Origin of the sequence: Streptomyces sp. NPDC005435 (assembly GCF_040703155.1) — a bacterium.
Taxonomy (GTDB): domain Bacteria; phylum Actinomycetota; class Actinomycetes; order Streptomycetales; family Streptomycetaceae; genus Streptomyces.
On the sequence record NZ_JBEXEQ010000001.1, the window covers coordinates 56,735 to 169,306 of the forward strand.

A 112,572-nucleotide genomic window follows, 5' to 3' on the forward strand; every position below is an offset into this window, starting at 1 on the left:
TTCTTCCTGACCGACGTGCACGTCTCCGTCACCGGCGACACGGCCCTGGTCACCTGCACCGAGAACATCCTCAGCGGGGGTCCCGCGCCGGAGGAGGGCGAGGAGCTGGGGCCGCTGGTCGGCCAGCTGGTCGTCGCGACCAACGCCTTCCGGCGCACCCCGGCGGGCTGGAAGCTCTGGTCGCACCACGCCTCCCCGGTGCTGGCCACCGCCGACGACGACGAGGACGAGGGCAACGGCTCCCACCCGGACGACGACGGCACCCTGGCCTGAACCCCGCGCGGGAGTGGTTGGAATCACCCCCGCCCGGGTAGGTGCGCACACCAGTCGGCGGCGCGGCCGGAATTCACCGGGTTCCCTCTCTGTGAACGATCTTGGCTGGGCCCCGGCCGGCACCCCGTGGCCCGGCCCTGTCGGTGCCCGCAGGTAGATTCGTGCAAGGCCGGTGCGCCGCCCGCTCGCGGCACCGACCGGCCGTTCCCGACGATTGCAGGAGTGATTCGCGTGGATCGTGTCGCGCTGCGCGGCCTGAAGGCCCGCGGGCACCACGGCGTGTTCCCCAGGGAGCGCGAAGAGGGCCAGACCTTCATCGTGGACCTCGTCCTCGGCCTGGACACCCGGCCGGCCGCGGCCGACGACGACCTGGCGAAGACCGTGCACTACGGACTCGTGGCCGAGGAGGTCGTGGCCGTCGTCGAGGGCGAGCCGGTGAACCTCATCGAGACCCTGGCCGAGCGGATCGCCCAGACCTGTCTGAAGCACGACGCGGTGCGGGAGGTCGAGGTGTGCGTCCACAAGCCGGACGCGCCGATCACCGTGCCCTTCGACGACGTGACCGTCACCATCCTCCGGAGCCGAGCATGACCCGACCTTTCGCCAAGGGTCAGAGCGACCCGACCGTCCAGCCGGTCCCCGCGTCCGTCGTCCAGAAGGTCGACGAGGCCGACTCGACCCTGCACAACCCCCAGTGGGCCGTGCTCTCCCTCGGCGCGAACCTGGGCAACCGCCTGGAGACCCTCCAGGCCGCCGTGGACGCCTTCGAGGACACCCCGGGCGTCCGGGTGAAGGCCGTCTCCCCGGTGTACGAGACGGAGCCGTGGGGCGTCGAACCCGGCAGCCAGCCCGCGTACTTCAACGCGGTCGTCCTGCTGAAGACCACGCTGCCCCCGTCCTCCCTGCTGGAGCGGGCCCACGCGGTGGAGGAGGCCTTCCACCGGGTCCGCGACGAGCGCTGGGGCCCGCGCACCCTGGACGTGGACATCGTCTCCTACGCCGGTGTCACCTCCGACGACCCCGAGCTGACGCTCCCCCACCCGCGCGCCCACGAGCGGGCCTTCGTCCTCGCCCCGTGGCACGACGTGGACCCGGCGGCCGAGCTGCCCGGCCGGGGCGCGGTGGCCGAGCTGCTGTCGGCCGTGACCCGCGAGGGCGTCGCCCCGCGCGCGGATCTGGAACTCCGACTGCCCGAGTAGTCGTTAAGGTCAGGACGACCATGGCCCGGCACGGGCCCGGGGGGAGCTGAAGGGACACCGTGAAACAGCTGCGCATCAGGGTGCTGGCCGGCGTGTTCGTCGTGGCCGGCGTCCTGTCCTGGGCGGGCGCCCGCCTGTGGAACTCGCTCGGGACGCTGCCCGGCGTGCCGCTCGCCGCCCCCATCGTCCTCGCGCTGATCGCCGTGGTGCTCTTCGCCACGGCGCTCTCGCTGCGCGGCCGGTTCAAGGCCCAGCGTGAGCGCCGCCCGGGCGCCAAGGGCGTCGACCCGATGATGGCCGCCCGCGCGGTGGTCTTCGGCCACGCCAGCGCCCTGGTGGCCGCCCTCGTCTGCGGCATCTACGGCGGCACGGGCGTCTTCCTGCTGGAACTCCTCGACCTCCCGCCCCGCCGCGACCAGGCGATCTACGCCGGCTTCTCGGTCCTCGCGGGCATCGCCGTCATAGCGGCCGCCCTCTTCCTGGAGCGCGTCTGCCGCCTCCCGGAGGACGACGACGAGCACAACGGCCGCCCGCACCCGGTGGCCTGACGGCACACCGGGCCGGGCGGGCTCCGCGGGGTCCGGCCGGCCCCGCGGCTCCGGCCGGGCTCAGCGTCTCCGGACGGCTCAGCGCGCCATGATGAGGCTCATCGCCTCGTTGCGGGTCGCCGCGTCCCGCAGCTGGCCGCGCACCGCCGAGGTGATGGTCTTCGCACCCGGCTTGCGGATGCCGCGCATCGACATGCACATGTGCTCGCACTCCACGACCACGATGACGCCCCGGGGTTCGAGTATCTCCATCAGGGAGTCCGCGATCTGCGTGGTGAGTCGTTCCTGCACCTGGGGCCTGCGGGCGTAGACGTCCACCAGCCGGGCCAGCTTCGACAGACCGGTGATCTTCCCGGAGACCGACGGGATGTAGCCGACGTGGGCCACGCCCCGGAACGGCACCAGATGGTGCTCACACGTGGAGTAGACCTCGATGTCCTTCACCAGGACCATCTCGTCGTGCCCCAGGTCGAACGTCGTCGTCAGCACGTCCTCGGGCTTCTGCCACAGCCCCGCGAAGATCTCCCGGTACGCCCGCGCCACCCGCCCCGGAGTCTCCCGCAGCCCCTCGCGGTCGGGGTCCTCACCGATCGCCGTCAGCAGCTCGCGGACCGCGTTCTCGGCGCGCTTCTCGTCGAACTCGCCGATCGTGCCGTCTCCGGCCAGCGTCACGGGGTCGGTCATCTGTTGCCTCGTTCCTGTACGTCTCGCCCGCGCGGACATGGCGAAATGCCGCGCCCCCCAGGCTAGAACCCGGGGGGCGCGGCATACATTCCGGCCAGGTGGCCGAACGGTCAGCTGTCGGTGCGGTCCTCGGGGGACTGCTCCGTGACCGGGGACGGCTCGGCGGCCGTGGACTTGATCGTGCTGATGGCGGCCGTGGAGCCGTTCGCACCGTTGGTCAGTGCCAGCTCCTTGGGGGAGAGCACCGGCGGGCGGGTGGAGGGCGTACGGCGGGAGGAACCGGTCCACGCGGGCCGCGGCGGGCGCTTGTGGATCGTCGCGAAGATCTCGGCAATCTCCTCCTTGCCCAGGGTCTCCTTCTCCAGGAGGGCCAGGACCAGGTTGTCGAGAACGTCGCGGTTCTCGACCAGGATCTCCCACGCCTCGTTGTGCGCGGTCTCGATGAGCTTCTTGACCTCTTCGTCCACCAGCGCGGCGACCTCTTCCGAGTAGTCGCGCTGGTGAGCCATCTCACGGCCCAGGAACGGCTCGCTGTTGTCGCCGCCGAACTTGATGGCGCCGAGCCGCTCGGTCATGCCGTACTGCGTGACCATCGCGCGGGCCACGTTGGTGGCCTTCTCGATGTCGTTCGCGGCGCCGGTGGTCGGGTCGTGGAAGACCAGCTCCTCCGCCGCCCGGCCGCCCAGCATGTAGGCGAGCTGGTCGAGCATCTCGTTGCGCGTGGTCGAGTACTTGTCCTCGTCCGGGAGCACCATCGTGTAGCCCAGGGCGCGGCCCCGGGACAGGATCGTGATCTTGTGGACGGGGTCGGAGTTCGGCGAGGCCGCCGCGACCAGGGCGTGACCGCCCTCGTGGTACGCGGTGATCTTCTTTTCCTTGTCCGACATGATCCGGGTCCGCTTCTGCGGGCCCGCGACCACACGGTCGATCGCCTCGTCCAGCGCCTTGTTGTCGATCAGCTTCTGGTCGCTGCGCGCGGTGAGCAGCGCGGCCTCGTTGAGCACGTTGGCCAGGTCGGCGCCGGTCATACCGGGGGTACGGCGGGCGACGGCGGCCAGGTCGACGTCGGGCGCGACCGGCTTGCCCTTCTGGTGCACCTTGAGGATCTCCAGGCGGCCCTGGAGGTCCGGCGGGTCGACCGCGATCTGCCGGTCGAAACGGCCGGGACGCAGCAGCGCCGGGTCCAGGATGTCGGGCCGGTTCGTGGCGGCGATCAGGATGACGCCGCCCTTCACGTCGAAGCCGTCCATCTCGACCAGGAGCTGGTTCAGCGTCTGCTCGCGCTCGTCGTGACCACCGCCGAGGCCGGCGCCGCGGTGACGGCCGACGGCGTCGATCTCGTCGACGAAGACGATCGCCGGGGCGTTCGCCTTGGCCTGCTCGAAGAGGTCGCGCACCCGGGAGGCACCGACACCGACGAACATCTCGACGAAATCGGAACCGGAGATCGAGTAGAACGGCACCCCGGCCTCACCGGCGACGGCGCGCGCGAGGAGCGTCTTGCCGGTACCGGGACGGCCGTACAGCAGCACGCCCTTGGGGATCTTGGCGCCGACGGCCTGGAACTTGGCCGGCTCCTGGAGGAACTCCTTGATCTCCTGGAGCTCCTCGACGGCCTCGTCGCAGCCCGCGACGTCGGAGAAGGTCGTCTTCGGCGTGTCCTTGGTGATGAGCTTCGCCTTGGACTTGCCGAAGTTCATGACCCGGGAGCCGCCGCCCTGCATCTGATTCATCAGGAACAGGAACACGACGACGATCAGGACGAAGGGCAGCAGCGAGAGCAGGACGCCGACGAACGGGTTCTGCTTCGAGGGCGAGACGGTGTAACCGTCCGCGATCTGCTTGTCCTGGTACTTGTTCTGCAGCGTCTGGGCGATGGCCACGCCCTGGTCGCCGATGTAGCTCGCCTGGATCTTCGAGCTGCCCTCGATCTTGACGCCGGGCTTGAGATTGGCCTTGATGGTCTGCTCGTCACCGGTGGTGACCTTGGCCGACTGGACCTTGTTGTCGTTGATCGCGGCGACGACCTGGCCTGTGTCCACCGTCTTGTAGCCGCCGGACGAGCCGACGACCGTCATCAACACGACCACGGCAAGGACGGCCAGCACGATCCACATGACCGGCCCACGGAAGTATCGCTTCACGTCCATCCATACGGAGCGGTGCCGCCCCGTCCCTCCTGCCATAGTGAGTTTGATAAGACAGTTCTTCTGACGGTACCCCAGCATGCACGCCCGCAGCCGCACGGAGCGGCCCGGACGGACTGTGGTCCGCCTCTCCTTGCTCCAACGGCGCGGACGGCGCCGGGGTTCCCGATCTCCGGACGGGCTGATCCGCCCGGATCAGCCGCCGTAGACGTGGGGCGCGAGCGTACCCACGAACGGCAGGTTGCGGTACTTCTCGGCGTAGTCGAGGCCGTAGCCCACCACGAACTCGTTGGGGATGTCGAAGCCGACCCACTCCACGTCGATCGCGACCTTGGCCGCCTCGGGCTTGCGCAGCAGCGTGCACACCTTGAGGGAGGCCGGCTCGCGCGAGCCGAGGTTCGAGATCAGCCAGGACAGGGTCAGCCCGGAGTCGATGATGTCCTCGACGATCAGGACGTGACGGCCCTTGATGTCGGTGTCGAGGTCCTTGAGGATGCGGACCACACCGGAGGACTGGGTGCCCGCGCCGTAGGAGGACACGGCCATCCAGTCCATGGTGACGGGGGTGGACAGCGCCCGCGCGAGGTCCGCCATGACCATCACCGCGCCCTTGAGGACGCCGACGATGAGCAGGTCCTTGCCCGCGTACTCCGCGTCGATCTTCGCGGCCAGCTCCGCCAGCTTCGCGTCGATCTCTTCCTTGGTGATGAGCACCGACTTGAGGTCCGCACCCATGTCTTTCGCGTCCACCCGCATCACTTTCGGTCGTCCCGCACTTACGGCCGCACTGTGGCGGCCGGCGGCCCCGGCCCGCCTGGGAGGGTCGCTCCCGGGGCCGGAACTTTAGCCTTGCCGAATCACCAGTCTGCCACCCTGACGCTGGGCGACGACCTTGCCGGGCAGGTTGATGGCCCCCTGACCCCGCCAGCCGGTGATCAGACGGTCGACTTCCTCGATGTGCCGGGCGAAGAGCGAACCGGCCGGAGCGCCCGCCTCGATGGCCGCCCGGCGCAGCACCCGGCGGCGCACGGCGGGGGGCAGCGCGTAGAGCTTGGCGCACTCCAGCAGGCCCGAATCGTCCCGTACGGAGGACTCGGCCTGGCCGGCCCAGGCGTCGAGGGCGTCGGCGTCGTCGCGGGAGAGCTGGGCCGTACGCGCGAGGGCTTCCACGACGCCCTTGCCGAGCGCCTTCTCCAGCGCGGGCAGGCCCTCGTGGCGCAGCCGGGAGCGGGTGTAGGCCGGGTCGGTGTTGTGCGGGTCGTCCCAGACCGGCAGCGACTGGACCAGGCAGGCCTTGCGGGCGGTCTGCCGGTCGAGCTGGAGGAAGGGGCGCCGGTAACGGCCGCCGGCCCCCGAGACCGCGGCCATCCCGGACAGGGAGCGGATGCCGGAGCCGCGGGCGAGGCCCAGCAGGACGGTCTCGGCCTGGTCGTCGCGGGTGTGGCCGAGCAGGACGGCGGCGGCGCCGTGGCGTTCGGCGGCGGCGTCCAGCGCGGCGTACCGGGCGTCGCGGGCGGCGGCCTCGGGGCCGCCCTCGCGGCCGACGCTGACGGCGACGGACTCGACGGGGGCGAGGCCCAGCTCGCGCAGCCGGAGGGCGACCTCCTCGGCGCGCAGGGCGGAGCCCTCCTGGAGTCCGTGGTCCACGGTGACGCCGCCCGCGCGCACGCCGAGGCGGGGGGCCTCGAAGGCGAGGGCGGAGGCGAGGGCCATGGAGTCGGCGCCGCCGGAGCAGGCGACGAGCACGAGGGGGGCGACCGGGTCGGCGGGCGGCCCCTGGTCGCGGGCGGTCCGGCCGGCCGGTGCGAGGGCGGCGGCCGCCTCGGGTCGGCGGCTGTGTTCGGTGATGACGTCGTGAAGTACGCGGCGGACCGCCAGGCGTATCGCCGCGACCGCGGGGTGGGGCCCCATGTCCGGTTCCCTTCATGGAGTTTCGGGAGTGAGCCCGGGTTCGGTCACTCAGAGTGCGTCGATGGTGACAGAAGCGGGCCCTTCCCCGAGCATCGCACGCCTACGCATGGCTGACGGTCCCTCGGACGGGTGATAGGAACGGCGTCCGCGTGCCGTCTTCCCGCCGTCCGTTCGAGGGAGTTCACGGTGGTGTGCGTGTCCGGCGCGTACCGGGCTAGTCGGTCCTGCCGTGCACGCGGGCGACCCAGTCGGCGGGCTGGGCGATCTCGGCCTTCGTGGGCAGCGTGTTGGGGGAGGTCCAGACGCGGTTGAAGCCGTCCATGCCGACCTCGCCGACGACGGCGCGTACGAAGCGTTCACCGTCGCGGTACTGGCGCAGCTTGGCGTCCAGGCCGAGGAGTTTGCGCAGGGCGAGGTCGAGGCGGGAGGCGCTCTTGGCGCGGCGCTGCTGGAACTTCTCGCGGATCTCGGCGACGGAGGGCACCGCCTCGGGGCCGACGCCGTCCATGACGAAGTCGGCGTGGCCCTCCAGGAGGGACATCACGGCGGTGAGGCGGGCGAGGATCTCGCGCTGGGAGGGGGTCTGTACGAGGTCCACCAGGGAGCGGCCGCCGTCGTCCTCCTCGCCCTCGGGGCGGCCGCCGGCGAGGGACTGGGCGGCGTCGCGGACGCGTTCGAGGAAGGTCACCGGGTCGACGTCGGTCTCCGCGAGGAAGGACTGGATCTCGCCCTCCAGGTGGTCGCGGAGCCAGGGCACCGCCGTGAACTGGGTGCGGTGGGTCTCCTCGTGCAGACACACCCACAGCCTGAAGTCGTGGGGTTCCACGTCGAGTTCGCGCTCCACGTGGACGATGTTCGGCGCGACGAGCAGCAGCCGGCCGCCGCCGGGGGCGCCCGCCGCGGGGAGGTCGGCGGTGGCGGGGGCGAAGGTCTCGTACTGCCCGAGGACGCGCGAGGACAGGAACGACAGCAGCATCCCCAGCTCGACACCGGTCACCTTGCCGCCGACGGCGCCGAGGACGGCGGTGCCCGGGCCGTTGCCGCGCCGCTCCTGCATCTTCTCCAGCAGGGGCCGCAGGATCTCCCGGAACCCGGCGACGTTGGCCCGCACCCAGCCGGGCCGGTCGACCACGAGCACCGGGGTGTCGTGCACGTCCTCGGTCCCCAGACGAGTGAAGCCCCGGACGTGCGCCTCCGAGGCCTTGGCGTGCCGCCGCAACTCCGCGACGACGGCCCGCGCCTCGTCCCGGCTCACCTCCGGCCCGGGCCGCACGAGCCGAGTCGCGGTCGCCACCGCGAGGTTCCAGTCGACCATCCCGGAAGATGCGGTCCCACCGAAGCTCGTCATGCGTCAACGGTACGTGAGCGGCGCCCCTCCGGGCAGGCTGTACGGAGGCTCCGCGTGGGGTGCGCGGGGGTACCGGGACAGGTGCGCGGGGCGCGTGCCGTGGGGCACCGGGGGCGCGCGGTGGGCGGGACATGACAGCCGGTACGACCCGGCCCCCGGCGGCCCGGTACGGGCGGCGGATGTCCCACGGGGACGGGCGCTTCCGGCGGGGTGGCCCCGGGACCGGAGGCACACCGCCAGGCGACAGGCCCGGGTGGCGGGCGACTGCCGGGTCCCCTGGGGGACCCTGTTCGGAGCGCGCCCGTCCACTCCGGTCCGCGGGCCCCGCCCGCGCCGGACCGGCGCCGCGCGCCGCAGTCCCCCACAGCCGCCGCCCTGAGACACCCGGGCCCGGGCCGCCCCGCCCGGCGTGAGCCGCCGGGGCGCAGCCGTCGGGCACCCGGGGCCGGAGCACCCCGGCCGCCCGGAGCCGCCGTCGCGCGCCCCGCGCCTCGGCAAGTCCGCCCGGGCCGCAGGCGGACCGCTGCCGTCAGGGGCTCCGGACCAGGTCGCCCCCGCCCGCGCGGAGCGCTACTCGCAGCCGCACTCCGACAGGGCCGAGGCCGTGTGGTCCAGGGCTTTCTGGGCCGCGTCGGGGTCGGTGGTGTCGGAGGCGAGGAAGGCGAAGGCGAGGAGGCGGCCGTCGGTGTCGACGACGGTGCCGGCGAGGGTGTTGACGCCGGTCAGCGTGCCGGTCTTGGCGCGGACGACGCCTGCGGCGCCGTCGGTGTAGCGCTCGGCCAGGGTGCCGGTGAAGCCGCCGACGGGCAGGCCGGTGAGGACCGGGCGCAGGCCGGGGCGGGCCGGGTCGGCGGCCTTGGCCAGGAGCGAGGTCAGGAGGTCGGCCGTGAGGCGGTCGTCGCGGTTGAGGCCGCTGCCGTCGTGGAAGGCGGCGCCCTTCATGGGCAGCCCGAGCTTGGTGAGCCGGGCGGCGATGGCCTGCGCGCCGCCCTCGAAGCTGCCCGGGCGCCCGGAGGCGAGGGCGGTCTGGCGGGCCAGGGCCTCGGCGATGTCGTTGTCGCTGTTGGTCAGCATCCGCTCGACCAGGTCGGACAGCGGCGGCGAGGAGACGGCGGCGAGGGTCTTCGCACGCCCCGTGGCCTTGGAGGGACCCGGAGCCGTCGCGGTGATCCCGGCGTCCTTCAGGAACCCGGCGAAGGCGCGGGCCGCCTCGGCCGCCGGGTCGGCCACCCGGGTCACGGGACCGTGGTCGGAGCCGTCGGTGCGCCCCTCGTCGGCGGCGAGGGCGGTGACGGGGGCGAGGTTGTCGTTGACGCCGATGGGGTGCAGGACGGGGCCGGAGAAGAGCGTCGTGTCGTAGGAGAGCGTGATCTTGTGGATGCCGCGCTTCTGGAGGGCGGCGGCGGTGTCGCGGGCCAGGGTGCGCAGGCTCGCCCACTGGCCGGGCGCCTTGTGCGCGGTGAGGGTGGGGTCGCCGCCGCCGACCAGGACCAGTTCCCGGGTGTCGGGTTCGAGCGCGGTGCGGGTGGTGAGGCGGTGGTCGGGGCCGAGGGCGGACAGCGCGGCCACGGCGGTGGCGATCTTCGTGGTGGAGGCGGGCGTGAGCGCCTTGTCGCCGTCGGCGCCGTAGAGCCGCTTCCCGGTGCTCATGTCGACGACGGCCCCCGCGTGCCCGGCGGAGAGCGCGGAGGCGTCCAGGAGGGGGTCCAGGACCTCCGCGAGCGGCTTGCCGCCCTTGGCGGGGTCCTGCCCGGGAGCCTTCCCCGGGGCCTTGCCGGTGTGCGCGCCCGCGGCGGCGCCGCCCAGTGCGGTGAGGACGGGCGGAGCGCTCGGCGCGGTCCCGGCGGCGCCCGCCGAGACGTCCGTACCACCGTGATCTGCGCCACCCGGACGCTCCAGGGCGACGGCCCGGTCCCGCTCGGCCGTACGCTGACCGGTGGCGTCCCAGGGACCGGCGAGGGCCACCGCTGCGGCGGCCAGCGCGATTCCCGCGGTGGCGGCGCCCGCGGTGTACCGCAGGGTCCGGGCGTTGGGCGTCCGGGCCGGGCGGGGTGCCGCGGTCCGTACGGCGTCCGTCAACCGCGCGATCCGCGGTCGTGCGGCCGCCGTCGCGCGCGCCAGAGGGGGCCGCAGGGTGTTCGCGAGCCGTGCCACCTGCGGTCCTACGGCTCGCCAAGGTCTCAGCTCCGGCACGACCACCAGCCCCTTTCGCGATCACACTCCTGCGTGAGGGACACTTAATCACCAGAACTATGTCCTGATCATGGAGGAGCCACCGGTGGAGTTCGACGTCACGATCGAGATCCCGAAGGGTTCGCGGAACAAGTACGAGGTGGACCACGAGACCGGTCGTATCCGCCTGGACCGTCGCCTCTTCACCTCGACCGCCTACCCGACCGACTACGGCTTCGTCGAGAACACTCTCGGCGAGGACGGCGACCCGCTGGACGCGCTGGTCATTCTTGACGAGCCGACCTTCCCGGGCTGCCTCATCAAGTGCCGCGCGATCGGCATGTTCCGTATGACGGACGAGGCCGGCGGCGACGACAAGCTGCTGTGCGTCCCGGCGACCGACCCGCGTGTGGAGCACCTGCGCGACATCCACCACGTGTCGGAGTTCGACCGCCTGGAGATCCAGCACTTCTTCGAGGTCTACAAGGACCTGGAGCCCGGCAAGTCGGTCGAGGGTGCCAACTGGGTGGGCCGTACGGACGCCGAGGCGGAGATCGAGCGGTCGTACAAGCGATTCAAGGAGACCGGCGGCCACTGACCTGGCCGGTTTTCCCACGAGCGGGCCGCGTCACCCCGGCAGGGGGCGACGCGGCCCGCTCGCGTGATCATGCGCATACTGAAGCTAACGGAATGCGTCGTTCAGGAAGCGGTGTGAGGTGTCGGAGGCGGAGGACCGCAAGCCCCGGTCGGACGAGGCGCGGTACGACCCGGAGATCACGTCCGAGTTCGCCATTCCGGAGGGGCTCGACCTGGAGCGCGGCAGCGAGTCCGAGACGACCTCGGAGTTCTCCCTGCCGAAGGGCCTGGAGACCCCGCAGCCGCCCGCCCCCGAGCCGGAGGGCTCGGCGTTCAACACCCCGCACACCTACAGCGCGAAGCACGCCCCGCCGGCCTTCACCCCGGCGACCGGCGTCCCGATGCTCACGCTGATCACGGACGCCCCGTGGCAGGACCGGATGCGCACCATGCTGCGCATGCCGGTGGCCGACCGCCCCGCCCTTGAGCCGATGGCGCGCGCCGAGGAGGACGGCCCGGCCGTCCCGCGCGTGCTCGACCTGACCCTGCGTATCGGCGAGTTGCTGCTCGCGGGCGGCGAGGGCGCGGAGGACGTGGAGGCCGCGATGTTCGCGGTGTGCCGCTCCTACGGCCTGGACCGCTGCGAGCCGACCGTCACCTTCACGCTGCTGTCGATCTCCTACCAGCCGTCCCTGGTCGAGGACCCGGTGACCGCCTCGCGCACGGTCCGCAGGCGCGGCACCGACTACACCCGGCTGGCGGCCGTCTTCCGCCTGGTGGACGACCTGACGGACGCCGAGGCGCACGTCTCCCTGGAGGAGGCGTACGGCCGGCTCGCGGAGATACGGCGCAACCGGCACCCCTACCCCGGCTGGGCGCTGACCCTGGCCAGCGGTCTGCTCGCGGGCGCGGCCTCGGTCCTGGTCGGCGGTGACGTCATCGTGTTCGTCGCGGCGGCGGTCGGCGCGATGCTCGGCGACCGGCTGGCGTGGCTGTGCGCGGGGCGCGGGCTGCCGGAGTTCTACCAGTTCACGGTGGCCGCGATGCCGCCCGCCGCGATCGGTGTGGCGTTCGCGCTGGCGCACGTGGACCTGAAGGCGTCGGCGGTGGTCACCGGTGGACTCTTCGCGCTGCTGCCCGGACGGGCGCTGGTGGCGGGCGTCCAGGACGGCCTGACGGGCTTCTACATCACAGCGTCCGCGCGGCTGCTCGAAGTCATGTACTTCTTCGTCGGCATCGTCATCGGCGTGCTGACGGTCCTGTACTTCGGCGTGCAGATCGGCGGCCGGCTCAACCCGGACACCGCGCTGCACATCTCGCAGCGGCCGCTGCTGCAGATCGCGGCCTCCATGGTGCTGTCGTTCACCTTCGCGATCCTCCTCCAGCAGGAGCGCGCGACGGTCCTGTGGGTGACGCTCAACGGCGGTGTGGCCTGGTCGGTGTACGGCGCGATGCACATCACCGGGGGTTTCTCGCCGGTGGCCTCGACGGCCGTGGCGGCGGGTCTGGTGGGGCTGTTCGGACAGCTGATGTCGCGCTATCAGTTCGCGTCCGCGCTGCCGTTCACGACGGCGGCGATCGGTCCGCTGCTGCCCGGTTCGGCGACCTATTTCGGGCTGCTGTCCATCGCGCAGAACGAGATCGACAAGGGACTGGTGTCGCTGGCCAAGGCGGTCTCGCTCGCCATGGCCATCGCGATCGGCGTCAACCTGGGTTCGGAGCTCTTCCGGCTGTTCCTGCGGGTCGGCTCGGCGACCAAGCGCCGGGCGGCGAAGCGGACCAGGGGCTTCTGAGACCCCGGCCCGCCGCGCGTCCCCGGTCAGGGGGCGCGGTGGCCGCCCTGGTCGTAGCCGTAGGGGTACTGCTGCTGGCCGTCGTAGCCCTGGCCGTCGTACTGCTGCGGCTGCTGCGGCTGGCCGTAGTACGGCTGCTGGCCGCCCTGCTGTCCGTAGCCGCCCTGGTCGGGGTAACCGCCGTTGCCGTAGGGCTGGTTCGGCTGGTTGCCGTACGCCGGCTGCGGCTGCTGCCGGCCGTAGTCCTGCGGCCAGTACTGCTGCTCGGGGTGGCGGGGCTGCTCGTAGGGCTGCTCGTGCGGCTCGGGCTCGATGCGGCGCAGGCGCGTGGTGGCGTCGTCCATGGCCGGGGGCTGCGGGTACGACTGCTGCCGGCGCTCGGCCTGGACGGGCTCGGGCTGCTCGGGCTGCCCGGCGCGTTCGGCGCGGGCCTTCTTGTCCTTGGAGCGGGCGCGCAGGAACTCGATGGCGATCGGGACGACCGAGATGAGGACGATCAGGATGAGCATCGCCTCGATGTTGTCCTTGACGAGCGCGATGTTGCCGAGCCAGGAGCCGAGCAGGGTGACGCCCGCGCCCCACAGGATGCCGCCGATGACGTTGAAGATCAGGAACGAGCGGTACTTCATCCCGCTGACGCCCGCGATGATCGGCGTGAAGGTGCGCACCACGGGCACGAAGCGGGCCAGGACCAGGGACTTGGGGCCGTACTTCTCGAAGAACTCGTGCGCCTTGACGACGTTCTCCTGCTTGAACAGGGTCGAGTCGGGGCGGTTGAAGAGCGACGGACCGACCTTCTTGCCGAACATGTAGCCCGCCTGGTCGCCGAGGATCGCGGCGACGCAGATGAGGGCGATCGCGCCCCACAGCGGGAAGTCCAGGTCCCCGGAGGTGATCAGCAGTCCGCAGGTGAACAGCAGCGAGTCACCGGGCAGGAAGAACCCGATCAGCAGACCCGATTCCGCGAAGACGACGAGCAGCAGACCCCAGATGCCGTAGGTGTTCAGCAGATGGTTGGGATCGAGCCAGCTCGGGCCCAGTGCAAGAGTCATAACGGTCCGGGCTCCTGAGGGGTGAGGGCGGCTGTGGCGTCATGTGCGGCCGCACAAAGCTATCAACGCGTCGTGACCGGCCCAGGTTCCACCGGCGGTTCCAGAATGCACTGTGGGGCGACTGGGGCAAAGCTGTGGGTCATGGGACTCGATGACTACGGCGGCGGCCAGGGGCCCGAGCCGGACGTACTGGTCGTGACGGCGAACGACGTGCCCGGACGCCGGGTGGAGCGCGTGCTCGGCGAGGTCTTCGGCCTCACCGTCAGGTCGCGGCATCTGGGCAGCCAGATCGGCGCCGGGCTGAAGTCGATGATCGGCGGCGAGCTGAAGGGGCTCACCAAGACGCTGGTGCAGACCCGCAACCAGGCCATGGAACGCCTGGTGGAGCAGGCACGCGCGCGGGGTGCCAACGCGGTGGTGGCGTTCCGCTTCGACGTCACGGAGGCGGCCGACCTCGGCACCGAGGTGTGCGCGTACGGCACGGCGGTGGTCCTGGCCCGGGAGTGACACCGGGCCAGGACCGGCAGGACCGCGTGCGGGCTACTCCCCCGCGCCGTCCCCCGCGTCCTCTCCCGCGTCCTCCCGCTCGCGCCGCTCCGCGTTCGCGGCGATCGCCGCGTTCAGGTGCTCGGCGAGGCCCGGGCGCATCGAGTCGTAGAACGCCTTGAAGCGCTCGTCGGCGACGTACATCTCGCCCAGGCAGCGGTGCATGGCGGGCGGGCAGGGGTAGAACCAGCGGTCGATGTGGAGGCGGTGCTCCTCCGCCATGGCGAGCGCGGCCTCGCCGGCGGGCGGCTCGCCCCCGGCCATGAGGGCGGCGTAGCGGGCGGACCAGTCGTCCACCTCGGCCTTCATGCGCTTCCAGTCGTCCTTGGTGTAGCGGGCGGCGCGGCGCTGCGACTCGGCGTACGCCTCGGTGCAGCCCCAGCGCTGTTCCGCCTCCTCCGCGTAACTCCCAGGGTCCTTGTCCCCGAACACCTCGAACCGTTCCTCCGGGGTGAGGTCGATGCCCATCCTGCGTGCCTCCATGGCGTGTTCCACGGCCGCGGCCATCTGCCGCAGCCTCTCGATCCGGGCGGTGAGCAGCTCGTGCTGCCGGCGCAGATGCGTACGCGGGTCCGCGTCGGGGTCGTCGAGCAGGACGGCGACCTCGTCCAGGGGGAAGCCGAGTTCCCGGTAGAAGAGGATGCGCTGGAGCCGGTCGAGGTCCGCGTCGGTGTAGCGCCGGTGCCCGGCGTGGGTGCGCTCGCCGGGGACCAGCAGTCCGATCTCGTCCCAGTGGTGCAGGGCCCGCACCGTGACCCCGGCGAACCCCGAGACCTGCCCCACCGAGTACCCCACGTCCCGCTCCCGTCGTCGTATGTCACCGCCCGGGGAACACGCTCGTGCCTCACGTCGCGTGAGGTGCAAGCCCGGTTCCGTTCGGGATGTTGTGTCCGCTTGATCCGCTTATCGTGTGCCCGTGGCCCAGGACACCGCGCGGCAGCCGCGCCCGAGCTTCCCGGCCCCGGCGCGTGCCCTGCTCCCGTTGATCCTGCCCGCCGTGCTGGTGGGGGTGGTCGCGAGCCTGGTCTTCGTCGGGGTGAGCGCGGCGGCGGAGCGGCTCCAGCACGTGCTGTGGGGGCCGCTGCCGGACGCGCTGGGGATCGGCCGGTACTCGGTGGCGTGGATGTTCGTCATGCTGGTCGGCACGGGTGTCGCGGTGGGGCTGGTGGTCTGGCTCGTGCCGGGGCACGCCGGTCCCGATCCGGCCACGCTCGGTCTCGACGCCCCCGTGCTGCCCCCGGTGGTGCTGCCGGGCCTGGTGGTGGCGACCGCGCTGATGCTGGCCGGCGGTCCGAGCCTCGGCCCGGAGAACCCGATCATCGCCGTGAACGTCGGCCTCGCCATGTGGCTGGGCAGCCGCTTCCTGCCGAGGCTGCCCGGCCCGCTGTGGCCGACGCTGGCCGAGGCGGGCACGATCGGGGCGCTGTTCGGCACGCCGGTGGCGGCGGCGCTGGTCATCTCCGAGGCGCTGACCGCGCGCCCGCTGCCCGGACGGCTCTGGGACAACCTGTTCGCGCCGCTGACCGCCGCCGCGTTCGGCGCCATGACGACGACCCTGGTGGCGAAGCCGACCTTCGACCTCGGCCTGCCGCCCTTCGGCCGCCCCGGCTGGGCCGACGTGCCCGCCGCCATGGCGGTGGCCTCGGCGGCGGCGCTGCTCGGCCTCGGCGCGGTGTACGTCTTCCCGTACGTCCACCGGGCCTTCCGGCGGCTGCGGCACCCGATGCTGATGCTCCCGGCGGGCGGGGTGGTGCTCGGCGCGCTCGCGGCGGCGGGCGGCCATCTGACGCTGTTCAAGGGGCTGGCCGAGGTCGCGGAGCTGGCCCGTGACCCGGACGGCCGTACGGCCGGGCAGTACGCCGTGCTGGCGGTGGTGAAGGCGGCCGCGCTGGTCGTCGCCGCGTCGTCCGGTTTCCGGGGCGGGCGGATCTTCCCCGCCGTGTTCGTGGGGGCCGCGCTGGGGCTGTGCGCGCACGCGCTGGTCCCGGCGGTGCAGCCCTCGCTGGGCGTGGCCTCCGGTGTGCTGGGCATGCTCCTGGCGATCACCCGGCAGGGCTGGGTGAGCCTGTTCACGGCCGCCGTCCTGGTGGCCTCGCCGGCCCTCCTCGCCCTGCTGTGCGTCGCCTCGCTGCCGGCCTGGCTGCTGGTGACCGGGCGGCCGCAGATGCAGCTCCACGCGGACGGCACCCCGGTCCGCTGATTCCCCCGTATGGAGGCATGACGATGGCTCTGCACAAAGGTTCCGGCAAGCGCGACGAGCGGAAGGTGTCGGTCAACCCGTTCTTCGGCGGGGCCAACCCCGTCAGCGGGATGACCGAGGCGCCGCCCACGCACCGCCTGCCGGACACCCCGCTGCCGCCCGCCACCGCCTACCAGCTGGTGCACGACGAGCTGATGCTCGACGGCAACGCGCGGCTCAACCTCGCCACCTTCGTCACCACCTGGATGGAGCCGCAGGCCGGGGTGCTGATGGCCGAGTGCGCCGACAAGAACATGATCGACAAGGACGAGTACCCGCGCACCGCCGAGCTGGAGCGGCGCTGTGTGGCCATGCTGGCCGAGCTGTGGAACGCGCCCGACCCCGCGTCCGTCATCGGCTGCTCCACCACCGGCTCCAGCGAGGCCTGCATGCTCGCGGGCATGGCGCTCAAGCGGCGCTGGTCGAAGAGGAACGCCGACCGGTATCCGGGCGCGCGCCCCAATCTCGTCATGGGCGTCAACGTCCAGGTGTGCTGGGAGAAGTTCTGCGACTTCTGGGAGGTCGAGGCGCGCACCGTCCCCATGGAGGGCGACCGCTTCCACCTGGGCCCGCGCGAGGCGGCCGCGCTGTGCGACGAGAACACCATCGGGGTCGTGGGCGTCCTCGGCTCCACCTTCGACGGCTCCTACGAGCCGATCGCCGAGCTGTGCGCCGAACTGGACGCCCTCCAGGAACGCACGGGGCTCGACGTCCCGGTCCACGTCGACGGCGCCTCCGGCGGCATGATCGCCCCCTTCCTGGACCCCGGTCTGGTCTGGGACTTCCGGCTGCCGCGCGTGGCCTCCATCAACACCTCGGGCCACAAGTACGGCCTGGTCTACCCCGGGGTCGGCTGGGCGCTGTGGCGCGACTCCGAGGCGCTGCCGGAGGAGCTGGTCTTCCGGGTGAACTACCTCGGCGGCGACATGCCCACCTTCGCGCTCAACTTCTCCCGCCCCGGCGCGCAGGTGGTCGCGCAGTACTACATGTTCCTGCGCCTGGGCCACGAGGGCTATCGCGCGGTCCAGCAGTCCACCCGCGACGTGGCCCGCCAACTGGCCGACCGCATCGAGGCGTTGGGCGACTTCCGCCTGCTCACCCGGGGCGACCAGCTGCCCGCGTTCGCGTTCACCACCGCCGGCCACGTCACGTCGTACGACGTGTTCGACGTCTCCCGGCGGATGCGCGAGCACGGCTGGCTGGTCCCGGCGTACACCTTCCCGCCCGACCGGGAGGACCTGTCGGTGCTGCGGGTGGTCTGCCGCAACGGCTTCTCCCACGACCTTGCGGACCTGTTCCTGGCGGACCTGACGCGCGAACTGCCCGGGCTGCGGCGGCAGGAGCGGCCGGCGACGCGGGACAAGGGGGCGGCGACGGGGTTCCACCACTGAGACGGGGTCCACCGCTGACGGGGTGCCGTCGACGGGGGTGCCGTCAGTGGTGGCGGGACCGGGCCGGGTGCCGTACGGCGCTCACCCGGCCTGTTCGCCCCGCTGCCGCTCCAGGGCGACCAGTTCGAAGGCCGTCCTGCCGTCCAGCGACTCGCGGACGATGTCGGCGTGGCCCGCGTGCCGGGCGGTCTCGCGGATCAGATGCAGACACACCCAGCGCAGCGAGACCCGCTCGTCCGGCGGGAACCAGGGGGCCTCGGGCAGCGGGAAGGTGTCGTCCAGGCTCGGCGCGGAGCGGATCCGCTTCTCCGTGCCGGCCGCGACCTCCTCCCAGTACGCGAGCTGAGCGGCGACCGTCTCGCCCTCCAGGAGCCGGAAACACTCGTGCCAGTTGGACTCGTCCCGGTGGATCGCGGGCGGCTCCCGGCGGGCCCGGGCGATCCAGCTCTGCTCCATCTCCACGACGTGCTTGAGCAGTCCGCCGAGCGACAGCTCGCTCGCGCTCGGCCGGGAGCGCGCCTGCTCCTCGGTCAGCCCCAGCACGGCCCGGCGGATGCCGCCGCGCTGCTCCTCCAGGAACGCCAGCAGCGCTCCGCGCTCGTCGCCCCGCTCCTCGGCTCGTACGTGCGTGACCACGACGGCCCACCCTTCCCCGGGCTTCTCCGGGGCGGTTGCCCCGACACGACACGACGCTACGGACCATCGAGGCCAGATCCTGTCCTCAATGGTCCGTGGCGTCGGGTGTCGTACGCCGGGTGCCTCAGAACGGGAAGCCGCTGCGCCCGTGCTGGACCGAGATCCACTTGGTGGTGGTGAAGGCCTCCACGGTCGTCTCGCCGTTCAGCCGGCCGAGGCCCGAGTGCTTCTCGCCGCCGAACGGGACCAGCGGCTCGTCGTGCACGGTGCCGTCGTTCACATGGAACATCCCGGTGTCGATCCGCCGCGCGAAGGCCACGCCGCGCTCGATGTCCCCGGTGTGGACCGCGCCGCTGAGCCCGTACGGCGTGTCGTTGACGAGCCGTACCGCCTCCTCCTCGCCGTCGAACGGCACGAGGAAGACGACCGGGCCGAAGACCTCCTGCCGCAGCAGGGGCGAGTTCTCGGGCAGGCCGGTGAGCACGCTGGGCGCGACCAGGTTGCCCTCGACGGTGCCGCGCACCAGAGCCGTGCCGCCTTCGCCGACGGCCTGCTCGACCACCTGCGAAAGCGCCTTCGCCTGGGCCGAGTTGATGACCGGGCCGATGACGGTGCCGGGGTCGCGCGGGTCGCCCACCGGCAGCGAGCGCACCTTGGCGACGAACTTCTCGGTGAACTCCTCGGCCACCGAGCGGTCCACGAGGACCCGGTTGGCCGCCATGCACACCTGGCCCTGGTGCACGAAGCGGCTGAAGACCGCCGCGTCCACCGCGTAGTCGAGATCGGCGTCGTCCAGGACCACCAGGGCGCTGTTGCCGCCGAGTTCGAGCACCGCGCGCTTGAAGTGGGCTGCGCAGACGGTCGCCACATGGCGGCCGGTCTTGTCGGAGCCGGTGAAGGAGATGACCCGGGGCACCGGGTGCTCGATGAAGGCGTCCCCGATCTCCGCGATGTCGGTCACGACGACGTTGAGCAGCCCGCCGGGCAGCCCCGCGTCCTCGAAGAGCTTCGCGATCAGCGTGCCGCCCGCCACCGGGGTGTTCTGGTGCGGCTTGAGCACGACGCCGTTGCCGAGCGCCAGCGCCGGGGCGACCGACTTGAGGGACAGCAGGAAGGGGAAGTTGAACGGGCTGATCACGCCCACGACACCCACCGGCACCCGGTAGACGCGGTTCTCCTTGCCGTCGGCCGGAGAGGGCAGGATCTTGCCCTCGGGGCGCAGCGCCAGGTGGATCGCCTCGCGCAGGAACTCCTTGGCGAGGTGCAGCTCGAAGCCCGCCTTCACCCGGGTGCCGCCGAGTTCCGCGACGATCAGCTCGGCGATCTCCTCCTCGCGCTCCTCGATCAGCGCGAGCGCCCGCTCGAACACCGCGCGGCGGGCGTAGGCGTTGGTCTCGGCCCACTTCTTCTGCGCGCGCTCGGCGGCGCGGTAGGCGTCGTCGACCTCCTCGACGGTGGCGACCGTGATCGAGGCCAGCTTCTCGTCGTCGTAGGGGTTGAAGTCGATGACGTCCCAGGAGCCGCTTCCCGTACGCCATTGACCGTCGATGTACTGCTGGGCCAGTTCCTCGAAATAGGACGCCATGTGATCCCTCACTCGCTAGCGGACGACACTGCCACGCCGGGGTCTGATCACAGGCAATCGTACTGACGCACCAGGGGGCCCGGAGACCCGCAGGTGCATCAACAGACCTTTTTTGTCAGGTGAGTTGAAGTCAGGTGAGCTGAAGGAGTCCCCGGAGGATGTCCCGGCTCTCGGCCGGCCCGGGGCTGTCCTGCTGGAGCTCCTTGAGCGCCTGCTCGTACTGGAGGACGTCCTCGCGCTTGTCCAGGTACAGCGCGCTGGTCAGCTGCTCGACGTAGACCACGTCGGAAAGGTCGGACTCGGGGAAGCTGAGCAGGGTGAAGGCGCCGCTCTCCCCGGAGTGCCCGCCGAGGCCGAACGGCATGACCTGGAGCCGTACGTTGGGCCGCTCGGAGACCTCGATCAGATGCTTGAGCTGCCCGCGCATCACCTCGCGGTCGCCGTACGGGCGGCGCAGCGCGGCCTCGTCCAGGACGATATGGAACTCGGGGGCGCCCTCGGGGTCGTCGGCCAGCAGATGCTTCTGCCGCTCCAGGCGCAGCGCGACCCGGCGCTCCACGTCGGCGGTGCTCGCGCCCTTCATGCCGCGCCGGACCACCGCGCGCGCGTACTCCTCGGTCTGGAGCAGGCCGTGCACGAACTGGACCTCGTAGACCCGGATGAGGTGGGCGGCGCCCTCCAGGCCGACGTAGGTGGGGAACCAGCTGGGCAGCACGTCGCTGTAACTGTGCCACCAGCCCGCCACGTTGGCCTCCCGGGCGAGGGAGAGCAGCGACTCGCGCTCCGCCTCTTCGTCGACGCCGTAGAGCGTCAACAGGTCTTCGACGTCCCTGGTCTTGAAGCTCACACGGCCGAGCTCCATCCGGCTGATCTTGGACTCGGAGGCGCGGATCGAGTAACCCGCCGCCTCGCGCGTGATGCCCCGCGCCTCGCGCAGCCGCCTGAGTTGCGAGCCGAGCAGCATCCGCCGCACCACCGATCCGGGCTCTCCCGCGCTCACTTCGCCAGCCTCCCCAACCGTCTTCAGATGCCGCAGTCTGCCACTAAAACACTTCGAGCAGTACTCGTTCGGTTACAGAAACGGAAAGAGGTCAACCGTTCCTCCTATGCCAGGGTCACGGTCCTGAAGGGAAGTTGGGGCCAGGATGGCGGAAAAAATGGCCAAGAAGCGGTACGCGCGGGCCCAATTCGGCCGCGTGCACGTGCATCTGCCCTTGCATCTGCTGTGCGCATCCGAAACCATGGGGCCGCGCCACCGCTGCATCGCAACGACCGCGAATTCCCGGGAGTGCCTCGCATGGGAACGAATGGATCGACCATGCTCAAGCCGTTACGGCAGGGCCTTCCCCCACTGGACCCCACCGCCGTCTCCGAGGCCGCCTCCTGCGCCCTGCCCGCCCGCTACGAAGCGGTGCGCGAGGCACGGCGGTTCACCCGGGCCACCCTGGAACGCTGGGACGTGGGCGAGCGCTCCGAGGACATCGCGCTCGTCGTCTCCGAACTCGTCACCAACGCGCTGCGGCACGCGCTGCCCGGCGAGGACGTGGACGCGGGTACGGACGACTGTCCGGGGCCCGGTTCCGCACCGGTGCGGCTGCATCTGATGCGCTGGACGGGGCGGCTGGTGTGCGCGGTGCGCGACCCCAGCCACGACACCCCGGTGCCCCGCGAGTCCGACGACTTCTCCGCCGAGTCGGGCCGGGGGCTGTTCCTCGTGGACTCCTTCGCGGACGGCTGGGGCTGGCATCCGCTGGCGGGCGCGCTGAGCGGCAAGATGGTGTGGGCGCTGTTCCTGCCGCACACGGGTGAGCGGGCGGACTGAGGCCGGCTTCCGTACGCACGCCCGCTTCCCGACATCGTTGCCAACGCCCGTGCCGTACGGGCCTGTTGTCAGCTCGCGATCAGGTGGTCGAACTCGCCGTCCTTGATGCCGAGGAGCATGGCCTCGATCTCGGCACGCGTGTAGACCAGCGCGGGGCCGTCGGGGAAGCGGGAGTTGCGGACGGCCACCTCACCGCCGGGCAGTCTCGCGAACTCCACGCAGGATCCCTGGGAGTTGCTGTGCCTGCTCTTCTGCCAGGCCACGCCGACCAGCTGCGTGGCAGCCATGCCGTTGTACACGTCGTACCCCCCGTACACGCTGTCAACGTAGTGGTCCACAGGTCGCTCCCCGGTGGTGCACTGTCTGATGTGGCCGCAAAGGCCGTGGTCATTGGTGCTGTGGTCAGTAGATGCCGCGATCAACCGACCCGGATCATAACCCTGTTCACATGCAAGTGAATGAGCAGATGCACGTGCACGCGGGGTGTTCCCGCGATTACAGCCTTGACGCCCGCTTTACCGAAGCCCTTGCCCGTCTGCCCGGGATACGAGACCGCATGCCGCCCGGTTCACGCACCAGGAAGAGACGCGCGCGGGACGGTTCCTGTTCCCCGCCCGAGCGGCCAATTCCAGCCGCCTGCGCTGGGGTAACGGCTGGTAACTTGCTGCCCGTCCGCGGGCTCCCGCCCCGGGCGACCCGCTACGGCTTGGGAGCGTGACGTGACTGGGGCTATGGGTACGGGGACGGGTACGGCTGCCTGTTGGGGCATCAGGGGCGGCAGGGGTACGGGTGCGGCGCGGGTGCGGGCCGGTGCGGCGGCCGCGGCCGTGGCCGCCGGGGTGATCGGCGCGCTGGTGCTGACGGGGTGTTCCGGGGGCGGCGGGGGCGGGGGCAGCTCGGACGGCTCCGCCACGGCGGGCGCCACGCCCACGGCCTCCGCTTCCGCTTCCGGGGGCGGGGCCGTTGCCGCCGGTGGCGTCGCGGAGCTCCAGGGCAGCTGGGTCGCCACCGGCGGCGGCCGGATCGTGGCCCTGGTGATCAACGGCAAGCAGGCGGGCCTCTTCGCGACCGGCGGCGCCGTGTGCAGCGGCACGGCGGCCAAGGTGTCGGGCATGCGGATGATCCACCTGACCTGCAAGGGCGACGCCGGCCACCGCGGCACGGGCATGGTCGACTCCGCGACCAAGGACTCCCTGAAGATCACCTGGTCGGGAGGCCCGGCGAAGGAGACGTACACGAAGGCGGAGGGCGGGGCGCTGCCTTCGGGGCTGGCTTCGGGGCTGGGGCAGTAGGCGGGCGGGGCGGCCGGGGGGCGGCGGGGCCGGCTGAGGGCAGCCGGGCCAGCCGGGCCAGCGGAGCCAGCCGAGGGCAGCCGAGGGCAGCCGAGGCCGGCAGAGCCTACCGAGGGCAGCCGGGCCAGCTAAGAGCGGTCGGGCCGGCTGAGGGCGGTCGGGCCTGCCGACTGAGAGCGGTCGAGCCTGCCGAGAGCAGTCGGCCCGGCCGAGAGCAGTCGGCCCGGCCGAGAGCAGTCGGCCCGGCCGAGAGCAGCCGGTCCAGCCGAGGGCGGTCGGGCCTGCCGAGAGCAGCCGGTCCAGCCGAGAGCAGCCGGTCCAGCCGAGAGCAGCCGGTCCAGCCGAGAGCAGCCGGTCCAGCCGAGGGCGGTCGGGCCTGCCAAGAGCGGCCGGTCCAGCCGAGGGCGGTCGGGCCTGCCAAGAGCGGCCGGCCCGGCCGAGGGCGGTCGGGCCTGCCGAGAGCAGCCGGTCCAGCCGAGGGCAGCGGAGCCGACCGAGCACCGAGCCGGCCGAGGGCCGCAGAGCCGGCCGGGGGCAGCCGGGCCAACCGAGGGCGGTCGGCCCGGCCGAGGGCAGGCTGGCCAGGCGAGGGCGGCGGAGCCGACCGAGCGCCGCCGGGCCGGCCGAGGGCCGCGGAGTCGGTCGGCCCGTACGCGGGCGGGGTGCCCCATACGCGGTCCGGGGTGCCCGTGCCCGGGGGCGGGCGGAATCCTGCCTGAAGCGGTGAATCCGCCGGGGGCGCGTGCTCGGGTGGTGCGCGCAGGGGCGATGATGCGGGGAGACCGTCACGACCCTCGATGGGACCAGTTCATGCGCGCCATTCCGCTCACCCTGACCGCCCTCGCCGCCGCTCTCGCCCTGACCGCCTGCGACAACGGCGGCGGCAGCGGGGCGGCCGGCTCCGAGAGCAAGGCCGGTGCGGCCTGCGCGGCCGGTGCGGTCTCCCTCCAGGTCGGCTCCGCGAGCGTCGCCCCCGCCGCCGGGGACAGCGGCCAGGTGCCGGTGAGCATCACCAACCAGAGCGCGCCCTGCGTCCTGGACCATTTCCCCGGCGTCACCCTCCATCAGGACGGCCGCACGGAGAAGCTGCCCGTCCAGGAGGGCGCGACGGCGCAGAAGCTGAAGCTCGCCAAGGGCGACTCGGCCAACTTCACCATCAGCTACGTGCGGGGCGCGGACGCCGCGAAGGGCGCGAAGGCGGCCACCATCGAGATCACCCTGCCGGGCGGCGGCGAACCGCAGAGCTTCCCGTGGAAGTACGGCCCGGTCGCGGCCAAGGCGGGCAAGACCGCCCCGGACGCGTCCGTCAGCGCCTTCCAGCAGGCCGGCGACTGACACGGCCGCTGGCGACCGATGAAGCCGTAGGCGAGCGCCGAAGCCGTAGGCGACCGGCAAAGCCGTACCGCGCGCGGGCCGTCACCCCAGCCGGCGCCGCGCCCGCACCTGTGCCTCGTCGGCCGCGCGGGCGCCCTCCGTCCACCCGGCCTCGTCGGTGATCCCGCGCAGCCGGGTCGTGGTGGTCTCCGGGAACAGGCGCTCCATCCGGTCGGTGACGGCTATCTCGCGGGTGGCCAGAACGGGCAGCAGGTCCTGGGAGACCTGGGTCTCGGCGGCCGCCGCGAGCCGGTCGCCGACGCGGTGGGCGTAGGCCGCGAGGAAGGACTGCCGGAAGGTCTTGGTGCGCTTGCGGCCGCCCGCCCGCTGCGCCGCCTCCGCCCTGGCCATCGCGTGCGTGGCCTGCACCAGCAGCGAGGTGTACAGCAGCTCGACCGCCTCCAGGTCCGCCTCGAAACCGACGACCGTGGAGAAGGCGAGCGGTTCGTTCCACACCGCACGGCAGTGGTTGGCGCGGGCGACCGCGTCCAGCAGGACCGCCTTGGCCTGCTCGTACGGCGGCTCGACGCCTATCCGGCAGGCTCCGGGCGCGTCCGGCGCGGGCGCGGCGGCCGCGAGCAGCGCCTCGTCCACGCTGTACCGGGCCGTCAGCTCCTGCGCCTTGGCGGTCAGCGCCTCCGCCTCCTCCGGGTAGGGGGTCGCCTCGGCCTTGGCGAGCAGCGCGCGGATACGGCCGAGGGTGCGGGACGCCTCCGGGCTCGCGGCCCGGCGGGGTTCCTCCAGCGGCTCCAGGGCGGGCAGCCGCAGCAGCAGGCGGTACAGCTCCAGGACGGCGGTGGCGTGCGAGAACCGGTCGCCTCCGCGCGCGGGGGCCGCCGTGTGCTCGGCGAGGGCGTCGAGCTGCGCGGTCCAGCGGGGCCCGCGCGCCCGGTCGTCGCCCGCCTGGGTCCGGATCAGGGCGGCCACGAGCCGCAGGTGGAGGTCGTCCAGCTCCCGCCGTACGAGCCGTACGACGTCGGCGGGCTGCCAGCCGCGCCGCCAGGCCGTGGCGACGAACTCCTCGCCGCGCCGCCCGAGTTCCGCGTCGGCGACGGGGTCGGCGGCGAGCAGGGACGCGCCGGTGTCGAGTCCGGCGTCGGAATCGTCGTAGAGGGCGGCCCGGAAAGCGCGCTCGACGGTGCTGGCAGTGCTGGTCACGTCGTCGATCGTGCCACGAGGGACCGACAGCCCGCCAAAACTTGTCCACAGCCTGTGGACAAGTGTGGCCGATCGCGGCCGCCATCCGAATACGCGCCGCACCCCCGAACACATGTCAACCACGGGTTGACAATGAGGGGGTGTCAACTTACGGTTGACACATGGCGACCAACCCCAACATCACGTCATCCGTGCGCCTCGACGACCTCATCGCGGCCATCAAGAAGGTGCACCCCGAACCCCTCGACCAGCTCCAGGACGCGGTGATCGCCGCCGATCACCTCGGAGACGTGGCCGACCATCTGATCGGTCACTTCGTGGACCAGGCCCGCCGTTCGGGCGCGTCCTGGACCGACATCGGCAAGAGCATGGGTGTGACCCGGCAGGCGGCGCAGAAGCGGTTCGTCGCGAAGGAGTCGGCGGACCTCGACCTGAGCCAGGGCTTCAGCCGCTACACCCCGCGCGCGCGGGCGGTGGTCATGGCCGCGCACAACGAGTCCGTGGCGGCCCGCAACCCCGAGGGCCGCCCCGAGCACCTGGTCCTCGGCCTGCTGGCCGAGCCGGAGGGCCTGGCCGCGAAGGCGATCACCGAACAGGGCGTCCCCCTGGACGCCGTACGCCAGGCCGCGACCGCCGCGCTCCCGCCGGAGGCCGAGGACATCCCCGAGCTCATCCCCTACGGCCCCGACGCCAAGAAGGTCCTGGAGCTGACCTTCCGCGAGGCGCTCCGCCTCGGCCACAACTACGTCGGCACCGAGCACATCCTGCTGGCCCTGCTGGAGCACGAGAACGGCGAGGGCGTCCTCAGCGGGCTCGGCATCACCAAGGACGCGAGCGAGCAGTACGTGAGCGGGGTGCTGGCGGCGCTCCTTGAGCAGCAGAAGGCGGAGTCGGCGCCGGCGCATCCGGACGACGCGGAGGGGGACGCGACGCAGGACTGACCGTGCGCGGCGGGGGCCCTGCGCCGAGGGGCCCCCGCCCTGAACCCGGCTGAGAGGCCCCGCGCCCTGAACCCGACGGACGGGCCCCTGCCCTGAACCCGCAGGTCACCCCCATTGTCAGACCCCCCTGACACACTCTCGTACATGACCGACCGGTGGGCACTCGCTCCGGCCGAGGACGGTGGCGTGGACGTCGCCCCCCTCGGTCCGGACGGGCTGCCCGCCGGTCCGGTGCGTCGCGAGAGCGATCTCGCGGAGGCGGTGCGGAGCCGCCCGGAGGTGACGCGCTGGGTGTGGCGGTCGACTGCCGAGGTCTACCCGCGACTGCTCGCCACGGGGGTGCGAGTCGAGCGGTGCTACGACATCGAGGACGCCGAGACACTCCTGCTGGGCCACGAGGGCCGGCACGGCGAGCCACGCTCGGCCGCCGCCGCCCTGGCCCGCCTCCGGGGCGGTCCCGTACCGCCCGACCCGCCGCAGCGCCCGGCGGACCGGGGCGACCAGTCCACCCTCTTCGAGGCGGCGACCGCGCACATGCCGTTGCACGACCTCCTCGAGGTCTACGCCGACCAGCAGCGAAGACACGAACGCACCACCCACCCCGACCGGATACACCTGCTGACCACGGCCGAGTCGGCGGGGATGCTGGTGGCCGCCGAGCTGAACCGCACGGGGATGCCCTGGAGCGCCGAGGTGCACCGCGAGGTGCTGCACGGCCTGCTCGGCGAGCGGTACGCGGGCGGGGGCGAGCCGCGCCGTCTCGCGGAACTGGCGGACGAGGTGTCGGCGGCCTTCGGCCACCGGGTGCGCCCCGACCTGCCCGCCGAGGTGATCAAGGCGTTCGCGAAGGCGGGCATCAAGGTCACGTCCACCCGCCGCTGGGAGCTGCGCTCGGTGGACCACCCGGCGGTGGAGCCCCTTCTGGAGTACAAGCGGCTGTACCGCATCTGGGTGGCGCACGGCTGGTCCTGGCTGCGCGACTGGGTGCGCGACGGGCGGTTCCGGCCCGAGTTCCAGGCCGGCGGCACGGTCACCGGGCGCTGGGTGACGAACGGCGGGGGCGCGCTGCAGATCCCCAAGGTGATCCGGCGCGCGGTGGTGGCCGACCCGGGCTGGCGGCTGGTGGTGGCCGACGCCGACCAGATGGAACCCCGGGTCCTCGCGGCGATCTCCCGCGACCCGGCCCTCATGGAGGTGGCCTCCCGCGAGAGCGACCTCTACCAGTCCGTCTCCGAGCGCGCCTTCTCCGGCGACCGCGAACAGGCCAAGCTCGCGGTGCTCGGCGCGATGTACGGCCAGACCTCAGGGGACGGCCTCAAGAACCTCGCCGCCCTGCGCCGCCGCTATCCCGCGGCCGTCGCCTACGTGGACGACGCCGCCCGCGCCGGCGAGGAAGGCCGCTTGGTCCGCACCTGGCTCGGCCGCACCTGCCCACCCGCGACAGCGACCCCCGACGCGGCCGAGGAAGCGGGCATCCCCCTCGACGACTCCCCCACCCCCGACGGCGGCAGCGCCCGCGCCCGAGGCCGCTTCACCCGCAACTTCGTCGTCCAGGGCAGCGCCGCCGACTGGACCCTCCTCCTCCTGGCCGCCCTCCGCCGCACCTGCGCCCCCCTCTCCGCCGAACTGGTCTTCTTCCAGCACGACGAAGTGATCGTCCACTGCCCCGCAGCCGAAACCCCCCAGATCATCCAGGCCATCCGCGAAGCCTCAGCCCTCGCGGCCCGCCTCACCTTCGGCGACACCCCGGTCCGCTTCCCGTTCACCACGGCAGTGGTGGAGTGCTACGCGGACGCGAAATGACCGGCCCCGCCTGCCGACGGAACCACTGAACCCGCAACACACGCACGAAAGGTGACGTGCCATCGGCTGCCGTCACCCCGCCCGCTGTCCGCTCTACGGAAGCAGGCGCCGCAACCGGGCGACGCGCCAAGGAGTCAGCGCCATCGCGATGCCGCCCGCGAGGAGGCTGCCGGCTGCGATCCCCCAGCAGGGAATCGAGGTTCCGGGCTGGTCCGTCCAGTCCCACCACCGGAATCGTCCCGCGCCGTCGACCTGCCAGTAGGTCAGGGGGAACAGCGTGGCCAAGGGAAGAATCCAGGAAAAACGCCATCCCCATGCCCGACCGGACAGCAAGGCGAGGCCGACCCAGATCAGGAAGGCGCGGACGAGCAGCAGAACAGTGCCTCCGGGGCTGACGAAGAATTCCGTCACGACCAGCGACAACGTCACCGCCGAGACGGCCCCGGCGAGGTAGGCGATCTCGACTCGCCTGAAGCCCTTCGCCGCCCCCTCTTCCAGGGAGTTCATCACGCTGCCGAGGCCGCCTACGGACATCACGGCCAGGGCGAGGGGTATTTCATGCCTCAGAGGAGTCGCGGAGGAGCCACTGCCGCTGAAGGGGAAAACGAGCCGGGCAGACCCGAACGCCACATCGCACGCGATGACCGCGACCCAGCCGGCGACGATTCCACGGAAACGATGCGCCCGCAGGTAAAGACCCCAGGACTCCCGGAGATCAGGCACAGCGCGTACCTTCGATCACCTTGAGCCACTTCTCCGCCCAGGCTTCCTGCACGGACTCGGGCTGCTTGATCAGCTTTGCGATGGCCTTCTGGTCGACCCCGGGCGGCCCCCCGTGGATGTCGGACGGCTGGCCGGCCCCGGAGATCCGGGCCGCGAGCCACGAATCGAGCTCGAAGTACGCCATGGTGCGCCGGTCCTCCTCGCCGCTGTTCACCGCATGGCAGAAGGGCGGCGTGGATTCACGGGTGACCGCTATGGACATGCTGTCGGCCACTTCCCACATGGACCCTTCGAAAATCGAGAAGTCGGTGTCCGATCCGCTGCCACCCCTCAGCCCCTCCTCGTAGAAAACGGAGGGGGATTTGATAGCGGGCGGAAGTCCGGATATGCGCTTCGCCATCGCTTCGAGCCGCGGCAGATACATACGCTCTTCGGGCCATACGCAGATCTTCGGCTCCGAACGCGTACACAGCGGAGTACCCGAACTCGCTCGCGCCATCTGCACCGGTCCAGCCGTGATCACGCCCGCCAGGCAGGAGACGACCAGCACCGAGCAGCCGACGGCCGGCAGCCTGGCGGCCACCTTTCCGCGCGTGCCGGTGTATCCGGGCAGTGTGCGGGGGGTGAAGACCGCCAGGGCGACCGCGGAAAGCGCCAGACCCCACCGGACGGCAAGCCGCCCCGGAGTCACCTCCACGGCAGGGGATCCGGAGAGAACGAACAGGCCGGCCTTCAGCGGTCCGCCGTTCATCGTCACCACCACGAAGCAGGCCAGACCGCATACGACCGGAGCGGCGAAGGCGGAGGGGAACCAACGCCCGGTGATGTCACCGACGGCGATGCACAGAACGATGAGCGCGGCCCCCAGCAACAGGTAGCTGGGCCACAGGAATCCGGGTCCGGCGTCCTGGTAACTGACCGCCGCGGCGACCACCGCGCCGACAACATAGGCGCCGCCACCGTAAACGGCGACCGCCGCGATGTGGGCTGCCTCCACCTGCCATCTGGGCCTGGTTCCCGCGGTGTGCTGGTCCTCGAAGCCGAGCCGGTGGATCCGGCCGGCGGCCCAGGCGGTGTAGGCCGCCAGAAAGGGGCCGAGATAGAAGGCGGGAATCTGGGCCGCCGCACTGGCCTGCGGCCAGACCCCGATCCACCAGCGGGCCCGTCCGAAAAGAACCGCGACGTCCAGGGCGACGAGGACGGGGAACCACCATCGCAGGGGAGAGCGCCGCAACTCCATCATGAGAATGCGCATCAGGCGAGCTCCCCCTGTCCCGACAAGGCCGCCATGTACCCGCGCTCCAACGGGCTGTCACCCGCCACCCCCGCCCGGGCGTTCTCCGTAAGGGCCTCGGGGGTGTCTCTGAACAGGAACCTTCCGGACTGCATGACGACGACCTGGTCGCAAACAGCCGCCACGTCCTCCACAAGGTGTGTACTCAGCACGATCGCCACCCCCGTCAGGGATCTGATCAGCTCGCGGAACTGCAAGCGCTGCGCCGGGTCCAGTCCGACGGTCGGCTCGTCCAGGAGCAGCAGCCGGGGTGAGCCGACGATGGCCGCGGCGATGCCGGCACGGCGCAGCATGCCACCCGAGAGGGACTTCATCTTGTCCCGTGCCCGTTCGTCGAGAAGGACGGACGAGATCGCCTTCAGCGCCGCGTCATGGGCCTCACCGTCGGGAACCCCGCGCAGCCACGCGCAATACCGGACGAAGTCGTACACCGAAAAGGACGGGTAGTACCCGAATTCCTGAGGAAGGTAGCCGATCGCGGGGCGAGCCGCGCGCGCCGACCGCTCGGAGTGCACCTTCCTGCCACAGATCTCCAGAGTCCCCTCCCGGGGCGGCGCGACCGTGGCGAGAGTCCGGAGAAGCGTCGTCTTTCCCGCACCGTTGGGGCCCAGTAGCCCATAGACCCCCACGCCGAGATCCCAGTCGAGGCCGGTGATCACCTGATGCCGGCCATAGCCCTGGGAAACACCCGACAGGGACGCGATCGGTTCCACATCGTTCCTTTCACGTGCGCGACCGGGTGCCGCCCGGAGGGTGGGTAAAGCCCTCTCCATATTCATCATGATCACATCAACTTCAGGGGCGCCGCGCCGACATCACAAAAAAGGAACCCCAGGCCGATGAATTCGACCTGGGGTTCCCAGATGAGCCGCTTTCGGGATTCGAACCCGAGACCTACGCATTACGAGTGCGTTGCTCTGGCCATCTGAGCTAAAGCGGCGTGCTGCGCGTGCACCGGGGTGCGTGGCAACGTCGGTAAGTCTACACAGGTTCGAGGGGTGGTCGTACCGGCCCCCGGGTGGGGGCCGGAGGGGGTGGGGTCAGGTGCAGCGTTTGGCGGGGGCGGGCGGGGTGCCCTTCAGGAGGTAGGTGTCGATCGCCTTGTCGACGCAGGTGCTGCCGCGGCCGTAGGCGGTGTGGCCGTCGCCCTCGTAGGTGAGGAGGCGGGCCGAGGCGAGCTGGCGGGAGAGGGACTGGGCCCAGCGGTACGGGGTCGCGGGGTCACGGGTGGTGCCGACGACCACGATGGGGGCGGCGCCCTCGGCCTCGATGCGGTGCGGGGTGCCGGTGGCCTTGACCGGCCAGTAGGTGCAGTTCAGGGAGGCCCAGGCGAGGCTGGTGCCGAAGACCGGGGACGCCTTGCGGAACGCCGGGAGGGCCTGGCGGACCTGGTCCGGGCCGGAGAAGGCGGGCGGGAGGTCCAGGCAGTTCACGGCCGCGTTGGCCATCATCAGGTTGCTGTAGTGCCCCTTGGCGTCGCGCTCGTAGTAGATGTCGGCGAGGGCCAGCAGGCCGGCGCCGTCGCGCTCGTCCATGGCCGACTTCAGGGCCTCGCGCAGCTGCTCCCACAGCCCCTGGTCGTACATCGCCGCGACCACGCCGATGGTCGCCAGCGACTCGCCCAGCTCGCGGCCGTCCGCGTCGCCCGCCGGGATCGGGTGGGCGTCCAGCTGCCGGAAGAAGGACTGCAGGCGCTGTACGACCTGGTCCGGGGTGTGGTCCTTGCTGTTCAGCGGGCAGTCGGTCTGCTTCACGCAGTCCCGCGAGAACGCCTGGAAGGCCGTCTCGAAGCCGGCCGTCTGGTCCAGGTTCACCTGGCGGGCGTCCAGGGCGGGGTCGATCGCGCCGTCCAGCACCAGGCGCCCGGTGCGCTGCGGGAACAGCCCGGCGTACGTCGCGCCGAGCAGCGTGCCGTACGACGCGCCGACGTAGTTCAGCTTCTCGTCGCCGAGCACCGCCCGCGCGATGTCCATGTCACGGGCCGCCTCGACCGTGGAGACGTGCCGCAGCAGCCGCGCCGAGTGCGTACCGCAGCTCTCCGCGAACCCCTTGTCCGCCGCGACCAGCGCGTCCGTCTCCTTCGGGCTGTCGGGGGTGAGGTCCGTCTCGGTGAAGGCGTCCATCTGGCGGCCGTCGAGGCACTCGACCGGATCACTCTGGCCGACCCCGCGCGGATCCATGGCGACCATGTCGTACCGGGCGCGGACCTCGGCCGGATAGCCGAGCGCCGCGTACTGCTGCAGATAGCTGATCGCCGAGCCGCCCGGGCCGCCCGGGTTCACCAGCAGGGAGCCGAGCGGCTTGCCCTTGCCGGTGGCCTTCTTGCGGACGAGGGCGAGCTTGACGTCGCCGGAGCCGGGCTTGTCGTAGTCGAGCGGCGCCTTGATCGTCGCGCACTCGAAGCCGGCGGCGCCGCACGCGCGCCAGGCCGGACGCTGGGCGTAGTACGGCGCGAGCGCGGCCGGTGTCGCCCGGGGCAGCGGCGGCAGCACGGCGCCCCGCACCGTGCCGGCGGCCGAGGCGTCGGTCGGGCCGGTGGCCGAGCAGGCGGTCAGCAGCAGCGCGGCGGCCGCGAGGAGTGCCGCGGCGGCACGGGCACGGGTGCCGGCGGTACGGGGCGCGCGCGACCCCGGGGACAGCGTCCGGGGGAACCGGCGCGGAGAAGGCTCGGTCTGCATCAGGCGAGCGTAACCTTGCGCGATGGCGTGGACACGTTGGGTGCGGCGCGTGCCTCGTACGAGGGACAGCGCGCGGACGGCGGCGAAAACCGCCGACGCCTCCCCCGCGCGTTCACCCCGCCCGCAGCGCCATCGTCATCGCCTCCACCGCCAGCAGCGGAGCCACATTGCGGTCCAGCGCCTCCCGGCACGCGGCGATCGCCTCGATGCGGCGCAGGGTGGACTCCGGGGAGCCGGCGCGGGCGATCCGGTCGAGCGCGTCCTCGGCGTCGGTGTTGGCCAGCGCGACGCGGGAGCCGAGCTGGAGGGCGAGGACGTCGCGGTAGAAGCCGGTGAGGTCGCCGAGGGCCACGTCGAGGCTGTCGCGCTGCGTACGGGTCCTGCGGCGCTTCTGCATGTCCTCCAGGTCCTTCATGACGCCCGCCGTGCCGCGCGGCATACGGCCGCCCTGGGCCGCGCCGAGCGCCGCCTTCAGCTCCTCGGACTCCTTGCCGTCCATCTCCTCGGCCAGCTGCTTGGCGTCCTCGGCGGCCGCGTCGACCAGCTCCTGGGCGGCCTTCAGACAGGCGCCGACCTCGCTCAGCCGCAGCGGCAGCCTGAGCACGGCGGCGCGGCGCTCGCGGGCCGCCGGGTCGGTGGCCAGGCGCCGGGCCCGGTCGACATGGCCCTGGGTGGCGCGGGCGGCGGCCGCGGCGACCTCGGGCTCGACGCCGTCGCGGCGTACGAGCATGTCGGCGACGGCGTCCACGGGCGGCGTGCGCAGGTTCAGGTGGCGGCAGCGGGAGCGGATCGTGGGCAGCACGTCCTCGACGGAGGGCGCGCACAGCAGCCACACCGTGCGCGGGGCGGGCTCCTCGACGGCCTTGAGGACGGCGTTGGCCGACTTCTCGTTCAGCCGCTCGGCGTCCTCCACGAGGATGATCTGCCAGCGTCCGTTCGCCGGGCTGGTGTACGACTTGCGGACCGTGTCCCGCATGTCCCTGACCAGGATCTCCGCGCCCACGGCGGCCACCGAGGACACGTCCGCGTGGGTACCGAGCAGCGCGGTGTGACAGCCGTCGCAGAAGCCGCAGCCGGGCATGCCGCCGAGGGCGCGGTCGGGGCTCACGCACTGGAGGGCGGCGGCGAAGGCCCGCGCCGCCTGGTTGCGGCCCGCGCCGGGCGGGCCCGTGAACAGCCAGGCGTGGGTCATCCGCGACGACTCCGGCACCGGTCCGGCGGCGGAGGCGGCCGTGACGAGCGCGTCGGCGTCCCGCGCGGCGCCTTCGAGCACCGCGGCGACCTTCTCCTGCCCGACGAGGTCGTCCCATACGGTCATGGGTCACGCCGCCCTTCCGTCACACCGCGCACGTCACCCCGCGCGTATCCGGCCTCCATTGTGCGGGGGAGCACCGACAACGCCGAAAACGGGCGCCGGGCACGCAGCGGAAAAGGGGCGCCCCCGGAGCCGTATGTGCTGCTCCGGGGGTGCCCCCCTGTCTCAGTCCCGCTCAGCGGCGCCGGTTACGGCCCGGCCTGCCCTCGTCCTCGTCACGCGCCCCGTACTCGCGCTCGTCGTACGAACCGAGCAGTTCGTCCGCCAGCGACGGCAGGTCGTCCAGCGGGGTCTCCTCGGCCCAGTCGGGACGCGGGCGGCGCGGGCGGCCGTCGGCGCCGAGCTGGGGCATCTCGCGGGTGCTGTCGTCGGAGCCGGAACCGGAACCGGACCCAGATCCGGACCCCGCCCCGGTCCGCTCGTCGCGGAAGTACCCGGACGGCACCCGGCCCGGCCGGCCGTCCCCGCGCACCGGCGGCAGTACGGCGGTCTCGTCGCCGGACGGCACCTGGGGCAGTACGGCCGTCTCGTCCGCGGCGCCGGCCGGGGGCCTCGGCACCTCGGCCGTCACCTCGGACTCGCGGCGCTCGTCGCGCACCGGCGGCAGCAGGGCCGTACGGTCCGCGTCCGGGGCGATGACCGGGGTCGGGACCGTCTCGTCCACGGCGCGGGGCGCGGTGCGCGGCGCGTCGTCCTTGTTCAGCGAGATCACGGGCGTCGGCATGGTCGTCGCCTCCGGCGGCGCGGGCCGGTCCGCGGGGCGCGGGGCGCCCCGGCGGCGGGCCGCCTCCTGGGCGGCCTCGGCAGCCTCGGCCGCGTGGCGGCGGGCCTCCTCGGCGCGCAGCAGGGCCTCCTCGGCCTTGCGCTGCTTCTCCAGGCGCAGGGCCTCGGCCTCGGCGCGCAGCCGGGCCTCCTCCTCGGCCTCCCGGCGGCGGCGCTCCTCCTCCGCCCTGCGGCGGGCCTCCTCGGCGGCGCGGGCCTTCTCCTCGGCGAGCAGCCGCTGCCGCTCCTCCTCGGCGCGCCGGTGGGCCTCCTCGGCGCGGCGCCTGGCCTCCTCCGCCTGGCGCTCGGCCTCGCGGCGCTGGGCCTCCTCCAGCTCGCGCTTCTTGCGCTCCTCCTCCTCGGCGCGCAGCCGGGCCAGCGTCTCCTGGCGCTCGCGCTCCAGGCGCTCCTCCTCGGCCTTGCGCGCGGCCTCTTCCTCGGCCTTGCGGCGCGCGTCCTCCTCGGCCTTCTTCCGGGCCTCCTCCTGGGCCTTGATCTCGGCCTCGGAGAGCGGGAGGACGATGTCGAGCCGGTGCCGGATCACGGTGGTGACGGCCTCGGGCTCCTGCCCCGCGTCCACGACCAGATAGCGGCCGGGGTCGGCGGCGGCGAGGGTGAGGAAACCGGAGCGCACGCGCGCGTGGAACTCGGCGGGCTCCGACTCCAGCCGGTCGGGCGCCTCGGTGAACCGCTCGCGGGCGGTCTCCGGGGGCACGTCGAGCAGCACGGTCAGATGCGGGACCAGACCATGGGTGGCCCAGCGGTTGATGCGGGCGATCTCGGTCGGGGAGAGGTCGCGGCCGGCGCCCTGATAGGCGACGGACGAGTCGATGTACCGGTCCGAGATGACGACCGCGCCGCGCTCCAGGGCGGGCCGTACGACGGTGTCCACGTGCTCGGCGCGGTCGGCCGCGTAGAGCAGGGCCTCCGCGCGGTGGGACAGGCCCGCCGAGGACACGTCGAGCAGGATCGAGCGCAGCCGCTTGCCCACGGGCGTGGCGCCGGGCTCGCGGGTGAGGACGACCTCGTGGCCCTTGTTGCGGATCCACTCGGCGAGCGCCTCGGCCTGGGTGGACTTGCCGGCGCCGTCGCCGCCCTCCAGGGCGATGAAGAATCCGTTCGCCGCGGGGGCCGTCACCGGGTCGTCCCCGCCGAGCAGGGCGTCCTTGAGGTCCTGGCGCAGCGGGATGCCGGAGCGGTCGTCGACCTTGGCGAGGACCAGGACGGCGATCGGCAGCAGCAGCGCGCCGACCAGCATGAGGGTGAACGAGGCACCGCCGTGCGCGAAGACGAAGCGGCCGCTCTCCAGCCGGTGGCGGCCGATGAGCCCGGCGACCACGGGGGCGATCAGGACGCCGAGCGCCATGAAGACGCGGACCACCGCGTGCAGGTGCTCGGTGATCCGGCCCCGGCGGGACTCCTCGGTCTCCTGGTCGAGCAGCGCGTGCCCGGTGTTCGCGGAGATGCCCGCGGCGACACCGGCCAGGGTGACCAGGAGCAGCACCGTGGTGACGTCCGGGACGAGACCGGCGGCCAGCAGGGCGATACCGGCGAGCGCTATGGCCAGCGCGAGGAACCTGCGGCGCGAGAGCGAGGGCAGCAGGGCGGGCGCGGTGCGGATGCCGACGCCGACACCACCGGTCAGACCGAGCACCAGCAGGCCGTAGAGCACCGGGCCGCCGCCCAGGTCGGTGGCGTGCAGCACGCACACGGAGACGGCGGCGGCGATGGAACCGGCCACGGCGGCGCAGGCGATGACGAGCGGCAGGACGGCGCCCGTACGCCCCTTGTCCACACCGGCGGCGGTACGCGGGCGGCGCAGGCCCTCCAGCGGCGACCGCGCGCGCGGGGTGCGCACACCGGGCAGCTTCAGGGCGCTGAGCACGGACAGGGAGGCGGCGAACAGTCCGGCCGCGACGTACGACGCGAGGGCCGCGTGGTGCTGGTCGAACCAGGTGATGCCGGTGGCAAGGAGGTTGTTGAACAGGGAGGCGACGACCAGCGCGGCGGCCGCCAGCGGGACGGCGAGGAAGCCGGTGCGCAGCGCGAGGCGGCGCAGGGCCTCCAGGTGGTCCGGCAGCGGGCGCACGGTGGCGCCCTCGGGCGGCGGGGCGGGCAGCAGACCGGGGGCCGCGCTCTCGCGGCACACCGTCCACAGCCGCTCGGCCACACCGGTGACGAAGGCGGTGACGAGCAGGACGGCCAGCGCGTTGTCCGGCGTCCAGTCGATCCACAGGGGCGCGACGAGCAGCAGGGCCGCGCGCACGCCGTCGGCGCCGACCATGGTCCAGCGCCGGTCGAGCGGGCCGTCCGGCGCAGTCAGGGTGCTCAGCGGGCCGAGCAGGACGGCGCCGAAGAGCAGGGTGGCCAGCACGCGCACCGCGAAGACGACCGCGACGGCGAAGGCCACGCCCCGGTACCCCCCGCCGAAGGCGCCCTCGGCGACGGCCGCCTGGAGGACCAGGAGGACCAGCACGAGCAGGGCCAGGGCGTCGCCCGTACCGCTCACGAGGTGTGCGCCGCACAGGCGCCGCAGGTCCGGTCGGCGCAGCAGGGAACGGACGGCGCGTTCGCGGGAATCCGCGACCAGTGCGTCGTCCGGTGCTGGGGTGGGGGCCGTTGGCTGCTCGGCTCGCGTCATGCGTTCAGCCTATCCGCAGCCACTGACAGCCATGCCCTCCTTGCCCCCTCGGTCCCGCTCTGCCCCGGACGTACACCGGGTGCTCACATCCCGGCGACACGCCGACGCCCCGGCACCGCGCGCGGGCGGGTACCGGGGCGTCGGAGAGGAGCCTGGGAGGACTCCCCCGCGGACTCAGTCCTCCGTGCCGGAAGCGGCGGAGGAGGCGGAAGAGCCGGACGAGGCCGTCTTCTTGGCGGCCGCGGCGGTCTTCTTCGCCGTGGTCGTCTTCTTGGCGGTCGTCTTCTTCGCCGTCGTCTTCTTTGCGGCGGTCTTCTTCGCCGGGGCGGTCTTCTTGGCCGTCGTCTTCTTCGCCGCCGTCTTCTTGGCGGGGCCCTTGGCCCGCTTCTCGGCGAGCAGCTCGAAGCCGCGCTCGGGGGTGATCTCCTCCACACTGTCGCCGGAGCGCAGGGTGGCGTTGGTCTCCCCGTCGGTGACGTACGGACCGAAGCGGCCGTCCTTGACCACGACCGGCTTGCCGGAGACCGGGTCCTCGCCCAGCTCCTTCAGCGGCGGCTTGGCGGCGGCCCGCCCGCGCTGCTTGGGCTGCGCGTAGATCGCCAGCGCCTCTTCCAGGGTGATCGTGAAAATCTGGTCCTCGGAGGTGAGCGACCGCGAGTCCGTGCCCTTCTTCAGGTACGGGCCGTAGCGGCCGTTCTGCGCGGTGATCTCCACGCCCTCGGCGTCGGTGCCGACCACGCGGGGCAGCGACATCAGCTGGAGCGCCTCCTCCAGCGTCACCGTGTCGGGCGACATGGACTTGAAGAGGGAGGCCGTACGCGGCTTCACGGCGTTCTTGCCGGTCTTCGGGGTGCCCTCCGGGAGCACCTCGGTGACGTAGGGGCCGTACCGGCCGGCCTTGGCCACGATCGGGTGACCGGACTGCGGGTCGGTGCCCAGCTCGAAGTCGCCGCTGGGCTTGGCCAGCAGTTCCTCGGCCAGCTCGACGGTCAGCTCGTCCGGCGCCAGTTCCTCGGGGACATCGGCGCGCCGGTGTTCCTCGGTGTCCTTCTCGCCCCGCTCGATGTACGGGCCGTAGCGGCCCACGCGCAGCACGATGCCGTCGCCGACCGGGAAGGAGGACACCTCACGGGCGTCGATCGCGCCCAGGTCGGTGACCAGTTCCTTGAGGCCGCCGAGGTGGTCGCCGTCGCCGTTGCCCGCGTCGGCGGCGGCACCGGAGTCCTCCAGGCCCTCGCCGAAGTAGAACCGCTTGAGCCACGGCACGGACTGGGCCTCGCCGCGCGCGATGCGGTCGAGGTCGTCCTCCATGCGGGCGGTGAAGTCGTAGTCGACGAGCCGGCCGAAGTGCTTCTCCAGCAGGTTGACGACCGCGAAGGACAGGAAGGACGGCACCAGGGCCGTGCCCTTCTTGAAGACGTAGCCGCGGTCCAGGATCGTGCCGATGATCGACGCGTACGTCGACGGGCGGCCGATCTCGCGCTCTTCCAGCTCCTTGACCAGGGACGCCTCGGTGTAGCGGGCCGGGGCCTTGGTGGCGTGCCCGTCGACCGTGATCGCGTCGGCGGCCAGCGGGTCGCCCTCGGCGACCTGGGGCAGCCGGCGCTCGCGGTCGTCCAGCTCGGCGTTCGGGTCGTCGGCGCCCTCGACGTAGGCCTTGAGGAAGCCGTGGAAGGTGATCGTCTTGCCGGACGCGCTGAACTCCACGTCCCGGCCGTCGGCGGAGGCACCGCCGATCCTGACGGTGACGCTGTTGCCGACCGCGTCCTTCATCTGGGAGGCGACGGTGCGCTTCCAGATCAGCTCGTACAGCTTGAACTGGTCGCCGGTCAGGCCGGTCTCGGCGGGGGTGCGGAAGCGGTCGCCGGAGGGGCGGATCGCCTCGTGCGCCTCCTGCGCGTTCTTGACCTTGCCGGCGTAGGTGCGCGGCTGCGGCGGGAGGTAGTCGGCGCCGTACAAGTGCGTGACCTGCGCACGAGCCGCGGCGACAGCGGTGTCGCTGAGCGTCGTGGAGTCGGTGCGCATGTACGTGATGTAGCCGTTCTCGTACAGCTTCTGGGCGACCTGCATCGTCGCCTTCGCGCCGAAGCCGAGCTTGCGGCTGGCCTCCTGCTGGAGCGTGGTCGTACGGAACGGGGCGTACGGCGAGCGGCGGTACGGCTTGGACTCGACCGAGCGCACCGAGAAGCGGGTGGTCTCCAGGGCGGCGGCGAGCGCGCGGGCGCCCGCCTCGTCCAGGTGGAGGGTGTTCGCGCTCTTGAGCTGCCCGAGGGAGTCGAAGTCGCGGCCCTGGGCGACGCGGCGGCCGTCCACGGACTGGAGCCGGGCGACCAGCGACGACGGGTCGGAGGGGTCACCGGCGCGGCCGGTGGCGAAGGTGCCGGTCAGGTCCCAGTACTCGGCGGAGCGGAAGGCGATACGGTCGCGCTCGCGCTCGACGATGAGCCGGGTGGCCACGGACTGGACACGGCCCGCCGACAGACGCGGCATGACCTTCTTCCACAGGACCGGCGAGACCTCGTAGCCGTAGAGGCGGTCGAGGATGCGGCGGGTCTCCTGGGCGTCGACCAGCTTCTTGTTCAGCTCGCGCGGGTTGGCGACGGCCTCGCGGATCGCGTCCTTGGTGATCTCGTGGAAGACCATCCGCTTGACGGGGATCTTCGGCTTGAGGACCTCCTGGAGGTGCCAGGCGATGGCCTCGCCCTCGCGGTCCTCATCGGTGGCGAGGAAGAGCTCGACGGAATCCTTCATCAGGTCCCGGAGCTTCTTGACCTGCGCCTTCTTGTCGGCGTTGATCACATAAATCGGCTGGAAGTCGTGGTCGACGTCCACACCGAGGCGGCGGACCTCGCCGGTGTACTTGTCGGGCACCTCGGCGGCGCCGTTCGGAAGGTCCCGGATGTGCCCGACGCTCGCCTCGACTACGTAGCCGGGGCCGAGGTAACCCTTGATCGTCTTCGCCTTGGCAGGCGACTCGACGATGACGAGTCGGCGGCCGCCCTGTGCGGTCTCGCTGGTCGGGGACAACTTCGCTCTTCTCTCCGGTCGACGCTGTGGCCTCCCCAGGGCCTTGGTCCCGGGGTCGCGGCGTGCTTCTGGCACGTGTGACGCTGCGGAGTGTGACGGTACATCCCGCCCCCGTGTCAAACGGGAAAAGCCCACAACGGCCACTCGAACGGTAACCCGACTACCGGCATTCCTGCCGCCCGGAGTACCCGGTACGTCCGTGGCCCGCGTCCGGAGTGCGACGCTCCGCTCCGGATCTCAGAGCCGGGTGAGACAGTACGCGGCGAGCCCCAGCGCCACGGCCCCGGCGGCTGCGGCGAGGCTCGCCGACAGGGTCTGCCCGACCCCCTGCGCCACCGGCTCCCCCCGCCGCACCCGGACCCCGGTCCACATCAGCAGACCACCTCCGAACAGCGCGAACACCACTCCCGCGAACACCGCCGGACCGCTCTCCATGCCCCGCCCGCCCCTCTCTCGCCGCTTCCGCCTGCTCAGGCGCGGGGAGCGTGCCACGGGCGATCGACAGGGGGGCGACAACCGGGTGAACGGCCGGCTCCGCCGGGGCGGGACGGGGGCGGCGGAGCGCGCCTTTCCGGCCGTTCTCCAGCCGTTTTCCGGCGGGGCGTGGTGTCCGGGGCGTACGGCGAAGATCGGGTGGCGGTTACGCAGGCGCGGGGAGGGCGGGTACGGCAGGGGCGGGGGCGGATATGGCAAGGGCGGGGGCGGGTACGGCAGCCGTACCCGCCCCCGGGGCACCCGTACCCGTCCCCGGGGTGCCGGTCAGGCGACCGGCTCCAGGAAGCCCTGCTCCACCAGCAGCCGGATCTGGGCCGGGGTGCGGTCACGCAGGGCCACCGGGTCCTCGCCGACCAGCTGGGCGATGGCGTCCAGGATGCGGCCGGCGCTCAGCGTGCCGTCGCACACGCCCGCGAAGCCCGCGCCGACGGTGTCGACCTTGGTGGCGCGGCGCATGCCCCGGTGCTGACGGAGCACCACATGCTCGGGGTCCTCGGCGCCGGGCAGCCCGACCTGTTCCTGGACCACCTCGGCGGCGAGCCTGAAGTGCCCCTCCAGCAAAGCCGCGTCGTCGCGCTCGCGCAGATGGCCGACGCGTTCGAAGTGGGCCCGGATCGCATCGCCGAGGGGCTGTTCGACCGGGTGCGGCCACTCCTCCACGACAATGGACGGCTCGGCCGCCGAGGTCTTGCGCAGGGTGATCCAGCCGAAGCCGATCCCCTTGACCTTGCGCGCCTCGAACTCGTCGAGCCAGGCGTCGTACCGCGCCTGATACTCCGCCGGGTCCTCGCGGTGGTCCCCGGCGTCCCGCAGCCACAGCTCGGCGTACTGCGTGACGTCCTGCGTCTCGCGCTGCACGATCCACGCGTCGCATCCGCGCGGCACCCAGGACCTGAGCCGCTCCTGCCAGTCCTCCCCCTCCACGTGCTGCCAGTTGGCGAGGAACTGCGCGAACCCGCCCTCGTTCAGCCGGTCCCCCGCCTGCTGAACGAGCGTGCGGCACAGATCGTCCCCGCTCATCCCGCCGTCCCGGTAGGTGAGGCGGGCGCCGGGCGAGATGACGAAGGGCGGGTTGGAGACGATCAGGTCGAACGTCTCGTCCTGGCGCACCGGTTCGAACAGCGAGCCCTCGCGCAGATCGGCGGCGGGCGCGCCGGAGAGCGCGAGGGTGAGCGCGGTGATGTGCAGCGCGCGCGGGTTGAGGTCGGTGGCCGTCACGCGCGTGGCGTGCTGGGCGGCGTGCAGCGCCTGGATGCCGGAGCCGGTGCCCAGGTCGAGCGCGGAGCCGACGGGCGTGCGCACGGTGATCCCGGCCAGCGTCGTGGAGGCGCCGCCCACCCCGAGGACGACGTTCTCGGCGCGCTGTCCGATGCCGCCCGCGCCGCCGACCGCGCAGCCGAGGTCGGACACGATGAACCAGTCCTCGCCGTCGGGACCGCCGTACGGCCGTACGTCCACCGTCGCGGCCACCTCGCCCCCCACCCGGGTGAGCCAGCCCGCGTCCACCGCGTCGTCGACGGGGAGCACGCCGGCCAGGCGCGCGGCCGGCACGGGCTGCTGGAGCAGGAAGAGCCGCACCAGCGCCTCCAGCGGCGTGTCGCCGCGGGTCGCCCGGAGCGCGGGCACGGTCTCGCTGCGGGCCAGCGCCGCGTACGCGGGGGCGCCGAGCAGGTCGAGCAGACCGTCGGCGGTGAAGGAGGCCGCGAGCAGGGCGGCGCGCAGCCGGGCGGTGGTGCCGGGGTGGTCGGCGGCGGGCAGGGGAGCGGAGCCGGTGTCAGTCACGTCCCCATTGTGGCCCGCCGTGCCGGGCCCGGCCTCGGGCGAGCGCCGTCAGCCCGCCTGCGCGGGCGCCGACGCCGAGGCCTTGCAGCTGGCCTGCTCGGCGATCGCCTCGCGGACGTCGCCCTGCTCCAGGCGCTTGAGCGCCTCGGTGCCGCTGTCGCTCTGCTTGCCGATCGCCTTGGTGCGGTCGGCGACGTCGTGCAGGCCCTTGGCGAACTCGCCCTGGTCCTTGGTGTCCAGGTCGTCGACCTTCTTCTTCAGGTCGGCGTACGACGTGGAGAGGTCGTTGAGGTTCTTGACCGCGTCCTGCTGGCGCTTGGCGCCGTCCTCGACGCCGGGGGGCGGACCCGCGTGGCCGATGGCGTCGGCGATCGCCTTGTAGCCCTCGGACATGTCCTGGAAGGCCTGCGCGTAGGTCTCCTTGGCGTCCTTCGGCGCGAGGTCGCTGTCGGAGGCGATCTTGGCGATGGACGCGTTCGCGGCGCTGATCTTCTTGTCCTGAGCGGGTACGGCGTCGCACACCGACTTGGCCCAGACCCCCAGCTTGGGGTCGGGTCCCTCGCTCTTGCCGCCGCATCCGGTCAGCGCGACTATGAGTACCGCACCGCCGGACAGTGCGGCCGCGAGCTTCTTGTTCACAGGATCGGTCCCTTCCCTGGCTCTCGGCCCCCGGAATCTACACGGCGGACCACACCGTCCCCCCGCCGAACGCCCCCTGCGTGGGCTTTTGTCATGTTTCGCACCGCAGGAGAGAAGGCTCACGGCGTGCGGATGCCCACAGGGACGTACGGATACCGGGCGGGAGAGGGGAGCGCGGGCCCCGCCGGGAAGGGGAGCCCGGGCCCCGCAAGGAGGGGGAGCGTGCCGTACGCACACATGACGGGCGGGCGGTACGTCAGCGCGTACCGCCCGCCCGTCCGTCGACCGGACCGTCCCCGCGTCGCCTACGAAACGACCGCCGGGGGCGATGAGTTGGATATCTCGCCCTCGTCCTCGTCGTCCCCGTCGCCCACCGCGATGCCGCGCCGCTTGGACACGTACACCGCGACGACGATCACCGCGAGCGCGAGCACCGCGACCACGACCCGTACGGCCGGGCTCTTGTCGGCACCGTAGGAGAACTTGATCACCGCGGGCGCGATGAGCAGGGAGACCAGGTTCATGACCTTCAGCAGCGGGTTGATGGCCGGGCCCGCCGTGTCCTTGAAGGGGTCGCCCACCGTGTCGCCGATCACCGTGGCCGCATGGGCCTCGCTGCCCTTGCCGCCGTGGTGGCCGTCCTCCACGAGCTTCTTGGCGTTGTCCCAGGCGCCGCCGGAGTTGGCGAGGAACACCGCCATGAGCGTGCCCGCCCCGATGGCGCCCGCGAGGTAGGCGCCGAGCGCGCCGACGCCGAGGGTGAACCCGATGAAGATCGGCGCCATGACGGCCAGCAGACCCGGTGTGGCCAGCTCCCGCAGCGCGTCCTTGGTGCAGATGTCGACGACACTGCCGTAATCCGGTTTCTGCGTGAAGTTCATGATGCCGGGCTTCTCGCGGAACTGCCGCCGCACCTCGTAGACCACCGAACCGGCCGACCGGGACACGGCGCTGATGGCCAGTCCGGAGAAGAGGAAGACGACCGCCGCGCCCGCGATCAGGCCGACCAGGTTGTTGGGCTGGGAGATGTCCATGGACAGCGTGAGCGGCGAGCCGGGCCCGCTCAGCCTCTCCCCCACGTCCCGCACATTGGTGGTGATCGCGTCCCGGTACGACCCGAAGAGCGCCGAGGCCGCGAGGACGGCGGTGGCGATGGCGATGCCCTTGGTGATGGCCTTGGTGGTGTTGCCGACCGCGTCGAGGTCGGTGAGCACCTGGGCGCCCGCGCCCTCGACGTCGCCGGACATCTCGGCGATGCCCTGCGCGTTGTCGGAGACCGGCCCGAAGGTGTCCATGGCGACGATCACGCCGACCGTGGTGAGCAGTCCGGTGCCGGCCAGCGCCACCGCGAACAGCGCGAGCATGATCGACGTACCGCCGAGCAGGAACGCGCCGTACACGCTCAGCGCGATCAGCAGCGCGGTGTACACCGCCGACTCCAGGCCGATGGAGATGCCCGAGAGCACGACGGTGGCCGGACCGGTCAGCGAGGTCTTGCCGATGTCGCGGACCGGGCGGCGGGTGGTCTCGGTGAAGTAGCCCGTGAGCTGCTGGATGACGGCCGCGAGCAGGATGCCGATGGCCACCGCGACGACCGCCAGAATGCGCGGGTCGCCGTCCTTGGCGCGGATCGCGACGTCGGTGACGCCCTTCAGGTCCGCGTAGCGCGAGGGGAGATAGAGGAAGACGGCGACGGCGACGAGCGCCAGGGAGATCACCGCCGAGATGAAGAAGCCCCGGTTGATCGCGCTCATGCCACTGCGGTCGGCGCGCCGCGGGGCGACCGCGAAGATGCCGATCATGGCGGTGACCACGCCGATGGCGGGCACCAGCAGCGGGAAGGCGAGGCCCGCGTCGCCGAAGGCGGTCTTGCCGAGGATCAGCGCGGCGACCAGCGTGACGGCGTACGACTCGAAGAGGTCGGCCGCCATGCCCGCGCAGTCGCCGACGTTGTCGCCCACGTTGTCCGCGATGGTCGCGGCGTTGCGGGGGTCGTCCTCCGGGATGCCCTGTTCGACCTTGCCGACCAGGTCGGCGCCCACGTCGGCGGCCTTGGTGAAGATGCCGCCGCCCACCCGCATGAACATCGCGATGAGCGCGGCGCCCAGGCCGAAGCCCTCCAGCACCTTGGGCGCGTCGGCCGCGTACACCAGCACCACGCAGGAGGCGCCGAGCAGGCCGAGGCCGACGGTGAACATGCCGACCACACCGCCCGTGCGAAATGCGATCTTCATCGCCGTGTGCGATACGACGGTGAGATCCTTTTCCGGTTCACCCCGCGCGGGAGTGGCCCGCCGGGCGGCCGCGGCGACGCGCACATTGCTGCGTACGGCGAGCCACATGCCGATATATCCGGTGGCCGCCGAGAACACCGCGCCGATCAAGAAGAACACGGACCGGCCGGCCCGCTGATTCCAGTCGTCGGCGGGCAGCAGCAGAAGCAGGAAGAAGACCACCACGGCGAATACGGCGAGGGTGCGCAACTGCCGTGCGAGATACGCCTTGGCGCCTTCCTGGACCGCCTCCGCGATCCGTTTCATCGAGTCGGTGCCCTCGTCGTGCACCAGCACCTGGCGCACCAGGACGCCCGCGACCACGAGCGCGGCCACGGCGACGGCCGCGATCACCGCGACCATGATCCGGTTGTCGTCGGTCAGGACCGCTGCCGCGAGGGGTATGGAGTGGTCCGGCTGAGGAAGGGAAAGCCCCGCCATTCGTCCTCCTTGAGGCTTGGGCTGAGCTCGTAATGATCAGCACAGGGCACGGTAAACAGAATTGCCCGGCACATGGTCTTTAGCAAATGATCGGGACCGTCACAAGGACCGAGAACCCAAACGGCGTAATAGCGCTGAGGCATTTCCGGTGGGGGCCGTACGGGGTCCCTACGGGTTCCCTACGGGGTTTCGGCGAGGTACCGGCGCGGTTTCCCTTGATCGGAATTACTCGTGAATTCCTTCACGAATTCCGGGGCTGGTGGGCGGGGTGGGGTGAGGGGGGCATGTGGGGTGGGGCGGGGGGCGTGGGGCGGTGCGGAGGGGGGCTCACGAGGTGGGCTCGCCTGGCGGCGCATGGGGGTGGCACGCGGGGCCGGCAGGGAGGAGGAGGTGCGGCAGCGCGTGGGGGTGGTGCCGGAGGAGGCTGCGCGGCAGCGCGGGGCACGCGGCAGCGCGGGCGATACGGAGCGGGGTGGCGCTGTAGCGCGCGGGGGTGGTGCCGGGGGAAGCGGCGCGGCAGCACGGGGCACGCGGAACCGATACGGAGCGGGGTGGCGCGGCAGCGCGCGGGGGTGGTGCCGGGGGAAGCGGCGCGGCAGCACGGGGCACGCGGAACCGATGTGGAGGGGGCGGCGCGGCGGCGCGGGCGGTGCGGAGAGGGCTCGCGCGGCGATGCGGCAGTGCGGGGCACGAGTGCGGCGGGGGCTTCCCCGAGGCGGCGGGGCGGCGCGCGCGGGACCGGCGCGGAGAAGGCTCGGGGAGCGACCCGGCAGCGGGTCGGGACAGGAGGAGAGGGCTCGCGGAGCGGCGCGGCAGCGCTCGGGACCGGCAGAGAAGGCTCGCGGAGCGGCGCGGCAGTGCTCGGGTAGCGCGAAGGGTCCTGCTGGGCAGGGGTCTGGGGTGGGGCGGGAGGGTGGGGTCAGAGGAGCGGGGTGATCGGGGGGGCCGTCGGCCAGGACATGCGGATCAGGCCGCCGTCCGGGCCGGTGGTGACCTTGACGTCGTCCACCAGTCCACTGATGACCGCGAGGCCCATCTCGTCCTCCTCGGCCTCCACGTCCGCGTCGGACGCGGGACCGCCCGCCACCCGCTCGGCGGCGACCGGATGCGGAGCCTCGTCGCCGACCTCGATGGAGAACAGCTTCTCCTCCTCGATCAACGCGACCTTCACCGGCGCGGTGATGCCCCCGCTCTGGTGCAGCCCCACGGCACGGGAACAGGCCTCGCCCACGGCGAGCCGGACCTCGTCCAGCACGGCCTCGTCCACTCCGGCCCGGCGCGCCACCGCGGCCGCCACCAGACGGGCGGTACGGACGTGCTCGGGCAGCGCGCTGAAGCGGAGTTCGACGGTGGCCATGCATCCCCCTCGCGACTACGGGCGTGCGATACGGGGGCGGGGCAGCCGAAAGCCCGCACCCCACGCTGTACTTCTGCGCCCCGGCACACGGCGCGGGGCAGGACCCGCCGGGGTCCGGGCCGCATGGCCCGGACTCGGCGAACGGTCCGGAATCAGTCGGTGGCCTCCACCGCTTCCTCGACCGAGGTGTGAATCGGGAACACCTTGGTGAGGCCGGTGATGCGGAAGATCTTCAGGATGCGCTCCTGGTTGCACACCAGGCGCAGCGAGCCCTCGTGGGCACGCACCCGCTTCAGGCCGCCGACCAGCACGCCGAGACCGGTGGAGTCGAGGAAGTCCACGCCCTCCATGTCGACGACGAGGTGGAAATTCCCGTCGTTCACCAGCTCGACCAGCTGCTCGCGCAGCTTGGGCGCGGTATACACATCGATTTCGCCACCGACCTCGACGACCGTGCGATCGCCGACGGTACGGGTCGACAGGGACAGGTCCACGGAACCTCCAGCACCTTGCTATCGAGCGGTCGTCCCTCGGGACATCTCGGCTTGCGGCCCCCGGGACGCAACGCCAGCCGCGATGGCATTCAATCACTTACCGGCATGTGTGCACGACGCCTTGGCTCCATTGTCCGTCAAGCCGGTGACACACTCGGTGCCGATGGCCAAGAATCTCCGACCCGACCGATACCCGCCGGACCCGGCGTCCCGCCCGTCCCCGGGGGCGGTCCTCAGCCGGCTCGCCTCCGGCCCGAGCAGATCCGCGCGCATCACTCATACGGAGCACTTGCCCCCGCGCGCGGGCCGCCATGCCGTCTGGCCGGACCGGATTCGCTCCGAGGTCGTCGCGGCCGTCGAGGCATGCGGGATCGAGCACCCGTGGGCCCACCAGGCGCGCGCCGCCGAACACGCGCTGGACGGCGATTCCGTGGTCGTCGCCACCGGCACCGCCTCCGGCAAGTCCCTCGCCTACCTCGTCCCGGTGCTCTCCGCGCTCCTGGACGGCTCCGAGGCGCCGAACGGCCGGGGCGCGACCGCCCTGTACCTCTCCCCCACCAAGGCCCTGGCCGCCGACCAGTGCCGCGCGGTGCGCGAACTCGCCGCCCCGCTCGGCACGGCGGTGCGCGCGGCCGTCTACGACGGCGACACCCCCTTCGAGGAACGCGAGTGGGTCCGCCAGCACGCGAACTACGTGCTGACCAACCCCGACATGCTCCACCGGGGCATCCTCCCCGCCCACCCCCGCTGGTCCTCCTTCCTGAAGTCGCTCAAGTACGTCGTCATCGACGAGTGCCACACCTACCGGGGCGTCTTCGGCTCACACGTCGCCCAGGTACTGCGCCGGCTGCGCCGCCTGTGCGCCCGCTACGGCTCCTCCCCCGTCTTCCTGCTCGCCTCCGCCACCTCCGCCGAGCCCGCCGTCTCCGCCGGCCGGCTGACCGGCCTGCCGGTGGTCGAGGTCGCCGACGACGCCTCCCCGCGCGGCGAACTCGTCTTCGCCCTCTGGGAGCCCCCGCTCACCGAGCTGCACGGCGAGAAGGGCGCCCCCGTACGGCGCACCGCCACCGCCGAGACGGCCGACCTGCTGACCGACCTCGCCGTGCAGGGCGTGCGCTCGGTCGCCTTCGTACGCTCCCGGCGCGGCGCCGAGCTGATCTCGGTCATCGCCCAGGAACGCCTGGCCGAGGTCGACCGCTCACTGGCCCGGCGCGTCGCCGCCTACCGGGGCGGCTACCTCCCCGAGGAACGCCGCGCCCTGGAACGCGCCCTGCACTCCGGCGAACTCCTCGGCCTGGCCGCCACGACCGCGCTGGAACTCGGCGTGGACGTCTCCGGCCTGGACGCGGTGCTCATCTCGGGCTACCCGGGCACCCGGGCCTCCCTCTGGCAGCAGGCGGGCCGCGCGGGCCGGTCCGGACAGGGCGCGCTCGCGGTGCTGGTCGCCCGCGACGACCCGCTGGACACCTACCTCGTCCACCACCCCGAGGCCCTGTTCGACCGTCCGGTGGAATCCACGGTCCTGGACCCCGACAACCCCTACGTCCTCGCCCCGCACCTGTGCGCCGCCGCCGCCGAGATCCCGCTCACCGAGGCCGACCTCGACCTCTTCGGCCCCGCGACCGCCGAGCTGCTGCCCCAGCTGGAGGCCGCGAAGCTGCTGCGCCGCCGCACCCGCGCCTGGCACTGGACCCGCCGCGAGCGCGCCGCCGACCTGACCGACATCCGCGGCGAGGGCGGACCTCCCGTGCAGGTCGTGGAGGAGGGCACCGGGCATCTGCTCGGCACGGTGGACGCGGGCTCCGCGCACTCCACCGTCCACGAGGGCGCCGTCCACCTCCACCAGGGCCGCACCTATCTGGTGCGCTCCCTCGACCTGAAGCACTCCGTCGCCCTGGTGGAACGGGCCGACCCGCCCTACTCCACCGTCGCCCGCGACACCACGTCCATCTCCGTCCTGGAGACGGACACCGAGATCCCGTGGGGCGCCGGGCGCCTGTGCTACGGCTCCGTCGAGGTCACCAACCAAGTGGTCTCCTTCCTGCGCCGGCGCCTGATCACCGGCGAGGTGATGGGCGAGACGAAACTGGACCTCCCTCCTCGTACGCTGCGCACCCGCGCGGTGTGGTGGACGGTCACCGAGGACCAGCTCGACCAGGCCGGCATCAGCCCGGAGATCCTCGGCGGCTCCCTGCACGCCGCCGAACACGCCTCGATCGGCATGCTGCCCCTCTTCGCCACCTGCGACCGCTGGGACATCGGCGGCGTCTCCGTCCCGCACCACCCCGACACCCTGCTGCCGACCGTCTTCGTCTACGACGGCCACCCCGGCGGTGCGGGCTTCGCCGAACGTGCCTTCCACACCGCCCGCTCCTGGCTCACCGCCACCCGCGAGGCCATCGCCTCCTGCGAGTGCGACGCGGGCTGCCCGTCCTGCATCCAGTCCCCCAAGTGCGGCAACGGCAACGACCCTCTGCACAAACGGGGGGCGGTACGGCTGCTGGGGGTACTGCTGCGGGGGGCGGCGGGGACGGCCGAAGAGGCCGGACCTCAGCCGGGAGGGGACCGCGTCAGCGAGTGAGGGGGTGCCGAGCCGGGCTCTCCGGGGCTGGGCACCGGCCCTGCCGGGTCTACGGAACCCGCCGCAGGCCCCCCCCCCCCCCGGTCCGCAGAACTCTCCGCCGGCCCCGCCCGCGACCTCACCTCCGCCGTGAACGGCCCCCGTCCCGCGCCCGCGCTCACGTCCGAGACCTCACCGGAGAGCACGCACCGCACGAGCCGCGCGCCCTGTGCCGTGGCCACCCGCTCGGCCCGGGCGCACGCGGCCGCGTCACCCTCGGCCCAGTGGTCCGCCGCCGCCAGCGCCGCGAGGTCCGCCGCACCGGCCGCGCGGTGCCGTACGGCGACGGCGTGCCCGAGGGCGAGCACCGCGCCGAACACCACGCACAGCACCGCGATGGCCCCGAGGCTCCAGACGGTCGCGGAGCCCTGGTCGCCCCGGCCCCGGCCCCGGCGAGCCGTGCCGTCCCGGCACCTCATCGCCCGCTCCCTTCCCGAGCCGGGTCCTCCCCGGCGCCGACAACTTCTTCCGCATCGGCCACCGCCTCCTCTCGCACGTCGAACGGCAACCCGCTCCACACCGGTGGTCTGGCCACCACGGTCACCCTGACCCGGCCGTCCTCGCGGCCCACGCTCACCTCGGCGCCGTCCGGTGCCGTCTCGCGGGCCGCCCGCAGCACCGCGTCCTCCGGGTCCTGCCGGGCGGCGGCCCGGGCGCCCGCGCGGGCGGCGTCCACGCACCGGATCTGGGCGGCGACCACGAGCAGCCCCCAGACCAGCGCCATGGCGAACGCCACCAGCACGGACAGCGTCATGGCCGCCTCGGCGGTCACGAACCCCCGGTCCCCGCGCGGCTCATGTGTGCGCACTGAGCGCCCGTTTCACGATGCCCTGGAGCTCCGCCTTGACCTCCCCGCTGGTGACCACCTCGTAGAGGAGCAGCGCGAACCCGACCGCCGCGATGATCCCCATGGCGTACTCGGAGGTCACCATTCCGGCGTCCTCGCGGCACCGCTTCCGCAGCCGCCGCCACACCAGTCCTGCCTTCTGCCGCATCTCAAGTTCCCTTCTTTTCAAGCCGATTGACACTTCTCCGGTCGGAATCACCCACGCCCCGCCTCAGCGACCACCCCCTCCCAGCACCCCGCCCGCGAGCCCGATCACCACGGGCAGCACTCCGATGGCGATGAAGGCGGGCAGGAAGCACAGCCCCACCGGCGCGGAGATCAGCACGGCCGCCCGGCGGGCCCGGGTCGTGGCGATGCGGGCCGACAGTGCCCGGGCATCCGAGGCGATCCGGGCCGCCGGGGTCGCCGCGGGCAGGCCCGACTCGGACGCCCGCTCCAGCAGGCGGGCGAGCGGCCCCGCGCCGGGCAGCGCGGTCAACCGGCGCCAGGCGCCCGCCGGTTCACCGCCGAGGCGCACCTCGGCCGCGCCCCGCGCCAACGCGTCTCCGACGGGGCCACCGAGGGCGTCCCCGACCGCCTGCGCGGCGACCACCGGTTCCGCTCCGGCCTCGACGCAGGCCGCCAGCAGCTCTGCGGCGAGCGGGAGTTGGCGGGCGGCCGCAGCCAGGTCGACCGTCTCGGCGGGTCGCCGGGCGTCGTTCTCCCGGCGCCACCGCCACAGTCCCGCGGCCACTCCGAGCCCCACGAGGACTCCTGTGACCCCGCCGACCAGCACCCACGCCCCGCAGGCCGCTCCGGCGAGGGGCAGCCATGGCCGTACGGCTCCCATCAGTCCGGCGGCGGGGCCGGGGCTGGGGGCCGGCGCGGGCGGCGGTCCGGCACCGCTCAAGCCGCGCCCCGGCACCGGTACGGCCCGCAGTCCGCCCACAGCGCGCCCGGACACCGGCACGGCCGCCAGACCGGCCGCCACCGTTCGCGCGCCGGCCCCGGGCCCCGGCACCAGTCCCGCCGCTCTGCGCCTCTCCTGCCGTCCCCACCAGGCCGCATCCACGCGCCGCGCCGTCCACGCCAGGGACAGCACCGCCAACACCGTCACCCCCAGCCTGTGGACGAAGTCCCCGTTCATGCCGCCTCAGCTCCTCGCACGATCCGGCCGGACCACCAGACCCCGGCCGCCTCGAACACCGCTCCGGCCGCCAGGCAGCCGAGCCCGGCACCGGTGTGCAGCAGCACCCGTAACGGATGGGCGCCCATGGCGGCGCCGAGCAGCAGCCCGAGTACGGGGAGCGCGGCCAGCAGCAGGGCGGTGGCCCGGGCGCCGGACAACTGGGCGCGCAGGTCGGCACGTTGGTCCCGTTCGGCGCGCAGGGCGCCGTCCAGCCGGTCGAGCCCGTCGGCGAGTCCCGCGCCCTGGTCCACGGCCACCCGCCAGCACGCGGCGAGCCCCAGCAGCCCCTCGGCGCCGGGCCGCCGTGCGGCAAGGGCGAGAGCGCCCGGCACATCACCGCCGAAGCGGGCGGCGGCGACCACGGCGGCCTGCGCCTCACCCAGCCCGCCGCAGTCCCGTTCGGCCCGCAGCAGGGCCTCGCCGGGCTGCCGTCCCGCGCGCACCTCCCCGGCCAGCGCACCGCACAGAGCGATCACCGCCTCCGCCCGGCGGTCCTCGGACTGCCGGGCCTGCCGGGCGATCCGCAGCCGGCGCAGCAGCGGCACGCCCGAAGCCCCCGCGACCACCGGAATCACCGAGGCGCCCAGGACCGCCAGCAGCAGCCCGGCCGCGAGCGACCACCACTCGGCACCCAGCCTGCCGGTCAGCCGCCGCAGCCCGGCCACCGCGCGCTCCCCGGAACCGGGAGGCGGCCCGGTGGCCGCGGTCCCGCCGGCCGCCAGCAGCAACCGCGCCCGCCGCAGGCCCTGTTGCCGTGCGCAGTACAGCCGTCCGACACCGCCGAGGCACACCAGCGCCGCGCCCGTGCCCAGCTCGCCCATCCCGACCTCACCCATCGCCACCGCTCCTCTCGCCACGGCCGCTGACGCGGTCCTCAAGTCCCTGGAGCCGGCCGCCGCCCAGCAGCTCCCGCAGCCGTCCCCACCCGCGCTCGGCGACGAACGCCCGCTCGCCCCACCGCAGCGCGGGCACCGTCCGCACGAACCCGGAGGCGTCCCGCTCCAGGACGTGCACCTCGGCGATCCGGCGCCGTCCGGTCCGGTCGCGCACGAGGTGGAGCACGACCGAAAGGGCGGCCGCCAACTGGCTGTGCAGCGCGGCCCGGTCGAGCCCGGCCGCCGTACCCAGCGCTTCCAGCCGGGCCGGTACGTCGCCCGCCGCGTTGGCGTGCACGGTGCCGCAGCCGCCCTCGTGGCCCGTGTTGAGCGCGGCCAGCAGATCGACCACCTCACGGCCCCGCACCTCCCCGACGACGAGCCGGTCGGGCCGCATCCGCAGCGCCTGCCGGACCAGGTCCTCCAGCGTGACCAGACCGGCGCCCTCCTGGTTCGCGGGCCGGGTCTCCAGCCGTACGACGTGGGGATGGTCGGGTCTCAGCTCGGCCGAGTCCTCCGCGAGCACAATCCGCTCGCCCGGTCCGACCAGGCCCAGCAGTGCGCTCAGGAGGGTGGTTTTGCCCGTGCCGGTGCCGCCGCTGATCAAGAAGGACAGACGGGCGTCCAGCAGCGCGCGCAGAAGCCGGTCGCCGGAGGGCGGCACGGTGCCCGCGCGGGCCAGTTCGGCGAGGGTGAAGGCGCGGGGCCGGACCACCCGCAGGGAGAGGCAGGTGCAGCCGACCGCCACCGGGGGCAGCACGGCGTGCAGCCGGGTGCCGTCGGGCAGCCGGGCGTCCGCCCAGGGCCGTGCGTCGTCCAGGCGGCGCCCGGCGACGGCGGCGAGCCGCTGCGCGAGACGTCGTACCGCCGCGGGGTCGGGGAAGGTCACCGGGGTCAGCTCCAGCCCGCCACCCCGGTCCACCCACACCCGGTCCGGCGCGGTCACCAGCACGTCGGTGACCTCGGGGTCCGCGAGCAGCGGCTCCAGCGGGCCGGAGCCGACCAGTTCGGAGCGCAGGTGCTCGGCCGCGCCGAGGACCTCGGCGTCGCCCAGGACCCGGCCCTGTTCGCGCAGGGCCTGGGCGACACGGGCGGGGGTGGGTTCGGCGCCGCTCTCGGCCAGACGGCGCCGGACGCCGTCGAGCAGGGCCGCGCCGTCGGCCAGGCCGAGTCCGGGGAGGGTCATCGGGTGCCTCCCGGCTCGGTCAGGGCCTGCTCCCAGAAGGCGCTGCAGAAGCGGGACAGCGGGCCGCGTCCGGTCGCGCCGGGCGGCCTCGCGGTGCCGCGCGGCCGCGCCAGGGCGGGTTCCAGGGGGACGGTGCCGGCCAGGGGAAGGTCGAGGAGCCGGGCCACCTCGCGGTCGTCCAGTCCGGGCGCGCACGGCCCGCGCACCGCCACGCGCAGGTCGCGTACGACCATGCCGACGGCGGAGGCGATGCGGCCCGCGGCCGCCATGGCGCGCAGTTCGGCCGGGACGACGAGCAGGGCCAGGTCGAGCTGGGCGAGGGCTTCCGCGACCCCGTCGTCCAGGCGGCGCGGGAGGTCGACGACGACCGTGCCGCCGCGCCGCCGGGCGGCGGCGAGCACCGCGCGGACGGCCTGGGGCGGGACGGCCACGCAGTCGCCCCGGTCCCAGCTGAGCACCCGCAGAGCGTGCAGTTCGGGCAGGGACTCCTCCAGGGCGCCGCCGCCGACCCGGCCGCGCGAGGCGGCGAAGGCGGGCCAGCGCAGGCCCTCCGCGGTCTCGCCGCCGAGGAGCACGTCGAGTCCGCCGCCCAGCGGATCGGCGTCCACCAGAAGGGTGCGCACGCCCTCGCGGGCGGAGGTGACGGCGAGGGCGCAGGCGAGGGTGGAGGCCCCGGCACCGCCCCGGCCGCCGATGACTCCGACGGTGAGGGCGGGTCGGTCGACCCCTTCGGCCACGTCCGCGATGCGGTCGACGAGCCACTGTTCGCCGCCGGGCAGCATCAGGACGTGGTCGGCGCCGATCTCGACGGCGCGTTTCCACACGTCGGGGTCGTCCTGGTCGCGGCCCACCAGCACCACTCCTCTGCGGCGCGCGGCCCCGCGCACACGGCGGGCGGCGTCGTCCCCGACGAGGACGAGCGGTGCGGCCGACCAGCCGCCGCCGTGGTCCGGGACGCCGTGGTGGACCTCGGGTGTGGCGCCGGCCGCCGCGCACAGGCGCAGCAGGTCGTCCAGGAGCAGGGGGTCCTCGGTCACGATGAGCGGGCGGGCCGCCCGGTCTCCGGCGGCCGGTGGCGCATCGTGGGTGACGGTTCCGGTCATGGTGGATTTCCCTTTCGCTGCGTGGTGCGCGTGGCCCCCTCGGGCCACGCGATTCCCCGAGTTGTGGAGAACCGGTAACGGTTTCCATATGAACGGCCGACAGGAACCGGCCAAACACGTCCGGTATTGCGATCAGGCCCTCGCGGGGCCCGCTCCGGAGCGCGGTGGAATCACGATGAGACGAACCCGGAAATGATGTGGATCTTGGTCGAAAACTGTGGACGCCGAAGGGGCTGTGAATATCTCCGTCACTCAAACCGGTGACGCGGACACGGTTCGTGTACGTCTTCCACAGAGCACCCTGATGATTACCCTAAGTAATCAATCATGGGCATGACGAAACGGCGGCCATGTGCCGGCCGCCAGCGGTTCCATGCCGGAAAAAGAGGAAGAAACCCCATCTGGACATGCGACGACCCCCGCCGGGGGGGAGAGCGGGGGTCGTCCCCACGGTCCGACTCGGGGGGGGAGGAGCCAGACCGGGTTAGCACGGTCGCGAACGATCCGTGACTTCCATGGTGTACCCGAGAGGCCTCTCAGGCAAACCCACGCGCCACACCTTACGCCGAATGGTGGGCGCCTATGCTCAGGGTCGTGGAAAACCACTCCTTGCCCCGCGCAGCGGCCTTCTTCGACCTGGACAAGACGGTCATTGCGAAGTCGAGCACACTCACCTTCAGCAAGTCCTTCTACCAAGGCGGACTGATCAACCGCAGGGCGGCACTGCGTACCGCATACGCCCAGTTCGTCTTCCTGGCCGGAGGTATGGACCACGACCAGATGGAGCGGATGCGCGAGTATCTGTCCTCACTGTGCCGCGGCTGGAACGTGCGGCAGGTCAGGGAGATCGTGGCCGAGACGCTGCACGATCTGATCGACCCCATCATCTACGACGAGGCCGCCTCGCTCATCGAACGCCATCACGCCGCCGGACGCGACGTGGTCATCGTGTCCACCTCGGGCGCCGAGGTGGTGGAGCCGATCGGCGAACTGCTCGGCGCCGACCGCGTGGTGGCCACGCGCCTGGTCGTCGGCGAGGACGGCTGCTACACCGGCGAGGTCGAGTACTACGCCTACGGCCCCACCAAGGCCGAGGCCGTCCGGGAGCTGGCCGCGTCCGAGGGGTACGACCTCGACCGCAGCCACGCCTACAGCGACTCGGTGACCGACCTGCCCATGCTCCAGGCGGTGGGCCACCCGCACGCCGTGAACCCCGACCGCGCGCTGCGCCGGGAAGCGGTCGCACGCGGCTGGCCGGTCCTGGAGTTCCGCAAGCCGGTCCGGCTCAAGCAGCGGCTCCCCACGCTCTCGGTGCCACCTCGCCCCGCGCTCGTGGCGATGGCGGCCGTGGGAGCGGCGGCGGCCACGGCCGGCCTCGTCTGGTACGCCAACCGGCGCCGCACGACGACCGCCTGACCGTTTCTTCCCGGTACGCGCAGACCCGCCCAGGAATCAAACCTGAAATCCGCTATGGGTTCATAAGCAAAGAAGTGCGGCCAGGGGTTCCGATTTCTCCACTTTTGCAGTACAAAGGAGTCAACGGCCCGCGAGACCAAAGGACATCCGCGAGGATTCCCTGTCACTACGCACTTGGCCTTACGGACCTCGCATGAACACTGGGCACCCACGCGACGTCGGACCGTCGATTACGGGCCTGCTACACCAGGGCCGGGCAAAGCACCCCGACCTGATGAGCAACACACGAGGACGCTTGGTAACCCGGGTGAACATGCCAGCGGCGGTACGAGAAGGATTCGTACCGCCGCAACCCTTGTCCGGGCCGCCCGCCCCCGCCGCGAACCGGCCCGCTCAGGCCGCCCCGCGCTGCAGCGCCTCGCACACGGCCGTCGACTCACGGGCACCGAGCTCGATCGCCCGGCCGCAGTGCGCGATCCAGGCGGCCATGCCGTCGGGAGTGCCCGAGACGTAGCCGTCCAGCGCGCCCAGATAGGCCGCACGGCCCAGTTCGGCGTGGCCGACCTCGGAGGGGCACACCGCCTTCGGGTCCAGGCCGCTGCCGATCAGCACGATGCGCTCGGCGGCGCGCGCGACGAGCCCGTTGTGCGAGGTGAAGGGGCGCAGCGCGAGCAGCTCGCCGTGCACCACGGCGGCCGTCACCAGCGCGGGCGCCGCGCTGCCCGCGATGATCAGCTCCGCGAGACCGTCGAGGCGGCCCGAGACCTCGGGGGCGTCGGGCAGCCGCAGCTCGATCAGCGGCTCGTCGGCCGTCTCACCGGCGCGGCGCGGCCGGCCCACCTCGTCGCCGTCGCTCGCGGCCGCCACCAGATGCAGCCGGGCCAGCACCCGCAGGGGCGACTGCCGCCAGATGGACAGCAGCTGGCCCGCTTCGGCGGTCAGCCGCAGGGCCGCGCCCATGACCCGCGCCTCGGCGTCGGTACTGAAGTCCGTGCGCCGCCGCACCTCCTCCAGGCCCCAGTCGGCACCGGACAGCGCGGCCGAACCACGCGCACCGCGCAGCGCCGCCTCGGAGGTGATCGCGTTGCTGCGGCGCCGCATGATCCGGTGCCCGTAGACCCGGTCCACGGCCTTGCGCACGGACTCCACGGAGTCGGCCACGCCGGGCAGCGAACCCAGGGCGGCGAGCGGGTCGGCGGTCGCACCTGTCGTACTCATGCGTACGACCCTACGCCTCCGTCCCTCGTCCGGACCCGCACCCCTGGGGAAGCCCGCGACCCCCTCCCGGCCACCCCTCGAAGGAGTGGTCTTCCCCCGACTTCCTGACACGTACAGCGATGAGGCGACTACCGTTCGTGAACATGAAAATTGCTTTCGTCGGGAAGGGCGGCAGCGGCAAGACCACGCTCTCCTCCCTCTTCATCCGCCATCTGGCGGCCGCCGGAGCCCCGGTGGTCGCGATCGACGCCGACATCAACCAGCACCTCGGCCCCGCTCTCGGCCTCGACGAGGCGGAGGCGGCCGCACTGCCCGCGATGGGCGACCGGCTGCGGCTCATCAAGGACCATCTGCGCGGCGGCAACCCGCGCATCGCCTCCGCCGAGACGATGATCAAGACCACCCCGCCCGGCGAGGGCTCGCGGCTGGTCCGGGTGCGGGAGCCCAACGCGATCTACGACGCCTGCGCGCGCCCCGTGGAACTCGACGGCGGCGCCGTCCGTTTGATGGTCACCGGCCCCTTCACCGACGCCGACCTGGGGGTCGCCTGCTACCACTCCAAGACGGGAGCGGTGGAGCTGTTCCTGAACCACCTCGTCGACGGCCCCGACGAGTACGTGGTGGTCGACATGACCGCCGGTTCGGACTCCTTCGCCTCCGGCATGTTCACCCGCTTCGACATGACGTTCCTCGTCGCCGAGCCGACGCGGAAGGGGGTGTCCGTCTACCGGCAGTACAAGGAGTACGCCCGCGACTTCGACGTCACCCTGAAGGTCGTCGGCAACAAGGTCCAGGCCCAGGACGACATCGACTTCCTGCGCAAGGAGGTCGGGGACGACCTGCTGGTCACGGTCGGGCACTCGGACTGGGTGCGCGCCATGGAGAAGGGGCGCCCGCCGCGCTTCGGGCTCCTGGAGGAGACCAACGCGGCCGCGCTGCACCGGCTGAAGAGCGCCGCCGACGCGACGTACGCCCGGCGTGACTGGGAGCGCTACACCCGTCAGATGACGCACTTCCACCTGAAGAACGCCGAGTCGTGGGGGAACGAGCGCACCGGGGCCGACCTGGCCGCGCAGATCGACCCCGGCTTCGTGCTGGGCGAGGGCGTCGCCGCCCCCGCCTGACGTCCGCCGCCCGGCGCCCGCCGCCGGGCGGACGCCGCCGGGCGGACGCCTGCTGCTCGGCGGACGCCTGCCGCTTGGCCGACGCCTACTGCTTGGCCGCCGGCGCCCCCGGTACACCCTTCGGCGCCGGTGCCGGGCGGCCGGAGAGGAAGGACGCCCAGCCCTGCTTGGGCGTCTCCCCGACCTCCAGGGTGCGCAGCTTGGTCAGGGTCTGCGGGTCCTGCGCGTCCAGCCAGTCGGCCAGTTCGTGGAAGGAGACGCAGCGCACGTCGGGCTTGCCGCACACCGTCTTCACCACGTCCTCGATGGCGCGCATGTAGGTGCCGCCGTTCCAGGACTCGAAGTGGTTGCCGATGATCAGGGGCGCGCGGTTGCCGTTGTAGGCGCGGTCGAAGCCCTTGAGCAGGCCGTCACGCATCTCGTCGCCCCAGAGGCCGAACTTGTCGGGGTCGCCCTGGGTCTGGGTGCCGGACTGGTTGACCATGAAGTTGTAGTCCATGGTCAGCTGCTCGAAGGTGTGCCCGGGGAAGGGGACCAGCTGCATGGACAGGTCCCACAGGCCCTCCTTCTTCTTGGGCCAGAGCTGGTTGTTCACACCGCTGGAGTCGTAGCGGAAGCCCATCTGGCTCGCCGCCTTCACGAAGTTCTTCTGCCCCTCCAGGCAGGGGGTGCGGGCGCCGATGAGTTCCTTGTCGTAGTCGAAGGGGAGCGGGGAGGCGTTCTTCAGGCCCGAGTTGGTCTTCCAGGTCTTCACGAACTGCTTGGCCTGGCTGATCTCACTCTTCCACTCGTCCACCGACCACTGGCCGACCCCGCCGTCGGGTCCGCAGAAGTGGCCGTTGAAGTGGGTGCCGATCTCGTTGCCCTCCAGCCAGGCGAGGCGGGCCTGCTTGGCGGTGTCGGCGATGCCCTGGTCGTCGTTGAAGCCGATGTCGGAGCGGCCCGGGGAGTGCTGCGGGGGCCGGTAGAGGTCGCGCTTGGCCTCGGGCAGCATGTAGACGCCGCTGAGGAAGAACGTCATGTTCGCGTGGTTGTCCTTGGCGACCTTGCGGAAGTGCGAGAACAGCTTCTGGCTGTCCTCACCGGCACCGTCCCAGGAGAACACCACGAACTGCGGCGGCTTCTGACCGGGCTTCAGTTTCTCGGGCCTCGGCAGGTGCGGCTGCGCCCCGGTGTAGGCGGTGGACCCGTCACCGATCAGGCGGACCACGCTCTTGGGGGCGGCGACTCCCTGCTGCGGGCCGGGCGCACCCTCCTTCACGGGGTGGGAGCCGGCGGCGCAGCCGGCGAGGGACGCGGCACCGGCCGCGGCGACCATGGCACAGACGGCGATCCTCTGGGTGGCGGCCATGTTCCGCCCACCTTCTTCCTTCTCTCAGGCGCTTCTCTCGGGCGAGCCGATGACGGCGTTTTGTGCTGGTCCGCCGGGTTCGCCCCGACGGCGCCGCCAAGGTCGCACGGGGCCGAGAAGGAATTAGTAAGACAAGCCGATGGAATGCCCTCTTCACTCTGGCGAGTGGAGATATGCGCCATATGCCTCGAAAGACTATGCGGGACATTTACTCGCCATTACGATTCATTTACCGAAATTTGATTCATCCCGCCGCTGCACGCCGTGACCCACGGCCGCGACCGAACACCCGCCCCATTTCCCGCCGCCACACGGCAGAAGAAGGGCGAGCCACCCCAAGTCCGCGACCGCGTAGCCCCGGAGGGGACCCATGTCAGCCTGCGCCCCCGCTCACCTCCACTCCCACTCCCCACCCACCGACCCACCGCCGCCCAAGCGCCGTTTCGCCGTCGCGGGTGCCGACCTGTCCGCCTCCGTCGCGGTCTTCCTCATCGCCCTGCCGCTCTCGCTCGGTATCGCGCTCGCCACCGGCGCGCCCCTGCAGGCCGGCCTGGTTGCCGCCGCCGTCGGCGGGATCGTGGCCGGCCGGATCGGTGGCTGCCCGCTCCAGGTCAGCGGCCCGGCCGCCGGGCTGACCGTGGTCACCGCCGACCTGATCCACCGGTACGGCTGGCGGGCGACCTGTGGCATCACCGTCCTCGCCGGACTCGCCCAACTCGGCCTGGGCTGCCTGCGGGTGGCGCGTGGCGCGCTCGCCGTCAGCCCGGCCGTGGTCCACGGGATGCTCGCGGGCATCGGCGTCACCATCGCCGTGGCCCAGCTGCACATCGTGCTCGGCGGCAACCCGGACAGCTCGGTGCTGACCAACCTCCGCGCACTGCCGAACGAGTTGGCGCACATGGACCCGGCGGCGGTGTCGGTGAGCGCGCTCACCCTGACGCTGCTCCTTGCCTGGCCGCGTCTGCGGGGCGAACCGGGGCGCCTGCTCCGCAAGATCCCGGCCCCCCTCGTCGCGGTCACCGGCGCCACGGTGGCCGCCCTGCTCGCCGGGCTCACCCTGCCCCGCGTCGACCTGCCCTCCTGGAGCAGTCACGCGCTGGCCGGACTGCCCGAGGGACCGGCGCTCGGCGTCGTGGCCGCCGTGCTCACCACCACCCTGGTGTGCAGCGTGCAGTCACTGCTCGGCGCGGTCGCCGTGGACAAGATGGCCGCCGCCCGCACCGGACCCCAGGCCCGGCTCGGCCGCTCGGACCTCGACCGCGAACTCCTCGGCCAGGGCGCGGCCAACATCGTCTCCGGCGCCCTCGGCGGCCTGCCCGTCGCCGGCGTGGCCGTCCGCAGCACGGCGAACGTGAACGCGGGCGCGGTGAGCCGGAACTCCACGATGCTGCACGGTGTTCTCGTGGTGATCGCCACGCTGCTCCTGGTCCCGGTCCTGGAGCACATCCCGCTCGCCGCACTCGCCGCCCTGGTGATGGCCGTCGGCATCCAGATGGTCTCGCTGCACCACATCCGCACGGTCAACCGCCACCGTGAGGTCCCGGTGTACGCCGCCACCACGCTCGGCGTCGTCGTTTTCGGCGTCCTGGAGGGCGTGCTCCTCGGAATCGCCGTGGCCGTCGTCCTCGCCCTGCACCGTCTCACCCACACCCGCGTCACGCACGAGGAGAAGGAAGGGGTCCACCATGTCCAGGTGCGCGGCCAGTTGACGTTCCTCGCCGTGCCCCGGCTCAGCCGAACCCTGCACCGTGTGCCCCAGGGCGCCCGTGCGGTGGTGGAGCTGGACGGCTCCTTCATGGACCACGCGGCGTACGAGGCGCTCCAGGACTGGCAGAGCTCCCACACCGCGCGCGGCGGATCCGCCGAACTGACCGGCAGACACGGCACGTTCCGCTCCCCCGCGACAAGCTCCGCCCCCTGTCACTGCCGCCCCTGGACACCGTGGCGCAACCACCAGTGCGCGATGCCGTCCGGCGGTTCGGCGGAGAAGACGGGGGCACGGCCAACGCCCATGTCGTCAACGCCCTTGCAGGGAGCGGCTGCAGAGGGAACGCCCGCACGGGGAACAGCCTCACCGGGGACGGCCGACGGCCCGGAGCCCAGACGCGTGGGCCTCGCTCCCGCCGCCACCCTCGACACCGGCACCCCCAACACCACCGCCCTCGGCACCGCCACCCCCGACGCCCCCACCCCCGAGCCCACCGCCCCCGACGCCTACCCCCACGAACTCGCCCGTGGCATCAGCTCGTTCCAGCGGAACACCGCCCCGCTGGTCCGGGAGGAGCTGGCGCGGCTCGCGCGGGAGGGGCAGCGGCCCTCGCAGCTCTTCCTCACCTGTGCCGACTCCCGGCTGGTCACCTCGATGATCACCGCCAGCGGTCCCGGCGATCTCTTCGTGGTGCGCAACGTGGGAAACCTGGTCCCGCCGCCGGGAGAGGAGGGGGAGGCGCCCGCCGACGACTCCGTGGCCGCCGCCATCGAGTACGCGGTGGACGTGCTCGGGGTCCGCTCGATCACGGTCTGCGGGCACTCCGGGTGCGGTGCGATGCAGGCGCTGCTCACGACGGAACCCGGCGCGGCCCCGGCCCCGGCCCCCACCCCGCTCAGACGCTGGCTGCGGTACGGGCTGCCGAGCCTGGAGCGGATGGCCGCCGGCTCCGGGACGGCACCCCGGCTGGCGGAGCGGCCGGCCGCCGACGCGGTGGAGCGGCTGTGCCTGACGAACGTGGTCCAGCAGCTGGCGCATCTGCGGGCGCACGAGTCGGTGGCGCGCGCCCTGGCCGCCGGTGCGCTGGAGCTGCACGGGATGTACTTCCACGTGGGCGAGGCGCGGGCCTATCTGCTGGGCGGTCCGGCGGACGAAGGGGTGTTCCACGACGTCAGAGAGGACATGAGAGAGGTGGAAGAGGTGTGCGGCCCCGCGTGAGCGGCCACTCCGGGTGAGCCGCAGAAAGGTCTAAACCAATTCTGCGGCCCACCCTTGTCATCGGCCTTCCGGTCTGATGAGGTGTGGCCCGGGACACAACGGACACCCTGGGAAAGGGAGATGTCGTGAGCAACGAGAGCCTGGCCAACCTCTTGAAGGAGGAGCGCCGCTTCGCGCCGCCCGCTGACCTGGCGGCGAACGCCAACGTCACGGCCGAGGCGTACGAACAGGCCAAGGCTGACCGGCTCGGCTTCTGGGCCGAGCAGGCCCGGCGGCTGAGCTGGGCCAAGGAGCCGACCGAGACGCTGGACTGGTCGAACCCGCCGTTCGCGAAGTGGTTCAAGGACGGCGAGCTGAACGTCGCCTACAACTGCGTGGACCGCCATGTCGAGGCCGGCAACGGCGACCGGGTGGCCATCCACTTCGAGGGCGAGCCGGGCGACAGCCGCTCGATCACCTACGCGGAGCTGAAGGACGAGGTCTCCAAGGCCGCCAACGCCCTGCTGGAGCTGGGTGTCCGCAAGGGCGACCGGGTCGCGATCTACATGCCGATGATCCCCGAGACCGCGATCGCGATGCTGGCCGCGGCCCGTATCGGCGCCGCGCACTCGGTCGTCTTCGGCGGCTTCTCGGCGGACGCGCTGGCCACCCGCATCAAGGACGCGGACGCCAAGGTCGTCATCACCTCCGACGGCGGCTTCCGGCGCGGCAAGCCGTCCGCGCTCAAGCCCGCCGTGGACGAGGCGGTCGCCAAGGCCGGCTCGGTCGAGCACGTGCTCGTGGTGCGCCGTACGGGCCAGGACGTGGCCTTCGACGCCGGGCGGGACGTCTGGTGGCACGAGCTGGTCGGACGCCAGTCGGCCGAGCACACTCCGGAGGCGTTCGAGGCGGAGCACCCGCTGTTCATCCTCTACACCTCGGGCACGACGGGTAAGCCGAAGGGCATCCTGCACACCTCGGGCGGCTACCTCACCCAGGCGGCGTACACCCACTGGGCGGTGTTCGACCTCAAGCCGGAGACGGACGTCTACTGGTGCACGGCCGACGTCGGCTGGGTCACCGGGCACTCGTACATCGTGTACGGCCCGCTGGCCAACGGCGCGACCCAGGTGATGTACGAGGGCACCCCGGACACCCCGCACCAGGGCCGGTTCTGGGAGATCGTGGAGAAGTACCGGGTCTCGATCCTCTACACGGCCCCGACGGCGATCCGGACGTTCATGAAGTGGGGCGACGACATCCCCGCGCAGTTCGACCTGACCTCGCTGCGGGTCCTCGGTTCGGTGGGCGAGCCGATCAACCCCGAGGCGTGGATCTGGTACCGGAAGAACATCGGCGCCGACCGCACCCCGGTCGTGGACACCTGGTGGCAGACCGAGACCGGCGCGATGATGATCTCGCCGCTGCCCGGCGTCACCGAGACCAAGCCCGGTTCCGCGCAGCGCCCGCTGCCCGGCATCGGCGCGACCGTCGTGGACGACGAAGGCCACGAGGTGCCGAACGGAGGCGGCGGCTATCTGGTCCTGACCGAGCCGTGGCCCTCGATGCTGCGCACCATCTGGGGCGACGACCAGCGGTTCCTGGACACGTACTGGTCGCGCTTCCCGGACAAGTACTTCGCGGGCGACGGCGCCAAGAAGGACGAGGACGGCGACATCTGGCTGCTCGGCCGGGTGGACGACGTGATGCTGGTGTCCGGGCACAACATCTCCACCACCGAGGTGGAGTCGGCGCTCGTCTCGCACCCGGCGGTCGCCGAGGCGGCGGTCGTGGGCGCGGCGGACGAGACCACCGGCCAGGCCATCGTCGCCTTCGTGATCCTGCGCGGGAACGTGACGGAGGACGAGAAGCTGGTCGCCGAGCTGCGCGACCACGTGGGCGCCACGCTCGGCCCGATCGCCAAGCCCAAGCGCGTCCAGCCGGTCGTGGAGCTGCCCAAGACCCGCTCCGGCAAGATCATGCGCCGGCTGCTGCGCGAGCTGGCGGAGGACCGTGAGCTGGGTGACGTGACGACCCTGGCCGACTCCACGGTCATGGCGCTCATCCAGAGCCGGATGCCGTCGAAGCCGAGCGACGACTAGGCGGTACGGCCGCGAGGGGTGCCCGGTGCGCGAGAAGCACCGGGCACCCCTCGCGCCGGCCCCCGACCTTAGGTAAAGTAAGCAAAATCGGCACGAACGACGTGCCAGTGGTGTGCCGGGAAGTCTGGTCGGCAGGTGTTTCGCCCTGCCCACGACCGGAAGGCCCCCGCGATGACCGCGCCCCGCACCCCGAACGCCACCCGCAGGGCCCTGGGACGCCTGTCGCTGCCCGAGCGGACCGCCGTCGCGGACGCGCTGCGCACCGAGACCGTGGGCGGGGTCCTCGTCCTCGTCGCGGCGATCGCCGCCCTCGTCTGGGCGAACGTCCCCGCGCTCCACGACAGCTACGAAGCCGTCAGCCACTTCCACCTCGGCCCCTCCGCTCTCGGCCTGAACCTCTCCGTCGCGCACTGGGCCGCCGACGGCGTGCTCGCGGTGTTCTTCTTCGTCGCCGGGGCGGAACTCAAGCGCGAGCTGGTCGCGGGGGACCTGCGCGACCCCAGGGCGGCCGTGCTGCCCGTGGCGGCGGCGCTGTGCGGGATGGCGGTGCCCGCGCTGGTGTACACCCTCACCGGGCTCGCCGGGGGCGGCTCACTGGCCGGCTGGGCGGTGCCCACGGCCACCGACATCGCCTTCGCGCTCGCCGTCCTCGCGGTCATCGGCACCTCGCTGCCGAGCGCGCTGCGCGCCTTCCTGCTCACGCTCGCCGTCGTCGACGACCTCTTCGCCATCCTGATCATCGCGGTGTTCTTCACCGGCCGGATCGACTTCGCCGCGCTCGGCGGGGCCGTCGCCGCCCTGGCCGTCTTCTGGCTGCTGCTGCGCAAGGGGGTACGCGGCTGGTACGTGTACGTGCCGCTCGCGCTGGTGACCTGGGCGCTGATGTACCGCAGCGGGGTGCACGCCACCATCGCGGGCGTCGCCATGGGCCTGATGCTGCGCTGCACCACCCGTGAGGGCGAGGAACGCTCGCCCGGGGAGCGGATCGAGCATCTGGTGCGGCCGCTGTCGGCGGGGCTCGCGGTGCCGCTGTTCGCGCTGTTCAGCGCCGGGGTGCCGGTCTCCGGCGGTGCGCTCGCGCAGGTCTTCACCCGGCCGGAGACGCTCGGTGTGGTGCTCGGGCTCGTCGTGGGCAAGGCCGTCGGGGTCTTCGGCGGCACCTGGCTCACCGTGCGCTTCACCCGGGCCACGCTCGGCGAGGGCCTGGCCTGGGCCGACGTGTTCGCGGTCGCGACGCTCGCGGGGATCGGGTTCACCGTCTCGCTGCTGATCGGCGAGCTGGCGTTCGCGGACGACGCCGCGCTCACCGCCGAGGTCAAGGCGGCCGTCCTCGTCGGATCGCTGATCGCGGCCATCTGTGCGACCGTGCTGCTGAAGGTACGTAATGCGAAGTACCGCGGTATGTGCGAGGACGAGGAGCGCGACGAGGACGAGGACGGCGTCCCCGACATCTATGAACAGGACGATCCGGCGTACCACCTGCGCATGGCCGCGGTCCATGAGCGCCGGGCCGCCGAGCACCGCCGGCTGGCCGCCGAAAGGACCGCCGCCGCGCGGCGCGCGCGTGCGGAAGTACCCGGCGGGGCAGGCGAGGAGAACAGTCGTCCGGCATGATCTGACGAGACGGTACAAACCAAGCGGTACAACGAAGACGGCACCACACCTCAGAGGGAGAACGCGATGAGCGCACCCGACGGCAGCCCGGTCGGCGCCGAACACAGCATCGGCCAGTTGTTCGCCTCGGCGTCGAGCGACTTGTCGGCACTGGTGCACGACGAGATCGCCCTGGCCAAGGCGCAGCTCAAGCAGGACGTCAAGCGCGGCGCGATGAGCGGCGGTTCGTTCTCGGTGGCGGGCGCGCTGCTGCTGTTCTCCCTGCCGATGCTCAACTTCGCGCTGGCGTACGGCATCCGCACCTGGAGCCACTGGAACATGGCGATCTGCTTCCTGCTGTCCTTCGCGGCCAACGTGCTGGTGGCCGGACTGCTCGCGCTCGCGGGTCTGACGCTCGCCAAGAAGGCCAAGAAGAGCAAGGGCCCGCAGAAGGTGGCCGCTTCGATGAAGGAGTCGGCCGGCGTGCTCCAGAAGGCCAAGCCGCACCCGCGCGTCACCGGCCCGCAGCACCCGCGCGCGCTGCCGCCGGCGGAGCGCACCCGCAAGGCTGTGGCACGCTCGTCCTCATGACGGAACCCGCCGCCGCCCCGGCCGTACGCCTCGGCATCCCCTCCGGGGAGAAGGTCACCCACCGCGACGTCGCCGCCAACGGCGCCCGCTTCCACATCGCCGAACTCGGCGACGGCCCCCTGGTGATGCTGCTGCACGGCTTCCCGCAGTTCTGGTGGACCTGGCGCCATCAGCTCTCCGCGCTCGCCGCGGCGGGCTACCGCGCCGTCGCCATGGACCTGCGCGGTGTCGGCGGCAGCGACCGCACCCCGCGCGGCTACGACCCCGCCAACCTCGCGCTCGACGTGACGGGCGTGATCCGCTCGCTGGGCGAGCCCGACGCCGCCCTGGTCGGCCACGACCTGGGCGGCTATCTGGCGTGGACGGCGGCAGCGATGCGGCCCAAGCTGGTGCGGCGGCTCGCCGTGGTGTCGATGCCGCACCCCCGGCGCTGGCGGTCGGCGATGCTGCGGGACGCCCGGCAGACGGCGGCGAGTTCGTACATCTGGGGGTTCCAGCGGCCGTGGATCCCCGAGCGGCAGCTGACCGCCGACGACGGCGCTCTGGTCGGGCGGCTGATCCGGGACTGGTCCGGGCCGCGCCTGCCGGAGGACGCGGACGTGGACACGTACCGGCGGGCGATGTGCATCCCGTCCACCGCGCACTGCTCCATCGAGCCGTACCGCTGGCTGGTGCGCTCGCTGGCGCGGCCCGACGGCATCCAGTTCAACCGCCGGATGAAGCGGCCGGTGCGGGTGCCGACGCTGCATCTGCACGGTTCCCTCGACCCCGTCACGCGGACGCGCAGCGCGGCCGGTTCGGGCGAATACGTGGAAGCGCCGTACCGCTGGCGGCTGTTCGACGGGCTGGGGCACTTCCCGCACGAGGAGGACCCGGTGGCGTTCTCCACCGAACTGGTCAACTGGCTGAAGGACCCCGAACCCGACCGGTGACCGTACGGGCGCGCGGAGTGTCCGTTTTCCCGACCGTTCCTGAACACTTGTCCCCCGAACGGCCACATGCCTGGCGCATAGGCCGATCGGTGGGCGCGGAAGCGGTTATCGACCTTGGGGCGGGGGCACACGTCCGGGTATGGGCTGGACGCACGACTACAGTGACGCACCCCGTGACCGCCGTTCCCTCGCCGGAATGGGCTCCGCGCGGCGAGGCACCCCGCAACTGGCGGAAGCGGACCCGAGGGTGGGGATTCCGCGCATCCTGCGCCGCCGGGCCCGCTGGGTCTCGGTACGCCTGCGTCACCCGCGCGGCTGAAGCGGCTGAAGCGGCCCAGCAGCCGTAGGCCGCCGGACCGCCCCCGCTCAGAGCCTCACAGGGCGCAGTTGTCCGTGCCCACCTGCTCGGTGGCGGTGCGTCCCTTGGCGATGTCGGCGCGGATCTCGTCGGCGGTGAGGGCGTAGCCGGTCTCGGCGTCGTCCAGGGACTTGGCGAACACCACGCCGTACACCTTCCCCTGGGGGGTGAGCAGCGGGCCGCCGGAGTTGCCCTGGCGGACGGTGGCGTAGAGCGAGTACACATCGCGGGCGACGGTGCCCCGGTGGTAGATGTCGGGCCCGTTGGCCGTGATGCGCCCGCGCACGCGCGCCGCGCGCACGTCGTACGAGCCGTTCTCCGGGAACCCGGCCACGATCGCGCCGTTGCCGCCGTCGGCATCCTGGGCGGAGAACCGCAGTACGGGTGCCTTCAGGTCGGGCACGTCCAGGACGGCGATGTCGCGCCGCCAGTCGTACAGCACGACCTTGGCGTCGTACTTGCGGCCCTCGCCGCCTATCTGGACGGTGGGTTCCTCGACGCCGCCCACCACGTGGGCGTTGGTCATCACGCGGCGGTCGCCGAAGACGAAGCCGGTGCCCTCCAGGACCTTGCCGCAACTGTGCGCGGTGCCCGTGACCTTGACGATGGAGCGCTGGGCGCGCACCGGGACCGCGCTGCGCGCGAGGGCCGGGTCGGGCGGCTGGACCTCCTTGATGGGCTCGTTCGAGAACGGGCTGAAGACCTGCGGGAAGCCGTTCTGGGCGAGGACGGAGGTGAAGTCCTTGAACCAGATGTCGGCCTGACCCGGCAGCACCTGGTCCATGCCGACCAGCACCCGGGAGTCGCGCACCTCGCGGCTGACCGTCGGCAGCGTGGTCTGGGCGAGGGCGGAGCCGAGCAGCCAGGCGACCAGCAGCATCGCGGCGACGTTGACGAGCGCGCCGCCGGTGGCGTCCAGGGCGCGCGCCGGTGACCATGTGATGTGGCGGCGCAGCCGGCCGCCGAGGTGCGTGGTCAGGGCCTGGCCGACGGAGGCCACGACGATGACGACGACCACGGCCACCACCGCGATCACGGTGCTGACCTTGCGGCCGCCGGTCAGGGCGTCCCAGAGCACCGGCAGCGCGTAGACGGTGACGAGACCGCCGCCGAGGAAGCCGGTCACCGAGAGGATGCCGACGACGAAGCCCTGGCGGTAGCCGACGACGGCGAACCAGGCGGCCGCGGCCAGCAGGAGGATGTCGAGCACGTTCACCGCTTCTGGACCCGCCCCATCACTTTCGCTCCGGCCCCGGCGGCTCGGCCGGGGGTCCGGGGAGCGGCGGCAGGTCCGCCGACGTCGTGCCCCCGGGGAAAACACCGCACGGACACCCTGTCACGACCGCCGGTCGAGCGGGACCTGCCGGGAGCGGTCCCAGGGCTGCTCCCAGCCCGCGTAGTGCAGCAGCCGGTCGATCACGCCGGCGGTGAAGCCCCAGACCAGGGCCGATTCGACCAGGAATGCCGGGCCTCGGTAGCCGCTCGGGTGGATGGCCATGGCGCGGTTGGCGGGGTCCGTGAGATCCGCCACGGGGACGGTGAAGACGCGCGCGGTCTCGTTGGGATCGACGACGCCGACCGGGCTGGGCGCGCGCCACCAGCCGAGGACGGGGGTGACGACGAACTCGCTGACCGGGATGTAGAGCGCGGGCAGCACGCCGAAGAGCTGCACGCCCGCCGGGTCGAGCCCGGTCTCCTCCTCGGCCTCGCGCAGGGCGGCCCGCAGCGGCCCGTCGGTCTTCGGGTCGCCGTCCACCGGGTCGAGCGCGCCGCCGGGGAAGGACGGCTGGCCCGCGTGCGAACGCAGCGAACCGGCGCGCTCCATGAGCAGCAGCTCGGGGCCGCGCTCGCCCTCGCCGAACAGGATGAGCACCGCCGACTGCCGCCCCGAGCCGTTCTCCGGCGGCAGGAAGCGGCTGAGCTGGAGCGGCTGGACCGTCTCGGCGGCGCGCGCCACCGGCTCCAGCCAGCCCGGCAGGCCTTCCCGGCGCAGCGCGGCCGGCCCCTCGTGCGTGTCCCGTGTGTACGTCATGCCCGCCCCCTCGCCGTCGCCCACGTCCGTGCCGCCCCGCGCCGCTGCCGTCACCCGGCCCCCAGCGGCGGGGCCGGGATGCCGCCCGCGTCCAGATAGGCCTGCGGCGGGTTCAGCCGCTGGCCGGGGAAGCCGCCCTTCTCGTACTTGAGGAGCTTCTTCGCCTTCTCCGGGTCCGTCTCGCCCTCGCCGTACGAGGGGCAGAGCGGGGCGATGGGGCAGACGCCGCAGGCGGGCTTGCGGGCGTGACAGATGCGGCGGCCGTGCCAGATCACGTGGTGGGACAGGTCGGTCCAGTCCTTCTTGGGGAACAGCGCCCCGACGGCCGCCTCGATCTTCTCGGGCTCGGTCTCCTCGGTCCACTTCCACCGCCTGACCAGCCGCTGGAAGTGGGTGTCCACGGTGATCCCGGGCCGCCCGAAGGCGTTGCCGAGGACCACGAAGGCGGTCTTGCGGCCGACTCCGGGCAGCTTGACCAGGTCCTCCAGCTTTCCGGGCACCTCGCCGCCGAAGTCCTCCACGAGGGCCTTGGAGAGTCCTATGACCGAGCGCGTCTTGGCCCGGAAGAAGCCGCAGGGCCGCAGGATCTCCTCGACCTCCTGCGGGTCGGCGGCCGCGAGGTCCTCGGGGGTCGGGTACTTGGCGAAGAGCGCCGGGGTCGTCTGGTTGACGCGCAGATCGGTGGTCTGGGCCGACAGGACGGTGGCGACCACGAGCTGGAAGGGGTTCTCGAAGTCCAGCTCGGGGTGGGCGTAGGGGTAGACCTCGGCCAGCTCGCGGTTGATGCGGCGGGCGCGGCGGACCAGGGCGGTGCGGGACTCGCCGGTGCCGGGGGTGCCGGGGATGCGGGAGCCGGGCTTCTTCGCCGGGACCGCTTTCGCCGGGGCCTTTGCCGCCGGAGCCTTTGTCGCCGGGGCCTCTTTCGCCGTAGCCGTTTTTACGGTTTTCACCTTTTTGCCACTTCCATCGGAACCCTGTTCGCCCACGGCGGAATCGCGGCGCGCGGTCACCCGTTCAGCCCCCTCGGCCTGTGCTCTCACCGGCTGTTTGGACACCCGGCCAGCCTAAAGCCCGGCACCGACATCCGCCCCGGAGCCGGAGGATCAGCCCCCGATTGGACCCCTGCCGCTCACGTTGGGACATGTGTGCGGCATCCTTGTGACAGATCACACTGTTTGGACCGTCCGGCAAAATGGGGAGCACGGTCCCCTGGCACGTGGGGGAGAACCATCCCCTGAGCAGGTCGACAAGGAGAGAACTCGTGGACGACGTTCTGCGGCGCAACCCGCTCTTCGCGGCTCTCGACGACGAGCAGTCCGCGGAGCTTCGCGCCTCCATGAGCGAGGTGACTCTCGCCCGTGGAGACTCCCTGTTCCACGAGGGCGACCCCGGCGACCGGCTGTACGTCGTCACGGAGGGCAAGGTCAAGCTCCACCGCACCTCCCCCGACGGGCGGGAGAACATGCTGGCCGTCGTCGGCCCCGGTGAGCTGATCGGCGAGCTGTCGCTGTTCGACCCCGGCCCGCGCACGGCGACCGCCACCGCGCTGACCGAGGTCAAGCTGCTGGGCCTCGGCCACGGCGACCTCCAGCCCTGGCTGAACGCGCGCCCCGAGGTGGCCACCGCGCTGCTGCGCGCGGTCGCCCGCCGGCTGCGCAAGACCAACGACGCCATGTCCGACCTGGTCTTCTCCGACGTTCCGGGCCGCGTCGCGCGCGCCCTGCTCGACCTCTCCCGCCGCTTCGGCGTGCAGTCCGAGGAAGGCATCCACGTCGTCCACGACCTCACCCAGGAGGAGCTGGCCCAGCTGGTCGGCGCCTCCCGCGAGACCGTGAACAAGGCGCTGGCCGACTTCGCCCAGCGCGGCTGGCTGCGCCTGGAGGCCCGCGCGGTGATCCTGCTCGACGTGGAACGCCTCGCGAAGCGCTCGCGCTGACGCGCCCCACACGGTGACAGGGCCCTGCCGGACGGCGGGGCCCTTTTCCGTGGGCACGGGGGCCTGCCGGCGTGGGGGCGGAAGCGCCGGACGCCCCGTCCCCCGGCCGGTGGCCTCTCGTGGAGCGGTCCGTCGTATTCGCCGTAATTCGGCTGACCGGACCCGTCCCGTACCGGCAGAGTACGGGGGTATGCCCGAGCCTCAGCGCGTGCCCGCTCCGCACGGACTGGACCCCGACGGGTTCATCGCCCGCGAGGGCTCCCTCGCGCGCGTGCAGGGGGCCTTCCGACCGGTCGTGGCCGCCGCGCGCGAGCGCCTCGGGGCCGTCTGGGGCGACCGGCTGCACAGCGCCTACCTCTACGGCTCGATCCCGCGCGGCACCGCGCGCGAGGGCCGCAGCGACCTGGACCTGCTGGTCGCGCTCCATGGAGAGCCGGCCGAGGCCGACCGGACCGCCGCGAACGCCCTGGGAGCGGCCCTGGACCGCGAGTACGGCGTGATCGACGGCGTGGGCACCCTGCTGTACGGCCGGGAGCGGCTGCTGAGCGAGGCGGAGCGGTACGACATGGGCTGGTTCCTGGCCTGCCTGTGCACCCCGCTCCTCGGGGACGACCTGGCCGCCCTGCTCCCCCGCTACCGCCCCAGCTCCCTGCTGGCCCGCGAGACCAACGGCGACCTCGCCCGGCTGCTGCCCCGCTGGCGCACCCGGATCGCGGGCGCGGCGGACACCGAGGAGGCCCGCGGACCGCTGGTGCGCTTCATGTCCCGGCACCTCGTGCGCACCGGCTTCACCCTGGTCATGCCCCGCTGGCAGGGCTGGACGAGCGACCTGGGCGAGATGGCGGAGATCTTCGGCGCGTACTACCCGGAGCGGGCCGCGCCGATGCGCGTGGCGGCGCGCTACGGCCGCGAGCCCGCCGGGGACGCCGGGGTGCTGCGGCTGTACGTGGACGACCTCGGCCCCTGGCTCGCCGCCGAGTACGCGCGCGTACACGGCGAAAAGGTCCTCCGTCCGGAGGAGGCGACGCCTTGAGGAGCGGTCAGATCTTGGCCCAGCCCTCGGGCGTCACCCGGTAGTACCGGCCGTCGTCCCAGTCCATCCGCGAGTGACCATGGACGCGCAGTTCGTCGTCCTCCAGGTGGTAGGTGAAGCCGCCCATCATGCCGACGACCGGGAAGACGATCCGCACGTCGAATCCCTCCGTGAGCGGGGACAGCGGCGGCAGCAGATGCTCGGTCCGCTCCAGACAGCCACCGGTGTTCTCCCGCAGCAGCGCGTGGAAGTGACGTTCCAGCGCCTCCGGCGGGGCGGGCAGCCGTCGTACCGCGACCGGCTCCAGCAGCTCCGCCAGGTGCGTGTGGCCGCGCTCGCGGGCGACGTCCACGGGCCGGCGGCCGTCCCGGGCCCGCTGGGTGCGCCAGGCGCCGTACGCGAGCAGCCGGGAGACGACGGCGAGACCCGCGCCGTGCCAGGCGGCCTGGTGCAGCGGGGCGAAGCCGCTGCGGTTGCCGGGCCGGGGCAGGCTGGCCCACTCGGGATGCTCCGCGAGCTGCTCGGACACGCCGTCCCAGTCGGCGTCGCGGGCCAGGTCGGCGAAGCGGTCCCGCTGTGCCAGGTACATCTCGCCGAACTGCCCGCGGTCGGTGAGGCCGTCCCACTGCATGCTGATCACCCGGCCACGCTAGCGCCGGCCCCCGCGCGCCGGAACAGGGCGTTCAGATCAGCCCGTGCTCACCCAGATAGTCCAGCTGGGCGCGGACGGACAGTTCGGCGGCGGGCCACAGCGAGGGGTCCACGTCGGCGTAGACGTGGGCGACGATCGCGGGGGCGGTGCGGTGACCGTTCTCCACGGCCGTCTCGACCTGGGCGAGGCGGTGGGCGCGGTGGGCGAGGTAGAACTCGACGGCACCCTGGGCGTCCTCCAGGACGGGCCCGTGACCCGGCAGGACGGTGTGCACGCCGTCGTCCACGGTGAGCGAGCGCAGCCGGCGCAGGGAGGCCAGGTACTCCCCCAGGCGGCCGTCGGGGTGCGACACCATGGTCGTGCCGCGCCCGAGGATGGTGTCGCCGGTCAGCACCGCGCGGTCGGCCGGGAGATGGAAGCTCAGGGAGTCGGCGGTGTGCCCGGGGGTCGGTACGACCCGCAGCTCCAGGCCGCCGGTGGTGATCACGTCTCCGGCCGCGAGCCCCTCGTCGCCCAGGCGGAGTGCCGGATCGAGGGCACGCACGCGCGTGCCGGTCAGTTCCGCGAAGCGGCCCGCGCCCTCGGCGTGGTCGGCGTGGCCATGGGTGAGCAGGGTGAGGGCTATGCGCCGCCCGGCCCGCTCCGCCGCGTCCACGACCGCGCGCAGATGGCCCTCGTCCAGGGGTCCGGGGTCGATGACGACGGCCAGGCCGGAGTCCGGCTCGGCGACGATCCAGGTGTTGGTGCCGTCCAGGGTCATCGCGGAGGCGTTGGGCGCGAGGACGTTGACGGCCCGTTCGGTCGCGGGGCCGGAGGCGACCACGTTCCGGGGCTGTCCGGGCAGTACGGCGGCGTCGGTCATGCCGCACCTCCGCCGGGGGCCGCCGGGACGTGCTTGGTGAACTCCTCGTGCCCCGGCCAGCTCAGCACGACCTCGCCGTCCCGAAGGCGGGCCCGCGCGAGCACCGGTGTCATGTCCCGCTCCGGCGCGGCCGCGAGCACCTCGGCGGCGCTGCCGTACGGCAGGAGCTGGCGCAGGGTGGCGACGGTGGGCGGCATCATCAGCAGCTCGCCCCGGTCGTACCCGGCGGCGGCCTCCTCGGGGCGCGTCCAGACCGTGCGGTCGGCCTCGGCCGAGGTCTCACGGGTGCGCTGGCCCTCGGGGAGGACGGCGACGAAGAACCAGGTGTCGTAGCGGCGGGACTCGAACTCCGGGGTGATCCAGCGCGTCCAGGCGCCGAGCAGGTCGGAGCGCAGGACCAGGCCCCGGCGGTCCAGGAACTCGGCGAAGGACAGCTCGTGGGCGATCAGGGCGGCGCGGTCGGCCTCCCAGTCGTCGCCGCTGGTGTCTCCCACGACCGTGCCGGGGCCGCTTCCGGCGAGCAGGACGCCCGCCTCCTCGAACGTCTCCCGTACGGCCGCGCAGACGACGGCCTGGGCGCCGTTCTCGTCCACCCCGAGCCGCTCGGCCCACCACGCGCGCGAGGGGCCCGCCCAGCCGATCTCGAGGTCGTCGTCGCGCGGATCGACCCCGCCGCCCGGATACGCGTACGCGCCCCCGGCGAAAGCCATGGAGGCGCGTCTGCGCAGCATGTGCACGGCAGGACCGGCCGGCGTGTCCCGCAGCAGCAGGACGGTCGCCGCGCGCCTGGGCGCCACGGGAGTGAGCGTGCCGTCCGCGAGCGCGCGGATCCGGTCCGGCCACTCCGGGGGGTACCACTGACCGTTCGCCATGGCCGGAGGCTATCCCGGACAGGGCAAATGTTCGAGAGGTGGCCGGGGGCCGTACGACGGGTTTGACGTGGGTGTTACGTGAGCTGCTCCCCCTGGACCGGGGAAGCGGCTCCCTACGGGCTTCCGGGCCTACGGAAGCAGCTCCACACGGGCCTACGGAAGCAGCTCCACACGGACCTACGGAAGCAGCTCCACCTGGATCTCGACCTCCACCGGCGCGTCCAGCGGCAGCACCGCGACGCCCACCGCGCTGCGGGCGTGCACGCCGCGGTCGCCGAGGACCTCGCCGAGCAGCTCGCTGGCGCCGTTGAGGACGCCGGGCTGGCCGGTGAAGTCGGACGCGGAGGCCACAAAGCCCGTGACCTTCACCACGCGGGCGATGCGATCCAGATCACCCGCGACGGACTTCACGGCGGCCAGCGCGTTCAGCGCGCAGGTGCGGGCGAGGGCCTTGGCCTCCTCCGCGGTGACCTCGGCGCCCACCTTGCCGGTGACCGGCAGCTGTCCGTCCACCATGGGCAGCTGGCCCGCGGTGTACACGTACGAACCGGACAGCACGGCCGGCTGGTAGGCGGCCAGCGGCGGCACCTCGGGCAGCGTCAGCCCGAGTTCGGCCAGCCGGGCCTCCACCGCGCTCACGCCTGCTTCTCCCGCTTCAGGTAGGCCACGAGCTGCTCCGGGTTGGGCCCGGGCACGACCTGGACGAGCTCCCAGCCGTCCTCGCCCCAGTTGTCCAGAATCTGCTTCGTGGCGTGGACGAGCAGCGGCACGGTCGAGTATTCCCACTTGGTCATGGGGCCGACTGTAGTCGCTGTTATCCACAGCCTCCCGCGTGACTGTGGCCGGGACTGGTTAGTCTCGAAGACGTGAGCAGGCTCCAGGTCGTCAGCGGCAAGGGCGGGACCGGAAAGACGACGGTCGCCGCCGCCCTCGCGCTGGCCCTCGCGACCGAGGGGAAGCGGACGCTTCTCGTGGAGGTCGAGGGCCGGCAGGGCATCGCACAGCTCTTCGAGACCGAGGCGCTGCCCTACGAGGAGCGGAAGATCGCCGTCGCTCCCGGGGGCGGGGAGGTGTACGCACTCGCCATCGATCCCGAACAGGCCCTTCTGGACTATCTCCAGATGTTCTACAAACTCGGCGGCGCGGGCCGCGCCCTGCGCAAACTCGGCGCCATAGACTTCGCGACCACCATCGCGCCCGGCCTCAGAGACGTGCTGCTGACCGGCAAGGCGTGCGAGGCGGTGCGCCGCAAGGACAAGAGTGGCGGCTTCCTCTACGACCACGTCGTGATGGACGCGCCGCCCACGGGCCGCATCACCCGCTTCCTGAACGTCAACGACGAGATGGCGGGCCTCGCCAAGATCGGCCCGATACACAATCAGGCGCAGGCCGTGATGCGGGTGCTGAAGTCGCCCGAGACGGCCGTCCACCTGGTGACGCTCCTGGAGGAGATGCCGGTCCAGGAGACCGCCGACGGCATCGCCGAACTCCGCGCGGCGGGGCTGCCGGTGGGCGAGATCATCGTCAACATGGTCCGCCCCGAGGTGCTGGACGCGGCCGACCTCGAACTCGCCCGCACGGTCCCGCACGCCGACGTGGCCCGCGCGCTGTCCTCGGCCGGACTCGGCGGCGCCCGCCGGGGCGGCAACGCCGAGCGGCTGGTCGACCCGCTGCTGAACCAGGCCGCCGAGTACGCCGAGCGGTACGCGCTGGAGCAGGAGCAGCGCGCGGTCCTCGCCGAGCTGGGCCTGCCGATGCGCGAACTGCCGCTGTTCGCCGAGGGCATGGACCTCGCGGGCCTGTACGAACTCGCCACCGAGCTGCGGAAGCAGGGGTTGTCATGAGTCCGGACCCGGCACCGAAGACCGCCGGAGCGCCCGCCCAGGACGGCGAGCGCCCCGGCCTGCCCCCCGCCCGCGTGCTCGACGTGGACGCGCTCCTGGACGACCCCAAGACCCGGATCGTGGTGTGCTGCGGCTCCGGCGGCGTCGGCAAGACCACGACCGCGGCGGCGCTCGCGCTGCGCGCGGCCGAGCGGGGCCGCAAGGTGGTCGTCCTCACCATCGACCCGGCCAAGCGGCTGGCGCAGTCCATGGGCATCGACTCGCTGGACAACGTGCCGCGCCGGGTCAAGGGCACCGAGGACCGCCGCCCGGACGCCGGGTCCGAGGACACGCCGGGCGGCGAACTGCACGCCATGATGCTCGACATGAAGCGCACCTTCGACGAGGTCGTGGAGGCGCACGCGGACCCCGAGCGGGCCGCCCAGATCCTGGCGAACCCCTTCTACCAGACGGTCTCCGGCGGCTTCGCGGGCACGCAGGAGTACATGGCGATGGAGAAGCTCGGCCAGCTCCGCGCCAAGGACGAGTGGGACCTGATCGTCGTCGACACCCCGCCCTCGCGCAACGCGCTGGACTTCCTGGACGCGCCGAAGCGGCTCGGCTCGTTCCTGGACGGCCGGCTGATCCGGGTCCTCACCGCCCCGGCCAAGCTGGGCGGCCGCGCCGGGATGGCCTTCCTGAACGTCGGCATGTCGATGATGACCGGCACGCTGGGCAAGCTGCTGGGCGGCCAGCTGCTGAAGGACGTACAGACCTTCGTCTCCGCGATGGACACCACCTTCGGCGGCTTCCGTACGCGCGCGGACGCCACCTTCAAGCTCCTCCAGGCGCCCGGTACGGCGTTCCTCGTGGTCGCCGCGCCGGAGCGGGACGCGCTGCGCGAGGCGGCGTACTTCGTGGAGCGGCTCGCCGCGGAGAAGATGCCGCTGGTCGGGCTGGTCCTCAACCGTGTGCACGCCAGCGGGGCCGGGCGGCTGTCGGCCGAGCGGGCGCTCGCGGCCGCGGAAAATCTTGCGGAGGACCGCATTGTCGATCAGGGGGACGGGAAAGCTGGATCTCGTAACTCTCCCGACATGTACGGAAGTTCAGACTCCGCCCCGTCCGACGACCCGGCCCCCGGCGCAGGCTCCCCCGCCACCGGTCCGGACCGGTCCGTCGACGAGCTGACGGCGGGCCTGCTCAGGCTGCACGCCGACCGGATGCAGTTGCTCGCGCGCGAGCAGCGCACCCGGGACCGCTTCGTCTCCCGCCACCCCGAGGTGGCGCTCGTCGAGGTCCCGGCCCTTCCCGGCGACGTCCACGACCTGGCGGGCCTGCGCGACATCGGCGACCGGCTCTCCGAGGGCCGTACGGAACTGTCCTGACGGACACTCACCACGGCCGCACGGGCCGGCGGCATGGGGGCGCGCGCCCCGGACGTACGAAGTGACCGGCGTACGAAGTGACCGGCGTCAGCCATGACGGCACGTCGGCGTGAGCCATGGCGGCACGCCGACACCGGCAGGGCGGCACCGGAACAGCCCCGTCGGCACTCCGGCCGTGGGCGCATGCCTCGGCGCGATCCCGGCCGCGCGGCGGCGCCGCCGGATCACGCGGGTGCGGACAGCGGACGTACCCATGGAGCCGGACGACCGCCCGGCACCCGCGGGCGCAAGGGCGGCAACCGCCCCTCCACCGCCGACACTCCCAGCCCCGAAGGGCCTCCCGTACGTACCCCTTCGACCTATGCCGAAGGCAAACTCCTCAGCTGACCGCCGCGTAGTTCTCGTACACCTCGTCGTTGTCGAGGGACACGATTCCCGCGCCGCGCTCGTACTCCGAACGGGCGGTCTCCAGCAGACGCCGCCAGGAGGTGACGGTGGGGCGCCGGCGCAGCAGGGCGCGGCGCTCGCGCTCCGTCATGCCTCCCCACACACCGAACTCCACACGGTTGTCCAGCGCGTCCGCCAGGCACTCCGTCCGCACCGGGCACCCGGTGCACACCGCTTTCGCCCTGTTCTGCGCTGCTCCCTGAACGAACAGTTCATCCGGATCGGTAGTGCGGCAGGCGGCCTGCGCACTCCAGTCGGTAACCCAGCCCATACCGGCGCCGTCCTCTCCCGAATCGAGGCTCCCCCACGGCGGCAGCGGCATATTCACCGCCGCCAGTTGAGGACGTTACGGAAGGCGCGGACAGCGCAACACCCCCTTCGGGCCCAATCTTGAATGGCCCGAACGGACTATGGGTAAGCGGCAGATCACCCGGAGGAGTGAGCTGACGACATGCGTGATCATCCCGGCGAAGCGGGACGATCGTGGTGCGCCACAAGGGGCGTCCGGTGACACACGAGGCGGATTCGGACACGCCCCGCCGGAAAGTGGGGGTACTCCCGGAACGATTCGGGGTCGCCGGACGTATTGCTACATGGCCGCACCGCTGTGACAGTTGAGAGCAGCTTAGGCCAATGCCTGTGCGCGTGTCCGGCGAATGAACAGGGACGCGCCCCGCCGCGCCGTGCCATGACGCCCGCGTACCTCCCTGGCGCCCCCGTGCCACCGGCGTACGTCACGATCCTGATCCGAACATCCCGAAGGACTGTCGGTCCATCGGAACGCTCATCAGTACGGATTAGGCTGCCCCCATGCCAAAGAAGCGCTCCGGCGGTGGCCTCTCGACGACGCAGCAGGCCGCCAAGTTCCTCGGTGTCAGTGTGCTGGCGGGGGCGGTGCTCGCGGGCATCGCGCTGCCCGCCGCGGGCGCGCTGGGCCTCGCGGCGAAGGGCTCCGTCCAGGGCTTCGACGAGATCCCCGCCAACCTCAAGAGCCCCCAGCTCAGCCAGCGCACGACCATACTGGACAGCCGGGGCCGCCAGATCGCGACCGTCTACTCGCGCGACCGCACGGTGGTGGACCTCAAGGACATCTCGCCGTACATGCAGAAGGCGATCGTCGCCATCGAGGACTCGCGCTACTACCAGCACGGCGCGATCGACCTCAAGGGCGTGCTGCGCGCCCTGAACAAGAACGCGCAGGAGGGCGGGGTCGCCCAGGGCGCCTCCACGCTCACCCAGCAGCTGGTGAAGAACTACTTCATCGAGGAGGCCGGCGACGACCCCACGAAGGTCGCCCAGGCCACCCAGCAGACCCTCGGCCGCAAGGTCCGCGAGCTGAAGTACGCGATCCAGATCGAGGAGAAGCTCGGCAAGAAGAAGATCCTGGAGAACTACCTCAACATCACGTTCTTCGGTGAGCAGGCGTACGGCGTCGAGGCGGCCTCGCAGCGCTACTTCTCCAAGCACGCCAAGGACCTGAACCTCCAGGAGTCCGCGCTCCTCGCCGGCATCGTGCAGTCGCCGAGCCGCTACGACCCGGTGAACGACGAGGCCGAGGCCACCAAGCGGCGCAACACCGTGCTCCAGCGCATGGCCGAGGTCGGCGACATCTCCGAGGCGGAGGCCGACGAGGCCATGGAGAAGCCGCTCGGGCTGCACGTCAGCCAGCCGAAGAACGGCTGCATCACCGCGGCCCGGGGCTCCGCGTTCTTCTGCAAGTACGTCGAGAACGTCTTCCTGACCGACCCGGTGTTCGGCAAGACCCGCGAGGAGCGCGCCAAGCTCTGGAACAAGGGCGGCCTGACGATCCGTACGACCCTGGACCCGCAGGCCCAGGACTCCGTGCAGGACTCGCTCAAGGACCACGTCTACAAGTCCGACAAGGTCGCCGCGGCCGCCACCCTGGTCGAGCCGGGCACCGGCAAGGTCCTGGCGATGGGCCAGTCGAAGCCGTTCGGCTACGGCAAGGACGAGACCGAGTACAACTTCTCCGTGGACAAGGCCTACGGCGGCTCCAACTACGGTTTCCCGACCGGCTCGACGTTCAAGCCGTTCGTGGCGGCGGCCGCGATCGAGGGCGGCAAGCCGCCGACCCAGTCGTACTCCGCGCCGTACAAGATGGAGTACCCGAGCCCGGTGCAGGGGTGCAGCGGCATCGCGTACCGCAACACCAAGCACGAGTCCGCGGAGAACGAGAACGAGTCCGAGAAGGGCCCGTACCGCATGAAGGAGGCGATGGCCAAGTCGGTCAACACCTACTTCGTGCAGCTGATCTCCGACATCGGCCTGTGCCCGGTGGTGAAGATGACCGACGCGCTGCACGTGGTGCAGGGCGACGGCTCGAAGCTGCCCCAGACGCCGTCCATCGCGCTCGGCGCGATCGGCCTGTCGCCGCTGACCATGGCGAGCGCGTACGCGACCTTCGCCTCGCGCGGCACGTACTGCACGCCGGTCGCCATCGAGTCCATCACCCAGAAGATCGGCACCGACGAGAAGTCGATCCCGGTGCCGAAGACCACCTGCTCGCGCGCGATGAGCCAGAAGACCGCGGACACGGTGAACACGCTGCTGCGCGGTGTGGTCGACTCCGGCACCGGTAAGGAAGCGGGCCTCACCGACCGCGAGAGCGCGGGCAAGACGGGTACGACGGACGAGCGCAGGAACGCCTGGTTCGTCGGCTACACGCCCAACCTGGCCGGTGCGGTCTGGGTCGGCAGCGCCCGGCAGGACCTGAAGATGGCCGGCGTCACCATCGGCGGCGTCTACCGCCCGCTGGTCTACGGCGGCGAGGTCCCCGGCCCGATCTGGAAGGACGCCATGGCGGGCGCCCTGGTCGGAAAGGCCGCCCCGGACTTCCAGCTGGTCGACATCCCCGACGACGATGACGACGACCATGGCCGCGACGGCGGCCGGGACAACGGCGACGACCACGGCCGTACGGGCGGCGGGCACCGGGGCAACCCGGGTGGCGGCGGTCTGATCGGCGGCCTCTTCGGCGGCCTGACGAACGGCGGCGGCACGGGCGGTCGCGCCCCTGGTACGACGAAGCCGACCGTCACGGTGCCCCAGAACCCGACGCAGGGACAGGGTCAGGGGCAGGGCCAGGGGCAGGCGAACGGCGGGGCGAACGGCGGCCGCCGGAACTGAGGTACGTACGACGGCGGGGCCGCACCTTCTGCGTGAGCAGGGGGTGCGGCCCCGAAGTCGTATCAGGGGGGCGATCCGGTCGGAGCGCCTCTGAATCGGGCGGTCTCAGCCCTTGAGGTGCGGTCTCAGCCCTGGAGGAGCTTCTTCACGGCGGCGGCGACGCGGCCGCCCTCGGCCAGGCCGGCGACCTTCGGGTTCACGATCTTCATGACGGCGCCCATGGCGCGCGGGCCCTCGGCACCGGCGGCCTTCGCCTCCTCGACCGCCTGGGCGACGATCGCGTTCAGCTCGTCGTCGGAGAGCGGCTTGGGCAGGTACGTGGCGAGGAGCTCGCCCTCCGCCTTCTCCCGCTCGGCCGACTCCGCACGACCACCCTGCGCGAACGCCTCGGCCGCCTCGCGACGCTTCTTGGCCTCCTTGGTGATCACCTTGAGGACCTCGTCGTCGGACAGCTCGCGCTTCTCCTTGCCGGCGACCTCTTCCTTGGAGATCGCGGCCAGGGTCAGCCGGAGCGTGGAGGAGCGCAGCTCGTCGCGCTCCTTGATCGCGGCGTTCAGGTCGTCGTGCAGCTTCGCCTTGAGCGTGGTGGTCATGCGTCCGATTGTCGCAGGTGCGCCACGCGGGGTGCGCCCCGTTTTCGCGGCCCGGCCCGCCACCCGGCCGACGGCCCGAACACCCCTTCCGCCAAAGGGCTCCCGGTCTCGCCACTGCGCGGTCGTCTGACACGATGGTCGTATGCGCGCGCGATATGGAGTACCCCTGGGGATCATGGCGGCAGGCGCCGCCGGAGTGGCGTACGCGGCGGGGTTCGAGGCCCGCTCCTTCCGCCTCCGACGAGTGACGGTGCCGGTGCTGCCGCCGGGCATGCGCCCGCTGCGGGTGCTCCAGGTCTCCGACATCCACATGGTGAGCGGCCAGGGCAAGAAGCGGCGCTGGCTGCAGTCGCTGGCGGGCCTGCGCCCCGACTTCGTGATCAACACCGGCGACAACCTCTCGGACCCCGAGGGCGTCCCGGAGGTGCTGGACGCGCTCGGCCCGCTGATGGAGTTCCCGGGGGCGTACGTCTTCGGGTCCAACGACTACTACGGCCCCAAGCTGCGCAACCCCGCCCGCTACCTGTTCGAGAAGGCCAGCGGCCGGCACGGTCTGAACGGCAACGCCCCCGCCACCGGCGTGGTCCACAACCCCTGGGAGGACCTCAGGGACGGTTTCGACTCGGCCGGCTGGCTCAACCTGACCAACACCAGGGGAACCCTGAAGATCGACGGCTCCTCGATCGAGCTGACAGGCCTGGACGACCCGCACATCAAGCGCGACCGGTACGCCCGGGTCGCCGGGGGCCCCACGGGCACGCACGACTTCTCGATGGGCGTGGTCCACGCGCCGTACCTGCGCACGCTGGACGCGTTCACGGAGGACGGCTATCCGCTGATCCTCGCCGGTCACACCCACGGCGGCCAGCTCTGCATCCCCTTCTACGGCGCGCTGGTCACCAACTGCGACCTGGACACGGAGCGGGTGAAGGGGCTGTCTACGCACACGGTCGCGGACCGGACGTCGTATCTGCACGTGTCGGCGGGGTGCGGGACGAACCGGTACACGCCGGTGCGGTTCGCCTGTCCGCCCGAGGTGACGCTGCTGACGCTGGTGGGGCGCGAGCACTAGGGGTGCGGACACTGGGGGCGCGAACACTGGGGAAAAATCGGGGTTAACCCTGGCGGAGTACGCCAGATGGCCCCATTCCCCCCTCATGCCTAGCGTGAAGGGCATGACCGCACCGATACCCAGGGAGATCCGGGACCTGCCGGCGATCCCCAGCACGCCCGTCCTCCAGCCGTCGCCGGTGCCGGTGACGGCGGTGGTGGCCCCGATCCGGCGCCCCTGGGTGGCGCTCTTCCGTCTGGGTACCGCGCTGCTGGCGCTGGCGGGGATCGCCCTGGAGCTCATGATCGGCGCCCCGTCCCGCGTCCTGAGCTACTTCGGTGTCCAGGCGGCGGCCCTGCTGGCGGTGGTCATGCTCCTGTCGGCGTCCCGTTCCTGGCGGGCCCGCCGGGCACTCCCCGCGGCGGTGTCGGGGGCGGCGCTCCTCTACATGGTGACGAGCGCGCTGACGTACCACGTGCTCCTGGCCCACACGACGCCCTCGTTCACGATGACGGGCACGTCGGCGATCCCGGAGCGCTGGCACGCCCAGTGGGGCGCGCTCCAGATCCTGCACACCGTGCTGCCGCTGGCGGCCGTGCTGGACTGGCTGCTGTTCACCCCGGCCCCCCGCCTGCACATACGCCAGGCGGCGGCGTGGCTGGTGTACCCGCTGGCGTACCTGATCTTCACCCTGACCCGGGCCCTGTTCATCCCCGCGGACAGCATGCGGGGCCGCTACCTCTACCCCTTCCTGGACGCCGCCACCCACGGCTACCGCAGCACCCTCGCCAACGCCCTCCTCATCGGCCTCGCGATCTACGCCACGGCCCTCCTCCTCATAGCCACCGACCACACCCGCCCCACCCCCACCCGCCGCCGCGTCTGACCTCGCCAACAACCGGATTTCGTCTCCGGCCGCCAGTGGGCTAAAGTAAACGACGTCGCCGCGACAGCAGCGACATCGGGGTGTAGCGCAGCTTGGCAGCGCGCTTCGTTCGGGACGAAGAGGTCGTGGGTTCAAATCCCGCCACCCCGACAGTGCAGTAACAGGAAGGGCCTGATCCTCAGTGAGGATCAGGCCCTTCCTGTATGCGGACCTCGCGCGTCATGCTGCGCGGCGGGGCCTTCTGCGCCGCTTCCGGGAGTGCCGGGTTTCCCTCGCTCTTCGTGCGGGTCCGGTGGGACTCGGTGAGCAGGGGGAGGGCGGGGTTCTGGCCGGTCAGGTCCGCGCCGTCGTGGAGCATGTCGCCGATGTTGACCGCGCTCACCTGTCGCCACCGCTTTCATGCGGCGGTCGGTCGGCGCGGCGAAGGTGAGGACCACGAATCCGTTGTTCATCGGGCGCGCGGCGTAAAGCGCGGGAGGCTGTTGTCGAGGCGTTTTCGTCCGGCTTCGGGATGGACGGTTCGCCTGCGAGATTCAATTTGCTGAGGATGGGCAAAACGCGAGCGCGCGCCGAGGGGGTGGCCGCCCGGTGGCGGCCACCCCCGTCCGGCTAGAGGTTCTCCGCGAAGAAGGACTCCAGCTTGTCCAGCGCCTGTGCGGTGTACTTCGGCTGGTCGTACAGGTCGTAGTGGCTCGCGCCCTGGACGACGAGGATGTCCTTCTTGTCCGAGCGGGCCCGGTCGAAGAGTTCGAAGCCGTCGCGGTAGGAGCCGAAGGCGCCCGGTACGTCGCCGACGATGATCTGGAGCGGCTGCGTCAGCAGGACCTCCGCGAGGTGGAAGGCGTCGAAGCCCATCGCCGCCTCGAGGCCGGAGAAACGCAGCTTGTTCGGCGAGTTGGGGTTCTGCCCCCGGGGCGTGCGGTAGTACTCGACGGCGTTGACGATGTCCACGTCCCCGATGCCGGCCTTCTCCCGCTCCTCGGGGGAGTTCGGGATGTAGGTGGTGAGCAGCGGCTCGGCGCCCCGTGCCTCGGCGGTGCGCTGCCTGCCGATCGCCTCCAGCGCCTCGACCGCCGCGTCCGGGGTCAGGTTGCCCTCGCGCATGAGCCGGCCGTAGTTCGCGGCGACCACGGTGCCCAGCGCCTTGATGCGGTGGTCGGTCATCGTGGCCTTCGCGGCGTAACCGCCACCGCCGCAGACGCCGACGACGCCGATGCGGTCCTCGTCCACGTAGTCGAGCGTGACCAGGTGGTCCACGGCGCAGCGGAAGTCCTCCACACGCGTGGCGGGGTCCTCCAGGTAGCGGGGCTCGCCGCCGCTCTCGCCCTGGTACGAGGCGTCGAACGCGAGGGTGACGTAGCCGAGTTCGGTGAGGCGCTCGGCGTAGACGTTCCCCGAGGTCTGCTCCTTGCAGCTGCTGATCGGGTGGGCGCAGATGATGGCCGGGTACTTCTTGGCCGGGTCGAATCCGTCCGGGAGGCGGAGGTCGGCGGCCACGTCCCAGGTGCGGTTCTTGAAGCGCACGGATTCCTTCTGCATGGTTCTGCTTCTTCCTCTTGGGGGGCCGTCGCAGGGGCGGCGGCAGGGGGATGGGTCAGGCGGCCAGGTGCTTGCCGAAGAAGCCCGCCAGCTCGGCGACCGCCGGGGTGACGTACTCGTCCTTGTCGTAGAGGTCCACATGCGTGGCGCCCTCGACGACGAACAGTTCGGCGTTGTCACCGGCCTCGGCGACGGCCTCGCGGCTGAAGTAGGCGGTGTCGGCCTTCGAGCCGATGATCATCAGCAGCGGGCGGGGGGCGAGGAGCCGGATCAGCGCGTACGAGTCGTACTGGGCGAGCTGGTCGATGCTGCGCAGCACCCAGCCGGTGTTCGAGCGCTCGTGGTGGCCGCGCGGCGTGTAGTAGTACTCGGAGCCCTCACGCCACAGGGTGCCCTCCGCCAGGCCCTCCTGCGACTCGGGCACCCAGTTCTGCATGGTGGGGGCCTCGCCGCGGGCCTCCGCGGTGCGCAGGGCGCCGGCCTGGTCGAGCATGGCCTGAAGGACCTCCGGGCCCTGGGTGCGGCCGAGCCCGCGGCGGAACAGGTCGCCGGTGTCGGCGGCGCTGACGGTGGCGACGGCCCTGACGCGGTGGTCGGTCTGCGCGGCGAACGGCACATAGCCGCCGGAGGCGCAGATGCCGAGCGCGCCGACGCGGGCGGGGTCGACGTCGTCGCGGGTGGTCAGGTACGTGACGGCGGCGCGGACGTCCTCGGCGCGCTGGAAGGGGTTCTCCAGGCCGCGCGGGGTGCCCTCGCTCTCGCCCTGGTGGGCGGCGTCGAAGACCAGCGCGGCGAAGCCCTCGCGGGCCAGGCGCTCGGCGTAGACGCTCGCGGTCTGCTCCTTCACGCCGCCCGCCGGGTGGGAGACGACGACGGCCGGCAGCGGCCCGCCCTCGTGCCCGTCCGGAGTGAACAGGGTTCCGGAGATCTTCAGACCGGCGCTGGGGAAAGATACGTTCTGCTTCATGTCTTTCGGTGTTTCCTTCGTGGGGGCGGGGAAATTCCGGTGGCCTGGAATTCGGATCGCTTTCCACCGGCCACGTCTTCGACATTCGCACGCGTCGCGCCCCCGCGAAATGGGCCGTTCCTGTCCGGGGACAGAACTGTCCCCCTCTCGGAAACGCCTCTTCCTGGCAGACTCGTCGGCATGAGCAGCAGTACGCACCGCAATGAGCTGGGTGATTTCCTCAAGGCCCGGCGGAAGGAGCTCGGCCCGGCCGAGGTGGGGCTGGCGGAGGGCGGCGGCCGGCGCCGCGTCACGGGGCTGCGGCGGGAGGAGGTGGCCCTGCTCGCCTCGATCAGCACCGACTATTACACCCGTATCGAACAGGGGCGCCGCCAGGCCTCCGCGCCGGTGCTGGACACCATCGCCCGGGTTCTGCGGCTCGGCGAGGACGAGCGCGCGTACATGCTGGAGCTGGCCGGGAAGGACACTTCCCGGCCGCGCCGGCAGGCCCCGCAGAAGGTCCAGCCGCAGCTGCGGCAGCTGCTGGACAACCTGACGAACGTACCGGCCATGGTGCTGGGCCGGCGGATGGACGTCCTCGCCTGGAACCCGCTGGCCGCCGCGCTCCTCGGCGACTTCGACCACATCCCCGACAAGCAGCGCAACTACGTCCGGATGGTCTTCCTGAACCCCTCGGTCAGGGCCCTGTACCGGGACTGGACGGAGGTCGCCCAGACCGGCGTCGCCCAGCTGCGCATGGAGGCCGCGCGGGATCCGAAGGACCCGCGGCTGACCGCCCTCGTCGGTGAGCTCTCGATGCGGGACGAGGACTTCCGCCGCTGGTGGGGCGCGCACCGGGTCGCCACGCGGGGCATGGGCACCAAGGTGCTGCGGCACCCGGTCGCCGGTGACCTCACCCTCGACTGGAACACCCTCACCTGCGTCACCGACCCCGACCAGCAGCTCGTCACCTACACGGCGGAGCCGGGCACGCCCTCCTACGACGCCCTGCGCATACTCGCCTCCTGGACGGCGAGCGCGGCGGGAGCGGACCGGGCGGGGCCGGCGGCCCGCTGACCTGGGGTTACGGAGAGTACGTCACCTGCCTCCGCGCCCAGGAGCCCGCTACTCCGCGAGAAGCCTGCGCAGCCAGTCCACCTGCACCACACGGGCCGACCGGGACAGCGTCGCCTCGGGGGCGAAGCCGATGAAGCTGTGGAAACCGCCGGGCCAGACGTGGAGTTCGGCCACGCCCCCGGACTGCCAGAGGCGGGAGGCGAAGGCGACGACCTCGTCCCGCAGGGTGTCCGCGGAGCCGACGTCCATGAAGGTCGGGGGCAGGCCGGTGAGGTCCTCGGCGCGGGCCGGGGCGGCGTAGGGGGAGACGTCCGGGCGGCCGCGGCGCTCGCCGAGCAGCGCCGTCCACGCCGTGTCGTTGGCCGTACGGTCGAAGACGCCGATGCCCGCCATCTGGTGGGTGGAGGGCGAGTCGTTGCGGTCGTCGAGCATCGCGCACAGCAGCATCTGCCCGACCGGCCGCGGGCCCTCTCGGTCCCGCAGGAGGAGTCCCAGCGCGGCCGTGAGGGCGCCTCCGGCACTCGTACCCGCCGTGACGATCCGCCCGGGGTCGCCGCCGAGCTTCCCGGCGTGCTCCGCCGTCCACAGCAGACCGGCGTACACGTCCTCGACAGACGCGGGGTGCGGATGCTCCGGTGCCAGCCGGTACTCCACGGACACCACGATCGCGTCCAGTTCCCGGGCCCAGGACAGGGGCAGCTCCACGCCGGACCTGTTGTCGCCCAGGACCATGCCTCCGCCGTGGGCGAAGTAGACGACGGGACGGGGGCGGCCCGCCGACGGCGTGGTGGGGCGGCAGATCAGCAGCGAGATGTCGGGGGCGCCGTCGGGGCCCGGCACCGTACGGTCCTCGGTCTCGAAGGCGCCGCCCATGGTCGGGTCCGTGTCGGCCAGTATCCGCAGGGCCGGGCTCCGGCGGGCCATGCCGATCTGCTCGGCGGTCAGCGCCGGCGGCATGACCTGGTTGACGGCCTTGAGCGTGACGGCGAGTTCGGGGTCGAAGGGGGGCGGTACGTGCGCCATGGTGCTCCTTGCGGGGGCCGACGGCGATGGCGGGGAGGGTGCCGAAGGTGCCGAGCCGCCTCCTCCGACAGTTTCCGGTCGTGGCCGAGGAGCGGCACCTCGGGCGGGGCCACGGAATCCGGTCGCCGCCCCCTGAGGGGTCGTACATCCTTGGCCGCATGAGCGCCTACAGCAGTGACCTGGACCTGAACGTCACGGACTCCACGGGCAACGGTGTCGAGGTCGACGTCGCGACGAACCTGCTGGACGGCACCGTGCGGCTGTCGGTGCTGTGGACACAGGAGATCCGCCTCCGCCCGGACGACGCCGAACGGGTGGCCCGCTCCCTGCTCCGGGCCGCCGCCCACGGACGCCGTATCGCGGAGGGGACGTAGCCCGGGGCATGGGCCGCTCCCGGCGGCGTGCGGCCCGCCGCGCCGGGGGAAAAGGCCGTGCGGGTGGCGGGACGGGCGCTGCATAGTCGCCGCATGGATGTGGTGGCGATCGCGCGGGACCTGGTGCTGGAGCGGCACCCCGATGCCCGGGCCGCTTTTCTCGGGGGCAGTGTTCTCACGGAGCGGCGGACGGCGATGTCGGACCTCGATGTCGTCGTACTGCTGTGGGGGGAGCCGGCGCCGTATCGGGAGAGTTTCCGGAGCGGGGGCCTGCCGGTGGAGATGTTCGTGCACACCGAGGGGACGTGGGGAGCGTTTGTCGGGCGGGAGGTGGGCGCGGGGCGGTCGCCGTTGCTTTTCATGTGTGCCGACGGGGAGTTGCTGTTCGACGTGGACGGGGTGGGGGCGCGGATCGCCGCCCGGGCAGGGGAGTTGGCCGATGCGGGGCCGCCGGGGGTGGCCGGCGACGTGATCGGCGATCTGCGGTACGCGATCACCGATCTGCTCGACGACCTGGCGGGTAGCCGGGATCAGGACGAGCGGTTGTTCATCGGCACCGAACTCGTACGGCGGACAGGCGAGTTGGCGTTGATCAGCGAGCGCTCCTGGCGTGGGGGCGGGAAGTGGCTGGCGCGACGGCTGGAGGGAGCGGAGCCGGGGCTCGCGGGACGGTTGCGGTGGGGGCTGCTGGAAGTGCTGGGCGGGCGGGACGAGTTGCTGGTGGGGGTCGTGGACGAGGTGCTCGGGGCCGTGGGCGGGCGGTTGTGGGAGGGGTACCGGCGGGGCGGGACGCCGTAGCGGCCGGGCGGACCGAACTGCTCTCACCCGCATGACCGTTGAGCATCTCCCCGCGCACCCTTACGCTCGGCTGCCACCCCTTCGGCGAGATCGCCTTTGAGCGTGAAGGAGCCCCGCGTGCCCTTGATCGACGTCAACGGCGTCTCCGTCTTCTGCACCGACACCGGGGCGCCTCCGGGGAAGCCCGACGCGCCCGCTGTCGTCTTCGGGCACGGGCTGCTCTTCAGCGGGTGGATGTTCCATCCGCAGGTGGAGGCGCTGCGGCGGGACTACCGGTGCGTGACCGTGGACTGGCGGGGGCAGGGGGAGACCCCGGCGACGCCGGACGGGTACGACATGGACACCCTCACCGCCGACGCCGTCGCGGTGATCGAAGGGCTCGGGCTCGGGGCCGTTCACTACGTCGGCCTCTCCATGGGCGGTTTCGTCGGACAGCGCCTCGCGGCCCGGCACGGGGAGCTGCTCCGGTCGCTCACCCTGCTCGACACGAGCGCGGACGCGGAGGACGGGGCGAAGACCGCGGAGTACCGGCTGCTGGCCAACGTCTACCAAGTCACCGGCGTACGACCGGTCCTGGGGCGGGTCAAGGCCGAGATGTTCGGACCGGAGTTCCTCGCGTCACCGGCGAGCGCGCCGATCGTGGACGAGTGGGTACGGCGGCTGCGGCGCTGCCGGCGGTCCGGCATCCGCAAGGCCGTCCTCGGCGTCAGCGAGCGGCCCGCCGTCCGCGACGAGCTCGGCCGGATCTCCGTACCCACCCTGGTCGTTGTCGGCGCCGACGACGCGGCCACTCCGCCGGTCGAGTCGGAGCGGATCGCGGCGGCGGTGAAGGGGGCGCGGCTTGAGGTGGTGCCGGGGGCGGGGCACAGCAGCACGGTGGAACAGCCGGTGGTGGTGAGCGAGTTGATCCGGGAGTTCCTGGAGAGGGTCGACCGGGGGTGAGAGGGGACGGCTCCCTGGTCAGGCCGACCCACCCGTCAGGCCGGCCACCCCGTCACGCCTCCTCCGCGCCTGGGTCCGCCCGCGAATAGCTACCGCCGATCGGGTCGCCGCCTACTATCCCTTCCCTTTCTTTCAGCGCAAAGGTGGACGCAAGCACGAACGGTTGTAACCGCAGCACGGATTAACCCAGAGGTGGCGCACACACTGTTCCGATGGCCGCTCGGGCTTCGTTCAACCTAGGAACGTTCCTACCTACCCCCGATGGCCTCACCGGCTGTCGGGGGTTTTGTGTTCTGGCGGAGGGCCTTCGATTCGAAAGTCGGTCTTTTGCGGCTCGGGGGTTACAGGCGTCGAATCCCCAGTTTTTCCAAGGGATTCGGGCACCCTTCGATTCCTAGGCAGTCCGGGGGATAGCGCGCCCCCACAGCTCTTCGGCGTGCTCCGCGAACCGGTCGAACATCCCCCCGGCTCCCTGCCGGCGCAGGTGCAACAGCGGGGAGTCATGGCCGACGAGCCGGGCCAGATGCGGCGTGACAAGTTCCTCGCCGTCGAACCGGAACACAGACAGGCTCACGTGATTGATCGCGTCCAGCGGGGCAGAGAACCGCGCTTCTACGTTGGGCAGCGGGCCGAGCCGGTCCAGGTGCTCCAGAGTGATTCGGATGCGGGTGGATACCGATAGCGCCACGTCTTCGATTTCCTCGCGCTGTCTGGTCACCTCCCCTTCCGGGTCACCGAGCAGGAAGCGGATACGACAGCCGTTCTCCGCCTTCGTGCGCAGCGTTTCGGCAAAGTGTGGAACCTGGGTCCAAAAGAAGTAGTTCGTAAAGCCAGCGAGGAACACGTCGCCGCTCGCTGATTCGACCAACTGAGACCAGACCGTTGACGGGCACGCGGAGCGATAGGGGTAGCTGTGTACCAGCTCCCGGTCATTCCCTGTCTTAACGCGCTCCTGCACAACCTTTGGCCAAAGCATGTCCTCATCTACTCCCAGCGCTCGGCAGGCGTCCGCTCGGTTCCTCGCGTGCGGGGTGATCGTTGCGTCACCCAGCCATCGTTCCACTTGCTTGGCTGATACCCCCACCCGGTATGCGAGCTGACGTGGCGTCAGTTTTGCGTCATCCATCGCAGACCTAAGAGCAGCGTTCAAGTCAACCCCCTGGCACCGTCCTTGTCCGTGCCGCCGCCCGTGAGCTTGAGGGAGAGCAGGGGCGACTCCTGCGAAGAGGGCCAGGGTCAGTTGGATGGATAACCACCTCTGGCGTGATCACGTCCGGTAGAAACAGGCGGTCTTGACGGGTTCCACCGGGCGAGTGAGAGTCATGCAATCAACTGCAATTGGATCGACACAGCGGGAGGGTAAGCGTGAAGCTGCGGTTCCTCGGGATCATCCCGAACACGCCGGACACTGACTCGCCGACGATTTGGCTGGACGAAGACAGTGGAGACCTGCTGATCCAGTCGTACCGGGCCACGGAGGGGGAAGTGAAAGCGTGCCAGGAGATCGGCTCGATTCCGGGGCACAGTACGGACGTTCCGGATCACGAGGTGATCATCCGCCTGCCCAAGGTCATGCGGCAGTACCTGCCCCCTCACGACAGCGAGTAGGGCGATGACGAACCCTGTGCTTGAGGGTCTGGCCAAGGCTCGCCGGTCCGCTGTGCACCTGGAGATGCGCGACACCTACCAGCCGAACGACCCCGAGTTCATCGCGTGGCAGAACGGCAAGCGGCTGAACCCCGCCGCCGATCGGTCCGAGTGGTGGCGTCCGTTCCTGGACGTGGTGACGGAGACGACGGCGCGCGGTGTCGTCATGCGACGGGCACGGATCGTCTCTGAGCCGGTGACTGACTACATCCGGTACGAGCATGACGTGACGTTCCCGAATGTCGTGGCGGGGGAACTTGTCCGCTGGCTGCCCCGTCGCCGGGCCGCTGATATCCCGCTGCCCGGTACCGACCTGTGGATGTTCGACGGCGAGGCGGTGTTGTTCACGTACTTCTCTGGGGTCGGGGAAGTCGTTGACCGCGAGTGGAGGACGGAACCGGAAGTGATCCAACTCGTCGCATCTTCCTTTGAGTTGGTGTGGGATCGGGCGACGCCGCACGAGGAGTACAAGCCGGTTCAGTGAGTCATGGCTCAATCAGCATCGTCTAGCGTCCAGCAAGCCCGGCAGCTCCTTGCCGACCGCCTACGGGAGTTGGTCAAGGACGCCGGGCTTGGGGGCAAGGACCTTGCCGCGCTGTGTGGCTGGCATCCGTCCAAGGTGTCCCGGATCTCGACAGCGAAGACGCAGCCCAGCGAGGACGACATCCGGGCGTGGTGCGAAGCCTGCGGCGCGGCGGACCAGGCGGCGGACCTGATCGCCTCTCTGAGGGCCGTGGAGGGCATGTGGGTGTCCTGGCGCCGGATGGAGCGTGCCGGGCTGCGACGGCCGCAGGAAGCCCGCTTGCCGCTGTACGAGCGCACCCGCTGGTTTCGTGCCTACTCGCCGGGTCTCTTCCCCGGTCTTCTTCAGACGTTCGACTACACCGAGGACGTGTTGCGCGCGGTCCAGCGGAGGCGGGTAAGCGTCGATGACGTGGCCGACGCTGTGGCCGCACGCATGGAACGTCAGCAAGTGCTCTACGAGGGGCAACGGCGGTTCGCGTTCCTGGTCGAGCAATCCACGCTGAGCAACGGGCTTGGCGACGCCGAGACGCAGGCAGAACAGCTTGACCACCTGCTGACGGTGAACGCGCTACCCAACGTCAGCGTGGGCGTAGTGCCTACTCGACTCGGCCGGGCTCGTATGCCCGTAGAGGGCTTTTGGATCTTCGACAGGGCCCAGGTGAACGTAGAGCTTGTGTCCGGCTACCTCACGATCACGCAGCCCAGCGAGATAGCGGCGTACGCCGACACCTTCACCACGCTGGCCGACACGGCCGTCTACGGCGACAAGGCCCGTGCGCTGCTGACCAAGGCGCGTGACTCTCTCGTGTGATCGGCGCGCAATCGCGTGCAATCGGCTGTGAGTTGGGGTTCGGGTGTTCCTAGCGTGGTCGTCACACGGACGACTGCGAAGGGGCGGGCGAACATGGCCAAGACGACTCAGGGAACGCCCGAAGAACTCGCGTTGATGACCCCCACCGGGAGCCAGGGAGTCCCCCTGGATCTCTCGCTCGTGTTCGAGACCGGCCCCGAGCCCATGCCCAACTGCGCGGAGTGCGCCATGCACCGTGTCGAGCGGGAGAGGGCGAAAGCGTGCGGCGACGGGAGCAAGCGGTCGGACATCAACGTACGACTGCGCCGCCACCTCGCGGACAAGCACGCGGCCGAGCTGGAGGCCGAGCACGCGGCCGAGCACGCGTGACCCGCGCTGTGTACCGATTCGTAGAGCACTCGATCCGGCATGAGCCGGCGGGCGGAGTCGTCGCCCAGCTGTTCTGCATGACGTTTGGGTGCGAGGAATCGTCGGGCCCGCAGGCGAACGCCGAGGACGCCCAGGACTGGGCACTCAGACACACGGGACTGAATCCGGGCCACGGTCTCTACCGGCGCGAATTCAGCGACCATGCGCGCGTCACCCGCGCCGACCAGGACCCCGGCCCGCTGACGAAGCCGAACAACACCGTCAGTGTGCCGGGCAGCGACGCCTCCGACCGGACAAGCCTTGTGCAGGGGTAGACGGCTCCCCGACTGAGCCGACGCGCTCAGGCACTCGCCCCGGTCCGCCCATTGACTGGGTGCCGCTTCCCTCGGAGCGGTGAGGGCGTAGCCAGGGGCCCCGCTCGTGCACTGCCCCAGTGGTGTGCGGCGGGGCCTTCGGCGTTCATCCCCACTGGTCAGGCATCCCGCGATCAGGCGTTGCCCGGTTGGTTCACGCCCACCAGATCGCGAAGAACACGAGCGCGTACCCGAGCACCCCGTGTCCCCCGTGGCCTCGGCGACCGCGGTGACGAAGCAGAGGTCGAGGAACAGCTCCAGGACGGTGGCGACGCGGTGCCGTTCGTCGGTGGGGCGGGCCACCATGGGGCGGTATCAGGAACGGCCGTTTCCGATGGGTTGTGACTGGTTCATGCCGACACGGTAAGGGCGGCGTCCGCACCCGCCTCGGATGCGTCGCCCGCACCCGCCTCGGATGCGTCGCCCGCCGTCCCGCGGTGGAATGGAGGCCCCCAGCCCCTGGAGTCCCCATGGCCGCCCGCCCGCCGCTTCCCCCCTTCACCCGTGAGAGCGCCGTCGAGAAGGTGCGCCTCGCCGAGGACGGCTGGAACTCGCGCGATCCGGAGAAGGTCGCCCTCGCCTACTCGCCCGACAGCCGCTGGCGCAACCGCTCCGAGTTCCTGCGCGGCCGGGACGAGATCGTCGCCTTCCTCACCCGCAAGTGGGCCCGGGAGCTGGACTACCGGCTGGTCAAGGAGCTGTGGGCCTTCACCGGGGACCGGATCGCCGTGCGGTTCGCCTACGAGTGGCACGACGACTCGGGCACCTGGTTCCGGTCCTACGGCAACGAGAACTGGGAGTTCGACGCGGATGGGCTCATGCGCGTACGCCTCGCCTCCATCAACGACCTGCCGATCACCGAGGGCGAGCGGAAGTACCACTGGCCGCTCGGCCGGCGGCCCGACGATCACCCGGGGCTGTCGGACCTCGGGCTCTGAAGGCCGGGCACGGTCAGCTCCGAGTCCGCGTGGACGGTGATGCGCGCGGGGACGAACGTGGTGGCGTCGAGGGGGAGTTCACCGGTGCCGGAGGAGCGGGCGTAGCGCGGGTGGGCGCCGCCGCTGATCTGCCAGCGGACGCGGTGCCCGGCGGGGAAGCGGTGGGCGGTGGTGCCCATCGGCACGGTGAGACGCGCGGGCGTGTCGCCTGCCGTACGGGCCCGGCCGAGCCCGTCGCAGACGTTGACGGAGCGGCCCTCGGGGTCCACGTCGCACAGGCGGGTGAAGACGTCGGCGTGCCCGGTGTCGGTGGAGACGGCGAGCCGGGCGGTGACCGGGCCCAGGATGTCCAGCGGCTCGGTGAGCGGCGGTCCGGTGAAGGTCAGGACGTCGGCGCGGGCCTCCAGAGGGCGGTTGTCGCGGGGCCCCGCGCCGGGCGAGAGCAGGGGGCCGCCGAGGGCCGGGGTGGGGTCGTCCGGGTCGTAACCGAAGGACTCCACGGGGGAGTTGTCCACGGGGGCCTGCCGGGTGAGGTGGGCGCCGGGGAACGGGTACCAGGAGACGTCCGCCGACTTGGCGGGCCACTGGTCCACGTCCCGCCAGGCGCCGCCGAGATGGACGCGCACCTCGGTCGGGCGCAGCGCGGAGCGGTCCTCGCACAGATGGGCGCGCAGCCAGGCGAGGCTCTCCGCGAACACCTCCGGCCAGCCCTCCTGGAGCGCGGTGTGATGGGTCCAGGGGCCGACGAGCAGGGCGTTCTCGCCTCCGGCGCGGCGCAGGCGTGCGTACTGCTCGAAGCTCTGACCTGCGATGGCGTCGTGCCAGCCGGCGATCAGGCAGGTGGGGACGCGGAGGCCCTCGGCCGCCTCGGCCAGTGAACTCCCGCTCCAGTACGGGTCGCCGGCGTCCGGGTGGCTCATCGCGCCCTCCAGCCAGGGCAGTTCGCCGAGCGCGGGGCGGTATGCGCCACGCAGGGGGCGGGTGGCGAGGATGCCCCGCAGACGGCGCCTCAGCCGCAGGGTCACTCCCGTGAACGCGAGGGCGCCCCGGTGCTGGTGGCCCATTCCGGCCCCTACGGCGAGAGCGTTGTCCAGGTGCAGCGCGCCGTCGGTGTGGAAGACGGCGTGCGGGTCGTGCAGACCGATCTGGACCACCATCGCCTTCAGCTCCGGCGGCGGGTCGAGGGCGAGGGCCCACTGGGTGTAGCCGAGGTAGCTGGGGCCCACGGTGCCCAACGTGCCGTTGAACCAGGGATGTTGGCGCAGCCACGCGACCGCCGCCTGGCCGTCGGCGGGTTCGTTGCGCCAGAAGTCGAAGGTGCCGCCCGAGCCGCCCGTACCCCGGCAGCTCTGCAGGACGACGTGGAAGCCCTGTTCGGCGAAGAGCAGCCCGTACATCGCGCTCCACGGCAGGCCCCGGCCGTAGGGCGAGCGGACCAGGAGGGTGGGGAAGTCGCCCTCGGCGCGCGGGAAGTAGTGGTCGGTGAGCAGCGGGCTGCCGTCGCCGGCCGGTACGGCGAGGCCCCTCTCGCAGCCCACGGCGTGCCGCTTGGCCGGCAGTCCCCGGAAGACCGCTCTCAGCAGGCGCGCGGACAGCGGCGGGCGGCCTCCGGCCGGGCGTGCGGCGGTCACGGTGTCGGGCGTGGCGGACGTCATCGTTCCCCTCCTTGTTCCGTACTGCGTACGAGAATAGATTCCGTACCGTGTACGAGAAAAGAGGGTGCTTGGATGATCCCGGAAAAGTCGGTGCAGGGAAGGAGCGCGGAGAGCGTGCCGCACGACAAGGGACCGGGCCCCTCGGGGGTCGATCCGGAGCGGCTGTGGCTCGGGGACCCCGAGCCGCGCCGGGGCCGACGGCCCTCCTTCAGCCGTACGGCGATCACGGCGGCGGCGGTCGCCCTCGCGGACACCGAGGGCCTGGACGCGGTCACCATGCGGCGGGTCGCGGCCGAGGTCGGCGCGGGCGTGATGTCGCTCTACACCTACGCGCCCGACAAGGACACCCTGCTCGCGCTGATGACGGACCACGTCTGCGGCGAGCTGCCGCGCACGGACCCGCTCACCGGCGACTGGCGGGCCGACCTGAAGACGCTGGCCCGCCGGCAGCGCGCGCTGATGCTGCGCCACCCCTGGGTGCCCGACACCCTCGTCACCCGGCACATCCCGGGACCGCGCGCCCTGGACTTCCTCGAACACGCCCTCGTGGCGCTCCGGCCGAGCGGGCTCGACGGTGCGGCCCGCCTGGAGGTGTTCGCCCAGCTCACGGCCTTCGTGGCCGGGCATGTCCGCCATGAGCTGGCGCAGGCAGCGAGCGCGGGTTCACCGGGCTGGAGCCCGGCCGAGGCCCGCTATCTCACCGCCGTGGCCACCGACGGCCACCATCCGGAACTGGCCGGGGCGCTGGCCGCCGCGCCGGGGCGGCCGGCCTCCCTGGAGGCGACCTTCGACCGGTTCCTCAACCGGCTGGTCGACGGCCTGGACACCGCCTGACACCGGGCGCGCACCCCGCCCGCGCGCCTCTCGCGCGCCCGCGACCGCCCCGGGTCCTCAGACCCAGATCGCCTCCGCCACCGCCGTCCCCACGAACGCCGCCCCCAGCCCCGCCACCAGGCTCGCGACCACGTTCGCCGCCGCGAGGAACCGCGCCCCGTCCTCGGCCAGGCGCAGGGTCTCGAAGGAGAAGGTGGAGTACGTGGTCAGGGCGCCGCACAGCCCCGTGCCGAGCAACAACTGCACGTTGCTGGACGCGGCGCCCGCCACCACCGCGCCCGTCAGCAGGCCGAGGATGAAGCAGCCGATGACGTTGACGGTGAAGGTGCCCCAGGGGAACACCGCGTCATGACGCTTCTGCACGAAACGGTCGGTCAGATAGCGCAGCGGTGCCCCGGCCATGCCCCCGACGATCACCAGCAGCCAGTTCACGCGTGCCTCTCCTCACCCACGTAACGGATGACCTCGCAGTCGTCCAGAATCACCAGTCCCGATCCCACCAGCTCGTCCAGCTGGGGCAGGAACGCCCGCACCCGGTCCTCCGTGTCCACGATCACGATGGCCACCGGCAGGTCCTCGTTCAGGGACAGCAGCCGGGCGGTGTGGATGAGGGAGGTCGCGCCGAAGCCCTCGATCCCCCGGAAGACGCTCGCGCCCGCGAGCCCGGCCGCGTGCGCGCGGTGGACGATCTCGCTGTACAGCGGCTTGTGGTGGTAGGTGTCGTGCTCACCGATGAAGATCGTCACCCGCAGGGCGTCCCCGGTCAGCCGTGTCGCCGTCATGACTGCCTCCAGGCGAGGACGCGGCGCGTGGCCGTGACCGCGAGCGCCACCGCGCCGAGGGCCGCGAACAGGGTCGCGGCCAGGTAGAGAAGGGCGGTACGGGCCTCGCCCGCGTTCACCAGGCGCTCGATCTCGACGGCGTACGTCGAGAAGGTCGTGTAGCCGCCGAGCACGCCGGTGCCGAAGAAGGGGCGCAGCAGGCGGTGGGCCGTCCAGACCTCGCTGACGAGGACCAGGAACACGCCGATGACCGCGCAGCCGGTCACGTTGATCACGAAGGTGGTCCACGGGAAACCATCGGCGGCCGTCGGCCACAGCAGTGAGCCCGCGTACCGCGCCGTCGCGCCGATCGCGCCGCCCACCGAGACGACGGCCACGACGGGCGCCTGCGCCCGCCAGGACCGCACGCGTTCGCGGGGTACGCGCAGATCCACGTCGGGGTCCACGGGTTCTCTCGCCGTGGCGGGTCGCGATGCTGTCATGAAGGTACGTCTCCCTACTCGCCCGGGGCCCGCGCACGCGGGCACACTCCATCGCAAGCAGGGACTGTTGGCGGCGTCGATGCCGCGGTTCGGGTACGGCGAGCCCCACCGCCGCGCCGCGCCCCGAAGGCACGGCCGGTCACCCAGCCTACCCGGGGCCCGCCATGAGTGACCACGTCACCGGCGGGCCCGGGCTTCTACGGCTTTACGGCTCGTACGGCTCGTACGGCTCGTACGGGCTTCACCGCTTTACGAGCCGACGGTCAGCGGCAGGTCGTCCGTGTACGCGTTGATCGGCTGCGCCACGGTGTGGGTCTCGTGGACGTCCAGTGCGGCGGCCGCCGACTTGGTGCCGAGGGTGCCGGCCGGGTGCCAGGTGCCGGTGACCGAGAGCCAGGTGTTGGCGGGCGGGGCCTCCGGGCCGTACATCCGGAGCTTCACGGTCTGGGAGTCGGCCGCGCAGCACGTGAAGATGATCCGGGTCAGATACCAGCCGCCGTCCGCGCCGCCCGGCGTGACGAACCCGGTCAGCTGGACCGCGCGGCCCCTCAGCGACTTCGCCGGGTCCTGCTGGACGCGGTTGGTGAAGCCGGTCAGGGTCAAGGGGACGGGGGCGGTGGAGGCGGGGAGCGGGTCGAAGCGGGACTGGGTGACCGGGGGTGCGGACTTCGTGCTCGCGTGGGAGGCGGTGTAGGCGCCGAGGGCGGGTGGGGCGTAGACCAGGAGGCTGAGGGCGGGGAGGGCGAGGAGCCAGGCGACTTTGGGGGCGCGGGAGTGGTCGTGGCCGTGGTCCGTGTGGCCGGGGGCCGTGTGGTCGGGGCCCATGTGGTCGGGGCCCATGTGCCCGTGGTCCATGTGGTCATGACCCATGTGCCCGTAGCCCGTGTGGTCACGGTCCATGTGCCCGTGGTCCGTGTGGTCGCGGTCCATGTGCCCATGGCCCATGTGGTCACGGCCCATGTGCCCGCGGCCCACGTGCCCCCGGCCCACGTGCCCCCGGCCCACGTCGTCGGGGCCCACGTGCCCGCGGCCGCCCGACAACCGTCTCCCGCCCCCACGCATCTCCAGCACCAGGTTCATCACCCCCAGCACGATCAGCACCACCCCCGACGCGACCAGCAGCGGCCGCAGCCCCTCCTTCACGTACCGGAGGTACAGCGTCGTGAACAGGGAGGCGTGGAGCAGCCCCGCGCCCGTCAGGAAGAGCAGCCCGCTCTGTACGGTGCGTCTCACAGCAGCGCACCTCCCACCAGGACGCTCGCGGCGACCGCCACGACCGTCGTCGCCGCCGAGAAGCGGAGCGCGAACGCGCGGCCGAACGTGCCCGCCTGAAGGGCGATCAGCTTGAGGTCCACCATGGGGCCGACCACCATGAAAGCGAGCCGGGCCATGGGGGAGAAGCCCGTGAGCGAGGCCGCCACGAACGCGTCCGCCTCCGAGCACACCGCGAGCAGCACGGCGAGTCCGGCGAGGAAGGGCACCGCCAGCCAGGGTGAGCCGGAGAAGGTGTCGAGGACCGAGCGCGGGACGGCGACGTTGAAGGTGGCCGCGGCCATCGCGCCGAGGACGAGGAAGCCGCCCGCGTGCAGGAAGTCGTACTGGAAGCCGTGCCGGAACTCCGTCCAGCGGCTGTGTCCGTGCTGGTGCCCGGTGTGCCGTACGGCGGGGCGCAGCCACTTCTCCTTGCCGAAGCAGAGCCACAGCCAGCCCATCACGGCGGCGGTGGCCAGCGAGGCGAGCAGCCGGGCGGCGACCATCGCGGGGTTGCCCGGGAAGGCGACGGCGGTGGCGGTGAGCACGACGGGGTTGATGGCGGGCGCGGAGAGCAGGAACGCGAACGCGGCGGCCGGGGTGACACCCCGTCTGATCAGGCTGTTCGCCACCGGCACCGAGGCGCACTCGCACCCTGGGAGGATCGCGCCCGCGACCCCCGCGACCGGCACCGCGAGCGCGGCCCGCTTGGGCAGGACCCGGGTGAACAGGTCGGCGGGGACGAAGGCGTTGATGGCGCCGGACAGGGCGGTGCCGAGGAGCAGGAAGGGCAGCGCCTGGACGGCGATGGCGAGGCAGATGGTGCGCCACGCCTGGACGGCGGGCTGGTCGAGCCATCCGGTCCGGGCGAGCAGCAGCACCGCCGTGCCGACGGCGGCCGCCGCGACGAGGGCCACGGCGACGGGGCGGGGCCGGGGCCGCAGGACGGCGGGGCGCACCGGCGGGGTGGTGACGACTGTCGCCGTCCCGTCGGCCACACCCACCAGTTCATCCGTTTTTCCCATTTTCACTCCGGATGTCGGGTGTGGCCGACCTTATGCGAGCGGCGCGGGCGCGGCCGTGCGCACACGCCGTCTCACAGGGTTGCGCTCAGGCGGCGTACTGACCCACCTGGTAGTCCCCGGCGGGCAGCTGGAGCATGACGTTCATCCGGTTGTACGCGTTGATGAGCGCGACGAGCGTGACCAGCGCGAGCAGCTGCTCCTCGTCGTAGTGCTTGGCCGCGTTCGCCCACACCTCGTCCGGGACCCCGCCGGCCGCGTCCGCGATCCGGGTGCCCTGCTCGGCCAGCTCCAGGGCGGCGCGCTCGGCGTCGGTGAAGACGGTGGCCTCGCGCCACCCGGCGACCAGGTGCAGCCGCTGGTGGGTCTCCCCCGCGTGCACGGCCTCCTTGGTGTGCATGTCGAGGCAGAAGGCGCAGCCGTTGATCTGGCTGGCGCGGATCTTCACCAGCTCCTGCGTCGAGGCGGGCAGCGAGGACTCGGCGAGCGTGAGTCCGGCCGCGCCGAGGTGCTTGATGATCTTGCCGGAGATCGGGTTGGCGAAGACGTTGAGCCGTGCTTCCATGCCGCACTCCCTGGTGCCGTTTCCGATGGATACACGGTTACGACGGAGGACGGCGCCGGGATGTGACACGGCCCGGGGTGACCCGGGTCACTATTTGTTCCAGGTCTCGTCGTACGGGTCGCGCGGTGTCGGTACCGGCTTCGTGGACGTGACCTTCAGGTACGGGATGGGGCCGCCGTTGACCGGGTCGCGGGTCAGTTTCGGGGTGTACGTGCCCCTCACCTCCAGCCAGGCGTCGGGGCGCAGGACGGGCGGGAGTTGGCCGGTCAGGGCGATCTTGACCGGCTGGGCGTCGGCCGCGCAGCAGTTGAGGGCCATGCGGACGAGGTAGGGCCGGCCGGAGCCGTCCAGCGCGAGGAAGCCGGTGACACGGACGGCGCGGCCGTGCAGGGTGCGGCCGTGGCCGTAGGCGGCGCGGGAGGCGTAGTCGACGACGGTCAGCGGGACCGGGTTGCTCGCGGGCAACGGCTCGTAGCCGAAGGGCTTTTGGAGCGCGGTACCGGTGCGCAGGGCGCTGTACGAGCCGAGGGCGGGCGGGGCGACGAGGATGAGGGCGAGGAGGGGGAGGACCAGGAGCCAGGAGACGCCGGGCTCGGGGTGGGCGTGGGCCTCGTGATCGTCCCGTACGACCTCCTCCGCTGAACTTCCTTCCCGGGAGGCCGACTTCGCCCGCCGCCGCTCGTACCAGACCGTCGCCCCCGCCGTCACGATCAGCACCACCCCCGCCGCCAGCAGCAACGGCTGCAACCCCGCCTTGACGTACCGCAGATACAGATCCGTCGTGCCCGCGTGCAGCAGCGCGCCGCCGAGCAGGAAGAGGACCGCCGCCTGGGCGTGCCGGTTCACAGGAGCACCGCCCCGGTCAGGACCGCGCCCGCGACGGCGGCGGCGAAGGTGGCCGGGGCGAAGCGCAGCGCGAAGCCCCGGCCGAACGTGCCCGCCTGCATGGCGAAGAGCTTGAGGTCGATCATCGGGCCCACCACCAGGAACACGAGCTTGGCCGTCATCGAGAACTCGGTCAGCGACGCCGCGACGAACGCGTCCGCCTCCGAGCAGATGGAGAGCAGTACGGCGAGGACGGCAAGCGCGAGGACCGACAACACCGGGTTGTCGGCGGCCAGTCGGAGCCAGGTGGCCGGTACGACGGCCTTCAGCGTGGCGGCGGCCATCGCGCCGAGCACCAGGAAGCCGCCCGCGTGGACGGTGTCGTGGCGTACGGAGTTCCAGAACGTCTCGCCCTTCGTCGCGCCCTCGTGGGCGCCGTGGGCGCGGGTGCGCAGCCAGTCGGTGCGGCCGAGCCGCTGCCACAGCCAGCCCATGCCGCAGGCCACGAGGAGGCTCGCGCCGAAGCGGGCGAAGACCATCTCGGGGTTGTTCGGGAAGGCGACGGCGGTGGCGGTGAGGACCACGGGGTTGATCGCGGGCGCCGACAGCAGGAACGCGAACGCGGCGGCCGGCGTCACGCCCCGCCGCACCAGCGCGCCCGCGACCGGCACCGAGGCGCACTCGCAGCCGGGCAGGACGGCACCGGCGAGTCCGGCGACCGGTACGGCGAGCGCGGGCCTGCTCGGCAGCGCCCGGGCGAAGAAGGAGGCGGGCACGAACACCGCGAGCGCGGCGGACAGCAGCACGCCGAGGACCAGGAACGGCAGCGCCTGGACGGTGACGGCCACGAAGACGGTCGTCCAGCTCTGCATCACCGGGGTGCCGAGCGCGCCGCGGACCGGGGACTGGGCGAGCACGGCGAGCAGGAGGATCAGGGTCAGCACGAGGGGGGAGCTGAGGCGCGGGCGGCCCTCCCCGCCGGGCTCCCCCTCCCCGCCCCTGTGCGCGGGTGGGGCGTCCTCGGTGATGGCCACGGGTGTTCCCTCCGGATCGGTACTCCTTCGGGCGGTACGCACCCCGGGGCGCGCCCGTTCACGCCATGCCTGGAACCGGGCCGCTCCTTGGGGCACTCTTTTCCCTCGTGGGGAGCATTCCTGGGCAGGGCGGGTCGGGCGGAGCGTCCGGGCACATGGTGGTGTGCGGCGACGACGGACTCGCGCGCCGGCTGACCGCCGAACTGCGCGGAGTCTACGGCGAGCAGGTCGTCCTGGTCGTACCGCCGGGCGCGGACACGGCGGGGCCGCCGATGGTCGGGCCGCCCCGGTCGGCGTCGGCGGCGCTGTTCGACCGGATGGTGAACGCGGCGGTCGGGCGGGGCGCGGCGAACGCGGCCGTACCACCGCCTGTTCCTCAGCACTCCTACGGCGAGCACGTGCTGGAGGCCCCGGCCGCCACCGAGGCCGTGCTCGCCGAGGCGGGTGTGGACCGGGCGGCGGCGCTGGCGCTCGTGTACGAGGACGACGAGACCAACATCCGCGCGGCGCTGACCGCGCGGCGGCTGAACCCCCGTGTCCGGCTCGTACTGCGGCTCTACAACCGGCGGTTGGGCCAGCACATCGAGGAACTCCTCGACCAGGCAGCCGCGTTGGCCGCCGGTGACGACGAACTCGGGCTGCCCGACGGCTCGACCAGCGTGCTGTCCGACGCCGACACCGCCGCGCCCGCGCTGGCCGCCACCGCGCTCACCGGGACCAGCCGGGTGGTGCACACCGACGGGCTGATGCTGCGCGCGGTGGAGCGGGCGGCGCCGCCGGAGGGGGCACCCGGGCTGTGCACCCTGGCGCTGCTCTCGCCGCCCGACGCGGCGGACGGCTCCGCCGACCAGCGGCCCCGGATGCTGCCCTCCGACGAGGAGGTACGGCAGGCCGGGAACCGGTCGCGGATCGTGCTGGAGCAGGTCAGCGCGAGCGCGGGGCAGACGGCCGGGGCCGGGCTCGGCATGGGGGTCGTACCGCCGCTGGCCTCGCTGTTCTCACCGCGGCTGCGCTGGTCGCTGGCGGGGCTCGCGGCGTGTGTGCTCGCGCTGGCGGTGGCGCTGGCGCTCGTGACCGGCATCCATCCCCTCGGCGCCTTCTACCTCACGCTGCTCGACCTGTTCGCGATCGACGAGCCCGCGCTCGGGCAGCCGCTCGGCCGCCAGATCCTCCAACTCCTGTCCGGGCTCACGGGGTTGCTGCTGCTGCCGGTCCTGCTGGCGGCGGTGCTCGAAGGGCTCGGCACGTTCCGCACGGTGGGCGCGCTGCGCAAGCCGCCGCGCGGGCTCGGCGGGCATGTGGTGCTGCTGGGGCTCGGGAAGATCGGCACGCGGGTGCTGGTGCGGCTGCGGGAGCTGGACATCCCGGTGGTGTGCGTGGAGTCGGGCCCCGAGGCGCGCGGGCTCGCGGTGGCCCGGCGGCTGCGGGTCCCGGTCGTCCTCGGCGACGTCACCCAGGAGGGCGTCCTGGAGTCGGCGAAGATCCACCGCGCGTCGGCGCTGCTCGCGGTGACCAGCGCGGACACCACCAACCTGGAGGCGGCGCTGTACGCCCGCTCGCTGCACCCGGAGCTGAGGGTCGTCCTGCGGCTGTACGACGACGACTTCGCCACCGCCGTCTACCGCACCCTGCGCGCCGCCCACCCCCAGGCCACCACCCGCAGCCGCAGCGTCACCTATCTGTCCGCCCCCGCCTTCGCCGGCGCGATGCTCGGCCGCCGCGTCCTCGGCGCCTTCCCCGTCGAACGCCGGGTCCTCCTCTTCGCCTCCCTGGAAGTGACCGGCCACCCCGACCTGGAAGGCCGCACCCTCGCCGACGCCTTCCACCCCGGCACCTGGCGCGTCCTCGCCCTGGAGGGCCACCCGGACGCCACCCCGGACTACGTCCTGCGCAAGGGCGACCGCGTGGTCGTCGCGGCGACACGTCGGGGGCTGGCGGAACTCGGGTGAGTCCCGCCGGCCCCCTGAGGGTTCACCCGGTTCAGCGAGCCAAGTGCCGCCGCGCGAAGTCCATTTCCAGGCCCACCTGCTTGATCCGTTCGTCCACGACCAGGGAGCCGTGGCCCGCGTCGTAGCGGTAGACCTCGTGGGCGGCGCCGCGGGCGCGGAGGCGGTCGACGTAGTTGTCGATCTGGCGGATGGGGCAGCGGGGGTCGTTGACGCCGGCGGAGATGTAGACCGGGGCCTTGACCTGGTCGACGTACGTCAGCGGAGAGGACGCCTCGAAGCGGTCGGGGACCTCCTCCGGGGTGCCGCCGAGGAGGGTGCGGTCCATGGCCTTCAGCGCTTCCATCTCGTCGTGGTACGCCGTGACGTAGTCCGCGACCGGGACCGCCGCGATGCCCACCGTCCACGCCTCGGGCTGGGTGCCGAGGCCGAGGAGGGTGAGGTAGCCGCCCCAGGAGCCGCCGGTGAGGACCAGGCGCTCGGGGTCGGCGAGGCCGGAGGAGACGGCCCACTCGCGCACCGCGGCGACGTCCTCCAGCTCGATCAGGCCGACCCGGTGCTTGAGCGCGTCGGTCCAGGCACGGCCGTAGCCGGTGGAGCCGCGGTAGTTGACGCGGACCACGGCGTAGCCCTGGTCCACCCAGGCGGCCGGGCCCGCGGCGAAGGAGTCGCTGTCGTGCCAGGTCGGGCCGCCGTGGAGGTCGAAGACCGTGGGGAGCGGACCGGTGGCGCCCGCCGGCTTCTGGACCAGGGCGTGGATACGGCCGCCGGGGCCCTCCACCCACACGTCCTCCACCGCGACCGACGGCGGGCACGTCATGCCGGGCGGGTCCAGGACGACCCCGCCCGAGGTGGAGCGGACCACCGGCGGCTCGGCCGCCGACGACCACAGGTACTCCACGGCGCCGTCGGGCCGCGCCGTCGCCCCCGAGACCGTGCCCGGCGGGGTCGGGATACGGGTCAGCGTGCCGTCCGCCAGGTCGTAGCGGAACAGCTCGCTGCGCGCCTCGAAGCCGTGCGAGACCAGCAGCGCGCTGCCGTCCGGGTACCACTCGGCGGCCACGTCACCGGGCAGGTCGAGCGCGAGGTCGGTCTGCGAGCCGCTCGCCACGTCCCACACCAGCGGCTCCCAGCGGCCCCGGCGCTGATGCCCGATGAGCAGCCGGGTGTCCCCGTCGACCGGCGCGAAGCCCAGCACCTCCAGGCCCAGCTCCTCGGTGCCGCCGCGCGTGTCGTCCAGCTCGGCGACCGTGCTGCCGTCGGCCCGCAGCACGCGCAGCGCCGCGTGCATCGCGTCGCCGTGCTCGGTGTGCTCGATCGCGATCAGCGAACCGTCCCGGGAGAGGTCGCCGACCCCGGCGGACTCCCGGTCCCGGTACAGCTCCACCGGCTCCTCCCCCGCCCGCGCGAGGTGGATCGTCGTACCGTCCTCGTCCGTGGACCGCCCGACGACCGCCGTACGCCCGTCCCGCCCGAGCGCGAGCCCGGCCGGGTACGAGGGCGCGAGGCCCGGTACGGCCACCTCGTCCGGACCGCCCGCGAACGGCTGGCGGCGCCACACGCCGAACTCGTCGCCGTCCTTGTCGTCGAACCACCAGATCCACGCGCCGTCCGGGGACAGCACCCCGTCGGTCGTCCCGTTGGGCCGCTTGGTCACCTGCCGCTGGTCCCCGCTTGCGCGGTCCCACGCGTACAGCTCGTAGGTGCCGGTCGCGTTCGACACGAACAGCGACCGCTCCGGCGCGTCCTCGGCCCAGTCGGGCAGCGAAACGCGCGGCGCCCGGAACCGCTTCTCCCAGTCGGGCATCTCCACAGCTTCACTCATGCCCCTAGCATCCCCGACCCGGGAATCCCGCGTCGGCTTCGGGCGCACGTGGGCCCCCGGCGCGGGCGTTGCGGGGGGTCGCCGTACCGTTGGGGTGTGTACCGGTTTCTGCTGACACCCCGCTGGTGGGGCATCAACGTCTTCGTGCTGCTCGCCGTCCCGTTCTGTGTGTTCATGGGGTCCTGGCAGCTGAGCCGGTTCGAGGGGCGGGTGCAGGACTCCCGCGCCGCCACCGAGCAGGCCGCCTCCGACAGCGGCGAGAAGGCGCGGCCGCTGGCGTCGATGCTGCCCGTCGACAAGCGGACCTCGGGCGAGAAGGTCACCGCGAGCGGGCGGTACGGCAGGCAGCTGCTGGTCCCGGACCGGCAGCTCGACGGCCGTAACGGGTACTACGTGCTCACCCTGCTGCGCACCGGCAGCGGTCAGTCCCTGCCCGTCGTACGCGGCTGGCTGCCGGGCGACGCCGACGCGCGCACCGCGCCGAAGGCGCCCGCCGGCGAGGTCACCGTCACCGGCGCGCTCCAGGCGCCCGAGACCCCCGGGGACAACGGCGTCAGCGCCCAGGGCGGGCTGCCCGCCGGGCAGACGGGCGCGATCAGCCCGGCCTCGCTGGTCAACCTGGTGCCCGACAGGCTCTACGACGCGTGGGTGACCCTCGACAAGGCCGACGCGGGGATGAAGGCGGTCCCCGCCACCGCGCCCGCCGGGACCGGGCTCGACCTGAAGGCGTTCCAGAACCTCGGCTACACCGGTGAGTGGTTCGTCTTCGCGGGCTTCGTGGTCTTCATGTGGTTCCGGCTGCTGCGCCGCGAGGCCGAGGCCGTGCGCGACGCGGAACTCGGCATCCTGCCGCCCGAGCGGCAGGACACCGAGACCGGGGATCAGGCCTCCGGCACCATTCCGGTGTAGTAGACCGTCCCCGCGCACGCGTTCGGCACGGTCGCGGAGGCGCCCGGCGCGCCGCCCGCCCCGGTGTACGTCACCAGCACGCTGCCGTCGGCCGGGGCGCCGTCGGCCACCAGCTGGGGCGCCACGCCCTCCGTGCCGGTGTTCTCGGCACCGCCGCTCGCGCTGCCGTCCTGGCCGCCGCTCGGGCTCGGGTCGGGCGTGGGGTCGCCCCCGCCCGTACCGCCGGTGGCGCCGCCCTCGACGGGGCAGGTCTCCGAGGGGACGAACCCGAACCTCTCGGTGTACGACGCGCCCGGCTGGAGCACCAGCGTGGACACGACGAGACCGGGCGCGGGCAGCGCCGCCGCCGCGTCGCCGGGTACGTGCGCCGCGGCCGTGATCTTCGCCGGGTCGGCCGCGCCCTGGGCCACCGCGCCGACCGCGCCGGTGGCGGTGACCGTGCAGGCCGTACCGGAGGTGTTGGTCACGCGGAAGGTGCCGTAGACGACGCCGGAGGAGTCGGGGGCGTCCGTGCCGCCGGTCGCGCCGAGCTGGAGGGGCGTGCAGACGGGGGCGCCGGAGGCGAGGGGCGCGGAGGGGCCGGTGCCGCCGGTGGCGCCGTCGCCGCCGGAGTGCTTCCTGCCCGGCTTCTCCTTGCCGTCGCCGTCGCCGTGCTGCCCCACGGTGGTGCCCGCCTGGCCGCCGGTGCCCTCGGTGGCGCCGCCGCCGCTCTTGCCCTTGCCCTGGCTGCCCTGGGCGTCGGAGGACTGGCCCGCCATGGCGGTGTTGGGGTCGGTGCCGCCCGCGTTGGAGACGTGCACCAGGGCGGGGACGGCGGTGCAGAGGAACAGCGCGGCCGCCGCCATGCCCACGGCCGCCTGCCGCTTGCGCGCCCGCCGCGCGGGTACGGCATGCCGCAGCCGGTCCAGCGAACCGTCGCGGGGCGCGAGGTCGTCCACGGCGGAGTGCAGCAGCCGACGCAGCGCCAGCTCGTCGGAACCGAGCCCGGTCTCGACGTCCTGCGCCCCGCCCAGCCCGGTGAGCCGGGCGAGCTCGGCGAGCCCGTCCCCGGGTTCGGGTGTGGGTGCGGGTGCCTGCCCGGCGGGCTTGGCGGTGGGCTGCGGGGTCAGCTTCCGGGTCAGCGCCTCGTCCGGCTGCGGGTCCGGCTTCCGGGTCAGCGCCTCGCCCGACTGCGGGTCCGGCTTCCGCGTCGGCTGCTCGGCCGCCTGCTGGGGCAGCTTCTGAGTCAGCTGCTCGGCGCCCTCGGGGGCGGATGCCTTCCCGGCGGGCTTGGCGGCGGACTGCGAGGCCGGCTTCCGGGTCGGCTGCTCGCCCGGCTGCTGGGGCAGCTTCCGGGTCGGCTGCTCGGCGCCCTCGGGGGCGGGGGCCTTCCCGGCAGGCTTGGCGGCGGACTGCGAGGCCGGCTTCCGGGTCGGCTGCTCGCCCGGCTGCTGCGGCAGCTTCCGGGTCGGCTGCTCGGCGCCCTCGGGGGCGGGGGCCTTCCCGGCCAAGGGTGCCTTCGCAGTCGTGGGCATCTTGACGGTCTCGTCAGCCACAGCCGTCTCGGAGCGCCCGGTGGCCTCGGAGCCCTCAGCCACCCCG

Annotated in this window: 104 protein-coding genes, 2 tRNA genes and 1 pseudogene (1 of these 107 running past the window's edge); 44 read left to right on the forward strand and 63 right to left on the reverse strand. The window is 72.3% G+C overall.

What is annotated here, in order from left to right; translation table 11 throughout:
• From AB0898_RS00250 to AB0898_RS00265, 4 genes are all read left to right on the forward strand, one after another.
• Positions 1–273: the 3' portion of a nuclear transport factor 2 family protein gene (locus AB0898_RS00250; RefSeq protein ID WP_366800546.1), read on the forward strand. 258 nt of this gene lie to the left of the window's left edge; the window shows 273 of its 531 coding nt (coding positions 259–531); its start codon lies off the left edge, out of view; it ends in the stop codon at positions 271–273.
• A 231-nt stretch (positions 274–504) separates the two neighbouring features.
• Positions 505–864: a dihydroneopterin aldolase gene (gene folB, locus AB0898_RS00255; protein ID WP_361113038.1), complete on the forward strand. Its 360-nt coding sequence runs from the start codon at positions 505–507 to the stop codon at positions 862–864.
• Positions 861–1,472 carry a 2-amino-4-hydroxy-6-hydroxymethyldihydropteridine diphosphokinase gene (folK, locus tag AB0898_RS00260; RefSeq protein ID WP_366800547.1) on the forward strand — a complete coding sequence of 204 codons (612 nt, stop codon included), beginning with the start codon at positions 861–863 and terminating at the stop codon, positions 1,470–1,472. Before folB ends, folK begins: the two co-directional genes overlap by 4 nt.
• Before the next feature lie 59 nt (positions 1,473–1,531).
• Positions 1,532–2,020 carry a DUF3180 domain-containing protein gene (locus AB0898_RS00265; RefSeq protein WP_366800548.1) on the forward strand — a complete coding sequence of 163 codons (489 nt, stop codon included), beginning with the start codon at positions 1,532–1,534 and terminating at the stop codon, positions 2,018–2,020.
• A gap of 78 nt (positions 2,021–2,098) precedes the next feature.
• Here AB0898_RS00265 and folE read toward each other — a convergent pair whose 3' ends face one another.
• The 6 genes from folE to dacB all read right to left on the reverse strand — a co-directional run bounded on the left by folE (position 2,099) and on the right by dacB (position 10,264).
• The gene (gene folE, locus AB0898_RS00270) at positions 2,099–2,704 is read right to left on the reverse strand and encodes a GTP cyclohydrolase I FolE (protein ID WP_366800549.1); all 606 of its coding nucleotides are present in this window, start codon (positions 2,702–2,704) and stop codon (positions 2,099–2,101) included.
• Between the two features lie 110 nt (positions 2,705–2,814).
• Positions 2,815–4,854 carry an ATP-dependent zinc metalloprotease FtsH gene (ftsH, locus tag AB0898_RS00275; RefSeq protein WP_366800550.1) on the reverse strand — a complete coding sequence of 680 codons (2,040 nt, stop codon included), beginning with the start codon at positions 4,852–4,854 and terminating at the stop codon, positions 2,815–2,817.
• 192 nt (positions 4,855–5,046) lie between these two features.
• Positions 5,047–5,607, reverse strand: a complete 561-nt coding sequence (gene hpt, locus AB0898_RS00280) for a hypoxanthine phosphoribosyltransferase (RefSeq protein ID WP_018547991.1) — start codon at positions 5,605–5,607, stop codon at positions 5,047–5,049.
• Between the two features lie 87 nt (positions 5,608–5,694).
• Entirely contained in the window at positions 5,695–6,762 is a 1,068-nt protein-coding gene (tilS, locus tag AB0898_RS00285; protein WP_366800551.1) for a tRNA lysidine(34) synthetase TilS, read from the reverse strand.
• 214 nt (positions 6,763–6,976) lie between these two features.
• A complete protein-coding gene (locus AB0898_RS00290) occupies positions 6,977–8,077 on the reverse strand; it encodes a zinc-dependent metalloprotease (RefSeq protein ID WP_366801027.1) in 1,101 nt (366 codons plus the stop codon).
• Between the two features lie 603 nt (positions 8,078–8,680).
• Positions 8,681–10,264: a D-alanyl-D-alanine carboxypeptidase/D-alanyl-D-alanine-endopeptidase gene (dacB, locus tag AB0898_RS00295; protein WP_366800552.1), complete on the reverse strand. Its 1,584-nt coding sequence runs from the start codon at positions 10,262–10,264 to the stop codon at positions 8,681–8,683.
• A gap of 124 nt (positions 10,265–10,388) precedes the next feature.
• On the opposite strand from dacB, the gene AB0898_RS00300 reads away from it, so the two are divergent.
• The gene (locus AB0898_RS00300; RefSeq protein WP_018547987.1) at positions 10,389–10,880 is read left to right on the forward strand and encodes an inorganic diphosphatase; all 492 of its coding nucleotides are present in this window, start codon (positions 10,389–10,391) and stop codon (positions 10,878–10,880) included.
• Positions 10,881–10,998: 118 nt separating this feature from the next.
• The gene (locus AB0898_RS00305; protein WP_366800553.1) at positions 10,999–12,651 is read left to right on the forward strand and encodes a threonine/serine exporter family protein; all 1,653 of its coding nucleotides are present in this window, start codon (positions 10,999–11,001) and stop codon (positions 12,649–12,651) included.
• A gap of 26 nt (positions 12,652–12,677) precedes the next feature.
• Here the strand turns inward: AB0898_RS00305 and AB0898_RS00310 are convergent, their stop codons facing one another.
• Complete coding sequence (locus AB0898_RS00310; protein ID WP_366800554.1) at positions 12,678–13,703, reverse strand: VTT domain-containing protein; 1,026 nt, start codon at positions 13,701–13,703, stop codon at positions 12,678–12,680.
• 141 nt (positions 13,704–13,844) lie between these two features.
• Here AB0898_RS00310 and AB0898_RS00315 point away from each other — a divergent pair, with 141 nt between their 5' ends.
• Positions 13,845–14,210 (forward strand): YbjQ family protein, encoded by a 366-nt coding sequence (locus tag AB0898_RS00315; protein WP_161149100.1) that lies wholly within the window; start codon positions 13,845–13,847, stop codon positions 14,208–14,210.
• A 33-nt stretch (positions 14,211–14,243) separates the two neighbouring features.
• Here AB0898_RS00315 and AB0898_RS00320 read toward each other — a convergent pair whose 3' ends face one another.
• On the reverse strand, positions 14,244–15,044 hold the full coding sequence (locus tag AB0898_RS00320; protein WP_366800555.1) for a MerR family transcriptional regulator: 801 nt from the start codon (positions 15,042–15,044) through the stop codon (positions 14,244–14,246).
• A 121-nt stretch (positions 15,045–15,165) separates the two neighbouring features.
• On the opposite strand from AB0898_RS00320, the gene AB0898_RS00325 reads away from it, so the two are divergent.
• Entirely contained in the window at positions 15,166–16,449 is a 1,284-nt protein-coding gene (locus tag AB0898_RS00325; protein ID WP_366800556.1) for an ion channel protein, read from the forward strand.
• A gap of 23 nt (positions 16,450–16,472) precedes the next feature.
• Positions 16,473–17,879 carry a glutamate decarboxylase gene (locus AB0898_RS00330; protein ID WP_366800557.1) on the forward strand — a complete coding sequence of 469 codons (1,407 nt, stop codon included), beginning with the start codon at positions 16,473–16,475 and terminating at the stop codon, positions 17,877–17,879.
• Positions 17,880–17,960: 81 nt separating this feature from the next.
• Here AB0898_RS00330 and AB0898_RS00335 read toward each other — a convergent pair whose 3' ends face one another.
• The 3 genes from AB0898_RS00335 to AB0898_RS00345 all read right to left on the reverse strand — a co-directional run bounded on the left by AB0898_RS00335 (position 17,961) and on the right by AB0898_RS00345 (position 21,064).
• Positions 17,961–18,515, reverse strand: a complete 555-nt coding sequence (locus tag AB0898_RS00335; RefSeq protein WP_366800558.1) for a DinB family protein — start codon at positions 18,513–18,515, stop codon at positions 17,961–17,963.
• A gap of 124 nt (positions 18,516–18,639) precedes the next feature.
• Positions 18,640–20,100 carry an aldehyde dehydrogenase family protein gene (locus AB0898_RS00340; protein ID WP_366800559.1) on the reverse strand — a complete coding sequence of 487 codons (1,461 nt, stop codon included), beginning with the start codon at positions 20,098–20,100 and terminating at the stop codon, positions 18,640–18,642.
• A gap of 130 nt (positions 20,101–20,230) precedes the next feature.
• Entirely contained in the window at positions 20,231–21,064 is an 834-nt protein-coding gene (locus AB0898_RS00345; RefSeq protein ID WP_366801028.1) for a helix-turn-helix transcriptional regulator, read from the reverse strand.
• Positions 21,065–21,418: 354 nt separating this feature from the next.
• Here AB0898_RS00345 and AB0898_RS00350 point away from each other — a divergent pair, with 354 nt between their 5' ends.
• On the forward strand, positions 21,419–21,922 hold the full coding sequence (locus AB0898_RS00350; protein ID WP_366800560.1) for an ATP-binding protein: 504 nt from the start codon (positions 21,419–21,421) through the stop codon (positions 21,920–21,922).
• A gap of 68 nt (positions 21,923–21,990) precedes the next feature.
• Here the strand turns inward: AB0898_RS00350 and AB0898_RS00355 are convergent, their stop codons facing one another.
• Positions 21,991–22,260, reverse strand: a complete 270-nt coding sequence (locus tag AB0898_RS00355) for a DUF397 domain-containing protein (protein ID WP_343245628.1) — start codon at positions 22,258–22,260, stop codon at positions 21,991–21,993.
• A 462-nt stretch (positions 22,261–22,722) separates the two neighbouring features.
• Between AB0898_RS00355 and AB0898_RS00360 the strand changes: the two genes are divergently transcribed.
• Positions 22,723–23,214 carry a hypothetical protein gene (locus AB0898_RS00360; protein ID WP_366800561.1) on the forward strand — a complete coding sequence of 164 codons (492 nt, stop codon included), beginning with the start codon at positions 22,723–22,725 and terminating at the stop codon, positions 23,212–23,214.
• Between the two features lie 810 nt (positions 23,215–24,024).
• Positions 24,025–24,549: a DUF4232 domain-containing protein gene (locus AB0898_RS00365; protein WP_366800562.1), complete on the forward strand. Its 525-nt coding sequence runs from the start codon at positions 24,025–24,027 to the stop codon at positions 24,547–24,549.
• 81 nt (positions 24,550–24,630) lie between these two features.
• On the opposite strand, the gene AB0898_RS00370 is transcribed toward AB0898_RS00365, so the two are convergent.
• A complete protein-coding gene (locus tag AB0898_RS00370) occupies positions 24,631–25,746 on the reverse strand; it encodes a DUF2786 domain-containing protein (RefSeq protein WP_366800563.1) in 1,116 nt (371 codons plus the stop codon).
• A 161-nt stretch (positions 25,747–25,907) separates the two neighbouring features.
• On the opposite strand from AB0898_RS00370, the gene AB0898_RS00375 reads away from it, so the two are divergent.
• The gene (locus AB0898_RS00375) at positions 25,908–26,687 is read left to right on the forward strand and encodes a Clp protease N-terminal domain-containing protein (protein WP_366800564.1); all 780 of its coding nucleotides are present in this window, start codon (positions 25,908–25,910) and stop codon (positions 26,685–26,687) included.
• 144 nt (positions 26,688–26,831) lie between these two features.
• A complete protein-coding gene (locus tag AB0898_RS00380; RefSeq protein WP_366800565.1) occupies positions 26,832–28,490 on the forward strand; it encodes a bifunctional 3'-5' exonuclease/DNA polymerase in 1,659 nt (552 codons plus the stop codon).
• 93 nt (positions 28,491–28,583) lie between these two features.
• Here the strand turns inward: AB0898_RS00380 and AB0898_RS00385 are convergent, their stop codons facing one another.
• The 14 genes from AB0898_RS00385 to bldG all read right to left on the reverse strand — a co-directional run bounded on the left by AB0898_RS00385 (position 28,584) and on the right by bldG (position 48,411).
• On the reverse strand, positions 28,584–29,213 hold the full coding sequence (locus AB0898_RS00385; RefSeq protein WP_366800566.1) for a hypothetical protein: 630 nt from the start codon (positions 29,211–29,213) through the stop codon (positions 28,584–28,586).
• Complete coding sequence (locus tag AB0898_RS00390) at positions 29,206–30,468, reverse strand: ABC transporter permease (protein WP_366800568.1); 1,263 nt, start codon at positions 30,466–30,468, stop codon at positions 29,206–29,208. The genes AB0898_RS00385 and AB0898_RS00390 overlap by 8 nt, the downstream gene beginning before the upstream one ends.
• Positions 30,468–31,220: an ATP-binding cassette domain-containing protein gene (locus AB0898_RS00395; protein ID WP_366800569.1), complete on the reverse strand. Its 753-nt coding sequence runs from the start codon at positions 31,218–31,220 to the stop codon at positions 30,468–30,470. Before AB0898_RS00395 ends, AB0898_RS00390 begins: the two co-directional genes overlap by 1 nt.
• A 153-nt stretch (positions 31,221–31,373) precedes the next feature.
• A tRNA-Thr gene (locus AB0898_RS00400) sits at positions 31,374–31,447 on the reverse strand.
• Between the two features lie 100 nt (positions 31,448–31,547).
• Positions 31,548–33,185, reverse strand: a complete 1,638-nt coding sequence (locus AB0898_RS00405; RefSeq protein ID WP_366800570.1) for an alpha/beta hydrolase — start codon at positions 33,183–33,185, stop codon at positions 31,548–31,550.
• A gap of 112 nt (positions 33,186–33,297) precedes the next feature.
• Positions 33,298–34,503, reverse strand: coding sequence for a DNA polymerase III subunit delta' (locus AB0898_RS00410; RefSeq protein ID WP_366800571.1), 1,206 nt, complete (start codon positions 34,501–34,503; stop codon positions 33,298–33,300).
• Between the two features lie 172 nt (positions 34,504–34,675).
• Complete coding sequence (gene tmk / locus AB0898_RS00415) at positions 34,676–37,903, reverse strand: dTMP kinase (protein ID WP_366800573.1); 3,228 nt, start codon at positions 37,901–37,903, stop codon at positions 34,676–34,678.
• A gap of 174 nt (positions 37,904–38,077) precedes the next feature.
• Positions 38,078–40,930 carry a type I DNA topoisomerase gene (gene topA / locus AB0898_RS00420; protein ID WP_366800574.1) on the reverse strand — a complete coding sequence of 951 codons (2,853 nt, stop codon included), beginning with the start codon at positions 40,928–40,930 and terminating at the stop codon, positions 38,078–38,080.
• A 237-nt stretch (positions 40,931–41,167) separates the two neighbouring features.
• Positions 41,168–41,365 (reverse strand): hypothetical protein, encoded by a 198-nt coding sequence (locus tag AB0898_RS00425; protein WP_366800575.1) that lies wholly within the window; start codon positions 41,363–41,365, stop codon positions 41,168–41,170.
• Positions 41,366–41,689: 324 nt separating this feature from the next.
• On the reverse strand, positions 41,690–43,207 hold the full coding sequence (locus tag AB0898_RS00430) for a class I SAM-dependent methyltransferase (RefSeq protein WP_366800577.1): 1,518 nt from the start codon (positions 43,205–43,207) through the stop codon (positions 41,690–41,692).
• Between the two features lie 48 nt (positions 43,208–43,255).
• Entirely contained in the window at positions 43,256–43,846 is a 591-nt protein-coding gene (locus tag AB0898_RS00435) for a small secreted protein (RefSeq protein ID WP_366800578.1), read from the reverse strand.
• A gap of 305 nt (positions 43,847–44,151) precedes the next feature.
• Positions 44,152–46,560, reverse strand: a complete 2,409-nt coding sequence (locus AB0898_RS00440) for a sodium-translocating pyrophosphatase (protein ID WP_366800579.1) — start codon at positions 46,558–46,560, stop codon at positions 44,152–44,154.
• A gap of 919 nt (positions 46,561–47,479) precedes the next feature.
• Positions 47,480–47,917 (reverse strand): ATP-binding protein, encoded by a 438-nt coding sequence (locus AB0898_RS00445; protein ID WP_366800580.1) that lies wholly within the window; start codon positions 47,915–47,917, stop codon positions 47,480–47,482.
• Positions 47,918–48,069: 152 nt separating this feature from the next.
• The gene (gene bldG, locus AB0898_RS00450; protein WP_018547960.1) at positions 48,070–48,411 is read right to left on the reverse strand and encodes an anti-sigma factor antagonist BldG; all 342 of its coding nucleotides are present in this window, start codon (positions 48,409–48,411) and stop codon (positions 48,070–48,072) included.
• Between the two features lie 82 nt (positions 48,412–48,493).
• On the opposite strand from bldG, the gene AB0898_RS00455 reads away from it, so the two are divergent.
• Entirely contained in the window at positions 48,494–50,992 is a 2,499-nt protein-coding gene (locus AB0898_RS00455) for a DEAD/DEAH box helicase (RefSeq protein ID WP_366800581.1), read from the forward strand.
• On the opposite strand, the gene AB0898_RS00460 is transcribed toward AB0898_RS00455, so the two are convergent.
• The 7 genes from AB0898_RS00460 to ssd form a co-directional block, all read right to left on the reverse strand.
• On the reverse strand, positions 50,962–51,450 hold the full coding sequence (locus AB0898_RS00460; protein ID WP_366800582.1) for an Rv3654c family TadE-like protein: 489 nt from the start codon (positions 51,448–51,450) through the stop codon (positions 50,962–50,964). The genes AB0898_RS00455 and AB0898_RS00460 overlap by 31 nt on opposite strands.
• Positions 51,447–51,785, reverse strand: coding sequence for a TadE family type IV pilus minor pilin (locus AB0898_RS00465; RefSeq protein WP_366801029.1), 339 nt, complete (start codon positions 51,783–51,785; stop codon positions 51,447–51,449). The genes AB0898_RS00460 and AB0898_RS00465 overlap by 4 nt, the downstream gene beginning before the upstream one ends.
• A 40-nt stretch (positions 51,786–51,825) precedes the next feature.
• Positions 51,826–52,026 (reverse strand): DUF4244 domain-containing protein, encoded by a 201-nt coding sequence (locus AB0898_RS00470; RefSeq protein WP_366800583.1) that lies wholly within the window; start codon positions 52,024–52,026, stop codon positions 51,826–51,828.
• 63 nt (positions 52,027–52,089) lie between these two features.
• Positions 52,090–53,004 carry a type II secretion system F family protein gene (locus AB0898_RS00475; protein WP_366800584.1) on the reverse strand — a complete coding sequence of 305 codons (915 nt, stop codon included), beginning with the start codon at positions 53,002–53,004 and terminating at the stop codon, positions 52,090–52,092.
• Entirely contained in the window at positions 53,001–53,882 is an 882-nt protein-coding gene (locus AB0898_RS00480) for a type II secretion system F family protein (protein WP_366800585.1), read from the reverse strand. Before AB0898_RS00480 ends, AB0898_RS00475 begins: the two co-directional genes overlap by 4 nt.
• Positions 53,875–55,107: a TadA family conjugal transfer-associated ATPase gene (locus tag AB0898_RS00485; protein ID WP_366800586.1), complete on the reverse strand. Its 1,233-nt coding sequence runs from the start codon at positions 55,105–55,107 to the stop codon at positions 53,875–53,877. The genes AB0898_RS00480 and AB0898_RS00485 overlap by 8 nt, the downstream gene beginning before the upstream one ends.
• Positions 55,104–56,210, reverse strand: a complete 1,107-nt coding sequence (ssd, locus tag AB0898_RS00490) for a septum site-determining protein Ssd (RefSeq protein WP_366800588.1) — start codon at positions 56,208–56,210, stop codon at positions 55,104–55,106. Before ssd ends, AB0898_RS00485 begins: the two co-directional genes overlap by 4 nt.
• A 582-nt stretch (positions 56,211–56,792) precedes the next feature.
• On the opposite strand from ssd, the gene AB0898_RS00495 reads away from it, so the two are divergent.
• Positions 56,793–57,626 (forward strand): HAD-IB family hydrolase, encoded by an 834-nt coding sequence (locus tag AB0898_RS00495; RefSeq protein ID WP_366800589.1) that lies wholly within the window; start codon positions 56,793–56,795, stop codon positions 57,624–57,626.
• A gap of 393 nt (positions 57,627–58,019) precedes the next feature.
• Here AB0898_RS00495 and AB0898_RS00500 read toward each other — a convergent pair whose 3' ends face one another.
• Positions 58,020–58,844, reverse strand: coding sequence for an oxidoreductase (locus AB0898_RS00500; RefSeq protein ID WP_366800590.1), 825 nt, complete (start codon positions 58,842–58,844; stop codon positions 58,020–58,022).
• Positions 58,845–58,987: 143 nt separating this feature from the next.
• Here AB0898_RS00500 and AB0898_RS00505 point away from each other — a divergent pair, with 143 nt between their 5' ends.
• Positions 58,988–59,968: an ATP-binding protein gene (locus AB0898_RS00505; RefSeq protein ID WP_366800591.1), complete on the forward strand. Its 981-nt coding sequence runs from the start codon at positions 58,988–58,990 to the stop codon at positions 59,966–59,968.
• Positions 59,969–60,053: 85 nt separating this feature from the next.
• On the opposite strand, the gene AB0898_RS00510 is transcribed toward AB0898_RS00505, so the two are convergent.
• Entirely contained in the window at positions 60,054–61,319 is a 1,266-nt protein-coding gene (locus tag AB0898_RS00510) for a hypothetical protein (RefSeq protein WP_366800592.1), read from the reverse strand.
• A 370-nt stretch (positions 61,320–61,689) separates the two neighbouring features.
• Here AB0898_RS00510 and AB0898_RS00515 point away from each other — a divergent pair, with 370 nt between their 5' ends.
• The 6 genes from AB0898_RS00515 (at position 61,690) to AB0898_RS00540 (ending at position 69,761) form a co-directional block, all read left to right on the forward strand.
• Positions 61,690–64,245 carry a SulP family inorganic anion transporter gene (locus AB0898_RS00515; RefSeq protein WP_366800594.1) on the forward strand — a complete coding sequence of 852 codons (2,556 nt, stop codon included), beginning with the start codon at positions 61,690–61,692 and terminating at the stop codon, positions 64,243–64,245.
• Positions 64,246–64,370: 125 nt separating this feature from the next.
• Positions 64,371–66,326 carry an acetate--CoA ligase gene (gene acs / locus AB0898_RS00520; RefSeq protein ID WP_366800595.1) on the forward strand — a complete coding sequence of 652 codons (1,956 nt, stop codon included), beginning with the start codon at positions 64,371–64,373 and terminating at the stop codon, positions 66,324–66,326.
• A 171-nt stretch (positions 66,327–66,497) separates the two neighbouring features.
• Entirely contained in the window at positions 66,498–67,940 is a 1,443-nt protein-coding gene (nhaA, locus tag AB0898_RS00525; protein WP_366800596.1) for a Na+/H+ antiporter NhaA, read from the forward strand.
• Between the two features lie 66 nt (positions 67,941–68,006).
• A complete protein-coding gene (locus AB0898_RS00530; protein ID WP_366800597.1) occupies positions 68,007–68,510 on the forward strand; it encodes a phage holin family protein in 504 nt (167 codons plus the stop codon).
• A complete protein-coding gene (locus AB0898_RS00535; RefSeq protein ID WP_366800598.1) occupies positions 68,507–69,442 on the forward strand; it encodes an alpha/beta hydrolase in 936 nt (311 codons plus the stop codon). The genes AB0898_RS00530 and AB0898_RS00535 overlap by 4 nt, the downstream gene beginning before the upstream one ends.
• Before the next feature lie 139 nt (positions 69,443–69,581).
• Positions 69,582–69,761, forward strand: coding sequence for a hypothetical protein (locus AB0898_RS00540; RefSeq protein WP_366800599.1), 180 nt, complete (start codon positions 69,582–69,584; stop codon positions 69,759–69,761).
• Between the two features lie 55 nt (positions 69,762–69,816).
• Here AB0898_RS00540 and AB0898_RS00545 read toward each other — a convergent pair whose 3' ends face one another.
• The 3 genes from AB0898_RS00545 to nth form a co-directional block, all read right to left on the reverse strand.
• Entirely contained in the window at positions 69,817–71,016 is a 1,200-nt protein-coding gene (locus AB0898_RS00545; protein ID WP_366800600.1) for a MarP family serine protease, read from the reverse strand.
• A 120-nt stretch (positions 71,017–71,136) separates the two neighbouring features.
• Complete coding sequence (locus tag AB0898_RS00550; protein ID WP_366800602.1) at positions 71,137–71,832, reverse strand: CoA pyrophosphatase; 696 nt, start codon at positions 71,830–71,832, stop codon at positions 71,137–71,139.
• A 50-nt stretch (positions 71,833–71,882) separates the two neighbouring features.
• On the reverse strand, positions 71,883–72,782 hold the full coding sequence (nth, locus tag AB0898_RS00555; RefSeq protein ID WP_407078267.1) for an endonuclease III: 900 nt from the start codon (positions 72,780–72,782) through the stop codon (positions 71,883–71,885).
• A 311-nt stretch (positions 72,783–73,093) separates the two neighbouring features.
• Between nth and AB0898_RS00560 the strand changes: the two genes are divergently transcribed.
• A complete protein-coding gene (locus AB0898_RS00560) occupies positions 73,094–73,768 on the forward strand; it encodes a Crp/Fnr family transcriptional regulator (protein ID WP_018547939.1) in 675 nt (224 codons plus the stop codon).
• Between the two features lie 190 nt (positions 73,769–73,958).
• The gene (locus AB0898_RS00565; RefSeq protein WP_366800603.1) at positions 73,959–74,801 is read left to right on the forward strand and encodes a nucleotidyltransferase domain-containing protein; all 843 of its coding nucleotides are present in this window, start codon (positions 73,959–73,961) and stop codon (positions 74,799–74,801) included.
• Positions 74,802–74,808: 7 nt separating this feature from the next.
• Here AB0898_RS00565 and AB0898_RS00570 read toward each other — a convergent pair whose 3' ends face one another.
• The 5 genes from AB0898_RS00570 to AB0898_RS00590 form a co-directional block, all read right to left on the reverse strand.
• On the reverse strand, positions 74,809–75,432 hold the full coding sequence (locus tag AB0898_RS00570; protein WP_366801031.1) for an ankyrin repeat domain-containing protein: 624 nt from the start codon (positions 75,430–75,432) through the stop codon (positions 74,809–74,811).
• A gap of 52 nt (positions 75,433–75,484) precedes the next feature.
• Positions 75,485–76,315: an MBL fold metallo-hydrolase gene (locus tag AB0898_RS00575; protein ID WP_366800604.1), complete on the reverse strand. Its 831-nt coding sequence runs from the start codon at positions 76,313–76,315 to the stop codon at positions 75,485–75,487.
• Positions 76,312–77,187, reverse strand: coding sequence for an NUDIX hydrolase (locus tag AB0898_RS00580; RefSeq protein ID WP_366800605.1), 876 nt, complete (start codon positions 77,185–77,187; stop codon positions 76,312–76,314). Before AB0898_RS00580 ends, AB0898_RS00575 begins: the two co-directional genes overlap by 4 nt.
• Positions 77,188–77,364: 177 nt before the next feature.
• Positions 77,365–77,826 carry a RidA family protein gene (locus tag AB0898_RS00585; RefSeq protein ID WP_366800606.1) on the reverse strand — a complete coding sequence of 154 codons (462 nt, stop codon included), beginning with the start codon at positions 77,824–77,826 and terminating at the stop codon, positions 77,365–77,367.
• On the reverse strand, positions 77,823–77,981 hold the full coding sequence (locus tag AB0898_RS00590; protein WP_018547934.1) for a DUF4177 domain-containing protein: 159 nt from the start codon (positions 77,979–77,981) through the stop codon (positions 77,823–77,825). Before AB0898_RS00590 ends, AB0898_RS00585 begins: the two co-directional genes overlap by 4 nt.
• Positions 77,982–78,053: 72 nt before the next feature.
• Here AB0898_RS00590 and AB0898_RS00595 point away from each other — a divergent pair, with 72 nt between their 5' ends.
• Entirely contained in the window at positions 78,054–79,031 is a 978-nt protein-coding gene (locus AB0898_RS00595; protein ID WP_366800607.1) for an ArsA-related P-loop ATPase, read from the forward strand.
• Complete coding sequence (locus tag AB0898_RS00600) at positions 79,028–80,395, forward strand: ArsA-related P-loop ATPase (RefSeq protein ID WP_366800608.1); 1,368 nt, start codon at positions 79,028–79,030, stop codon at positions 80,393–80,395. The genes AB0898_RS00595 and AB0898_RS00600 overlap by 4 nt, the downstream gene beginning before the upstream one ends.
• A gap of 379 nt (positions 80,396–80,774) precedes the next feature.
• Here the strand turns inward: AB0898_RS00600 and wblA are convergent, their stop codons facing one another.
• Positions 80,775–81,113, reverse strand: a complete 339-nt coding sequence (wblA, locus tag AB0898_RS00605) for a transcriptional regulator WblA (protein ID WP_030606400.1) — start codon at positions 81,111–81,113, stop codon at positions 80,775–80,777.
• Between the two features lie 539 nt (positions 81,114–81,652).
• On the opposite strand from wblA, the gene AB0898_RS00610 reads away from it, so the two are divergent.
• Positions 81,653–83,989: a transglycosylase domain-containing protein gene (locus tag AB0898_RS00610; RefSeq protein ID WP_366800609.1), complete on the forward strand. Its 2,337-nt coding sequence runs from the start codon at positions 81,653–81,655 to the stop codon at positions 83,987–83,989.
• A 125-nt stretch (positions 83,990–84,114) separates the two neighbouring features.
• Here the strand turns inward: AB0898_RS00610 and AB0898_RS00615 are convergent, their stop codons facing one another.
• The gene (locus tag AB0898_RS00615; protein ID WP_366800610.1) at positions 84,115–84,582 is read right to left on the reverse strand and encodes a GatB/YqeY domain-containing protein; all 468 of its coding nucleotides are present in this window, start codon (positions 84,580–84,582) and stop codon (positions 84,115–84,117) included.
• Between the two features lie 142 nt (positions 84,583–84,724).
• Between AB0898_RS00615 and AB0898_RS00620 the strand changes: the two genes are divergently transcribed.
• From AB0898_RS00620 to AB0898_RS00630, 3 genes are all read left to right on the forward strand, one after another.
• Positions 84,725–85,654, forward strand: a complete 930-nt coding sequence (locus tag AB0898_RS00620; protein ID WP_366800611.1) for a metallophosphoesterase — start codon at positions 84,725–84,727, stop codon at positions 85,652–85,654.
• A 103-nt stretch (positions 85,655–85,757) separates the two neighbouring features.
• Entirely contained in the window at positions 85,758–86,519 is a 762-nt protein-coding gene (locus AB0898_RS00625) for a Pr6Pr family membrane protein (RefSeq protein WP_366800612.1), read from the forward strand.
• Positions 86,520–86,595: 76 nt separating this feature from the next.
• Positions 86,596–86,669: transfer RNA gene (locus AB0898_RS00630), tRNA-Pro, on the forward strand.
• A gap of 28 nt (positions 86,670–86,697) precedes the next feature.
• On the opposite strand, the gene AB0898_RS00635 is transcribed toward AB0898_RS00630, so the two are convergent.
• The 3 genes from AB0898_RS00635 to AB0898_RS00645 all read right to left on the reverse strand — a co-directional run bounded on the left by AB0898_RS00635 (position 86,698) and on the right by AB0898_RS00645 (position 89,025).
• Positions 86,698–86,901: a hypothetical protein gene (locus AB0898_RS00635; protein ID WP_366800613.1), complete on the reverse strand. Its 204-nt coding sequence runs from the start codon at positions 86,899–86,901 to the stop codon at positions 86,698–86,700.
• A gap of 227 nt (positions 86,902–87,128) precedes the next feature.
• On the reverse strand, positions 87,129–88,058 hold the full coding sequence (locus AB0898_RS00640) for an alpha/beta hydrolase (protein WP_366800614.1): 930 nt from the start codon (positions 88,056–88,058) through the stop codon (positions 87,129–87,131).
• Between the two features lie 55 nt (positions 88,059–88,113).
• Entirely contained in the window at positions 88,114–89,025 is a 912-nt protein-coding gene (locus tag AB0898_RS00645) for an alpha/beta hydrolase (RefSeq protein WP_366800616.1), read from the reverse strand.
• A 180-nt stretch (positions 89,026–89,205) separates the two neighbouring features.
• Here AB0898_RS00645 and AB0898_RS00650 point away from each other — a divergent pair, with 180 nt between their 5' ends.
• Positions 89,206–90,081 (forward strand): helix-turn-helix domain-containing protein, encoded by an 876-nt coding sequence (locus AB0898_RS00650; protein WP_366800617.1) that lies wholly within the window; start codon positions 89,206–89,208, stop codon positions 90,079–90,081.
• Between the two features lie 48 nt (positions 90,082–90,129).
• Here AB0898_RS00650 and AB0898_RS00655 read toward each other — a convergent pair whose 3' ends face one another.
• A complete protein-coding gene (locus AB0898_RS00655) occupies positions 90,130–91,104 on the reverse strand; it encodes an alpha/beta hydrolase (RefSeq protein ID WP_366800618.1) in 975 nt (324 codons plus the stop codon).
• A gap of 158 nt (positions 91,105–91,262) precedes the next feature.
• On the opposite strand from AB0898_RS00655, the gene AB0898_RS00660 reads away from it, so the two are divergent.
• From AB0898_RS00660 to AB0898_RS00670, 3 genes are all read left to right on the forward strand, one after another.
• Positions 91,263–91,478, forward strand: a complete 216-nt coding sequence (locus AB0898_RS00660; RefSeq protein ID WP_366800620.1) for a hypothetical protein — start codon at positions 91,263–91,265, stop codon at positions 91,476–91,478.
• Between the two features lie 93 nt (positions 91,479–91,571).
• Positions 91,572–92,276 carry a nucleotidyltransferase domain-containing protein gene (locus tag AB0898_RS00665; protein ID WP_366800621.1) on the forward strand — a complete coding sequence of 235 codons (705 nt, stop codon included), beginning with the start codon at positions 91,572–91,574 and terminating at the stop codon, positions 92,274–92,276.
• 117 nt (positions 92,277–92,393) lie between these two features.
• The gene (locus AB0898_RS00670; RefSeq protein ID WP_366800622.1) at positions 92,394–93,218 is read left to right on the forward strand and encodes an alpha/beta fold hydrolase; all 825 of its coding nucleotides are present in this window, start codon (positions 92,394–92,396) and stop codon (positions 93,216–93,218) included.
• A gap of 394 nt (positions 93,219–93,612) precedes the next feature.
• Here AB0898_RS00670 and AB0898_RS00675 read toward each other — a convergent pair whose 3' ends face one another.
• Positions 93,613–94,368 carry an XRE family transcriptional regulator gene (locus AB0898_RS00675; protein ID WP_366800623.1) on the reverse strand — a complete coding sequence of 252 codons (756 nt, stop codon included), beginning with the start codon at positions 94,366–94,368 and terminating at the stop codon, positions 93,613–93,615.
• Between the two features lie 215 nt (positions 94,369–94,583).
• Here AB0898_RS00675 and AB0898_RS00680 point away from each other — a divergent pair, with 215 nt between their 5' ends.
• From AB0898_RS00680 to AB0898_RS00700, 5 genes are all read left to right on the forward strand, one after another.
• Positions 94,584–94,826, forward strand: coding sequence for a hypothetical protein (locus AB0898_RS00680; RefSeq protein WP_366800624.1), 243 nt, complete (start codon positions 94,584–94,586; stop codon positions 94,824–94,826).
• A 4-nt stretch (positions 94,827–94,830) separates the two neighbouring features.
• A complete protein-coding gene (locus tag AB0898_RS00685; RefSeq protein ID WP_366800625.1) occupies positions 94,831–95,349 on the forward strand; it encodes a DUF6879 family protein in 519 nt (172 codons plus the stop codon).
• A 3-nt stretch (positions 95,350–95,352) separates the two neighbouring features.
• Positions 95,353–96,201 (forward strand): helix-turn-helix transcriptional regulator, encoded by an 849-nt coding sequence (locus AB0898_RS00690; RefSeq protein ID WP_366800626.1) that lies wholly within the window; start codon positions 95,353–95,355, stop codon positions 96,199–96,201.
• Between the two features lie 93 nt (positions 96,202–96,294).
• A complete protein-coding gene (locus AB0898_RS00695; RefSeq protein ID WP_366800627.1) occupies positions 96,295–96,570 on the forward strand; it encodes a hypothetical protein in 276 nt (91 codons plus the stop codon).
• The gene (locus AB0898_RS00700) at positions 96,567–96,884 is read left to right on the forward strand and encodes a hypothetical protein (protein ID WP_366800628.1); all 318 of its coding nucleotides are present in this window, start codon (positions 96,567–96,569) and stop codon (positions 96,882–96,884) included. The genes AB0898_RS00695 and AB0898_RS00700 overlap by 4 nt, the downstream gene beginning before the upstream one ends.
• Before the next feature lie 196 nt (positions 96,885–97,080).
• On the opposite strand, the pseudogene AB0898_RS00705 reads toward AB0898_RS00700, so the two are convergent.
• Positions 97,081–97,229, reverse strand: a pseudogene (locus tag AB0898_RS00705) (low temperature requirement protein A); the annotation flags it as partial.
• 164 nt (positions 97,230–97,393) lie between these two features.
• On the opposite strand from AB0898_RS00705, the gene AB0898_RS00710 reads away from it, so the two are divergent.
• On the forward strand, positions 97,394–97,861 hold the full coding sequence (locus tag AB0898_RS00710) for a nuclear transport factor 2 family protein (RefSeq protein ID WP_366800629.1): 468 nt from the start codon (positions 97,394–97,396) through the stop codon (positions 97,859–97,861).
• Here the strand turns inward: AB0898_RS00710 and AB0898_RS00715 are convergent.
• Entirely contained in the window at positions 97,831–99,516 is a 1,686-nt protein-coding gene (locus AB0898_RS00715) for a CocE/NonD family hydrolase (protein ID WP_366800630.1), read from the reverse strand. The two genes, AB0898_RS00710 and AB0898_RS00715, sit on opposite strands and share 31 nt — an antisense overlap.
• 114 nt (positions 99,517–99,630) lie before the next feature.
• Here AB0898_RS00715 and AB0898_RS00720 point away from each other — a divergent pair, with 114 nt between their 5' ends.
• Positions 99,631–100,350, forward strand: a complete 720-nt coding sequence (locus AB0898_RS00720; RefSeq protein WP_366800631.1) for a TetR/AcrR family transcriptional regulator C-terminal domain-containing protein — start codon at positions 99,631–99,633, stop codon at positions 100,348–100,350.
• 57 nt (positions 100,351–100,407) lie between these two features.
• On the opposite strand, the gene crcB (AB0898_RS00725) is transcribed toward AB0898_RS00720, so the two are convergent.
• The 8 genes from crcB (AB0898_RS00725) to AB0898_RS00760 all read right to left on the reverse strand — a co-directional run bounded on the left by crcB (AB0898_RS00725) (position 100,408) and on the right by AB0898_RS00760 (position 106,311).
• A complete protein-coding gene (gene crcB / locus AB0898_RS00725; RefSeq protein WP_018547917.1) occupies positions 100,408–100,782 on the reverse strand; it encodes a fluoride efflux transporter CrcB in 375 nt (124 codons plus the stop codon).
• A complete protein-coding gene (locus AB0898_RS00730) occupies positions 100,779–101,132 on the reverse strand; it encodes a DUF190 domain-containing protein (RefSeq protein ID WP_366800632.1) in 354 nt (117 codons plus the stop codon). Before AB0898_RS00730 ends, crcB (AB0898_RS00725) begins: the two co-directional genes overlap by 4 nt.
• A complete protein-coding gene (gene crcB, locus AB0898_RS00735) occupies positions 101,129–101,614 on the reverse strand; it encodes a fluoride efflux transporter CrcB (RefSeq protein WP_366800633.1) in 486 nt (161 codons plus the stop codon). The genes AB0898_RS00730 and crcB (AB0898_RS00735) overlap by 4 nt, the downstream gene beginning before the upstream one ends.
• Before the next feature lie 249 nt (positions 101,615–101,863).
• On the reverse strand, positions 101,864–102,847 hold the full coding sequence (locus tag AB0898_RS00740) for a TIGR03943 family putative permease subunit (protein ID WP_366800634.1): 984 nt from the start codon (positions 102,845–102,847) through the stop codon (positions 101,864–101,866).
• Positions 102,844–103,890 (reverse strand): permease, encoded by a 1,047-nt coding sequence (locus AB0898_RS00745; RefSeq protein WP_366800635.1) that lies wholly within the window; start codon positions 103,888–103,890, stop codon positions 102,844–102,846. Before AB0898_RS00745 ends, AB0898_RS00740 begins: the two co-directional genes overlap by 4 nt.
• 85 nt (positions 103,891–103,975) lie before the next feature.
• Complete coding sequence (locus tag AB0898_RS00750) at positions 103,976–104,452, reverse strand: carboxymuconolactone decarboxylase family protein (RefSeq protein ID WP_366800636.1); 477 nt, start codon at positions 104,450–104,452, stop codon at positions 103,976–103,978.
• A 90-nt stretch (positions 104,453–104,542) separates the two neighbouring features.
• On the reverse strand, positions 104,543–105,298 hold the full coding sequence (locus AB0898_RS00755; protein ID WP_366800637.1) for a TIGR03943 family putative permease subunit: 756 nt from the start codon (positions 105,296–105,298) through the stop codon (positions 104,543–104,545).
• The gene (locus AB0898_RS00760) at positions 105,295–106,311 is read right to left on the reverse strand and encodes a permease (protein ID WP_366800638.1); all 1,017 of its coding nucleotides are present in this window, start codon (positions 106,309–106,311) and stop codon (positions 105,295–105,297) included. Before AB0898_RS00760 ends, AB0898_RS00755 begins: the two co-directional genes overlap by 4 nt.
• 155 nt (positions 106,312–106,466) lie before the next feature.
• On the opposite strand from AB0898_RS00760, the gene AB0898_RS00765 reads away from it, so the two are divergent.
• On the forward strand, positions 106,467–108,260 hold the full coding sequence (locus tag AB0898_RS00765) for an NAD-binding protein (RefSeq protein WP_366801032.1): 1,794 nt from the start codon (positions 106,467–106,469) through the stop codon (positions 108,258–108,260).
• 31 nt (positions 108,261–108,291) lie between these two features.
• On the opposite strand, the gene AB0898_RS00770 is transcribed toward AB0898_RS00765, so the two are convergent.
• Complete coding sequence (locus AB0898_RS00770; RefSeq protein ID WP_366800639.1) at positions 108,292–110,082, reverse strand: prolyl oligopeptidase family serine peptidase; 1,791 nt, start codon at positions 110,080–110,082, stop codon at positions 108,292–108,294.
• Between the two features lie 96 nt (positions 110,083–110,178).
• Between AB0898_RS00770 and AB0898_RS00775 the strand changes: the two genes are divergently transcribed.
• Positions 110,179–110,991 (forward strand): SURF1 family protein, encoded by an 813-nt coding sequence (locus AB0898_RS00775; protein WP_366800640.1) that lies wholly within the window; start codon positions 110,179–110,181, stop codon positions 110,989–110,991.
• On the opposite strand, the gene AB0898_RS00780 is transcribed toward AB0898_RS00775, so the two are convergent.
• Positions 110,964–112,568, reverse strand: coding sequence for a hypothetical protein (locus AB0898_RS00780; protein ID WP_366800641.1), 1,605 nt, complete (start codon positions 112,566–112,568; stop codon positions 110,964–110,966). The two genes, AB0898_RS00775 and AB0898_RS00780, sit on opposite strands and share 28 nt — an antisense overlap.
• Positions 112,569–112,572: the final 4 nt, after the last annotated feature.

What these genes read in the sequence shown, in the direction of transcription:
- folK (WP_366800547.1), top strand. Translation starts at nt 861, where the DNA reads ATGACCCGACCTTTCGCCAAGGGTCAGAGCGACCCGACCGTCCAGCCG.
- folE (WP_366800549.1), bottom strand. Translation starts at nt 2,704, where the DNA reads ATGACCGACCCCGTGACGCTGGCCGGAGACGGCACGATCGGCGAGTTC.
- ftsH (WP_366800550.1), bottom strand. Translation starts at nt 4,854, where the DNA reads ATGGACGTGAAGCGATACTTCCGTGGGCCGGTCATGTGGATCGTGCTG.
- hpt (WP_018547991.1), bottom strand. Translation starts at nt 5,607, where the DNA reads ATGCGGGTGGACGCGAAAGACATGGGTGCGGACCTCAAGTCGGTGCTC.
- tilS (WP_366800551.1), bottom strand. Translation starts at nt 6,762, where the DNA reads ATGGGGCCCCACCCCGCGGTCGCGGCGATACGCCTGGCGGTCCGCCGC.
- AB0898_RS00290 (WP_366801027.1), bottom strand. Translation starts at nt 8,077, where the DNA reads ATGGTCGACTGGAACCTCGCGGTGGCGACCGCGACTCGGCTCGTGCGG.
- AB0898_RS00310 (WP_366800554.1), bottom strand. Translation starts at nt 13,703, where the DNA reads ATGACTCTTGCACTGGGCCCGAGCTGGCTCGATCCCAACCATCTGCTG.
- AB0898_RS00315 (WP_161149100.1), top strand. Translation starts at nt 13,845, where the DNA reads ATGGGACTCGATGACTACGGCGGCGGCCAGGGGCCCGAGCCGGACGTA.
- AB0898_RS00330 (WP_366800557.1), top strand. Translation starts at nt 16,473, where the DNA reads ATGGCTCTGCACAAAGGTTCCGGCAAGCGCGACGAGCGGAAGGTGTCG.
- AB0898_RS00340 (WP_366800559.1), bottom strand. Translation starts at nt 20,100, where the DNA reads ATGGCGTCCTATTTCGAGGAACTGGCCCAGCAGTACATCGACGGTCAA.
- AB0898_RS00345 (WP_366801028.1), bottom strand. Translation starts at nt 21,064, where the DNA reads ATGCTGCTCGGCTCGCAACTCAGGCGGCTGCGCGAGGCGCGGGGCATC.
- AB0898_RS00350 (WP_366800560.1), top strand. Translation starts at nt 21,419, where the DNA reads ATGCTCAAGCCGTTACGGCAGGGCCTTCCCCCACTGGACCCCACCGCC.
- AB0898_RS00365 (WP_366800562.1), top strand. Translation starts at nt 24,025, where the DNA reads ATGCGCGCCATTCCGCTCACCCTGACCGCCCTCGCCGCCGCTCTCGCC.
- AB0898_RS00375 (WP_366800564.1), top strand. Translation starts at nt 25,908, where the DNA reads ATGGCGACCAACCCCAACATCACGTCATCCGTGCGCCTCGACGACCTC.
- AB0898_RS00380 (WP_366800565.1), top strand. Translation starts at nt 26,832, where the DNA reads ATGACCGACCGGTGGGCACTCGCTCCGGCCGAGGACGGTGGCGTGGAC.
- AB0898_RS00390 (WP_366800568.1), bottom strand. Translation starts at nt 30,468, where the DNA reads ATGCGCATTCTCATGATGGAGTTGCGGCGCTCTCCCCTGCGATGGTGG.
- AB0898_RS00405 (WP_366800570.1), bottom strand. Translation starts at nt 33,185, where the DNA reads ATGCAGACCGAGCCTTCTCCGCGCCGGTTCCCCCGGACGCTGTCCCCG.
- AB0898_RS00410 (WP_366800571.1), bottom strand. Translation starts at nt 34,503, where the DNA reads ATGACCGTATGGGACGACCTCGTCGGGCAGGAGAAGGTCGCCGCGGTG.
- tmk (WP_366800573.1), bottom strand. Translation starts at nt 37,903, where the DNA reads ATGACGCGAGCCGAGCAGCCAACGGCCCCCACCCCAGCACCGGACGAC.
- AB0898_RS00425 (WP_366800575.1), bottom strand. Translation starts at nt 41,365, where the DNA reads ATGGAGAGCGGTCCGGCGGTGTTCGCGGGAGTGGTGTTCGCGCTGTTC.
- AB0898_RS00440 (WP_366800579.1), bottom strand. Translation starts at nt 46,560, where the DNA reads ATGGCGGGGCTTTCCCTTCCTCAGCCGGACCACTCCATACCCCTCGCG.
- AB0898_RS00445 (WP_366800580.1), bottom strand. Translation starts at nt 47,917, where the DNA reads ATGGCCACCGTCGAACTCCGCTTCAGCGCGCTGCCCGAGCACGTCCGT.
- AB0898_RS00455 (WP_366800581.1), top strand. Translation starts at nt 48,494, where the DNA reads ATGGCATTCAATCACTTACCGGCATGTGTGCACGACGCCTTGGCTCCA.
- AB0898_RS00460 (WP_366800582.1), bottom strand. Translation starts at nt 51,450, where the DNA reads ATGAGGTGCCGGGACGGCACGGCTCGCCGGGGCCGGGGCCGGGGCGAC.
- AB0898_RS00465 (WP_366801029.1), bottom strand. Translation starts at nt 51,785, where the DNA reads ATGACGCTGTCCGTGCTGGTGGCGTTCGCCATGGCGCTGGTCTGGGGG.
- AB0898_RS00470 (WP_366800583.1), bottom strand. Translation starts at nt 52,026, where the DNA reads ATGCGGCAGAAGGCAGGACTGGTGTGGCGGCGGCTGCGGAAGCGGTGC.
- AB0898_RS00475 (WP_366800584.1), bottom strand. Translation starts at nt 53,004, where the DNA reads ATGAACGGGGACTTCGTCCACAGGCTGGGGGTGACGGTGTTGGCGGTG.
- AB0898_RS00480 (WP_366800585.1), bottom strand. Translation starts at nt 53,882, where the DNA reads ATGGGTGAGGTCGGGATGGGCGAGCTGGGCACGGGCGCGGCGCTGGTG.
- AB0898_RS00485 (WP_366800586.1), bottom strand. Translation starts at nt 55,107, where the DNA reads ATGACCCTCCCCGGACTCGGCCTGGCCGACGGCGCGGCCCTGCTCGAC.
- ssd (WP_366800588.1), bottom strand. Translation starts at nt 56,210, where the DNA reads ATGACCGGAACCGTCACCCACGATGCGCCACCGGCCGCCGGAGACCGG.
- AB0898_RS00495 (WP_366800589.1), top strand. Translation starts at nt 56,793, where the DNA reads ATGCTCAGGGTCGTGGAAAACCACTCCTTGCCCCGCGCAGCGGCCTTC.
- AB0898_RS00500 (WP_366800590.1), bottom strand. Translation starts at nt 58,844, where the DNA reads ATGAGTACGACAGGTGCGACCGCCGACCCGCTCGCCGCCCTGGGTTCG.
- AB0898_RS00505 (WP_366800591.1), top strand. Translation starts at nt 58,988, where the DNA reads ATGAAAATTGCTTTCGTCGGGAAGGGCGGCAGCGGCAAGACCACGCTC.
- AB0898_RS00510 (WP_366800592.1), bottom strand. Translation starts at nt 61,319, where the DNA reads ATGGCCGCCACCCAGAGGATCGCCGTCTGTGCCATGGTCGCCGCGGCC.
- AB0898_RS00515 (WP_366800594.1), top strand. Translation starts at nt 61,690, where the DNA reads ATGTCAGCCTGCGCCCCCGCTCACCTCCACTCCCACTCCCCACCCACC.
- nhaA (WP_366800596.1), top strand. Translation starts at nt 66,498, where the DNA reads ATGACCGCGCCCCGCACCCCGAACGCCACCCGCAGGGCCCTGGGACGC.
- AB0898_RS00530 (WP_366800597.1), top strand. Translation starts at nt 68,007, where the DNA reads ATGAGCGCACCCGACGGCAGCCCGGTCGGCGCCGAACACAGCATCGGC.
- AB0898_RS00535 (WP_366800598.1), top strand. Translation starts at nt 68,507, where the DNA reads ATGACGGAACCCGCCGCCGCCCCGGCCGTACGCCTCGGCATCCCCTCC.
- AB0898_RS00540 (WP_366800599.1), top strand. Translation starts at nt 69,582, where the DNA reads ATGGGCTGGACGCACGACTACAGTGACGCACCCCGTGACCGCCGTTCC.
- AB0898_RS00550 (WP_366800602.1), bottom strand. Translation starts at nt 71,832, where the DNA reads ATGACGTACACACGGGACACGCACGAGGGGCCGGCCGCGCTGCGCCGG.
- AB0898_RS00565 (WP_366800603.1), top strand. Translation starts at nt 73,959, where the DNA reads ATGCCCGAGCCTCAGCGCGTGCCCGCTCCGCACGGACTGGACCCCGAC.
- AB0898_RS00570 (WP_366801031.1), bottom strand. Translation starts at nt 75,432, where the DNA reads ATGCAGTGGGACGGCCTCACCGACCGCGGGCAGTTCGGCGAGATGTAC.
- AB0898_RS00575 (WP_366800604.1), bottom strand. Translation starts at nt 76,315, where the DNA reads ATGACCGACGCCGCCGTACTGCCCGGACAGCCCCGGAACGTGGTCGCC.
- AB0898_RS00580 (WP_366800605.1), bottom strand. Translation starts at nt 77,187, where the DNA reads ATGGCGAACGGTCAGTGGTACCCCCCGGAGTGGCCGGACCGGATCCGC.
- AB0898_RS00590 (WP_018547934.1), bottom strand. Translation starts at nt 77,981, where the DNA reads ATGACCAAGTGGGAATACTCGACCGTGCCGCTGCTCGTCCACGCCACG.
- AB0898_RS00600 (WP_366800608.1), top strand. Translation starts at nt 79,028, where the DNA reads ATGAGTCCGGACCCGGCACCGAAGACCGCCGGAGCGCCCGCCCAGGAC.
- wblA (WP_030606400.1), bottom strand. Translation starts at nt 81,113, where the DNA reads ATGGGCTGGGTTACCGACTGGAGTGCGCAGGCCGCCTGCCGCACTACC.
- AB0898_RS00610 (WP_366800609.1), top strand. Translation starts at nt 81,653, where the DNA reads ATGCCAAAGAAGCGCTCCGGCGGTGGCCTCTCGACGACGCAGCAGGCC.
- AB0898_RS00615 (WP_366800610.1), bottom strand. Translation starts at nt 84,582, where the DNA reads ATGACCACCACGCTCAAGGCGAAGCTGCACGACGACCTGAACGCCGCG.
- AB0898_RS00620 (WP_366800611.1), top strand. Translation starts at nt 84,725, where the DNA reads ATGCGCGCGCGATATGGAGTACCCCTGGGGATCATGGCGGCAGGCGCC.
- AB0898_RS00625 (WP_366800612.1), top strand. Translation starts at nt 85,758, where the DNA reads ATGACCGCACCGATACCCAGGGAGATCCGGGACCTGCCGGCGATCCCC.
- AB0898_RS00640 (WP_366800614.1), bottom strand. Translation starts at nt 88,058, where the DNA reads ATGCAGAAGGAATCCGTGCGCTTCAAGAACCGCACCTGGGACGTGGCC.
- AB0898_RS00645 (WP_366800616.1), bottom strand. Translation starts at nt 89,025, where the DNA reads ATGAAGCAGAACGTATCTTTCCCCAGCGCCGGTCTGAAGATCTCCGGA.
- AB0898_RS00650 (WP_366800617.1), top strand. Translation starts at nt 89,206, where the DNA reads ATGAGCAGCAGTACGCACCGCAATGAGCTGGGTGATTTCCTCAAGGCC.
- AB0898_RS00655 (WP_366800618.1), bottom strand. Translation starts at nt 91,104, where the DNA reads ATGGCGCACGTACCGCCCCCCTTCGACCCCGAACTCGCCGTCACGCTC.
- AB0898_RS00660 (WP_366800620.1), top strand. Translation starts at nt 91,263, where the DNA reads ATGAGCGCCTACAGCAGTGACCTGGACCTGAACGTCACGGACTCCACG.
- AB0898_RS00665 (WP_366800621.1), top strand. Translation starts at nt 91,572, where the DNA reads ATGGATGTGGTGGCGATCGCGCGGGACCTGGTGCTGGAGCGGCACCCC.
- AB0898_RS00685 (WP_366800625.1), top strand. Translation starts at nt 94,831, where the DNA reads ATGACGAACCCTGTGCTTGAGGGTCTGGCCAAGGCTCGCCGGTCCGCT.
- AB0898_RS00690 (WP_366800626.1), top strand. Translation starts at nt 95,353, where the DNA reads ATGGCTCAATCAGCATCGTCTAGCGTCCAGCAAGCCCGGCAGCTCCTT.
- AB0898_RS00695 (WP_366800627.1), top strand. Translation starts at nt 96,295, where the DNA reads ATGGCCAAGACGACTCAGGGAACGCCCGAAGAACTCGCGTTGATGACC.
- AB0898_RS00710 (WP_366800629.1), top strand. Translation starts at nt 97,394, where the DNA reads ATGGCCGCCCGCCCGCCGCTTCCCCCCTTCACCCGTGAGAGCGCCGTC.
- AB0898_RS00715 (WP_366800630.1), bottom strand. Translation starts at nt 99,516, where the DNA reads ATGACGTCCGCCACGCCCGACACCGTGACCGCCGCACGCCCGGCCGGA.
- AB0898_RS00730 (WP_366800632.1), bottom strand. Translation starts at nt 101,132, where the DNA reads ATGACGGCGACACGGCTGACCGGGGACGCCCTGCGGGTGACGATCTTC.
- crcB (WP_366800633.1), bottom strand. Translation starts at nt 101,614, where the DNA reads ATGACAGCATCGCGACCCGCCACGGCGAGAGAACCCGTGGACCCCGAC.
- AB0898_RS00745 (WP_366800635.1), bottom strand. Translation starts at nt 103,890, where the DNA reads ATGGGAAAAACGGATGAACTGGTGGGTGTGGCCGACGGGACGGCGACA.
- AB0898_RS00750 (WP_366800636.1), bottom strand. Translation starts at nt 104,452, where the DNA reads ATGGAAGCACGGCTCAACGTCTTCGCCAACCCGATCTCCGGCAAGATC.
- AB0898_RS00765 (WP_366801032.1), top strand. Translation starts at nt 106,467, where the DNA reads ATGGTGGTGTGCGGCGACGACGGACTCGCGCGCCGGCTGACCGCCGAA.
- AB0898_RS00770 (WP_366800639.1), bottom strand. Translation starts at nt 110,082, where the DNA reads ATGAGTGAAGCTGTGGAGATGCCCGACTGGGAGAAGCGGTTCCGGGCG.